Annotated in this window: 109 protein-coding genes and 2 riboswitches (2 of these 111 cut by a window edge); of the genes, 40 read left to right on the forward strand and 69 right to left on the reverse strand. The window is 62.1% G+C overall.

All coding sequences use genetic code 11. The features are described from left to right. A protein-coding gene (gene ppk2 / locus AB4Z25_RS17370; protein ID WP_112388496.1) for a polyphosphate kinase 2 crosses the window boundary here: on the forward strand, positions 1–661 show its 3' portion. The gene continues 254 nt to the left of window position 1, outside the view; the window shows 661 of its 915 coding nt (coding positions 255–915); the start codon falls outside the window, past its left edge; the stop codon is at positions 659–661. A gap of 126 nt (positions 662–787) precedes the next feature. Here the strand turns inward: ppk2 and AB4Z25_RS17375 are convergent, their stop codons facing one another. The 12 genes from AB4Z25_RS17375 to AB4Z25_RS17430 all read right to left on the reverse strand — a co-directional run bounded on the left by AB4Z25_RS17375 (position 788) and on the right by AB4Z25_RS17430 (position 13,582). Further along, positions 788–1,831 carry a sulfate/molybdate ABC transporter ATP-binding protein gene (locus AB4Z25_RS17375; RefSeq protein ID WP_112388495.1) on the reverse strand — a complete coding sequence of 348 codons (1,044 nt, stop codon included), beginning with the start codon at positions 1,829–1,831 and terminating at the stop codon, positions 788–790. A 10-nt stretch (positions 1,832–1,841) separates the two neighbouring features. After that, positions 1,842–2,714, reverse strand: a complete 873-nt coding sequence (cysW, locus tag AB4Z25_RS17380) for a sulfate ABC transporter permease subunit CysW (RefSeq protein ID WP_442208683.1) — start codon at positions 2,712–2,714, stop codon at positions 1,842–1,844. After that, positions 2,704–3,561, reverse strand: a complete 858-nt coding sequence (gene cysT, locus AB4Z25_RS17385; protein ID WP_442208684.1) for a sulfate ABC transporter permease subunit CysT — start codon at positions 3,559–3,561, stop codon at positions 2,704–2,706. Before cysT ends, cysW begins: the two co-directional genes overlap by 11 nt. An 8-nt stretch (positions 3,562–3,569) precedes the next feature. Then, positions 3,570–4,595 carry a sulfate ABC transporter substrate-binding protein gene (locus AB4Z25_RS17390; protein WP_112388492.1) on the reverse strand — a complete coding sequence of 342 codons (1,026 nt, stop codon included), beginning with the start codon at positions 4,593–4,595 and terminating at the stop codon, positions 3,570–3,572. A gap of 199 nt (positions 4,596–4,794) precedes the next feature. Further along, complete coding sequence (locus AB4Z25_RS17395; RefSeq protein ID WP_442208685.1) at positions 4,795–5,250, reverse strand: PTS sugar transporter subunit IIA; 456 nt, start codon at positions 5,248–5,250, stop codon at positions 4,795–4,797. Between the two features lie 37 nt (positions 5,251–5,287). Continuing rightward, entirely contained in the window at positions 5,288–5,980 is a 693-nt protein-coding gene (locus AB4Z25_RS17400; protein WP_112388490.1) for a response regulator transcription factor, read from the reverse strand. Beyond that, positions 5,977–8,685: a DUF4118 domain-containing protein gene (locus AB4Z25_RS17405; protein WP_442208686.1), complete on the reverse strand. Its 2,709-nt coding sequence runs from the start codon at positions 8,683–8,685 to the stop codon at positions 5,977–5,979. The genes AB4Z25_RS17400 and AB4Z25_RS17405 overlap by 4 nt, the downstream gene beginning before the upstream one ends. A 189-nt stretch (positions 8,686–8,874) precedes the next feature. Beyond that, complete coding sequence (gene kdpC / locus AB4Z25_RS17410) at positions 8,875–9,444, reverse strand: potassium-transporting ATPase subunit KdpC (protein ID WP_442208687.1); 570 nt, start codon at positions 9,442–9,444, stop codon at positions 8,875–8,877. Between the two features lie 12 nt (positions 9,445–9,456). Beyond that, complete coding sequence (gene kdpB / locus AB4Z25_RS17415) at positions 9,457–11,544, reverse strand: potassium-transporting ATPase subunit KdpB (protein WP_112596862.1); 2,088 nt, start codon at positions 11,542–11,544, stop codon at positions 9,457–9,459. 45 nt (positions 11,545–11,589) lie between these two features. Continuing rightward, entirely contained in the window at positions 11,590–11,745 is a 156-nt protein-coding gene (locus AB4Z25_RS17420) for a hypothetical protein (RefSeq protein WP_310291017.1), read from the reverse strand. A gap of 10 nt (positions 11,746–11,755) precedes the next feature. Further along, on the reverse strand, positions 11,756–13,459 hold the full coding sequence (kdpA, locus tag AB4Z25_RS17425; RefSeq protein ID WP_442208688.1) for a potassium-transporting ATPase subunit KdpA: 1,704 nt from the start codon (positions 13,457–13,459) through the stop codon (positions 11,756–11,758). Positions 13,460–13,492: 33 nt separating this feature from the next. Then, entirely contained in the window at positions 13,493–13,582 is a 90-nt protein-coding gene (locus AB4Z25_RS17430; protein WP_016556800.1) for a K(+)-transporting ATPase subunit F, read from the reverse strand. A 422-nt stretch (positions 13,583–14,004) separates the two neighbouring features. On the opposite strand from AB4Z25_RS17430, the gene AB4Z25_RS17435 reads away from it, so the two are divergent. Then, the gene (locus tag AB4Z25_RS17435; protein ID WP_442208689.1) at positions 14,005–15,045 is read left to right on the forward strand and encodes an NAD(P)-dependent alcohol dehydrogenase; all 1,041 of its coding nucleotides are present in this window, start codon (positions 14,005–14,007) and stop codon (positions 15,043–15,045) included. 385 nt (positions 15,046–15,430) lie between these two features. On the opposite strand, the gene apnL is transcribed toward AB4Z25_RS17435, so the two are convergent. The 9 genes from apnL to oiaX all read right to left on the reverse strand — a co-directional run bounded on the left by apnL (position 15,431) and on the right by oiaX (position 26,245). Beyond that, a complete protein-coding gene (gene apnL, locus AB4Z25_RS17440) occupies positions 15,431–17,287 on the reverse strand; it encodes a D-apionate lactonase (RefSeq protein WP_442208690.1) in 1,857 nt (618 codons plus the stop codon). Beyond that, positions 17,284–18,318, reverse strand: coding sequence for a Gfo/Idh/MocA family protein (locus AB4Z25_RS17445; protein WP_442208691.1), 1,035 nt, complete (start codon positions 18,316–18,318; stop codon positions 17,284–17,286). Before AB4Z25_RS17445 ends, apnL begins: the two co-directional genes overlap by 4 nt. A 1-nt stretch (position 18,319) precedes the next feature. Further along, a complete protein-coding gene (locus AB4Z25_RS17450; RefSeq protein WP_442208692.1) occupies positions 18,320–19,384 on the reverse strand; it encodes an ABC transporter permease in 1,065 nt (354 codons plus the stop codon). Continuing rightward, positions 19,381–20,931 carry a sugar ABC transporter ATP-binding protein gene (locus tag AB4Z25_RS17455; RefSeq protein WP_442208693.1) on the reverse strand — a complete coding sequence of 517 codons (1,551 nt, stop codon included), beginning with the start codon at positions 20,929–20,931 and terminating at the stop codon, positions 19,381–19,383. The genes AB4Z25_RS17450 and AB4Z25_RS17455 overlap by 4 nt, the downstream gene beginning before the upstream one ends. Then, positions 20,928–21,572, reverse strand: coding sequence for a DUF2291 family protein (locus AB4Z25_RS17460; RefSeq protein ID WP_442208694.1), 645 nt, complete (start codon positions 21,570–21,572; stop codon positions 20,928–20,930). Before AB4Z25_RS17460 ends, AB4Z25_RS17455 begins: the two co-directional genes overlap by 4 nt. 78 nt (positions 21,573–21,650) lie before the next feature. Beyond that, complete coding sequence (locus AB4Z25_RS17465; RefSeq protein ID WP_442208695.1) at positions 21,651–22,592, reverse strand: D-ribose ABC transporter substrate-binding protein; 942 nt, start codon at positions 22,590–22,592, stop codon at positions 21,651–21,653. A 141-nt stretch (positions 22,593–22,733) separates the two neighbouring features. After that, positions 22,734–23,561: a phosphogluconate dehydrogenase C-terminal domain-containing protein gene (locus tag AB4Z25_RS17470; protein WP_442208696.1), complete on the reverse strand. Its 828-nt coding sequence runs from the start codon at positions 23,559–23,561 to the stop codon at positions 22,734–22,736. Positions 23,562–23,651: 90 nt separating this feature from the next. Further along, the gene (locus AB4Z25_RS17475) at positions 23,652–24,983 is read right to left on the reverse strand and encodes a four-carbon acid sugar kinase family protein (RefSeq protein WP_442208784.1); all 1,332 of its coding nucleotides are present in this window, start codon (positions 24,981–24,983) and stop codon (positions 23,652–23,654) included. 5 nt (positions 24,984–24,988) lie between these two features. After that, positions 24,989–26,245: a 3-oxo-isoapionate-4-phosphate decarboxylase OiaX gene (gene oiaX / locus AB4Z25_RS17480; protein WP_442208785.1), complete on the reverse strand. Its 1,257-nt coding sequence runs from the start codon at positions 26,243–26,245 to the stop codon at positions 24,989–24,991. Between the two features lie 185 nt (positions 26,246–26,430). Between oiaX and AB4Z25_RS17485 the strand changes: the two genes are divergently transcribed. Genes AB4Z25_RS17485 through dhaL form a run of 3 tightly spaced genes read left to right on the forward strand, consistent with a single transcriptional unit; the run spans position 26,431 to position 28,833 of the window. Further along, positions 26,431–27,135, forward strand: a complete 705-nt coding sequence (locus tag AB4Z25_RS17485; RefSeq protein WP_112388476.1) for a transcriptional regulator NanR — start codon at positions 26,431–26,433, stop codon at positions 27,133–27,135. Between the two features lie 52 nt (positions 27,136–27,187). Beyond that, entirely contained in the window at positions 27,188–28,198 is a 1,011-nt protein-coding gene (locus AB4Z25_RS17490; protein WP_442208697.1) for a dihydroxyacetone kinase subunit DhaK, read from the forward strand. Continuing rightward, on the forward strand, positions 28,198–28,833 hold the full coding sequence (gene dhaL, locus AB4Z25_RS17495; RefSeq protein WP_442208698.1) for a dihydroxyacetone kinase subunit DhaL: 636 nt from the start codon (positions 28,198–28,200) through the stop codon (positions 28,831–28,833). Before AB4Z25_RS17490 ends, dhaL begins: the two co-directional genes overlap by 1 nt. 290 nt (positions 28,834–29,123) lie before the next feature. Here dhaL and derI read toward each other — a convergent pair whose 3' ends face one another. The 7 genes from derI to AB4Z25_RS17530 form a co-directional block, all read right to left on the reverse strand. Beyond that, entirely contained in the window at positions 29,124–29,579 is a 456-nt protein-coding gene (gene derI, locus AB4Z25_RS17500; RefSeq protein ID WP_112388472.1) for a D-erythrulose-4-phosphate isomerase, read from the reverse strand. 11 nt (positions 29,580–29,590) lie between these two features. Then, entirely contained in the window at positions 29,591–30,361 is a 771-nt protein-coding gene (locus tag AB4Z25_RS17505) for a triose-phosphate isomerase (RefSeq protein WP_442208699.1), read from the reverse strand. Then, a complete protein-coding gene (locus tag AB4Z25_RS17510) occupies positions 30,358–31,134 on the reverse strand; it encodes a DeoR/GlpR family DNA-binding transcription regulator (RefSeq protein WP_442208700.1) in 777 nt (258 codons plus the stop codon). Before AB4Z25_RS17510 ends, AB4Z25_RS17505 begins: the two co-directional genes overlap by 4 nt. Positions 31,135–31,234: 100 nt before the next feature. Then, complete coding sequence (locus tag AB4Z25_RS17515; RefSeq protein WP_442208701.1) at positions 31,235–32,170, reverse strand: sugar-binding transcriptional regulator; 936 nt, start codon at positions 32,168–32,170, stop codon at positions 31,235–31,237. Positions 32,171–32,242: 72 nt separating this feature from the next. After that, complete coding sequence (locus tag AB4Z25_RS17520) at positions 32,243–33,175, reverse strand: sugar phosphate isomerase/epimerase family protein (RefSeq protein ID WP_442208702.1); 933 nt, start codon at positions 33,173–33,175, stop codon at positions 32,243–32,245. An 11-nt stretch (positions 33,176–33,186) separates the two neighbouring features. Then, complete coding sequence (locus AB4Z25_RS17525; RefSeq protein WP_442208703.1) at positions 33,187–34,698, reverse strand: glycerol-3-phosphate dehydrogenase; 1,512 nt, start codon at positions 34,696–34,698, stop codon at positions 33,187–33,189. A 37-nt stretch (positions 34,699–34,735) separates the two neighbouring features. Beyond that, positions 34,736–36,307, reverse strand: coding sequence for an FGGY-family carbohydrate kinase (locus AB4Z25_RS17530; protein ID WP_442208704.1), 1,572 nt, complete (start codon positions 36,305–36,307; stop codon positions 34,736–34,738). On the opposite strand from AB4Z25_RS17530, the gene AB4Z25_RS17535 reads away from it, so the two are divergent. From AB4Z25_RS17535 to AB4Z25_RS17570, 8 genes are all read left to right on the forward strand, one after another. Next, positions 36,276–36,665: a hypothetical protein gene (locus tag AB4Z25_RS17535; protein WP_442208705.1), complete on the forward strand. Its 390-nt coding sequence runs from the start codon at positions 36,276–36,278 to the stop codon at positions 36,663–36,665. The two genes, AB4Z25_RS17530 and AB4Z25_RS17535, sit on opposite strands and share 32 nt — an antisense overlap. Before the next feature lie 433 nt (positions 36,666–37,098). Continuing rightward, positions 37,099–37,755 carry a DUF2291 domain-containing protein gene (locus AB4Z25_RS17540; protein ID WP_442208706.1) on the forward strand — a complete coding sequence of 219 codons (657 nt, stop codon included), beginning with the start codon at positions 37,099–37,101 and terminating at the stop codon, positions 37,753–37,755. After that, positions 37,752–39,296 (forward strand): sugar ABC transporter ATP-binding protein, encoded by a 1,545-nt coding sequence (locus AB4Z25_RS17545; protein WP_442208707.1) that lies wholly within the window; start codon positions 37,752–37,754, stop codon positions 39,294–39,296. The genes AB4Z25_RS17540 and AB4Z25_RS17545 overlap by 4 nt, the downstream gene beginning before the upstream one ends. A 23-nt stretch (positions 39,297–39,319) precedes the next feature. Further along, complete coding sequence (locus AB4Z25_RS17550; protein WP_112514762.1) at positions 39,320–40,372, forward strand: ABC transporter permease; 1,053 nt, start codon at positions 39,320–39,322, stop codon at positions 40,370–40,372. A gap of 111 nt (positions 40,373–40,483) precedes the next feature. After that, a complete protein-coding gene (locus AB4Z25_RS17555; RefSeq protein ID WP_112388461.1) occupies positions 40,484–41,431 on the forward strand; it encodes a D-ribose ABC transporter substrate-binding protein in 948 nt (315 codons plus the stop codon). A gap of 181 nt (positions 41,432–41,612) precedes the next feature. Then, positions 41,613–42,455, forward strand: coding sequence for a DeoR/GlpR family DNA-binding transcription regulator (locus AB4Z25_RS17560; RefSeq protein ID WP_442208708.1), 843 nt, complete (start codon positions 41,613–41,615; stop codon positions 42,453–42,455). Between the two features lie 34 nt (positions 42,456–42,489). After that, positions 42,490–44,019 carry an FGGY-family carbohydrate kinase gene (locus AB4Z25_RS17565; protein WP_442208709.1) on the forward strand — a complete coding sequence of 510 codons (1,530 nt, stop codon included), beginning with the start codon at positions 42,490–42,492 and terminating at the stop codon, positions 44,017–44,019. Positions 44,020–44,064: 45 nt separating this feature from the next. Further along, a complete protein-coding gene (locus AB4Z25_RS17570) occupies positions 44,065–45,810 on the forward strand; it encodes a glycerol-3-phosphate dehydrogenase/oxidase (RefSeq protein WP_442208710.1) in 1,746 nt (581 codons plus the stop codon). Between the two features lie 35 nt (positions 45,811–45,845). Here the strand turns inward: AB4Z25_RS17570 and AB4Z25_RS17575 are convergent, their stop codons facing one another. The 5 genes from AB4Z25_RS17575 to AB4Z25_RS17595 all read right to left on the reverse strand — a co-directional run bounded on the left by AB4Z25_RS17575 (position 45,846) and on the right by AB4Z25_RS17595 (position 50,833). Continuing rightward, positions 45,846–46,322: a 6,7-dimethyl-8-ribityllumazine synthase gene (locus AB4Z25_RS17575; RefSeq protein WP_442208711.1), complete on the reverse strand. Its 477-nt coding sequence runs from the start codon at positions 46,320–46,322 to the stop codon at positions 45,846–45,848. 112 nt (positions 46,323–46,434) lie between these two features. After that, a riboswitch (FMN riboswitch) is annotated at positions 46,435–46,578 on the reverse strand. Positions 46,579–46,640: 62 nt separating this feature from the next. Continuing rightward, entirely contained in the window at positions 46,641–48,005 is a 1,365-nt protein-coding gene (locus AB4Z25_RS17580) for an FAD-containing oxidoreductase (RefSeq protein WP_442208712.1), read from the reverse strand. After that, positions 48,002–48,463: a DUF4126 family protein gene (locus tag AB4Z25_RS17585; protein ID WP_442208713.1), complete on the reverse strand. Its 462-nt coding sequence runs from the start codon at positions 48,461–48,463 to the stop codon at positions 48,002–48,004. Before AB4Z25_RS17585 ends, AB4Z25_RS17580 begins: the two co-directional genes overlap by 4 nt. Before the next feature lie 87 nt (positions 48,464–48,550). Beyond that, the gene (locus tag AB4Z25_RS17590) at positions 48,551–49,813 is read right to left on the reverse strand and encodes a flavin monoamine oxidase family protein (protein ID WP_442208786.1); all 1,263 of its coding nucleotides are present in this window, start codon (positions 49,811–49,813) and stop codon (positions 48,551–48,553) included. A gap of 81 nt (positions 49,814–49,894) precedes the next feature. After that, entirely contained in the window at positions 49,895–50,833 is a 939-nt protein-coding gene (locus AB4Z25_RS17595) for a LysR family transcriptional regulator (protein WP_442208714.1), read from the reverse strand. A gap of 251 nt (positions 50,834–51,084) precedes the next feature. Between AB4Z25_RS17595 and AB4Z25_RS17600 the strand changes: the two genes are divergently transcribed. The 7 genes from AB4Z25_RS17600 (at position 51,085) to mmsB (ending at position 58,383) form a co-directional block, all read left to right on the forward strand. After that, positions 51,085–52,296, forward strand: coding sequence for an ABC transporter substrate-binding protein (locus AB4Z25_RS17600; RefSeq protein ID WP_442208716.1), 1,212 nt, complete (start codon positions 51,085–51,087; stop codon positions 52,294–52,296). Between the two features lie 3 nt (positions 52,297–52,299). After that, complete coding sequence (locus AB4Z25_RS17605) at positions 52,300–53,082, forward strand: ABC transporter ATP-binding protein (protein ID WP_112596792.1); 783 nt, start codon at positions 52,300–52,302, stop codon at positions 53,080–53,082. Beyond that, complete coding sequence (locus tag AB4Z25_RS17610; protein WP_442208718.1) at positions 53,082–53,783, forward strand: ABC transporter ATP-binding protein; 702 nt, start codon at positions 53,082–53,084, stop codon at positions 53,781–53,783. Before AB4Z25_RS17605 ends, AB4Z25_RS17610 begins: the two co-directional genes overlap by 1 nt. Positions 53,784–54,001: 218 nt before the next feature. Further along, on the forward strand, positions 54,002–54,889 hold the full coding sequence (locus AB4Z25_RS17615; protein ID WP_112596789.1) for a branched-chain amino acid ABC transporter permease: 888 nt from the start codon (positions 54,002–54,004) through the stop codon (positions 54,887–54,889). Between the two features lies 1 nt (position 54,890). Beyond that, a complete protein-coding gene (locus AB4Z25_RS17620) occupies positions 54,891–55,880 on the forward strand; it encodes a branched-chain amino acid ABC transporter permease (protein WP_442208719.1) in 990 nt (329 codons plus the stop codon). A gap of 16 nt (positions 55,881–55,896) precedes the next feature. Continuing rightward, positions 55,897–57,492, forward strand: a complete 1,596-nt coding sequence (locus tag AB4Z25_RS17625; RefSeq protein WP_442208787.1) for a GMC family oxidoreductase — start codon at positions 55,897–55,899, stop codon at positions 57,490–57,492. A gap of 9 nt (positions 57,493–57,501) precedes the next feature. Further along, positions 57,502–58,383, forward strand: coding sequence for a 3-hydroxyisobutyrate dehydrogenase (gene mmsB / locus AB4Z25_RS17630; protein WP_442208721.1), 882 nt, complete (start codon positions 57,502–57,504; stop codon positions 58,381–58,383). On the opposite strand, the gene AB4Z25_RS17635 is transcribed toward mmsB, so the two are convergent. The 8 genes from AB4Z25_RS17635 to AB4Z25_RS17670 all read right to left on the reverse strand — a co-directional run bounded on the left by AB4Z25_RS17635 (position 58,384) and on the right by AB4Z25_RS17670 (position 66,385). Then, entirely contained in the window at positions 58,384–59,142 is a 759-nt protein-coding gene (locus tag AB4Z25_RS17635; protein ID WP_442208722.1) for a fumarylacetoacetate hydrolase family protein, read from the reverse strand. Positions 59,143–59,221: 79 nt separating this feature from the next. After that, positions 59,222–60,589 (reverse strand): FGGY-family carbohydrate kinase, encoded by a 1,368-nt coding sequence (locus tag AB4Z25_RS17640; RefSeq protein WP_442208723.1) that lies wholly within the window; start codon positions 60,587–60,589, stop codon positions 59,222–59,224. Further along, positions 60,586–60,906, reverse strand: coding sequence for an L-rhamnose mutarotase (rhaM, locus tag AB4Z25_RS17645; RefSeq protein ID WP_442208724.1), 321 nt, complete (start codon positions 60,904–60,906; stop codon positions 60,586–60,588). The genes AB4Z25_RS17640 and rhaM overlap by 4 nt, the downstream gene beginning before the upstream one ends. Continuing rightward, a complete protein-coding gene (locus AB4Z25_RS17650) occupies positions 60,903–61,913 on the reverse strand; it encodes an ABC transporter permease (RefSeq protein WP_442208725.1) in 1,011 nt (336 codons plus the stop codon). Before AB4Z25_RS17650 ends, rhaM begins: the two co-directional genes overlap by 4 nt. Further along, the gene (locus tag AB4Z25_RS17655) at positions 61,910–62,911 is read right to left on the reverse strand and encodes an ABC transporter permease (RefSeq protein ID WP_112388442.1); all 1,002 of its coding nucleotides are present in this window, start codon (positions 62,909–62,911) and stop codon (positions 61,910–61,912) included. Before AB4Z25_RS17655 ends, AB4Z25_RS17650 begins: the two co-directional genes overlap by 4 nt. 9 nt (positions 62,912–62,920) lie before the next feature. Beyond that, complete coding sequence (locus AB4Z25_RS17660; RefSeq protein ID WP_442208726.1) at positions 62,921–64,456, reverse strand: sugar ABC transporter ATP-binding protein; 1,536 nt, start codon at positions 64,454–64,456, stop codon at positions 62,921–62,923. A gap of 69 nt (positions 64,457–64,525) precedes the next feature. After that, on the reverse strand, positions 64,526–65,521 hold the full coding sequence (gene rhaS, locus AB4Z25_RS17665; protein WP_112388441.1) for a rhamnose ABC transporter substrate-binding protein: 996 nt from the start codon (positions 65,519–65,521) through the stop codon (positions 64,526–64,528). A gap of 51 nt (positions 65,522–65,572) precedes the next feature. Next, positions 65,573–66,385, reverse strand: a complete 813-nt coding sequence (locus AB4Z25_RS17670; protein WP_112388440.1) for a DeoR/GlpR family DNA-binding transcription regulator — start codon at positions 66,383–66,385, stop codon at positions 65,573–65,575. 194 nt (positions 66,386–66,579) lie between these two features. Here AB4Z25_RS17670 and AB4Z25_RS17675 point away from each other — a divergent pair, with 194 nt between their 5' ends. Both AB4Z25_RS17675 and rhaI read left to right on the forward strand, forming a co-directional pair. Next, positions 66,580–68,676 carry a bifunctional rhamnulose-1-phosphate aldolase/short-chain dehydrogenase gene (locus AB4Z25_RS17675; RefSeq protein WP_442208727.1) on the forward strand — a complete coding sequence of 699 codons (2,097 nt, stop codon included), beginning with the start codon at positions 66,580–66,582 and terminating at the stop codon, positions 68,674–68,676. Between the two features lie 228 nt (positions 68,677–68,904). Then, complete coding sequence (gene rhaI, locus AB4Z25_RS17680; protein WP_442208728.1) at positions 68,905–70,197, forward strand: L-rhamnose catabolism isomerase; 1,293 nt, start codon at positions 68,905–68,907, stop codon at positions 70,195–70,197. A gap of 50 nt (positions 70,198–70,247) precedes the next feature. On the opposite strand, the gene AB4Z25_RS17685 is transcribed toward rhaI, so the two are convergent. After that, the gene (locus tag AB4Z25_RS17685; RefSeq protein ID WP_442208788.1) at positions 70,248–70,706 is read right to left on the reverse strand and encodes a carboxymuconolactone decarboxylase family protein; all 459 of its coding nucleotides are present in this window, start codon (positions 70,704–70,706) and stop codon (positions 70,248–70,250) included. Positions 70,707–70,820: 114 nt separating this feature from the next. Between AB4Z25_RS17685 and AB4Z25_RS17690 the strand changes: the two genes are divergently transcribed. From AB4Z25_RS17690 to AB4Z25_RS17715, 6 genes are all read left to right on the forward strand, one after another. Beyond that, on the forward strand, positions 70,821–71,696 hold the full coding sequence (locus AB4Z25_RS17690; RefSeq protein ID WP_442208729.1) for a sigma-70 family RNA polymerase sigma factor: 876 nt from the start codon (positions 70,821–70,823) through the stop codon (positions 71,694–71,696). 162 nt (positions 71,697–71,858) lie between these two features. Continuing rightward, positions 71,859–73,385, forward strand: a complete 1,527-nt coding sequence (locus AB4Z25_RS17695; protein WP_112514798.1) for an ABC transporter substrate-binding protein — start codon at positions 71,859–71,861, stop codon at positions 73,383–73,385. 225 nt (positions 73,386–73,610) lie between these two features. Next, positions 73,611–74,552, forward strand: coding sequence for an ABC transporter permease (locus AB4Z25_RS17700; protein ID WP_162708462.1), 942 nt, complete (start codon positions 73,611–73,613; stop codon positions 74,550–74,552). After that, complete coding sequence (locus AB4Z25_RS17705) at positions 74,552–75,421, forward strand: ABC transporter permease (protein ID WP_112388433.1); 870 nt, start codon at positions 74,552–74,554, stop codon at positions 75,419–75,421. Before AB4Z25_RS17700 ends, AB4Z25_RS17705 begins: the two co-directional genes overlap by 1 nt. Beyond that, positions 75,422–76,630: an amidohydrolase/deacetylase family metallohydrolase gene (locus AB4Z25_RS17710; protein ID WP_442208730.1), complete on the forward strand. Its 1,209-nt coding sequence runs from the start codon at positions 75,422–75,424 to the stop codon at positions 76,628–76,630. Between the two features lie 19 nt (positions 76,631–76,649). Continuing rightward, the gene (locus AB4Z25_RS17715) at positions 76,650–77,162 is read left to right on the forward strand and encodes a RidA family protein (protein WP_442208731.1); all 513 of its coding nucleotides are present in this window, start codon (positions 76,650–76,652) and stop codon (positions 77,160–77,162) included. Between the two features lie 9 nt (positions 77,163–77,171). Here AB4Z25_RS17715 and AB4Z25_RS17720 read toward each other — a convergent pair whose 3' ends face one another. Then, complete coding sequence (locus AB4Z25_RS17720) at positions 77,172–78,014, reverse strand: IclR family transcriptional regulator (RefSeq protein WP_442208732.1); 843 nt, start codon at positions 78,012–78,014, stop codon at positions 77,172–77,174. 105 nt (positions 78,015–78,119) lie between these two features. Between AB4Z25_RS17720 and AB4Z25_RS17725 the strand changes: the two genes are divergently transcribed. Together AB4Z25_RS17725 and AB4Z25_RS17730 are read left to right on the forward strand one after the other, a co-directional pair. After that, a complete protein-coding gene (locus AB4Z25_RS17725) occupies positions 78,120–79,316 on the forward strand; it encodes an aminotransferase class V-fold PLP-dependent enzyme (protein WP_442208733.1) in 1,197 nt (398 codons plus the stop codon). A 160-nt stretch (positions 79,317–79,476) separates the two neighbouring features. After that, complete coding sequence (locus AB4Z25_RS17730) at positions 79,477–81,309, forward strand: ABC transporter ATP-binding protein (protein WP_442208734.1); 1,833 nt, start codon at positions 79,477–79,479, stop codon at positions 81,307–81,309. On the opposite strand, the gene AB4Z25_RS17735 is transcribed toward AB4Z25_RS17730, so the two are convergent. From AB4Z25_RS17735 to AB4Z25_RS17745, 3 genes are all read right to left on the reverse strand, one after another. Further along, the gene (locus AB4Z25_RS17735) at positions 81,306–81,731 is read right to left on the reverse strand and encodes a type II toxin-antitoxin system VapC family toxin (protein WP_442208735.1); all 426 of its coding nucleotides are present in this window, start codon (positions 81,729–81,731) and stop codon (positions 81,306–81,308) included. The two genes, AB4Z25_RS17730 and AB4Z25_RS17735, sit on opposite strands and share 4 nt — an antisense overlap. After that, complete coding sequence (locus tag AB4Z25_RS17740; protein ID WP_442208736.1) at positions 81,732–81,974, reverse strand: type II toxin-antitoxin system Phd/YefM family antitoxin; 243 nt, start codon at positions 81,972–81,974, stop codon at positions 81,732–81,734. It lies immediately after the preceding gene. Between the two features lie 133 nt (positions 81,975–82,107). Continuing rightward, positions 82,108–82,326, reverse strand: a complete 219-nt coding sequence (locus AB4Z25_RS17745; protein WP_112388425.1) for a hypothetical protein — start codon at positions 82,324–82,326, stop codon at positions 82,108–82,110. Between the two features lie 127 nt (positions 82,327–82,453). Here AB4Z25_RS17745 and AB4Z25_RS17750 point away from each other — a divergent pair, with 127 nt between their 5' ends. Beyond that, complete coding sequence (locus AB4Z25_RS17750; RefSeq protein WP_442208737.1) at positions 82,454–83,077, forward strand: TetR/AcrR family transcriptional regulator; 624 nt, start codon at positions 82,454–82,456, stop codon at positions 83,075–83,077. Between the two features lie 72 nt (positions 83,078–83,149). Continuing rightward, the gene (locus tag AB4Z25_RS17755) at positions 83,150–83,338 is read left to right on the forward strand and encodes a hypothetical protein (protein ID WP_112514810.1); all 189 of its coding nucleotides are present in this window, start codon (positions 83,150–83,152) and stop codon (positions 83,336–83,338) included. On the opposite strand, the gene AB4Z25_RS17760 is transcribed toward AB4Z25_RS17755, so the two are convergent. After that, positions 83,335–83,772 (reverse strand): DUF1810 domain-containing protein, encoded by a 438-nt coding sequence (locus AB4Z25_RS17760; RefSeq protein ID WP_442208738.1) that lies wholly within the window; start codon positions 83,770–83,772, stop codon positions 83,335–83,337. The genes AB4Z25_RS17755 and AB4Z25_RS17760 overlap by 4 nt on opposite strands. Before the next feature lie 60 nt (positions 83,773–83,832). Continuing rightward, positions 83,833–84,108 carry a hypothetical protein gene (locus AB4Z25_RS17765; RefSeq protein ID WP_442208739.1) on the reverse strand — a complete coding sequence of 92 codons (276 nt, stop codon included), beginning with the start codon at positions 84,106–84,108 and terminating at the stop codon, positions 83,833–83,835. Positions 84,109–84,342: 234 nt separating this feature from the next. On the opposite strand from AB4Z25_RS17765, the gene AB4Z25_RS17770 reads away from it, so the two are divergent. From AB4Z25_RS17770 to AB4Z25_RS17780, 3 genes are read left to right on the forward strand one after another with little or no spacing between them, the layout of a single operon-like run. Beyond that, on the forward strand, positions 84,343–85,710 hold the full coding sequence (locus AB4Z25_RS17770; protein WP_442208740.1) for an amidase: 1,368 nt from the start codon (positions 84,343–84,345) through the stop codon (positions 85,708–85,710). Between the two features lie 38 nt (positions 85,711–85,748). After that, positions 85,749–86,606 (forward strand): sugar phosphate isomerase/epimerase family protein, encoded by an 858-nt coding sequence (locus AB4Z25_RS17775; protein WP_442208741.1) that lies wholly within the window; start codon positions 85,749–85,751, stop codon positions 86,604–86,606. Positions 86,607–86,624: 18 nt separating this feature from the next. Further along, entirely contained in the window at positions 86,625–87,422 is a 798-nt protein-coding gene (locus tag AB4Z25_RS17780; protein WP_442208742.1) for an HpcH/HpaI aldolase family protein, read from the forward strand. Here AB4Z25_RS17780 and AB4Z25_RS17785 read toward each other — a convergent pair. From AB4Z25_RS17785 to AB4Z25_RS17835, 11 genes are all read right to left on the reverse strand, one after another. Then, on the reverse strand, positions 87,419–88,096 hold the full coding sequence (locus AB4Z25_RS17785; RefSeq protein WP_442208743.1) for a spermidine synthase: 678 nt from the start codon (positions 88,094–88,096) through the stop codon (positions 87,419–87,421). The genes AB4Z25_RS17780 and AB4Z25_RS17785 overlap by 4 nt on opposite strands. A 51-nt stretch (positions 88,097–88,147) precedes the next feature. Continuing rightward, positions 88,148–89,047 carry an ABC transporter ATP-binding protein gene (locus AB4Z25_RS17790; RefSeq protein WP_112596727.1) on the reverse strand — a complete coding sequence of 300 codons (900 nt, stop codon included), beginning with the start codon at positions 89,045–89,047 and terminating at the stop codon, positions 88,148–88,150. Continuing rightward, complete coding sequence (locus AB4Z25_RS17795) at positions 89,044–89,847, reverse strand: ABC transporter ATP-binding protein (protein ID WP_442208744.1); 804 nt, start codon at positions 89,845–89,847, stop codon at positions 89,044–89,046. The genes AB4Z25_RS17790 and AB4Z25_RS17795 overlap by 4 nt, the downstream gene beginning before the upstream one ends. After that, the gene (locus AB4Z25_RS17800; protein WP_442208789.1) at positions 89,844–90,722 is read right to left on the reverse strand and encodes an ABC transporter permease; all 879 of its coding nucleotides are present in this window, start codon (positions 90,720–90,722) and stop codon (positions 89,844–89,846) included. Before AB4Z25_RS17800 ends, AB4Z25_RS17795 begins: the two co-directional genes overlap by 4 nt. A 13-nt stretch (positions 90,723–90,735) precedes the next feature. Beyond that, complete coding sequence (locus tag AB4Z25_RS17805; RefSeq protein ID WP_112388413.1) at positions 90,736–91,713, reverse strand: ABC transporter permease; 978 nt, start codon at positions 91,711–91,713, stop codon at positions 90,736–90,738. Between the two features lie 55 nt (positions 91,714–91,768). Beyond that, complete coding sequence (locus tag AB4Z25_RS17810) at positions 91,769–93,418, reverse strand: ABC transporter substrate-binding protein (RefSeq protein ID WP_442208745.1); 1,650 nt, start codon at positions 93,416–93,418, stop codon at positions 91,769–91,771. 39 nt (positions 93,419–93,457) lie between these two features. Continuing rightward, positions 93,458–94,480 carry a glycoside hydrolase family 3 N-terminal domain-containing protein gene (locus tag AB4Z25_RS17815; protein WP_442208746.1) on the reverse strand — a complete coding sequence of 341 codons (1,023 nt, stop codon included), beginning with the start codon at positions 94,478–94,480 and terminating at the stop codon, positions 93,458–93,460. A gap of 21 nt (positions 94,481–94,501) precedes the next feature. Beyond that, a complete protein-coding gene (locus AB4Z25_RS17820; RefSeq protein WP_442208747.1) occupies positions 94,502–94,984 on the reverse strand; it encodes a GNAT family N-acetyltransferase in 483 nt (160 codons plus the stop codon). 184 nt (positions 94,985–95,168) lie between these two features. Further along, the gene (locus AB4Z25_RS17825) at positions 95,169–95,810 is read right to left on the reverse strand and encodes a ThuA domain-containing protein (protein ID WP_442208748.1); all 642 of its coding nucleotides are present in this window, start codon (positions 95,808–95,810) and stop codon (positions 95,169–95,171) included. A gap of 18 nt (positions 95,811–95,828) precedes the next feature. Continuing rightward, on the reverse strand, positions 95,829–96,929 hold the full coding sequence (locus tag AB4Z25_RS17830; RefSeq protein WP_442208749.1) for a Gfo/Idh/MocA family protein: 1,101 nt from the start codon (positions 96,927–96,929) through the stop codon (positions 95,829–95,831). A gap of 33 nt (positions 96,930–96,962) precedes the next feature. Continuing rightward, entirely contained in the window at positions 96,963–98,162 is a 1,200-nt protein-coding gene (locus AB4Z25_RS17835) for an ROK family transcriptional regulator (protein ID WP_112514834.1), read from the reverse strand. Positions 98,163–98,367: 205 nt separating this feature from the next. Between AB4Z25_RS17835 and AB4Z25_RS17840 the strand changes: the two genes are divergently transcribed. The 4 genes from AB4Z25_RS17840 to AB4Z25_RS17855 all read left to right on the forward strand — a co-directional run bounded on the left by AB4Z25_RS17840 (position 98,368) and on the right by AB4Z25_RS17855 (position 102,202). Continuing rightward, positions 98,368–99,675, forward strand: coding sequence for an ABC transporter substrate-binding protein (locus AB4Z25_RS17840; protein WP_442208750.1), 1,308 nt, complete (start codon positions 98,368–98,370; stop codon positions 99,673–99,675). A 72-nt stretch (positions 99,676–99,747) separates the two neighbouring features. Further along, a complete protein-coding gene (locus AB4Z25_RS17845; protein ID WP_112388405.1) occupies positions 99,748–100,686 on the forward strand; it encodes a carbohydrate ABC transporter permease in 939 nt (312 codons plus the stop codon). Continuing rightward, on the forward strand, positions 100,679–101,527 hold the full coding sequence (locus AB4Z25_RS17850) for a carbohydrate ABC transporter permease (RefSeq protein ID WP_442208751.1): 849 nt from the start codon (positions 100,679–100,681) through the stop codon (positions 101,525–101,527). The genes AB4Z25_RS17845 and AB4Z25_RS17850 overlap by 8 nt, the downstream gene beginning before the upstream one ends. 66 nt (positions 101,528–101,593) lie before the next feature. Continuing rightward, the gene (locus AB4Z25_RS17855; RefSeq protein ID WP_442208752.1) at positions 101,594–102,202 is read left to right on the forward strand and encodes a YdeI/OmpD-associated family protein; all 609 of its coding nucleotides are present in this window, start codon (positions 101,594–101,596) and stop codon (positions 102,200–102,202) included. Between the two features lie 3 nt (positions 102,203–102,205). On the opposite strand, the gene thiD is transcribed toward AB4Z25_RS17855, so the two are convergent. The 9 genes from thiD to AB4Z25_RS17900 form a co-directional block, all read right to left on the reverse strand. Then, the gene (thiD, locus tag AB4Z25_RS17860) at positions 102,206–103,018 is read right to left on the reverse strand and encodes a bifunctional hydroxymethylpyrimidine kinase/phosphomethylpyrimidine kinase (RefSeq protein WP_442208753.1); all 813 of its coding nucleotides are present in this window, start codon (positions 103,016–103,018) and stop codon (positions 102,206–102,208) included. Further along, the gene (gene thiE, locus AB4Z25_RS17865) at positions 103,015–103,650 is read right to left on the reverse strand and encodes a thiamine phosphate synthase (RefSeq protein WP_442208754.1); all 636 of its coding nucleotides are present in this window, start codon (positions 103,648–103,650) and stop codon (positions 103,015–103,017) included. The genes thiD and thiE overlap by 4 nt, the downstream gene beginning before the upstream one ends. Continuing rightward, positions 103,647–104,450 (reverse strand): hydroxyethylthiazole kinase, encoded by an 804-nt coding sequence (gene thiM / locus AB4Z25_RS17870; RefSeq protein WP_442208755.1) that lies wholly within the window; start codon positions 104,448–104,450, stop codon positions 103,647–103,649. The genes thiE and thiM overlap by 4 nt, the downstream gene beginning before the upstream one ends. Positions 104,451–104,502: 52 nt before the next feature. Next, a riboswitch (TPP riboswitch) is annotated at positions 104,503–104,599 on the reverse strand. A 41-nt stretch (positions 104,600–104,640) separates the two neighbouring features. Next, positions 104,641–105,702, reverse strand: a complete 1,062-nt coding sequence (locus AB4Z25_RS17875) for an ABC transporter ATP-binding protein (protein WP_442208756.1) — start codon at positions 105,700–105,702, stop codon at positions 104,641–104,643. Positions 105,703–105,724: 22 nt separating this feature from the next. Continuing rightward, a complete protein-coding gene (locus AB4Z25_RS17880) occupies positions 105,725–106,579 on the reverse strand; it encodes a sugar phosphate isomerase/epimerase family protein (protein WP_442208757.1) in 855 nt (284 codons plus the stop codon). Positions 106,580–106,613: 34 nt separating this feature from the next. Beyond that, complete coding sequence (locus tag AB4Z25_RS17885) at positions 106,614–107,852, reverse strand: ROK family transcriptional regulator (RefSeq protein ID WP_442208758.1); 1,239 nt, start codon at positions 107,850–107,852, stop codon at positions 106,614–106,616. 39 nt (positions 107,853–107,891) lie between these two features. Next, positions 107,892–108,734, reverse strand: a complete 843-nt coding sequence (locus tag AB4Z25_RS17890; RefSeq protein ID WP_112388397.1) for a carbohydrate ABC transporter permease — start codon at positions 108,732–108,734, stop codon at positions 107,892–107,894. Beyond that, positions 108,731–109,660 (reverse strand): carbohydrate ABC transporter permease, encoded by a 930-nt coding sequence (locus AB4Z25_RS17895; protein WP_112388396.1) that lies wholly within the window; start codon positions 109,658–109,660, stop codon positions 108,731–108,733. The genes AB4Z25_RS17890 and AB4Z25_RS17895 overlap by 4 nt, the downstream gene beginning before the upstream one ends. Positions 109,661–109,729: 69 nt before the next feature. Further along, entirely contained in the window at positions 109,730–111,028 is a 1,299-nt protein-coding gene (locus AB4Z25_RS17900; protein WP_442208759.1) for an extracellular solute-binding protein, read from the reverse strand. Between the two features lie 276 nt (positions 111,029–111,304). On the opposite strand from AB4Z25_RS17900, the gene AB4Z25_RS17905 reads away from it, so the two are divergent. Beyond that, positions 111,305–112,351: a Gfo/Idh/MocA family protein gene (locus AB4Z25_RS17905; protein ID WP_442208760.1), complete on the forward strand. Its 1,047-nt coding sequence runs from the start codon at positions 111,305–111,307 to the stop codon at positions 112,349–112,351. A gap of 1 nt (position 112,352) precedes the next feature. On the opposite strand, the gene AB4Z25_RS17910 is transcribed toward AB4Z25_RS17905, so the two are convergent. Further along, a protein-coding gene (locus tag AB4Z25_RS17910) for a winged helix-turn-helix transcriptional regulator (protein ID WP_442208761.1) crosses the window boundary here: on the reverse strand, positions 112,353–112,707 show its end. Its footprint extends 779 nt past the window's final position; the window shows 355 of its 1,134 coding nt (coding positions 780–1,134); its start codon lies off the right edge, out of view; the stop codon is at positions 112,353–112,355.

The raw sequence follows: 112,707 nt of genomic DNA on the forward strand, positions 1-112,707 counted from the left end.
TCGCGATTCCGCCGGCAAGGGCGGGGCGATCAAGCGCGTCACGCAGCGCCTCAATCCGCGCGTTTGCCGTGTCGTCGCCCTTCCGGCGCCGACCGAGCGCGAGCGGAACCAGTGGTATTTCCAGCGCTACACGCCGCACCTTCCGTCAGCTGGCGAAATGGTTCTGTTCGACCGCAGCTGGTACAACCGCGCCGGCGTCGAGCGCGTCATGGGCTTCTGCACCAAGGACGAGCTGGAAGAATTCTTCCGCTCGGTACCGGAATTCGAGCGCATGCTTGTTCGTTCCGGCATCATCCTCGTCAAATACTGGTTCTCGATCACCGACGAGGAGCAGGAATTCCGTTTCCGCATGCGTATCCAGGATCCGCTGAAGCAGTGGAAGCTGTCGCCGATGGATCTCGAAAGCCGCGTGCACTGGGAAGAATACACCAAGGCCAAGGAAGAGATGCTCGACCGGACCCATATTCCGGAAGCGCCGTGGTGGGTGGTCCAGGCCGTCGACAAGAAGCGGGCGCGCCTCAACATGATCGCCCATCTTCTGCAGCATATCCCCTACGCGGATGTGCCGAAGGACAATATCGTCCTGCCGCCGCGCGTGCGCCACGACGACTATTCGCGCATACCGGTTCCGCCTGAGATGTACGTGCCGGAAATCTATTGAATGTGCCTGAGCGGGCGGTCGCACCGCCCGCAGCCGTCATCCTCGGCGCTGTGCCGAGGATCCAACGATCCCCTACGTCAGCCGTTGCAGATGCTCGGGACAAGCCCGAGCATGACGAAGTGAGGGTCAGCCCTTCCTGAACAGTTTCCAGCGCGTCGGCCGGAAGGCGATGTGCTTGCTGTCGAGGACTTCGGTCTGTGACGGCGGCACTTCCAGCTCGATATGCTGGTGCCCCTTGCCGATATCGATTTCGATATGCCTTGTTCCCGCGACACGGCGACTGGAGGCGAGCGTGCCGGGGATGCCGCCACGGTTCGCGTCCAGCAGTTCGATGTCGTGCGGGCGGAAATAGAGCTGCGCCTCGCCGTCCGGCTCGCCATCGGCCTTCAGACCGAGCGTCCGGCCCTCGAACAGGATGTCGCCGCCGACGATCTTGACGTTCAAACAGTTCGACTGGCCGACGAAACCGAAGACGAAGGGTGAGTTCGGACGATCGTACACTTCGTCCGGCGTGCCGACCTGCTCGATCGCACCCTGGCTCATGACGACGACGCGGTCGGCCAGCTCCATCGCTTCGTCCTGGTCGTGGGTGACGAAGACGGTGGTATGGCCGGTGCGGTCGTGGATTTCCCGCAGCCACTTGCGCAGATCCTTGCGCACCTGGGCGTCGAGCGCGCCGAACGGCTCGTCGAGCAAAAGCACGTTCGGTTCGACCGCCATGGCGCGGGCGAGCGCCACGCGCTGACGCTGGCCGCCGGAAAGTTGGGCCGGATAGCGCTTTTCGAGGCCTGAGAGTTGGACGAGATCCAGCAATTCGAGCGCCCTCTTGCGGATTTCGGCCTTCGGCGGACGGCGGGCGCCGTCACGCACCTTGAGGCCGAAGGCGACGTTGTCGAGCACCGTCATGTGGCGGAACAAGGCATAGTGCTGGAACACGAAGCCGATGTTGCGCTCCTGCACCGTCTTTTTCGAGGCATCCTCGTCGCCGAAGAAGACCTTGCCTTCGGTCGGGCTTTCGAGGCCGGCGATGAGGCGAAGGAGTGTCGTCTTGCCGGAACCGGAAGGGCCAAGCAGCGCGATCAGTTCGCCCGAGCGGATATCGAGTGAAACGTCGTGCAGGGCCGGAAATCGGTCGAATTCCTTGCGTATGTTTTGAACGCGTACTTCCATTCTCAATCCTTCAGTGCCGCCGGCTGGCGGCGATTTCCGCGCTGTATCGCATTTCGAGCAGCGTTTTCAAAACAAGGGTCACAAGGGCAAGCAGGGCAAGCAGTGTCGCGACGGCAAAGGCGCCGGTGAAATTATACTCGTTGTAGAGAATTTCCACCTGCAGCGGCATCGTGTTGGTCTGGCCACGGATATGGCCGGAGACAACGGAGACGGCGCCGAACTCGCCCATGGCGCGGGCGTTGCAGAGCAATACGCCATAGAGCAGGCCCCACTTGATGTTCGGCAGCGTCACATACCAGAAGGTCTGCCAGCCGCTGGCGCCGAGCGACAGGGCCGCTTCTTCATCGGCCGTTCCCTGTTCCTGCATCAGCGGGATGAGTTCGCGGGCGACGAAGGGGAAGGTGACGAACATCGTGGCCAGGATCAGCCCCGGCACGGCGAACAGGATCTTGATGCTATGGGCATCGAACCATTTGCCGAGATAGGTGTTGGCGCCGAACAGGAGCACGAAGACAAGACCCGAGATCACCGGCGACACCGAGAAGGGCAGGTCGATCAGCGTCGTCAGAAACGCCTTTCCCTTGAACTCGAACTTGGCGATCGCCCAGGCCGCGGCAACGCCGAAGACGACGTTCAGCGGCACGCTGATGCCGGCGACGATCAGGGTGAGGCGGATCGCCGAGAAGGTTTCTGCATCCTGCAGCGCCTGGAAGAACGGCGGAACGCCCTTGCGGAATGCTTCGACGAAGACGGCGGCCAGCGGCAGGAACAGGATCAGCAGCAGGAAGACCAGCGATAGCAGGATCAGCGCCCAGCGCGCCAGCCTGCTTTCCGTCACGACGGAGGCGACCTTCGGAGAGGCGGAGACAGTATCAAGCGCCATGTCCGTACCTCCGTCTGCGCCAGCTCTGAATGAGATTGATGACGAGCAGCATGATGAACGAGATGATGAGCGTGAGGGCCGCAATGCCGGTGGCGGCGGCGTAATTATACTCTTCGAGCTTGATGACGATCAGCAGCGGCGCGATCTCCGATTTGAACGGCAGGTTGCCGGCAATGAAGATGACCGATCCGTATTCGCCGACGCCGCGGGCGAAGGCGAGTGCAAAACCCGTCAGCACGGCGGGCGCAAGGCCAGGCAGCAGCACGCGGGTGATCGTCTGGAAGCGGTTGGCGCCGAGCGTCGCCGCGGCCTCCTCCACTTCCTTGTCGATCTCCTCCATCACCGGCTGAACCGTGCGCACCACGAAGGGCAGGCCCACGAAGATCAGGGCAACGACGATACCGGCCGGGGTGAAGGCGATCTTGATGCCGAGCGGCGCCAGAAACTGGCCGACCCAGCCGTTCGGCGCATAGAGCGTCGTCAGCGCGATACCGGCAACGGCTGTCGGCAGCGCGAAGGGCAGATCGACCATGGCGTCGATGATGCGCTTGCCGGGGAAGCGGTAGCGCACCAGCACCCAAGCGAGGATGACACCGAAGACGGCATTGATGCAGGCGGCGATGAAGGCGCCGCCGAAGCTGATGCGCAGGGCATTCACAGTGCGCGGATCGAGCGCAATCGACAGGAACTTCTCCCAGCCGAGTTCGCTCGAACGCCATGCGAGCCCCGACAAGGGGATCAGGATCAGAAGGGTGAGCCAGGTCAAGGTTAAGCCGAGCGCCAATCCGAAACCCGGAATGACACTCGGCCGCTTCAACCGCCACCGTGAGGGGCTATGTGCGTTCATGAACTCTATTATTGGGCCGGCTTGTAGATCTGGTCAAATACCCCGCCGTCGCCGAAGAATTTCGGCTGGGCTTCCTTCCATCCACCGAAATCATCGATGGTGGCAAGCGTCAACTTCGGGAAGCGGGCGATATCTGCCGGATCGGCAGCTTCGGGCTTGATCGGGCGGTAGAAGTGCTTGGCAGCGATCTTCTGGCCTTCGTCCGAATAGAGGTAGTTCAGATAGGCTTCGGCAACCTTGCGGGTGCCCTTCTTGTCGACATTGCCGTCGACGATGGCAACCGGCGGGTCGGCACGGATGGAGAAGGCCGGGGTCACGATCTCGAACTGGTCGGGGCCGAGTTCTTCAAGCGAGAGATAGGCTTCGTTTTCCCAAGCGAGCAGAACGTCGCCGAGACCGCGCTGGACGAAGGTGGTGGTCGCGCCGCGTGCGCCGGTATCGAGAACCGGAACGTGCTGCAGAAGCTTGGTCACATAGTCCTGCGCCTTAGCTTCGTCGCCGCCATTTGCCTGCTTGGCCCATGCCCAGGCTGCCAGGAAGTTCCAGCGGGCGCCGCCCGAGGTCTTCGGGTTCGGGGTAATGACCTGGACGTCGTCCTTGACGAGATCGGCCCAGTCCTTGATGCCCTTCGGATTGCCCTTGCGGACCAGGAAGACGATCGTCGAGGTGTAAGGGGTGGAGTTGTTCGGGAACTTGGTTTTCCAGTCGGTCGGGATCTTGCCGGTCGCCTTGGCGATCGCGTCGATGTCGCCTTCCAGCGCCAGCGTCACGACGTCAGCTTCGAGACCATCGATGACCGAGCGGGCCTGCGCGCCGGAGCCACCATGGGAGGCCTGGATCGTGACCGCTTCACCGGTATCCTTCTGCCACTTGGCAGCGAAGGCGGCATTGAAGTCCTTATACAATTCGCGCGTCGGGTCGTAGGACACGTTGAGAAGCTGCTGATCGGCGAAAGCCGGAGCAACGGCGCCGATGGCAACGCTACCGGCGAAGACTGCGGCGGCGAGAAGCCTTGTGATCCGAGTTGACTGCATGAAAAACCTCCTTCGTTTCTGCCGTAAACTCTATCAACTTAGTCGTATAATGAAACGAAAGTTCTTCCGGTTGGAACGTCGCTTTCTGGAATGTCATTTCATTTGCAAGAGGTTTCTGAAACGGACTTACCGGACAAGCCTTTGAACCTCTGCCAATTCAATTGCAGAATAGATCGCAGGGATGGTTGTTCAAGGCCGGTCAAGTCCGGGAGTCGGCAATGAAATCGGAATAGAGCTCATCGGCGCTGCGCGCCTTGCGCATCGATGCCAGCACCCCTTCAGACTGCAGGCGCCGGGCGATCGCCGCCAGCACGTTCAGATATTCGCCGCGATTGTTCTCACCGAAAAGCAGCATGAAGGCGATGTCGGTGGGCACATCGTCGATCGCTTCGAAATCGAGCGGCTGGGCGAAGCGGACGAGAAGGCCACGGGGACTGGTCATACCGGGGATCGATGCGTGCGGAACGGCGATACCGTTACCGATGCCTGTCGAACCCAGGTTTTCGCGGGTTTCGAGCGCCCGGATGATCGCCTGCTCCTCGACGCCGAAGGCCTTTCCGGCCTTTTCCGCCATATTCTGGAGCGCGCGCCATTTCGTCGAGACCGAAACGCCGATGAAGGTGTGTTCCGGCAAGATGATGTCTGCAAGATTCATGTGATTTCCATTTGTCTTCGAAGAAGGCTGCGGCCGCTCAATCGGGCTCGCGAAGACGGTAACCGACCCCGGTCTCCGTGGTTATATAGTGCGGCTGATCGGGAACCTGCTCGACCTTTTGACGCAGCTGCCGGACATAGACCCTGAGATATTGAACATCGGCCGCCGGCCCCCAGACCTGTTTCAGCAGAAACTGGTGAGTGAGCACCTTTCCGGCATGCTGGGCGAGCACGCGCAGGATGTCGTATTCCTTCGGCGACAGCTTGATCTCCCTGCCGTCCACCTTGACGATCCGCTTGACGATGTCGATCGACAGGCCGCCGGTCTGGAAGATCGCCTTCTCGCCCTGCTGCTGCAGGCGATGGCGGAGTGCCACGCGGATGCGGGCGCCGAGTTCGGCAATGCCGAACGGCTTGGTGACATAATCATCGGCGCCGGTCTCCAGCGCCTTGACGATACCGGCCTCGTCGGTACGGCTGGAGAGGATGACGACAGGCATGGTCAGCCCGTCGTCCCGCCACTCTTGCAGCAGGTCGTGCCCCGGCGTATCCGGGAGGCCGAGATCGAGAACGACGAGATCGGGCAGATCATCGACCACCGATTGCCGGGCGGCCAGCGCATTGGCGGCCTCGTGGACTTCGTAGCCCTGTGCTGTCAGTCCGACGCGCAGCAGCTTGCGGATAGGGGGCTCGTCATCGACGACGAGAATTTTGACGGGCGAACCGCTCATTTGAGTTCATCCAGTTTGAGAGTGTCATTGGGTCTGGGAAGCCGGATGGTGAAGACCGCGCCTGGGCGATCCTTCCGGTTTCCTGCCGTGATGGTGCCGCCCATGGCCTCGATGAAGCCGCGGCAGATGGAAAGCCCGAGCCCGGTGCCGGCGCGAACCTGATCGCCCTTGCGGACACGGTAGAAGGTGTCGAAGATGCGGTCGAGATCACCCTCGGGAATGCCGGGGCCTTCATCGGAGACCTCGAGCGCAATGCTGAAGGCGTCGGAGAAGCCGCGGATGCGGATGGTCGATGCTTCCGGCGCGTATTTTGCGGCATTGTCGAGCAGGTTGAAGAGCACCTGCTCGAAAAGCACCGGATCGACCTTCACCATCGGCAGGTCTTCGGGAATGCTCATTTCCGTCCTGTGCCCGTCGAGGATCTTGGCGGCGCGGCGCAGTGCGCTTCCGGCAATGTCGCCTGCATAATGCAGCGCATAGTTCGGCTCCATGGCGCCGGATTCGATCTTGGTCATGTCGAGCAGGTTGGCGATGAACCGGTTGAGACGCTCGGATTCATCGACAACGGTCGACAGGAGATCGTTGCGATCCTCCTCGGTCATCGAGCTCAGATAGTCGCGGAGCGTTCCCGCCGCGCCAAGGATCGCCGCCAGCGGGGTCTTCAGGTCATGCGAGATCGAGGTGAGCAGCGCCGAGCGCAGGCGATCGGCTTCCGCTGCAAGTTTGGCGCGGTCGACATCGGCGACGAGCTGGACGCGTTCGATCGCAAGGGCTGCCTGATCTGCCAGCGCATCGAGCAGTCGCTGCTGTTCCGGCGTCAGCAACGGTCCGTCGCGCCGGTCGCTATCGAGGCCGATGACGCCGACGGCAGTGCGGCCGGTGCGTAGCGGCACATAGAGGCGCTTGGCGCCGGGCAGCGTATCGGCACCGCGGCCTGCGGCGTGATTGTGCTCCCAGGCCCAGCGGGCGGCTGCGATATCGGCGTCATCCAGCGTGTCGTCAGGCGGATAGCCGGCCTTCACGGCAATGCCGCCATCTTCCGGCAGCAGCAGGACCACGCGCACTTTCAGCATCGAGGCGATCTGGAAGGCCGTCGCCCAGAGCACGTCATCCAGCGTGCCGGTTCCGGCAAGCTTCTTGGAAAAGAGGTAGAGATCTTCCGTCGTTCTGGCGCGCTGCCTTGCGGCCGCGGCCTGCCGCTGCACCGTTGCCGTCAGGTTGGAGGCGATGATCGCCACGCCGAGAAAGAAGAACAGCGCCAGCACGCTCTCGGGGTCGCTGATCGTCAGCGTGTAGCGCGGCGGCAGGAAGAAGAAGTTGAAGGTCAGCGCGCTGATGATGCAGGTATAGAGCGCCGGACGCAGGCCGTGGATGACGGCCGAGGTCAGCACCGCCATCAGAAACACCAGTGCCAGATTGCGGACATCGAGCACCTGATCGAGCACGATGCCGGCGGCAAGCGCCACGACCACATAGCCCGTTGCCAGAATATAGGCGCGGATATCGAAGGCGGTGGCCGCGGAAGCAGCCTTCACACCGCTCTTGGCCGCCGTGTCCTTCTCGCTTCCCGAGATGACGTGGACGCTGATATCGCCAGCCCGGCGGATCAATTGGTCCGTCGCCGAAGGCTGCAGCCATTCCCGCCATGTCGGCTTCTTCGGCGAGCCGATGACGATATGGGTGACGTTGTTGGCGCCGGCATGGCGCAGCAGCTCTTCCGAGACCTCGCGGCCCGGCAGCGTCAACGCCTCGCCGCCGAGCTGTTCGGCCAGCCGCAGCGTTGCGGCAATCGTGTCGCGCTCGCCTTCCGTCAAATTGATCGAGCGATTGGTCTCGATATAGACGGCCGACCAGGGTGCGCGAAGCCGTGCTGCCATCCGCGAGGCGTAGCGGACCAGTGAGGCCGAGCGCGCGTGGTGATCGACGGAAACGAGCACGCGTTCGCCTGCCGCCCAGGGGCCGGAAATGGCGTGTGCCTGCATATGGGTCAGCAGCTGATCGTCGACGCGTTGCGCAGTCTTGCGCAGCGCCAGTTCGCGCAGTGCAGTCAGATTGCCGGGCGTGAAATAGTTGGTCAGCGCGCGCTCGGCCGTGCGCGCCACATAGACCTTGCCGTCATGCAGCCGCTTGATCAGATCGTCGGGCGTCAGGTCGATGATCTCGATATCGTCTGCAACGTCGATGACCGAGTCCGGCACCGTCTCGCGCACCCGGATGCGCGTGATCTGCGAGACGACATCATTGAGGCTTTCGACATGCTGGATGTTGAGCGTCGTATAGACATCGATGCCGCGATCGAGCAGTTCCCGGACGTCGAGATAGCGCTTCGGATGGCGGCTACCCTGAGCATTGGTATGGGCAAGCTCATCGACCAGCACCAGATCGGGCCTGCGGGCGAGGATTCCGTCGAGGTCCATTTCGTCGAGCGAGTGGCCTTTGTAGGCGACTGCGACACGCGGGATGATCTCGAAACCGGCCAGCAGCGCCTCGGTTTCCTTGCGCCCATGAGTCTCGACGACACCGATCACCACATCCAGCCCATCGGCAATCTTGGCGCGGCCGGACACCAGCATCTCATAGGTCTTTCCGACACCGGGCGCCGCACCGAGAAAGATCTTCAGACGGCCGCGTGTTTCGGCCCGCGCTTTCTCGAGAAGCGCGTCGGGCGAAGGCCTGCCGGCCTGTTCGCGGTTGTCGTCTGGCATTCGGCTTCGTCTTTCTACAGACTGGTATCAGGGTTTGCACGAACCTAACGATCCCTCATCCCTGTGCTTGTCACAGGGATCCAGCGGCGTCGCGTCTGCGATGCCGGAAGACTCTTTCACGCGAAGGACTTCGCGTGGCTGGATTCCTGTGACAAGCACAGGAATGAGGGAGAGTATCGAAAGCTCAACTCACTGAGTCATAGAGGCATCGAGTCTCTGGTTCAACGCAAGCACATTGACCACAGGCTCACCCAGGAACCCAAGCTCACGCGCTTCGACGGCGGCATCGACCAGCGCCTTGACCTTCGCCTCGTCGAGACCGCGGGCCTTGGCGACGCGGGCGACCTGGAAGTAGGCGGCATCGGGCGTGATGTGGGGATCAAGCCCGCTGCCCGAGGCGGTGACGAGGTCGATCGGTACGTCAGCGCCGGGGTTAGTCACCTTGGCGGCCTGGTAGTCGGTCTTGACGCGGTCGATCAACTTCTGGCTGGTCGGGCCAAGGTTCGAGCCTGAGGATGAGGCGGCGTTGTAGCCGTCGCCCGCGGCCGACGGGCGGCCGTGGAAATACTTGTCGCTGGAAAAGGCCTGGCCGATCAGCGTCGAGCCGATGACGGTTCCGTCCTTTTCGATCAGGCTGCCGTTCGACTGTTTGGGGAAGAGGGCCTGGGCAGCACCCGTCATGGCGATCGGGTAGAGCAGGCCGGTGATGGCGGTGGTGGCAACGATCATGACGATTGCCGGACGAAGTTCTTTCAACATTGCATGTGCTCCTTAGGCGAGGCCGAGGGCCGTGATGGCCATGTCGATCGCCTTGATGCCGATGAACGGGACGACGATGCCGCCGAGGCCGTAGATGACGAGGTTGCGGGACAGCAGCGCACCGGCGCCGATGGCGCGGTACTTCACGCCCTTCAGCGACAGCGGGATCAGCGCCACGATGATCAGCGCATTGAAGATGATCGCCGAGAGGATGGCGCTCTGCGGCGTGGCGAGCCCCATGATATTCAGCACGCCGAGCTGCGGGTAGAATGTCAGGAACATCGCCGGGATGATGGCGAAGTACTTGGCGATGTCGTTGGCGATCGAGAAGGTCGTCAGCGCGCCGCGGGTCATGAGCAGCTGCTTGCCGATCTCGACGATCTCGATGAGCTTCGTCGGGTCGCTGTCGAGATCGACCATGTTGCCGGCCTCGCGGGCGGCCACCGTGCCGGTGTTCATGGCGACGCCGACATCGGCCTGGGCAAGTGCCGGGGCGTCGTTGGTGCCGTCACCGCACATGGCGACGAGCTTGCCCTTGGCCTGCTCCTCGCGGATCAGTGACAGCTTGTTTTCAGGGGTCGCCTGGGCCAGAAAGTCGTCGACCCCGGCTTCGGCGGCGATCGCGGCTGCGGTCATCGGGTTGTCGCCGGTGATCATCACGGTGCGGATGCCCATGCGGCGCAGCTCGGAGAAGCGCTCGCGGATGCCGCCCTTGACGATGTCCTTCAGCTGGATGACGCCGAGCAGCTTGCCGTCGCGGGCAACCGCGAGCGGCGTGCCGCCGGCCTTGGCGATCTCATCGGCAATAGCCTGGAGTTCGCGCACGACATCGGTCTCGGGACGCAGAGCGATCGCCGCATTGCCGTTGGACGGCGCGTTGTTGGCGCCGACATAGGTCAGCACGGCTTCGACCGCACCCTTGCGGATCGAAGAGCCGCCGATATCGACACCGCTCATGCGGGTCTGGGCGGTAAAGGGAACGAAGGTCGCCTGCAGGCTGGCCATATCGCGGCCGCGGATCGCATATTTCTCCTTGGCGAGCACGACGATGGAGCGTCCCTCCGGCGTCTCGTCAGCAAGCGAAGCGAGCTGGGCCGCATCGGCCAGTTCCTGTTCGGTGACGCCGCGGACCGGGCGGAAGCTCGTGGCCTGGCGGTTGCCGAGCGTGATCGTGCCGGTCTTGTCGAGCAGCAGCGTATCGACGTCACCAGCCGCTTCGACGGCGCGTCCGGACATGGCAAGCACGTTGAAGCGGACGAGACGGTCCATGCCGGCGATGCCGATGGCCGAAAGCAGCGCGCCGATCGTGGTCGGGATCAGCGTCACGAAGAGTGCAACCAGCGTGATGATCGGGATCGAGCCACCGGCATAAGCGGCAAAGCTCGGGATCGTCGCGGTGGCGAGCACGAAGATCAGCGTCATGCCTGCGAGCAGGATATTGAGCGCGATTTCGTTCGGCGTCTTCTGGCGCTCCGCGCCTTCGACGAGCGAGATCATCCGATCGAGGAAGGTCGAGCCGGCGGCTGCTGTGATGCGGACACGGATGACGTCCGACAGAACCTGCGTGCCGCCTGTGACGGCCGAGCGGTCGCCGCCGGACTCACGGATGACGGGAGCGGATTCACCGGTGATCGCTGCTTCGTTGACCGAGGCGACGCCCTCGACGACTTCGCCGTCGGACGGGATGATGTCGCCGGCCTCGACCAGAACGAGGTCGCCGACCTTGAGACTCGTGCCCGGCACCATGCGGTAGCCGGAGCCGTTATTGGCGGTCAGAAGCTTGGCCTGCGTTTCGGTGCGCGCCTTGCGCAGCGAATCCGCCTGTGCCTTGCCGCGGCCTTCGGCGACGGCTTCGGCGAAATTGGCGAACAGTACCGTGAACCAAAGCCAGAGATTGATCTGGAACGAAAAGCCGAGATTGCCGCCACCGGTGGCTATATCGCGGATGAAGAGGATGGTGGTCAGCGCCGAGACCGTTGCCACGACGAACATGACCGGGTTGCGGGCCAGCGTGCGCGGGTTGAGCTTTTTGAAAGCGGCGCCGACAGCCGGAATGAGGATGCGACTATCCAGGATACTCGCGGATTTTGCCTGGCTCATAAGAGACTCCAGCTTGAAAGAGTGAGGCGGAACCGGCCGGGCCGGTCAGCCATGAAAAAGTCTGAGAACGGCGGCCGCGACGAGCAGGCCAGCCAGCATCAGCAGGATTGCGTCGGTCCCGCGCAGGCCGGGCCTTGCCCCACGCCCCGGCGAACCGTGGCGTGGGTGGATCGATTTGCGGAATGCGTGACGGATGATCATCGGCGTAACCTCAGAACGTCTGCCCTGCGATCATCACCAGGTGCTCGACGACAGGGCCAAGGGCCAGCGCCGGGAAGAAGGTGAGGCCGCCGACGATCAGGATCGTGCCGACGAGCAGGCCGACGAACAGCGGGCCGTCCGTCGGGAACGTGCCTGCGGAGGCCGGTGCCGTCTTCTTGCTGATCAGCGAGCCGGCGATAGCAAGTGCGGGCACGATGACCAGGAAGCGGCCCATCAGCATGCCGATGCCGAGCGTGATGTTGTACCAGGGCGTGTTGGCCGTCAGGCCGCCAAAGGCGGAACCGTTGTTGGCCGCAGCCGAGGTATAGGCGTAGAGGATTTCCGAGAAGCCGTGCGGACCGGCCGTGCCGACCGAGGCGACGGCAGACGGCAAGACGCTTGCGATTGCCGTGAAGACCAGCATGGCGAGCGGCAGGCAGAGGATGGCGAGAACGGCCATCTTCATTTCCTTCGCCTCGATCTTCTTGCCGAGATATTCCGGCGTGCGGCCGACCATGAGGCCTGCCACGAAGACGGCGACGATGATGAAGAGGACGATGCCGTAGAAGCCCGCGCCGACGCCGCCGACGATGACTTCGCCGAGCTGCATGTTGATCAGCGGGATCAGGCCGCCGAGTGCGGTGAACGAACCATGCATGGCATTGACCGCGCCGCAGGAGGCCGCCGTGGTGATGACGGCGAAGAGCGAGGACATGGCGACGCCGAAGCGGACTTCCTTGCCTTCCATGTTGCCGCCTGCGAGCCCGAGCTGATGCATCAGCGGGTTGCCTGCAGCTTCCGCCCAGTAGGTAATGCCGACGCCGACGAGGAACAGGATGCCCATCGAGGCGAGGATCGCCCAGCCCTGACGCTGGTTTCCGACCATGCGGCCGAAGACGTTGGTGAAGGCCGCGCCGATCGCGAAGATCGACAGCATCTGGATCATGTTCGAGATGTTGTCGGGGTTTTCGAACGGATGGGCGGAGTTGGCATTGAAGAAACCGCCGCCATTGGTGCCGAGCATCTTGATGGCAAGCTGCGAAGCAACAGGGCCGAGCGCGATCGTCTGCTTGGCGCCTTCGAGCGTCGTCGCGTCGACATAGGGGCCGAGCGTCTGCGGCACACCGAGCCAGACATAGACAAGCGTCAGCACGATGCAGGCAGGCAGGAGCACGTAGAGCGTGGCGCGGATCATATCGACCCAGAAATTGCCGATCGCCTTGCCCGAGGCACGCGAGAAGGCGCGGATCAGGCCGATGGCGATCGCCATGCCGGTTGCGGCAGAAACAAAGTTCTGCACGGTCAGGCCGGCCATCTGCGACAGATAGGACATGGTGCTTTCGCCGCCATAGCTCTGCCAGTTGGTGTTGGCGACGAAGCTGGTGGCGGTGTTGAAGGAGAGCTCCGGCCCGACCGCGGTCATCCCGGCCGGGTTATAGGGCAGGATGTCCTGGAAGCGCAGCAGCAGATAGAGGACCAGCGTGCCGAGCAGGTTGAACATCAGCAGCGAGAACGCATAGGAGGTCCAATGCTGCTCCTCGCGGTCGCTGGTGCCGGCAAGCGCATAAAGTCCCCGTTCCACCGGAACGAGGACGGGGGAGAGCAGCGTGCGCTCTCCGCTGAAGACGCGCGTCATGTAACCGCCGAGCGGTTTGACGAGCGCAATGAGGATCCCGCAGAAGACGAGGATCTGTAGCCATCCGTTGAGGGTCATGGGAGGAAACTTTCGGGTATCCGGCCTGCGCTATCAGAAGCGCTCGGGGCGGATGAGGGCGTAGGTGAGGTAAACGGTGAGGAAAACGGTCACGGCGCCGCTCAGGATATAATCGAGGGTCATCGTCGCTTCTCCTTCAAAGCCTGTCGCAGGCGCGGGTATAGGCAAAGCACAGTCCGAAAAAGACGATCGCGGTGCCCAGTAGAATGATATCCATCATGATCTTGACTCCTGGTGTTCTTGTTGGAGTCAGACAAGACAAGGGCGCCGTTCCCTCGGGATCGGCACCTTTATGCTTTCTGGCGTGGAGATAATCGGTTTGATCTCTCGGGCATTAATATGCGGCCGAAGCGCATTAAGGTTCGAGACGCGCCAGATGGCGCCAATATAAAAATCTTATAAATGCCTTTATGCGCCAAACTGAGCATTTCGTCGCGTCGTGAGCAAAAGCTGAAATGCCGCGATTGAATTTCGCCTGCGGGCGGTTCTATAGTCTGGACCAAGGGCGCAGCTGAATCGTAAGCGCCACAGGGAAGGAAACCGCCATGACCAAAGTCCGTGCTCTCGTTCTGGAGCGTCAGCATGAGCTCGCTCTTCGCGACATCGATCTGCCGATGGAAACCGGCCCGGGCCAGGTGAAGATCAAAATCCATACGGTCGGGGTCTGCGGTTCGGATGTGCATTATTACACCCACGGAAAGATCGGCCCCTTCGTCGTCAACGAGCCAATGGTGCTCGGCCACGAAGCAGCGGGAACGGTGATCGAGGTCGGCGAGGGCGTCACCCATCTGAAGATCGGCGACCGCGTCTGCATGGAGCCTGGTATTCCCGATCCGAATTCGAAGGCCAGCCGTCTCGGCATGTACAATATCGATCCGGCCGTGACCTTCTGGGCCACACCGCCCATTCATGGCGTTCTGACTGCCGAGGTCGTTCATCCCGCCAATTACACATTCAAGCTGCCTGACAATGTCAGCTTTGCCGAGGGCGCGATGGTCGAGCCCTTTGCCGTTGGCATGCAGGCGGCGTCGAAGGCGAAGATTGCGCCGGGCGATACCGCCGTGGTGCTCGGCGCTGGCCCGATCGGCACCATGGTGGCGATCGCTGCCCTTGCCGGCGGCTGCTCGCGTGCCATCGTCGCCGATCTGGCGCAGCCGAAGCTCGATATCGCCGCCCAGTATCAGGGCGTCATTCCGGTCAACATCCGTGAGAAGAGCCTTGCCGAAGAGGTATCGCGGCTGACGGACGGCTGGGGCGCCGACGTGATCTTCGAATGCTCCGGTTCGCCGAAGGCATGGGAAACGATCATGCAACTGCCGCGTCCGGGCGGCGTCATCGTCGCGGTGGGCCTGCCTGTCAATCCTGTCGGTTTCGACGTCTCGACCGCATCGACCAAGGAAATCCGCATTGAGACGGTGTTCCGCTACGCGCATCAATACGAGCGGTCGATCGCGCTGCTCGGTTCCGGGCGTGTCGATCTCAAGCCACTGATTTCCGAGACTTTTGCCTTCGAGGATTCGATCAAGGCTTTCGATCGCGCCGTTGAAGCGCGCCCTGACGACGTGAAGCTACAGATTGTCTTGTGATCGTACAAATCTCGTATAGGCTGCTTTAGATTAGAAATATCTAATTCAAGTGAGAACAACCAAAGAACGAATCCTGTACGTTTCCGTCAACCATCCCTATTGTTAGGGATGGTTCACAAGGCGTATGGACAGGAGTGTGAATTCCTCACGTTAGGTTGTTGGGCGCCCTTGGTAATGCCCGCGCAAGATTCATTAGCAATTATTGATATATGTATCTGAGCGGGGAAATTCATGATGCGCAATTCTCATCTTGCCGACCATCTCGACATCGCCATCAAACTTGCCAGGGCCGAGGGTTCAGAGCTCCTGGCCTATCTTCTGCAGATGGCCAAGGAAGAAATCCGCGTCAAACGCAGCATGCCGTCGCATGCGCGAATGGGTACCATCAGGGCAGGCGGACGCGCTCCACGGAATAGGGCGCAAGTCTGATCAGACCCTGTCCACCGCCTGCGGGATAGAAGCTTCCGAGAGCGGCTTCCTGAACACGCGGCGTGATGTTGACGAGGCACAGCGACTGCACGCTAGCGTCCTGCACCAGCAATGCCAGAACATCTGACGGCACTGCCGACCGGCATTCGCGCCAGCTGTAGCCGGCCATGCCGGCCAAGGCTTTGACCGTGTTGAAGAGTGGTCGCGGCGAACCGGGTGGTGACGGCTCGCCGTCTCCGGCAATCAGACCGAAAGGTCCCGTCAGCGCCGAAAGCGTCAGACATTCCAGGCCAGCATCGGCCACCTGAATCCCGTAGGCAAAAGCGAAGGCTTCGGCGAAACGGCCATTCTGGCGCGGATCGCTGTTGGCCATGGGTATGCGGGCATGGCCCGCATTGTCCATCGTCCGGCTGCCATAGGGGTTCTGGCGCATGGGAATGGTGGAAGGGCCGATCCGGTACGGCTTGCTGCCATAGATCGCCCGCACCGAGCGGGTGATGAAAGGCAATGCTTCCAACGTCTGCATGACGCTCAGGTCGTCCGCCGCATGCACGATCGGGTTGGTGCAATGGGTGACGAAATCCAGGTGCCAGGCCGGCACGCGTTTGCGGTTGAGCTCGGTGAAATAGCTGAGCATGCCGCCGCCGAGGCTCACCTCGCCGAATGCGGCACGTGCCGCCGCATAGACTTCTTCCAGCGGCGGGCATTCCGGCCACTTGCTGCCCGGCGGCGTCGATTGGCGATCGACGGAGGGGGAGACGACGATCGCGTCGGGTGAGAAATGTGCCGCCTTCATCAGCGCCGCGATGTCGCGTGCTTCTTCCGCCGGTGACCTGACGCAGGGCAAGGCGATTTCGATCGTCGCCGAGCCCCGATGGCCTCTCGCGATTGCCGCGAAGTCGTCGAGCACCGCGCGTCCATGCCCGGCAAGCGGATCGAAATGAAAGAGCAGGTGCTGCGGCGCGATCTCGTCCAGCATCTCTTTCGCCGCCAATGTGGCGCGCGCTTCCTCGGGTGTCACGACGATGCCGATCGGCGGCATCGTGCCTGACCGGTCGCCCTTCCTGATCTCGACCACACGCTGCGCCGTTTTCGCCGATGCAAAGCCCTTGCGGCGGTCGTCGATCGACAGCACGATGCGCTGGCGCACCGGTTCGCCGGCGCCGATCCTGTAAGGCCAGGGAAGCGCCAGCGGGCGCACGTAGGTCTTATAGGAAGCGTCGGACCAGTTGCGCTGGTCCTCCATTTCGAACGTGTCGCCCTCCATCAGGCATTTTGCCAGGATGCCTTCGGCAACGGCATGCGTGATGGATCGCATATCCTTGAAGGGCTGCCAGGGATCGATCAGGTCGGGGAAGACCGTGTCGGCCACGTGGCCATCGACATCCTCGACCCTGACTGGAGCTCCGGCCACGCCGACGATCGGATGCAGGATGCAGAAGCCGCAACGGTTGGTTTCGAAGCCGGTCGCCGAAAGCGCATCGGCCTCGAATGTCAGTTCGGTTTCCGTGGCGGCAATTCGCACGGCGATGGCGAGCGTGCTTCCATCAGGGCCGACGCAATGGGCGGTATACCGAACGGCAAAGCGGCCATCGCCCTGTTCTACGGTCAGATCGTCGATGCGCGGGCTGTAGGTACCCCAGTCGCGATCGCGCACGAGATAGGAAACGGCCCGCAGCACCTCGATACCATTGTAGCGGATCGTTCGCAGGTTGCCGTTGGCGAGATCGGCGGAAAGCCGCCCGGCAGAAAGCGTCACCGGCTGCTCTTCGGCCTCGTGCGTACCATAGAGGGCGAAGGTTTCCGATGTCATCCGAGCATCGCCTCGACATCGACAGTCTTGCCGGTCGCGGCACTCTCGTAGGCGGCTTCGACCAGTGCAAAGGTCTTCAAGTTGTCGGCGCCGGAGGTCGCAGGTTCGCCGCCATTCCTGAGGCGCTCGACCCAGTGTTCCTGGATCGCATAGACGCTTTCCTGGATATTGTGCCAGGGGCGAGAGGCCCAGGAGAACAGCTTTGGCGAGGCGTCGGAGACGACGGTACCGGCCGCGTTGGTGACTTCGAGGCGGTACCCGGCCGACAGCCGGATCGTGCCATCGGTGCCATCGAGCTCGATCAGCGTCTCCGGGAAATTTTCGGTGCCGAGTTTCGTCGCATAGCTCACATCGACGATGGAGGTCGCGCCGGTTTCGTGATCGAGCAGAATCGTCGCGACGTCCTCGCCCTTGATGCCAGGGTTCACCCGCTTGGTGCGCGCGGTCAGCGTCTTGACGTCGCCCAAGATGAAGCGAGCGATATCCAGCGTATGAATGCCGAGATCTTCGATAATGAAGCGCTCGCCCTCCGCAAGATAAGGCTGGCCGGAGAAGACGTCATAGCCGGAACGGAACGAGAAACGGCCCCAGAAGGGCGTGCCGATCGCCTTGCTGTCAAGCAGCCGGCGCACCGCCTGGATCGGCGTCTGCCAGCGGAAATTCTCGTGCACCATCAGCGGAATGCCGGCGTCGCGGCAAGCCGCCACCATGGATTTCGCGTCGGCCAGCGACTTTGCGAAAGGCTTCTGGCAGATGACCGGGATCTTGTTGCTTGCAGCCATTTCGACCAGCGGGCGGTGGCTCGGAACGGTTGTGGCGATATCGACGAAATCGAAGCCGCCAGCAGCGAAGAGTTCGGCCGTATCCGCGTAGCGCCGTTCGATGCCGAACTGGTCGCCGACAGCCTTCAGGCGGGCCGGATCGCGGTCGCAGATCGCCACGATCCCGGCGCCCTCGACATCGCGCCAGGCATGCATCTGGTTGACCGCGAAGAAACCGCAACCGATCAGGGCACCCTTCAATTCCGTCATTTCAACCTGCCTTTGCCATCTGCATGAGGGTAACGCGCTGCTGCAGGCGGCGCTGCGCCTGATCGACGACGACGGCGATGATGATCACGAGGCCCTTGATGACCATTTGCCAGAAGGACGATACGCCCATCATCACCAGTCCATCCGAGAGAATGCCGATGACGAAGGCGCCGATGATGGTGCCGCCGATCGTGCCGCGTCCGCCCGACATCGAGGTGCCGCCGAGAACGGCTGCCGCGATGGCATTCAGTTCGAAGCTTTCGCCGGTCGCCGGATGCGCTGCCATCAGTTCGGAGGAGATGACCACCCCGACGATCGCGGCGCACAGACCGGAGAACATGTAGACGAAGATCTTCACGAGATCGACCCGGATACCGGACATGCGCGCCGCCCGCTCATTGCCGCCGACGGCGAAGATGTGGCGGCCGATCGGCGTGGAGCGCGCCACATAGGCGGCGAGGAGCGCCAGCACTATCAGGATCCAGATCGACACCGGCAGGCCGAGGATGCGGCCTGCACCGAAGAAGTCGAAGCCGGTCGTTGCATATTCCGGACGGCCGACGAGGTTCGGGAAGGTCTGGCCGTCGGAGGAGAGCAGCGCCAGGCCGCGGGCGATATAGAGTGTGCCGAGCGTCGCGATGAACGGCGCGACGTTGAGCTTGGTGATCAGCAATCCGTTGATCAGGCCGATGGCGAGGCCGACGGCAAGCGTAATCAGCACGATCTCGAAGAGATTGAAGAAGATCGTATAGCCGATCGGCAGTTCGATCCCGTAGAGGATCAGGCCACCGGCGACCATGCCGCAGAGGCCGACGATCGAGCCGACCGAGAGGTCGATGCCGCCGGTGATGATGACGAAGGTCATGCCCATGGCGAGAAAGGCGTTGAGCGCCACATGCTTCGACATCAGGATCATGTTCGCCGTCGAGGTGAAGTTCGGCGCGAAGATCGCAAAGAAGATGATGACGGCAAACAGCGCGATGAAGGTTCTGAGCTTCATCAGCGTCAGAAGTGCGGAGCCGTTGGCGCCCTTCGGCGCTGTGGTAGTCGTGGTAGCCGCCGTCATGACGCGAGTTTCCCTGTCTGCTGTCCGTGTCCCTTGGCCGAAGCCGCGATGATGGCATCTTCCGTCGCTTCGCTGCGATCGAAGACGGCGATCAGCCGTCCGTTGCTCAAGACCGCGATGCGATCGGAAAGCGCCATGACCTCTTCGAGGTCAGAAGTCGAAAACAAGATTGCGAGCCCGTTGGCCGCCAGCCGCCGCATGGTGCGGAAGACGTCAGCCTTGGCGCCGACATCGATGCCGCGGCTCGGCTCATCCATCAAGAGAACCTTCGGATTGGTCATCAGCGCCTTGCCGATGACCACCTTCTGCTGGTTGCCGCCCGACATCGAGGTGACCTCGAAATCCGGATTGGGAGCCTTGATCGAGAGGTCCTTGATCGCCTCGCGAATGGCATTCTTCTCGGCCGAGGCGCTGATGTGGAAGAAGCGGGCGAAGCGGCCGAGGCTGGCGAGCGTCAGATTGCTGGCGATCGACAGAACCTGCACAAGGCCCTCGCGCTGGCGATCCTCAGGGATCAGCGCCAGTCCGCGGCGGATGCGCCGGGTTGTGTCGCGGGCGCGGACTTCCTGGCCGTCGATGAAGATCTTGCCGGTGGAATGCATGTGGCGGCCGATGACGCATTCGAAGAATTCGCTACGCCCGGCACCCATCAGGCCGTAGATACCGAGAATTTCGCCTGACTTGACCGAGAGTGAGACATGGTCGACGGCAAGCCCGCCGGTCGGGCGCGGCAGACTGATGTCTTCGGCGCGGAACATTTCGCCGCCCAACGCATGATTGTCTGCCTTGGCGAAGTCTTTGGCATCCGAACCGATCATCGAGCGGACGATCCAGCGGGTGTCAATGTCTTTCACCATTGCCTGGCCGGTGATCTGGCCGTCGCGCAGCACGGTGATGTAGTCGCCGATCCGCATCAACTCTTCCAGCCGGTGCGAGATATAGACAATCGCCACGCCCTGTGCCTTGAGCTCACCGATGACCTTGAAGAGGATTTCGACTTCGGCCGCAGAAAGCGCCGAGGTCGGTTCGTCCATGATCAGGATACGGGCGTCGAGCGACATCGCCTTTGCGATCTCGACCAGCTGCTGCTGGCCGATCGGCAGGTCTTCGACCATGGTCTCGGCGTCGATCCCGGCGTCGAGACGCTTCAGGAAGCCGTTGGCCTTTTCGACCTGCGCCTTGTGGTCGATGCCCAGCACGCCGCGGGTAATTTCGCGGGTGGCAAAGATGTTTTCGGCCACCGTCATGTTGGCGAAGAGATTGAGTTCCTGGAAGATCATGCCGATGCCGTGTGCCTGCGCATCGGCCGGGCTGTCGAACGAGACCGGCTTGCCATCCAGAATGATCTTGCCGAGTGTCGGGCGCTCAACACCGGCGATGATCTTCATCAGCGTCGACTTGCCGGCGCCATTCTCGCCGACGAGAACGTTGACGGCGCCGCGGCGCAGCTCGAGATTGGCGCGCTTGACGGCGACGATGCCCGAATAGACCTTCGAGACATCGTCGAGGCGCAGGATGATATCGTCCTTGGCAGCGTCAACGGTCATGGCGCCACCGTCAGCTCAGAAGGGGTGACCAGCGGCAGGTCGCTCCCCGATGGCAGCGGGAAGGCACCGACGACCGTGACCGTCTTGCCGGTTATGCCGTCTCGCGGCAGGGCCGACAGGAAGGCGGTATTGGCCTTCTCGTTGAAGGCCTTGCCGAACTGGGCCCATTCGATCTGGTTCTTGAATTCGTTGAAATTGACGAAATCGAGCGTGTCGCGCAGCGCGGTGCCGCGCAGCGCCGGGCCGATCTGCACCTTGGCATCCGCCTTGCCGTCGCCATCGGCATCGACGTCGAGCGTCGCGGCGCGCGATTGCGTGTCAGCGGCCACGACCTTGCCGGTGAATTTCACCGCATAGGTCCAGGGCGCGCTCGCCTGCTTCTTCGGATTGCCGTATTTCTCGCCGGCCTGATCGGGGCCCGCGGCAACAGCGGCCACGACGTCCTTCAGCTCACCCGCGCGCTTCTGATAATGGGGAACAGCCTGCGACTGCCAGATGGCCTCGACCTTGGCATTCGGATCGAACGCGGTCTTTGCGGCCGCCGCTGCCTTTTCCTCGGCAGTCGGCGTCTTGATGATCTTGCAGCCTGGCAATGCCGCCGCCACGAGAGCGGCGATCAGGGCGCCCCTGATCCTCAACATGCTGTGAACCTCGAATTTCGTGAAATAGGCCGCAGAGGGCGCGGCTTCCCGGACCCTCTGCGGTGTGTTTTATGCCGGTTACTTCGAAATCGCGAAGGTTTCGAGCTTGGAGGCGTTGTCGGCGTTGATCAGAACGCAATCCATCAGCTGCTTTTCTTCCTTCGGCAGCGTCTTGTTCTTGATGTAGGCATCAGCCTGCTCGACGGCCATCTGAGCCTGGGCGTATGCCGGCTGCAGAACGGTGGCCTTGATGCCGCCAGCCTTGATCGAGTCACGCACGTCGTTCGAACCGTCGAAGCCGACGACGATCACGTCCTTGCGGCCGGCAGCCTGGAGAGCGGCGATCGCACCCATGGCCATCGTGTCGTTGCCGGAGATGACGCCCTTGATGTCGGGGTTTGCCTGCAGGATCGTTTCCATCTTGGCGTAGGCTTCGGTCTGGCTCCAGTTGGCCGACTGCTTGGCAACGCTCTTCAGATCCGGATAGTCGTCGATGACATCATGATAGCCCTGCGAGCGAATGCCGGCATTGGTGTCGGATTCCTTGCCGACGAGCTCCACATAGTTGCCCTTCTCGCCCATCAGCTTGACGAATTCCTGCGCGCCGAGCTGGGCACCCTGATAGTTGTTGGAAACGATCTGGGCGACGGCAACACCGGTGGCGTTGATTTCGCGGTCGATGAGGAAGGAGGGGATGCCCGCATCCTTGGCCTTCTTGACGGCGGCGACCGAGGCGTCGGCGCCGGCGTTGTCGAGGATGATGGCCTTGGCGCCGCGGCCGATGGCCGTGTCGATCATTTCCGACTGCTTGTTGGCATCGTCGTCATGGGTCATGACGAGCGCTTCGTAGCCGAGTTCCTTGGCCTTGGCTTCGGCGCCGACGGCTTCAGCCTTGAAGAACGGGTTGTCATGGGCCGGCGTGATGATGGCGATCAGATCAGCCGAAAATGCCGGCATGGCAACGCCGAGCGAAAGGGCACCGGCGAAGGCAGCAAGGGTCACTCTGCGTGTAAAGGTCATGGTTTCTCCTCCCGAGTTTGACGCATGGGCCGGGCCACCCCGGCCCAACCAGAATTCATGCGAATTTTCATTGCCGGACCGTCTCTTGGACTCCCCACCGGGCCGGCGAAGCGGCAAGACCTGGGCCTTGCCGCAGCATTGTCAGGTGATGCGCCGGATGCTTTCGGCGATCTCCTGAGGTTCGAAGACTTTCTTCCAGTCGTCGCGCATCAGCGCGGGGATGCCGAACTCGATCGCCTTGTTGCAGGCATCCGAGAACACGCCATCGACTTCCTTGAAGATGACGGCGCCGAGCACGTTCATATGGCCGAGCAGGAAGTCGCGGGCGGCTTCCGCCGGCACGCCGCGGGCAACGCATTCGTCCATAGCCTGACGCATGACGACGAGCAGCGAGGCGCAAACGGTTTCGGAGAGGCCGGGCTCCAGCATCGCCATCTGATCGACGGTGACGCGGTGCGAGCGCATGACCGGCGCCCAGATGACCTTGGCGATTTCTTCGCCCAGATCGTAGGCGGCTTCCGGACCCTGCATCAGCGCCGAGACGATGTGCTGCTTGGCGAAGAGGCCGCCGAAGTGATCCTTCTTCGCCTGCATGTCCGTCTCGTCGTTGAAGATCGGCGGATGGCAGGGATGGGTCACGAAATAGGTGAGATCGGCACGTGCAGGCAAATGGCCGGCAAAAGGTGCGGCGGCGTCGAGGGCGACGACCATCGTGCCAGGCTTCAGCTTGTCGACGATGCCGGCGGCAACCTTGCCGATCGCTGTATCGGGAACAGCGAGAATGACGACGTCAGCACCGGCAAGACCTTCATCCGCACCGACGCAATCGATGCCGAGATCGTTCTTGAGGCGCGCCTTGCCGCCGTCGCTGACCTCGACGTGACGAACATCGAAGCGCGAGCCTTTGAGATTTTTGGCGAGCCGGTAGCCCATTTTGCCGCCGGCGCCGAAGAGGGCAATTGAAGTCATGTTTCCTCGCCTTTCGATTTTTCTATCAGCTAGCTTAACTGGTATGATGAGTCAATCACCATAGCAGTTGATCCCAAGAATTTGATGGTCCTACGCGCGGCGCCCGTCGCGGATCTGCGCGAAATAGCCGTCCGATCCGACCTGTCCGCCCTTCAGCGCGATTTGCAGGCCGTTCGTCGGAGCGTATGAGCCGTGAGCCGTGCAGAGCGGCGAACCAGGCGTCTGCGGCAAAGGCAGGAGCGTCGTCAGCGCCTCGACGCGCAATTCGCTCAAGGCATGGCTCGACGTATCACCACCGGCGATGACCGCGCGCGTCAGCTTTTCGGCTTCGATCAGACGGCGCAGGATGCCGCCGAGGCAGGCACCCAGGCGATTGCGGGCTTCGGGAATACGGTCGATCTCGCTGCCGCGGTCAGCCGAAGGGCCGAGCGCGGTATGCAGGATGACGCTGCGGCCGGATTTCAGAACCGCGGTACCCGACGCGACAGCCGCCTCGATCGCCGCATCGCCGCTCTCGCCGACAAGCGCCAGCGGATCGAGCGGAATGCCGTCGAAACCATTCTCCGTCGCATTGCGGATCTGCCGCTCGGTCGTCGGCGACACGCTGCCCGAGACGACTGCGAGGCGATCCACAGCGCCCGGAAGCGGGAATTCGATCTTGCCAGAGGTCAGCCCCTCGCGCTCCCAGGCATGCAGCAGAGCGTATTGAATGCCCGAGGAGCCGGCGACGAACAAGCCGCCGTCACCGCGAAGGCGCCAGACCTGTTCGCCTGCAACAGTCTGCGATGCGGGTCCATCGACATCGATCAACAGGATGCCAGGCTTGTCGGCCAGCAGCGCGTCGATAGCGGATGCGGCATCAGCCGCCGTCATTGCCAAATCAGCAAGCCGGATCGGCAGGTCAGTCTGCGCGGCAAGATGGATCGTCAGGTCCGCCTCGGCCATCGGTGTCACCGGATGCCGGCTCATCACCGGATGGCGGTCGATGCGGTAGACCTTGCCCTGATAGGCGGCGAAGAGATGGCCGAAAGCCGTGTAGCGCTTCAGCTGCGGTGCGCCGACAATGACGGGCACGCAATCCTGCGCAAAAATCTCGCGGCCGATCTCGATCGCCTTGCCGATATTGCCGATGCGGGGGCTGGAATCGAAGGTCGAGCAGACCTTGTAATGGCAGATCGCCGCATCCAGGCCCTTCAGCCAGGAAAAGACGGGTGCGAGGTTACCGGTCATCCATTCCGGCGTCTGACTGCGGCTCGTTCCGGCAATGCCGATCGCCTGGCAGTCCGCGAACTTGGCGAGCGTCTCGACACTGGGAATGCCGAGAAACAGCGCCGTCTTCACGCCGTTGGAGGCGAGCGCCTCCATGACATCCGTGGAGCCGGTGAAATCGTCGCCGTAGTAGCTGAGCAGCAGCTTCGACATGGCCGTCACGCGCCCTTGCCGTCGGCGAACTTGGCGATGGAGGCCGCCAGCTCAGGATGATCCTTGGCATAGGTCTCAAGCGGGATATCGGCGACCGCAGCCTGCCAGGCCTGCTGCACGGCACGCACCCCGGCTGCCGGGCCGCCCGGATGGCTGACGATGCCGCCGCCGCAGAGATAGAGGAGGTCGGTGGTGCGCCCTGTGCGCTGGTAGGTCTCCGGAGCCTGGCCGCCCCACTGGCCGGAACCGGCAACCGGAAGCGGGCAATCGGTTTTGTCGAAGAGCGGCGTGCTGACCGCCTTGAAGGATTCGACGAAGCTTTCGTCGGGTTCCCAGTATTTGACGCGGATGCCGTTGATCTGGAACTGGTCGACGCCGAGCAGGCGCCAGAACTGCTGATAGACCTTGAAATCGAGGCCGGTTGCGGGGTTGCGGGTCAGGATATCCCAGCCGTTGCGATGCGCATGCAACACCAGCCCGGAGCGTTTGCGCAGGAAGCTCATACCGCCGAAGCCGATCGAGTTGATATTGACGACAGCGCAATTGCCGCCCGCCTTCAGGACGAGGTCGTGGTTGCGCATCATCTCGTCCGGATCGGCATGCGAGATGCCGAAGGCATACATCACCTTCTTGCCGGTCTTCTGCTCGTGATCGAGGATCAGCGGCATGATCGCGGCGACACGATCCTTGAGCGGCGAATAGGCCGGGCTCATCAGCTTCTCGTCGTCCTTGATGAAATCGACGCCGGATGCGATCAGTTCGCCGACGAGTTCCGCCGTTTCATGCGGACGCAGGCCCAGCGCCGGTTTGACGATGGTGCCGATGATCGGGCGACCCTCGACGCCGGTCAGCTTGCGGCTGCCAGCAACGCCGAACTGCGGCCCGGGATGGGCGCCCTTGAATTCCGGCGGCAGCTTCAGATCGACGATGCGAATGCCGGTCATGCCCTTGATCGAATAGACGCCGCCGATGGCAATCGTCATCAGCGCCGAAAGATCCGTGCCGATGGCATCGAGCGGGAAGGCGATATCGACATCGGCGCGCTTGAGCGGTCCGTGACCTTCGGCAACTTCCGGCCAGCCGGGCGTCTTCGCATCCTCGAGAGGGCGGATCGCCAGCACGCGGGCGGCCACGCGCGCCTTCAGCTCTTCCGTCTCGCCCGGAACCGGCACAAAAGTCCCGGTCGACTGGTCGGACGCGATCTTCTCGGCCATGGCTTCGACACTGCCTGCCGTTTCGATGCGGTAGGTAAGGGTGATCATGCTCACGTCTTTAATGCTCCTCAGGCCAAGTCCAGCATCTTGGCAATCATTGCCTAACTGGTATAATGAGTATTCCAATTTCGCAAATGGAAAATTTCCTGAGCGCTGCCGAATGATCGTATCGCGGCCTTTGTCGCCGCCGCGCAAAATGCTATGGGGAGGGAATTCTGAGCCAGCGAGACATCATGACCCAACCAATCGAGCAGATCGTTCGCCGGAAGCTCTCCGACGAGGTTTTCGACAGGCTCGAACGCATGATCACCTCGGGCGAACTGAAGCCCGGTGATGAAATGCCCTCCGAGCGCGTGCTGATGGAACGCTTCGGCGTCGGCCGTCCGGCGATCCGCGAGGCGATGCAGTCGCTGGCCGGCATGGGCCTCGTCAACATTTCCCATGGCGAGCGCGCCAAGGTTTTGAAGCTGACGGCGCAGTCGATCTTCCGGCAGGTAGATCTGACGGCGAAGATCATGCTCTCGCAGTCCAACGACAGTCTCGAAAACCTGAAGAGCGCCCGTATCTTCTTCGAGCGCGGCATGGCGCGGGAGGCGGCGCAGCGCGCGACGTCAGCCGATATCGAGGCGCTGAAAACGATCATCAGCCGACAGCGCGAGTCGCTTGGAAACGCGGAAGATTTCATCTCCGCCGACATGCAGTTTCACACTCGCATCGCGCAGATCTCCGGCAATCCGATCTTTGCCGCCGTCAGCGAGGCGATGCTGGCGTGGCTGCGCGAATATCACACGGAAATGCTGATCTGGACCGGCAAGGAGAAATTCACGCTGGTCGAGCACGAAGAGATCGTCGAGCGCCTTGCGGCACGCGATGCCGATGGTGCAGAATCGGCGGTGCTGAAGCATCTCGAGCGCTCGAGGGCGCTCTATACAAAATAGGCATACCTGTCGCCTGGGAAGAGGGGCGGCTGCATGCATCGAAGGAGGATCGATGACGGTCAAGAAAATCATCAACAACGGCGCTGACGCCGTCGACGAAATGCTGGCGGGTATGTTGGCCGCCCATCCCAATCATCTCAAGCTGGTCGATGGCACGACGCGTTCGGTCGTTGCGGTCGATGGTCCGCGCAAGGGCAAGGTCAGCCTGGTGATCGGCGGCGGCTCCGGCCATGAGCCGAGCTTCGTCGGTTTCGTCGGGCGCGGTCTGGCCGATGGCGCGGCGATCGGCAATGTCTTCGCCTCGCCGCCGCCGGACCCGATTCTCGAATGCGCCAAGGCCGTCGATGGCGGCGCCGGCGTGCTCTTCATGTATGGCAACTATGCCGGCGACGTCATGAATTTCGACATGGCTGCCGAAATGGCGGCGATGGACGATATCGAAGTGCGCACCGTGCTGACGACCGACGACGTGGCGTCCGCACCGCGCGAGCGTCGCTTCGACCGCCGCGGCGTGGCCGGCAATGTCTTCGTCTTCAAGATCGCCGGTGCCGCCAGCGACCGGATGATGGATCTCGATGCCTGCGAGGCTGCCGCCCGAAAGGCCAACGACCGGACCTTCACCATGGGGGTGGCGCTCGGTCCTTGTTCCCTGCCGCAGACGCGCAAGCCGAATTTCGAGCTCGGCCCCGACGAGATGGAAATCGGCATGGGCATCCATGGCGAACCGGGCGTCGAGCGCGGCCCGCTGAAAAGCGCCAATGCGATTACCGACGATCTGCTCGACAAGATCCTGCCCGAGATGAAAGCCGCCCGCGGTGACCGCGTTGCCGTTCTGGTCAACGGCCTCGGCGCCACGCCGCTGATGGAGCTCTACATCATGATGGCCCGCGTCAAGCAGCGGCTCGATGGCGAGGGCCTCGTCATTCATTCGACGCTCGTCGGCAATTACTGCAGCTCGCTCGACATGATGGGCGCCTCGGTGACCCTCATGCATCTCGACGATGAGCTGCAATCGCTGCTCGACCACCCCTGCGATTGCGCCATGTTCAGGAGCGGTCACTGATGGCTGACGTGACTGCCAACGACCTGCGCGCCATGTTCTCGGCGATCGCTGTGACCATTGCCGAAAACCGCGACCGCCTCAGCGAACTCGACGGCGTCATCGGCGATGCCGACCATGGCATCACCATGGAGCTCGGCTTCTCTACAGTTAAGACCAGCCTCGCCGCCAATGAGGCGGAGAGTGATCTCGGCGCGATCTTCAATCTCGCCGCCAAGTCATTCCTGAATGCCGTCGGCGCCTCATCGGGACCGCTCTATGCTACGGCATTCATGCGGGCCGGTGCGGCGCTGAAGGGCAAGACGTCCGTTGGCGACGAGGACATGGTCAAAGCTTTTGCCGCGATGGCCAAGGGCATCGAGGACCGCGGAAAGGCTGTCCCGGGCGAAAAGACGATGGTGGACGCCTGGCGCCCGGCCGCCGATGCGGCTGAGGCGGAGTTGGCCAAGGGCTCTCCGCTTGCTGTCTGCCTGAAGGCGGCGGCGAATGCGGCAGACGCCGGTGCGGAGGCGACGAAATCGATGCTGGCGACCAAGGGGCGGGCGTCTCGATTGGGTGAGCGTGTGCTTGGCCATGCCGATCCGGGCGCGGTGTCGGCTGCGCTGATTATCGGGACGATGGCTCAGAGTTTTGGGTGAGGTGATCTTCGCTGGCGAGACTTTGTGAAATGGCAGTGTCGCTGTCCTGCGACGTTGCCTCCTCACTGCCCTCATTCCTGTGCTTGTCACAGGAATCTAGCCACGGCGCGTCCGCGCCGTGAATGACACTTTGAGACCTACGAGTCCTCCGCCGCGCAGACGCGCGGCTGCTGGATTCCTGTGACAAGCACAGGAATGAGGGACGTTGGTAGGTGTCGCGTTCCATGAACCTGTGTCAAAGGCGAGCATGGGAGCGGCCAGCCTGGCGCCAACCGCCGCCCCACCGGCAATCACCGAACGTTGTACTTAGCGTCCAGCTCGTCCATCGCCTTCACATTCCCCGCAGACCGGCCGTTCTCGTCGAACGTCTGCGCCAGAAACGCATCGGCGATCGACTTCGCCAGTTCGGTGCCGATGACGCGGGCGCCCATGGTGATGATCTGGGCGTTGTTGGAGAGCGCTGCGCGTTCGGCGGAATAGGTGTCATGGGTCAGCGCGGCGCGGATGCCGGGGACCTTGTTGGCCGAGATACAGACGCCGATGCCGGTGCCGCAGACGAGGATTGCCTTGTCGTAGGTGCCGTCGATGACGCCGGAGGCGACGCGGTCGGAGAGGTTGGCGTAGAACGGATCGGCGCCTTCATTGGTGCGCGAGACTTCGTGCACCTCGAAGCGGTCCTTCAGATGATCGGCCAGAACCTTGGCGAGACCTTCGCCGGCGCTGTCTCCTGCAATGGCAAGCTTCATTGTCGTTCTCCTTAGAGTTTGGCGGCGCATTTGGCGAGGATGTCGAGATAGCCCTCGACGTTCCAGGCCGAACGGCCGATGAAGAGCCCGTCGATATGCGGGCTCGAGATCAGTTCTTCGCAGTTTCCCGGATTGACCGAGCCGCCGTAGAGGCAAGGGATCTTGCGGCCGAGTACCTCTTCGGCAACCGCAATGATTTCGGCCTGGCGGGCGTCGGCATAATCCGCGCTCGCCGGAATGCCGTTTTCGCCAATTGCCCAGACGGGCTCATAGGCGAGCAGTATCTCGGCCGATTTCTGATCGGCCGAGAGCTTAGAAAGGGCGCCGCGCACCTGAGTGGCCAGAATCTCCGCGGCCCTGCCGCTTTCGCGGTCGGCAAGTGTCTCGCCGATGCAGATCAGCGGGATCAGGCCGTGGCGGACGGCGGCTTCGGTCTTCAGCCCCACCGTCTCGTCGGTCTCGCCGAAATGCTCTCGGCGCTCCGAATGACCAAGCTCGACGATGTCGAGACTGCAGTCCTTGAGCATCACCGGCGAGACCTCGCCGGTCCAGGCGCCCTGATCAGCCCAATGCATGTTCTGCGCGCCGACCTTGACGGATGTCTTCGCAAGCATCGCCTTGACCTCGCGCATGGCAGTGAAGGGCGGGATGACAAAGCGCTGGATGCGCGGGTCACGCACGGCATCGGCCGCTTCGAGACCGCGGGCGAACGCTTGCGCTTCGGCGAGTGTCTTGTTCATCTTCCAGCTGGTGCCGATCCAGAAGCGCGGCTTTTCGGTCATGTCGGATCCTGTTCTGATGCGATGGTGAGCGTGATGCCCGCCTGTTCGAATTCGTCGAGGGCGGCCTTTTCGGGAGCCCTGTCGGTGATGACGGCATCGAAGCCGGCAAGATCGGCCATCACGTGCAGGGCGGTGTGGCCGATGCGCTCGTGGTTGACCAGGAGACAGCTCCTCGATGCCGACGCGATCATCGCCCGCTTGGCGCGCACGGCGTTGTCGTCCATGTGATAGGCGAGCCTGCCGCTGACGGCGGGAGTAGAGATGAAGGCGATATCGGCCCTGAGCTTCGACAGCGCTTCCTCGGTGACGACGCCGAGATAGGCGTTGAACTTGGCGGAATAGATGCCGCCGAGCGCGATCAGCGTGATGCCGTTTTCGCTCTTCAGCCGCTCCATGATCGCCGCATTGTTGGTGATCACGGTCAGCGGCCGCTTCTGCAGCAGCATTTCGCCAAGCACCGCCGCCATCGATCCGTCATTGACCATCACGGTCATGCCGGGCTCGACCAGCTCCAATGCCTTCTGCGCCATGGCGATCTTGGCTTCGCCGCCCTGGCGCTCGCGAATGCGGAAATCACTTTCGAACTGCGTTCCGGCATCGATCGTCGCGCCGCCGCGGACCTTGCGCAGCACGCCGGCCTGTTCGAGGTCGTCGAGATCGCGGTGAACAGTCATCTTCGACACGGTGAAGCGATCGGCAAGATCGTCGAGATCGACGGTCTTGTTTTCGACGAGTAGATTGACAATCAGCTGCTGCCGTTCTTCCCGCTTCATTCCGGTCTCCACCCAAGTCTACGGTGTTAAGGTAACGGATATTTCGTGATAAGCAACATCTGTGATGTGATTTTGCGATCAAATCATGTTGCTTCGATGGCTATTGTAACAGCGTCTGTGCGGTCTTCTCATCGGTGATGAGGCCGAAAAGGCGGCGGCTGTTGAGGATGGCGCGGATCGCCGCAACCTTCGACTGGCCGCCGGCGAGTGCCACGAGACGTTCGCTCTTCGACTTCGGGAAGGAGGCCGACAGCGTACGGGCCGTCAGCGCCGTGTCCAGCACCTGGCCATCGGCATCGAAGAAATGGCCGAGAATTTCGCCGACGCCACCGGCAGCGGCAATATCCTGGATCTCGCTGGGTTCGACCATGCCCGAGAGTACCAGCTGCGCTTCGGCATCGACGGTTCCGAGGCCGACGAGCTTGAGATCGGCATTGTTTGCGAGGTCGAAGACTTCCTTCACGGCGCGCTGCGCCTTCAGCACCTTGCGGTCCTCGCCGGTATTGGCGAAGAAGGGGACGGGCATCACATAGGCATGCGTCCCGGTCTTTTCGGCGATCCGGTGCATCACGTCATAAGGATTGGCGCCGTAGTTCCGCGTCAGGCCGCCAAGCAGCGAGACGAAGCGCAGGTCTTTGGCGTTGATGCGCGGCATGTACTGGACGGCCGCCGACAGCGTGCGCCCGTGACCGAGGCCGATCACCTTGTTGTCGCCCCGCTCGATCTCGCGCTTCAGATATCCGGCGCCGGCATGACCGAGCGCGCGCAGCGGCAGGCCTTCCTCGCCGAGATCGGGTGCCACTTCGCAATATTGCAGCCCGAAACGCTCCGAAAGGCGGGATTCGAGCTCGACGCATTCGACGATATCGCCGTCGATCGTGACTTTCACCACGCCATCGGCGACGGCGCGCGCGATCAGCCGGTGCGCCTTGACCGAGGGCACGCCGAGGCGCCGGGCGACCTCCGACTGGGTCAATCCACCGGCGTAGTGCAGCCATGCGGCACGTACGGCAAGCGTATCATCGGCATCCGTCACAGCCGCTTCCTTTCGAATGTCCCGCGTGGCGATTCCGCCGCGTCGTGGTGCTGCCTTTTAAAGTTCTCCATCTCAGATGTTCAAGTCGTCGATGCCGGTGTCGATATAAGGCGACCAGAACGCGATGCTTTCGGCGATTTGCGGGATAACCTCGCGATCGTTCGGCTCACGCTCCTTGAAAGAGAGTTCGAGGCAGATCTCGTTGTTGACAGCACCGCCATCGGCAAAGGCCTTGAGCAACGGCGCCGGCTGAATGCGGCCCCTTGCATTGAAATCAGCTGTAAACGGCCGGTGGCCACCCTTGTCCATCAGGCTCTGCTTGATGTGGATGATCGGCGAGACCGGCGGCACGGCGCGCGCCCAGGCATAGGGATCGAAATCGTCAGGATTGGCGGAGGTGACGTCGCCATGGTCGATATCGGCCATCATCCACATCGGGATCGCCATTTTCGTCGCCGTTAGCCGCTCCTGCAGCGACAGGCAGGCGGCGATCGTCTCGCCGAACTCGCGGCCGACGCTCATCGGCTCCCAGAAAACATAGGAAAGGCCCGCGGCGCGGCCATGTTCCGCGACCTCGGCCCAGCTGTCGATGGCGATCTTGATCAGTTCCTCGCGGCGATCGGGATCGTCGAAATCCCTGTAGGTGAAGATCGCAAACTGCGTGCCGACGGAATCGCCGCCGAGATCGGCGGTGATATCGGCGAAGGTCTTGAACCAATCGATATAGTAACGCCTGACCTCGGCATCCGGATGGCCGAAATGGTTGAGGCGGCCGTAGGGGCCGGTCATGCCTGAGGTGACGCGAACGCCGGTGCGCCGCAGCGCCGTATTCATGTTCCGCGTCAGGCGGCGGATCACGGGCGCCTGCCAGCTCGGATTGATGAATTCGTGGGTCAGCTGCAGGTCGCGGATCTTCAGGTCGCGCGCCACCGTGTCGATCAGATCGTCGGGCTCCGCGAAGCGGTTGACGAGCGGATTGGTGTTCAACGAAAGCGTCAGCGTCATCGAAACCTCCTTCAGGCGGCGGCGAGGCGGGAGGAGGCGAACCAGTCTGCAAAGGCAGCGCGCTCGGCCTCGCTCATGTGCAGGTAGTGCTTGGTGCGGCGGTAGAGGATGTCCTCTGCCGTTTCCGCCCATTCGGTGGCGACGAGATAGCGGGCTTCCGCCTCGTAGAACTGCCCGCCGAAATGGCGGCCGAGCGCCTCGATGCTGGTTGCTCCTGAAACGATATTCTTGGTGCGGGCGCCATAGAGGCGGCCATAGTGATGCACGAGTTTGCGCGGCATCCAGGGATAGGTATCGCGCAGGCTGTTGGCGAAGGTCTCATAGTCGGCATTGGGGATTTCGCCGCCGGGTAGGGGTGCCGTCTGCGTCCAGTCGCCGCCCATGCCGGGAAAGATGTGCCTGAGACGATGCAGGCCACGCTCGGCGAGCTCGCGGAAGGTAGTAATCTTGCCGCCGAAGACATTGAGCAGCGGCGCGCCGCCGGTTTCGTCGAGATCGAAGACATAGTCGCGGGTCACGGCGGACGGATTGCCCTTGCCGTCGTCGAAGAGCGGACGCACGCCGGAGAAGCTGTGCAGCACGTCCTGACGACGGAGCTTTTCCTTGAAGTAACGGTTCACCGCCTTCAGCAGATAATCGATCTCGCTCTCGTCGGCCGACACATCCTCGGCGCGGCCTTCATAGGCAATATCGGTGGTGCCGATCAGCGCCTTGTCGCCCTCATAGGGGTTGATGAAGATGACGCGCTTGTCGTGGTTCTGCACGAGATAGGCATTCGAGCCCGCCCAGAATTTCGGGACGATGATGTGGCTGCCCTTGACCAGGCGCACGTTGCGGGCCGAGTTCGATCCGGCGACGCGGTTGATGATGTCGGTCACCCAGGGACCAGCGCAATTGACCAGACATTTGGCCCTGAAAGTGCGCGTTTCGCCCGTCGTGCTGTTCTTGGTGACGACGGTCCATGCGCCATTTTCGCGCCGGGCGGAGACGGCGGGAGAACGAGTCAGCACGATCGCGCCTTTTTCGGCGGCGCTGACCGCGTTCAGAACAACGAGGCGGGCGTCATCGACCCAGCAATCGGAATATTCGAAGCCGCGCTTGTATTGATCGAGGATCGGCGTGCCCTCGGGATCGCGGAGCAGGTTGAGCGTGCGGGTGCCGGGGAGCTTCTTGCGGCCGCCGAGATGGTCGTAGAGGAAGAGGCCGAGGCGGACCAGCCAGGCCGGGCGGTCCTCAGGGCTGTGCGGCAGCACGAAGCGCATCGGCCAGATGATGTGTGGGGCGGCGTTGAGCAGCACTTCGCGTTCGATCAGCGCTTCGCGCACCAGGCGGAATTCGTAATATTCGAGATAACGCAGCCCGCCATGCACCAGCTTGCCTGACCGCGACGAGGTTCCCTGCGCCAGATCATCCTTTTCGCACAGCGCCACCTTGAGCCCACGGCCGGCCGCATCGCGTGCGATACCGGCGCCGTTGATGCCGCCGCCGATGACGAAGAGGTCCAGGGTTTCGGGTTCGGTCATGTCATGCTCCTTCGATGCCAGCGCATCAGAACTTGATTTATGCGCCTGGTGTCGCCGTTGCGGTCGAGGCGAGCTTGTCCCAGGCGGGCGCCATTGCCTGGCGGATGTCGGTATAGGCTGCGAAAAGCGTGTCGAACCGGGCCGCCTCGGCGGCATCGGGAACCTCGGGTTCGCCAAGCAGCGGCGAGACCCAGTCGGCAATGCAATCATCCATCGTCGGATACACGCCGACGGCAACCGCAGCCATCATCGCGGCACCGGCAGCCCCGGTCTCCTCGCGCTGCGACTGGCGGATCGGGGCGTTGACGGCTGCTGACAGCGAGCGACGCAGGCTTGGTGAGCGCGTGGCGCCGCCGGTGATGCGCAGTTCTTCCGGCATCGCCCCCATTGCCGCATAGCAATCGCGGGTCGCGAGGCCCAGGCCTTCGACCACGCCTCTCACCAGATCGGGGAAACGGTGGCGCGTGGACAGCCCGGCAAAGCCGGCACGCGCATTGGCGTTGACGAAGGGGCCGCGCTCGCCGGCTTCGGAAATATAGGGGTGATAGAGCACGGAGCCCGGCTTGCTATCGGCAAACCAGCCATCGATGCGCGCGATCAGTTCCGCATGCGAAACCGTCTTGCCGGCGTCTGCCATCAGCGAGGCGGCGATATCGAGGATCCAGTCGATATTGATCGTCGATCCCATATTCGTCTGCACCTGGGTGACGATGCCCGGGATCGGCAGGGCGATCACATAGCCGGTGCCCTCGCTGTTGAGGTGGACATCGTCGACTTTCTTGGCGCGCAGATGGACGCCGGTCGAGCCGATCGTCGAGCAGGCGGCGTTGCGCCCGCCGCTACGGACGCCGGCGCCGAGCGCGGTCATGACCATATCGACATAGCCGAGGCAGACGGGTGTTCCTGCCAGCAGCCCGCAGGCCTTGGCGGCATCCGATGTCAGCGGATGGCTGATTTCGGTCCCGTCGATGATGTCAGGCAACAGCTTGCGCCGGTGTTCGAGGCCAAGCGCATCGATGACGGCGTCGTCATATTGCCGGGTGCGGAAATTGCCGAAGGTGAAACTCGCCTCCGACGGATCGGTGGCGCGAATGCCTGTGAGGTTGAGATAAAGCCAATCCTTGCAGTGCAGCGCCGTTTCGGCGCGATCAAGGAGATCGGACGCGAAACGGTCCATATGCGCGAGCTGGGTGCCCTGCTGGCAGGTGTTGAGGCCGGTGCCGGTCGCCTCGAAGCGGGCGCGGTTGTTCGGCTTGGATGCAAGCGAAACCACGGTCGATGCGGCGCGCGCATCAAGCCACAGCCAGGCATCGCCGACCGGTGCATTCTCGCGACCGACGAGCCACGTGCCGTCACCTTGTCCGGTGACGGAAACGGCGGCGGTGCGCGCTGCAAGATCGGGGACTTTCTCGCCGAGCCCGCGCAGCGCGGTGGCGCAATCTGCCCATGTCTGCGCAAGCGGCTGCGTCGCCGAGCCGTCCTCGCCGGTTGCGTATCTGTTGCGTACGGATGCGGTGGCGATCTGGCGTCCGGAAAGATCGAAGGCAACCGCCTTGATCACGGATGTGCCGGCGTCGATGCCGATGATGATATTCTGTGTCGATGTCATCGCAGGGTTATCCCGCCAATGCCGGGAACGCTGCGGCGGGCAATACGCGCGTCCAATTCATCATGCAGTCCTCCCGATCGGCCGAATTCCATCGCTCTGCTTCGGCCGCGTGATCGATTCCATGGTGGCGGGCCGCAAGCGTGTGCCTGCCGCCCGCAATGAATCGAATACCTGCCGAAACCTCCCATGGGCCTCACCGATAAACATAACACAAAGATATCACAAGGCCAGCAAGATTTTTCTAGTCATGAAAATTTGTTCAGCTAAAATAATGGGCATCGGCTTGATGCGCGGCGGCCGCCTCCGTTTGCGCAAGACTGCAGCCGCCGCTTTTGCTGCGAATATCGCGCATTTATAATTTATATTAAATATCAATGTTATGTATGAGTTTTCCAAATTCTTTGACACGTATTTATTTGTGCATTTGCTGCCTTCTTATGTTGCGCCGCAACGCGATAAACAAGCCGTGAAGCGCCGCATTGAAACGCAGGTCCTCATAAAAGTGCCGTTGACAGCCTTATGATTTTATAACATTGTTTCCGGCATAAGTAACACAGTTCTATCACGGAAGCCTGCTTCCGGATGGGTGATTGCAGGATCAGGCGGTCGGAGGAGACTGGCGCCGCGTCCTGAAGAGGAGGCTTCCAATGCGGATTTTCGTCCAGACTTGCGCTTTCGCGGGCTGCCTGCCGGATTCTGATCCGGCGCGATGCCATGCCGTGGCGCGTCTGCGATCGTAATTGCAGCCAGCCCCTTCGCTTTATCGTCTCCCAGTCAAAGGCCGTCTCGACATGAGCACACAGTCCGATTACGCAGCACCGAAGCCGAGCAGCAGCAATCTGAAGCTTATCGTGGGCGTGGCATTCGTTGTTGCCGTCGTCGGCGCCATCGCGCTCGACACGACGGTGGTCAAGATCGGTTCCGAAAACGACGTCAGGCAGCAGGTCTTCTCGCCGGAGACCTTTGGCGCCGAGCAGTTCCCGAAGATATTGGCCAATGTGCAGGAGCGCGCCGTGCCGGCTGCCGATCTTGCCGCCGCCATCGCCGCCGACAAGAAGGCCGCCGCCGAGAAATACGGCACCGCGACGAGCACCGGACCGGTCATTCCCGTCACGCTGACCGGCACGTTCGGCGCCCGCAAATCGAACACCAACGAACTCAAAGTCGATGGATTGCCTCCCGAGACGGTGGTCCGTGTCCAGACCGGTCCTGCGGTCAACGGCACGGACCTCCGCGATGCCACCGGCACCATCGAGTTCGGCCAGTTCACCAATCAGATCCAGTATCAGGACGCCGGATCGGCCATCAACAACGAGATGAAGAAGTCGGTCTTTACCGGCCTCGATCCGGAAACGCTGGATGGGAAATCCGCGACCGTGGTCGGCGTGTTCAAGCTGATCAATCCGAAAAACTGGCTGGTCACGCCCGTCAAGGTCGAAGTCAAATGAGCCAGCCGCTGCGCAGTAACGGAGTGCAGGGCGAAGTCGTTCTCGCCGCCCGCAACATCGCCAAGTCCTACGGCAATGTGCATGCCCTCAAGGGCGTGAATTTCGACATCCATCGCGGTCAGGTGACCACGCTGTTCGGAGAGAACGGTGCCGGCAAATCGACTTTGATGAAGATCCTCTCCGGCGTCGTGCTGCCGAGCTCGGGCGAAATCATCCTCGATGGCTCGCCGATCAGCTTCACCTCGTCGACCCATGCGCGTGAACACGGCATCTCGATCATTCACCAGGAACTCAGCCTGGCGCCCAATCTCAGCGTCCGCGACAACATCTTCATGGGCCGGGAGATCATCAAGGGCGGTGTCGTCGATTTCGCCGAGGAAGAGCGCCAGACACGCGCGCTTCTGGAGGAGCTCGAGGAAGACATCGATCCGCTGACGCGCGTCGAGGACCTACGCCTCGGCCAGCAGCAGATCGTCGAGATCGCCCGCGCGCTCTCGGTCAATTCGCGCATTCTGATCATGGACGAACCGACCTCGGCGCTGAGCGCCACCGAAGTCGAAGTTCTGTTCAAGGTCATCCACGACCTGACGAGCCGCGGCGTTTCGATCGTCTATATCTCGCATCATCTCGAAGAGGCGCTGCAGATCACCAATCACGCCGTCGTCCTGCGCGACGGCACCATGACTGCCTATGCCGAGCGCAAGGACATCGATCTCGAATGGATCGTCCGCAACATGGTCGGCGACAATTTCGATCTCGGCAGCCCGCCCGAGGGTCATCAGTTCGGCCAGGTGGCGCTGTCGATCGAGAATCTCAGCGTGCCCGGTCCGTCGGGCGCTGCCTATAACGCCGTCGACCGGCTGTCGTTGAAAGTGCGCGCGGGAGAAGTGGTCTGCATCTATGGCCTGATGGGCGCGGGGCGTACCGAGCTTCTGGAATGCGTTGCCGGTCGTCTGCGTTCGAGCGGCGGCCAGGTCCTGCTTGAGGGCCGGGATGTCGGCGGCCTCAGCATTGCCGGGCGTATCGAAAGCGGCCTCGTTCTCGTTCCCGAAGATCGCCAGCGCGATGGCCTCGTGCAGACGATGACTGTTGGCACCAATCTGTCGCTTGCCAGCATCGGCGCCTTCACCAAGGGGCTCTTCACTTCAGGCCGGCGCGAACGCGAGCTGGTCAACGATGCGATCCGCCGTGTTCACGTCAAGACAGATGGCGGCGAGGCGTCGATCGGCTCGCTCTCCGGCGGCAACCAGCAGAAGGTCGTCATCGGCAAGATGCTGGCCACACAGCCGAAGGTCATCCTGCTCGACGAACCGAGTCGCGGCATCGATATCGGTGCCAAGGCGGAAGTTTTCAAATTGCTTGCGGAGCGCGCCAAGCAGGGGCTCGCGGTCGTCTATTCGACCTCCGAAGTCAACGAATGCCTGAGCATCGCCCATCGCATCATCGTCATGCATCGCGGCCGTATCTCGGCCGAGTTCAGCTCTGACGTCACCAAGGAAAAGATCATGGCCGCCTCCGGCGAAGCCGTGGTCGCGCACTAGCCCGGAATTATGGAGCACTGATTATGTCAGTCACAGATATCACCCAAAAGAAGACAGTTCCGAACGGGCAGAAGCGCAACACCAATATCGTGCGTCTCATCCTTGAGGGCAGGGCGTTCTTCGCGCTGATCGTCATCATCGCGGTCTTCTCGTTCCTGTCGCCCTATTACTTCAGCCTCAATAACTTTCTGATCATGGCGTCGCATGTCGCCATCTTCGGTATTCTGGCGATCGGCATGCTGCTGGTCATCCTGAATGGCGGCATCGACCTCTCCGTCGGCTCGACGCTGGGGCTCGCGGGCTGCATTGCCGGCTTCCTGATGCAGGGCGTCACGCTCAGCTATTTCGGCGTCATCCTCTATCCGCCGGTCTGGGCCGTCGTGGTGCTGACCTGTGCGCTCGGCGCCCTGGTCGGTGCGGTCAACGGCGTTTTGGTCGCCTATCTCAAGGTGCCGGCCTTCGTCGCCTCGCTCGGCGTCCTTTATGTCGCCCGCGGCATCGCGCTGCTGATGACCAACGGTCTCACATACAATAATCTCGGCGGCCGTCCCGAACTCGGCAATACCGGCTTTGACTGGCTCGGTTTCAACCGCCTCGGCGGTGTGCCGATCGGTGTCATCGTCCTTGCCGTGCTCGCCATCGTCTGCGGCATCGTTCTCAGCCGCACGGCCTTCGGCCGCTGGCTCTATGCATCGGGCGGCAACGAGCGCGCGGCCGATCTTTCGGGCGTTCCGGTCAAGCGCGTCAAGATCATCGTCTATGTGCTCTCAGGCGTCTGCGCCGCGATCGCCGGCCTCGTGCTCTCGTCGCAGCTGACGTCGGCGGGTCCGACGGCTGGCACGACCTACGAACTGACCGCGATTGCTGCCGTCGTCATCGGCGGCGCGGCCCTCACCGGTGGCCGCGGTACGGTGCGCGGCACCATGCTTGGCGCCTTCGTCATCGGCTTCCTGTCGGATGGTCTCGTGATCATCGGCGTCTCCGCCTACTGGCAGACGGTCTTTACCGGTGCGGTGATCGTTCTCGCCGTGCTGATGAACAGCATCCAATACGGCCGCCGGGTCAAATCGTCCTGACGGCTGCGACTGAAACTTATCCACGACGGCAGGCTGGGGTTCCAAGAAGGCCGATTGGGGAAAGCAACGCCGGTTCCCGGCACAACTGAGCTCACTAATGGGAGAGAGACTATGTTTAAAAAAGGCATGCGCATTCTTCTCGCCGCCGCGGCTGTCGCACCGCTCCTCGCAACGTCCGCCTGGGCAGCCGGTGCCATGACGATCATCGTCAACGATCCGTCGAACCCCTACTGGCTGACGGAAGGCAATGTTGCCAAGGCCACTGCCGAAAAGCTCGGCTACACGGCTTCGGTCAGCGCCCACAAGGGTGACACCAACACCGAGAGCAACCTGATCGACACGGCAATCACCAACAAGTCTGTCGCGATCATTCTCGACCCAGCCAATGCCGACGGTTCGGTCGGTGCGGTGAAGAAGGCTGTTGCCGCCGGTATCCCTGTCATCCTCGTCAACGCTGAAATCAACCAGGAAGGCCTGGCGAAGGCGCAGCTCGTTTCCAACAACGCCCAGGGTGCCGCCCTCGGTGCGCAGCAGTGGGTCGAAGCTGTCGGCGACAAGGGCAACTATGCCGAACTGTTCGGCGCTCCCTCGGACAACAACGCTGCAACCCGCTCCAACGGCTACGAAACCGTTCTGTCGCAGTACCCGGACCTGAAGAAGGTTGCCAAGGAAGTTGCCGATTGGGACCGCACCAAGGGTCACAACAAGATGCAGTCCATGCTGCAGGCAAATCCTGACATCGTCGGCGTGATCTCCGGCAACGATGAAATGGCCCTCGGCGCGATCGCAGCGCTCAAGGAAGCCGGCAAGCTCGCCAACATCAAGGTCGGTGGTTTCGACGGTTCTCCGGACGCTGTTGCGGCGATCAAGGCCGGCGAACTGCAGTACACCGTTCTCCAGCCGGTTGCCGTCTTCTCTGAAGAAGCCGTCAAGCAGGCCGACAATGTCATCAAGAATGGCAGCACCGGCGCCAAGAGCGAAAAGCAGCTCTTCGATTGCCTGCTGATCACCAAGGACAATGTCGACAAGTATACCGGCCCGTTCGTCCTGTCGCAGTAACATCGAAGGGGCGCCCGGCAGGGCGCTCTTTCAGAGCCGGGCGGCATCCACCCGCCCGGCTTCCGCAATGCCTGAAATGGTGCCCGCGGCCGCAACCGCCCGTTCCGTTTCACCTTTTTGCCTTGGCGTGGCAATCACTGTACGAAGCTGGGATCCAGAATTCAGCGACAAGGGTGACCCCGTGACACAGAAGACGAGCCAGGGCGAAGATCTGTTGGAAGAGCTGACAAGCGACAGCCGGCAGACGCGCCAGATCGCGCGCCGCCGCATGATCGCGGAGGCCGTGATGAATGAAGGCTCGATGCGGATCGAAGACCTGACGGATCGCTTCGGGATCAGCCTGATGACGGCTCATCGCGATGTCGATGAACTCGTCAGCCGCGGGCTTTTCCGCAAGACGCGCGGCATCGTGACCGCCGCGGCGACGAACCTGATCGAATCGAGCGACGTCTATCGCTCGAACCGGCAGGCAACGGAGAAAAAGCTGATTGCCGAGGCGGCGATGCAATTCGTCGAGCCCGGGCAGGCGATCTTCTTCGACGATTCGACGACGGTTCTGCAGATGGCGGCGCACCTGCCGTCGAAGGTGCCTGTCACGGCGATCACCAATTCGCTGACGCTGATGAACGCGCTGACGGGCATGCATGACGTGACGCTGCTGGCGCTCGGCGGCCAGTATTACAACTGGTGCAACGCCTTCATGGGCCGGATGACGATCAGCGAGATCAAAGGGCTGCGGGCGGATATCGCCTTCATCTCCATGTCGGCGATCAGCGACGGCACGGTGCTGCATCAGTCGCCGGAGACCCTCGATACCAAGCGCGCCATGTTCGACTGTTCCGTCAAACGCATCCTGCTTGCCGATCACACCAAGTTCGAACGGCGGGCACTCCATAGTTTCGCAGCACTGGACGAGTTCGACGTCGTCATCGTCGACGACAAGACTGACGCCGTGCATATCGACCGCATGCGGTCCAAGGATATCAACGTGGTGGTCGCCAAGAGCGCCGGAGGGCGCTCGTAACCCGGTCACCGGTTGCTGATAGTGAGGAAGGCGAATGCCGAGTCTGCTCGGGATCGATAGTGGCCTGACGGTCACCAAGGCCGTCATTTTCGACATTGACGGCACGCCGCTCGCAGTCAGCAGGCGCCGCGTCACGCAGTTCATTCCCAAGGCGCGCCATATCGAGCGCGACATGGGCGAATTGTGGAGCGCGACGGCCGATGCTATCCGCGAGGCGATCGCGCTCAGCAAGCGCCCCGCAAGCGATATCCAGGGTATAGCCGCCACCGCGCATGGCGACGGCATCTATCTGCTCGACGGGGATCAGCAGCCGCTCGGCCGCGCCATCCTGTCGCTCGACAGCCGGGCAGGGCCGATCGTCAACGAATGGACCGACGGCGATGTCGCCCAGTGCGCCATCGAACTGACCGGCCAGATCCCGCATGTCTCCGCACCCTCGGCGCTGCTCGCCTGGATCCGCGAAATGGAGCCCGAGCGCTACAAGCGCATCGGCCATTTCATCAGCTGCAAGGACTGGCTGCGCTTTTGCCTGACAGGGATCATCGGCACCGATCGCACCGAGGCCAGCACCTCCTTCACCGATGTCAGGACACAGGATTACAGCCAGGATGCGCTGCGGCTCTTCGGTCTACAGAAGCTCGTTCACGCCCTGCCGCCGGCGTCCCGTTCCGATCAGATCGTCGGCCGGGTGACGCGCGAGGCCGCAAATCTGACCGGGCTTGCCGAAGGCACGCCCGTCATGGCAGGTCTGCATGATGTCACCGCCTCGGCGCTCGGCGCCGGGGGATACGGCAAGGGTGTCGTCGCCATCATCGCCGGCACATATTCGATCAACGAAACACTATCATCCGAACCGCGCGTCGACAGGCGCTGGTTCTGCCGTAACGGCATTGCACCCGGCATCTGGAACAGCATGTCGATCTCTCCGGCCTCGACGGCAAATTACGACTGGTTTCTCGACAAGCTCTGTGCCGCCGAGCGGTTGGAGGCCAAGACGAACGGCCGCTCCGTTCACGCGTTACTTGGCCCGGAGATCGATGCGGCATTCAAGCGGCCCTCGACTGCGCTGTTCCATCCCTATCTCTTCGGCTCGCCCTATGGCGCGGAGGCTAGTGCCGGGTTCTTCGGGCTCGGCGGTTGGCACGATCGCGGCGACATGTTGCGGGCCGTGCTTGAGGGTATTGCCTTCAACCACCGCATCCATGTCGATGCGCTCCGCGACGGATTCTCGTTCGACCGGGCTCGTCTGGCGGGCGGCATCTCGCGCAATCCTGCCGTCGTGCAGATGTTTGCCGATATTCTCGGCATGCCGGTTACCGTTACCGAAACGGATGAAGCCGCGGCCTGGGGCGCGGCGCTCTGCGCCGGATCGGGCGCCGGGATCTATGCCGATCCGCAAAGCGATCCGCGCGATACCGCAAGCATAGAGAAGACCTGCCAGCCGGACCCGGCGCGCAGTGCCGACTACGAGAAGCGTTACCAAGTGTTTCGCGAAATCGCCGATGCCATGACACCGCTCTGGCCGAAGATTGCGGCGCTGGCGCCCGATCAGGCTGCAAACTGAAATGAATGATGCCTGCCGCGGCGGGCGATTTAGGACGATGACATCATGACAGCCGATCTGCAGCAGCGCTTCTCCGATCTCGGCGAGGGCGACATCGACGTTCTCATCATCGGCGCGGGCATCAACGGCGCCGGGCTGTTTCGCGATCTCTCGGTGCAGGGCGTCAACTGCCTGATCGTCGACAAGGCGGATTTCGGTTCGGGCACGAGTGCAGCACCTTCACGGCTCATCCATGGCGGGCTGAAATATCTGGAGACCGGCGAATTCGGCCTCGTCGCGCAGTCGACGCTGGAGCGCAATCTTCTGCTCAAGAACGCGCCGCATTGCGTCGAGCCGCTGCCGACCTTCATCCCGGTCTTTTCCTGGACGCGCGGCATCTGGGCGGCGATCCGCACACTCTTCGGCTCCAAGACGGCACCGCGCAGCCGCGGTGCGGTGCTGATCAAGATCGGCCTGCGGCTCTACGACTTCTTCGGCTCGCGCGATCGGGTGATGCCGAAACACCGGCTGATCCTGAAGAAGCAGGCCCGCAAGGAAATGCCGCATGTGACCCCAGCGATCGTCGCCGGCGGCATCTATTATGACGCAAAGATCAGCCGGCCTGAGCGGCTGGTCTATGAACTCGTGCGCGATGGCCTCGATGCCAATCCGAAAAGTCTGGCTGCCAATTTCACCACGATGGAAACGGTCTCAGGCGGATCGCTGACATTCCGGCAGGCCGATGGCCGCGAGTTCGCGGTGAAGCCGAAGCTCGTCGTCAACGCCGCCGGTCCCTGGATCGATCATGTCAACGCTGCACTCGGCGCCCCCTCCAATATGATCGGCGGCACCAAGGGCTCGCATATCCTGCTCGATCATCCCGAACTGGTACGCAGCTTGAACGGCCACATGATCTATTTCGAGGCCGACGATGGCCGCATCTGCCTAGTCTACAGCTACCTCGGCCTGGCGCTGGTCGGCTCGACCGACATTCCGGCCGATAATCCCGATGACGTTCGCTGCGAAGAGCCGGAGACCGACTATTTCCTCGAGAGCGTCCGTTCGCTGCTGCCGACGCTGCGCTTTGACCGCAATCAGATCGTCTATAGCTATAGCGGCATCCGCCCGCTCCCGGCATCGGATGCGACGGCACCGGGCCTCATCAGCCGCGACCATTCCGCACCGGTGAAGGAACCCGAAGGCAACCGCCCGTTCGCGATCGTCTCGCTGGTCGGCGGCAAATGGACGACGTTCCGGGGCTTCGCCGAGGAGGTCGCCGATACCGTTCTCTCCCGCCTGCTGCGGAACCGCAATGAATCGACCCGCTACCTTGCAATCGGCGGCGGTAAGGGCTTTCCCGCCGATGGCGAGAAGCGCGGTCACTGGATCAAGGATCTGGCAGCGAAGGGCGGCGTGACGATCGAGCGCGCCGATGAATTGCTGGGCCGGTACGGCACGACGGCCGCGGCGATCCTCGCATCCGCTTCGGTACATTCCGACGATACGAGACTGACCGGCGCGCCGCAGCACAGCTTCAAGGAAATCGACTGGATCACCCGCAACGAACTCGTCGTTCATCTCGCCGATATCGTGCTACGCCGCACGACGCTGGCAGTCGAGGGGCGCCTGACGATCGAGGGATTGCAGGAAATTGCCACCATCGCCGCGGTTGCGCTCGGCTGGGACGCGGCGCGTGTCGAAAGCGAAATCGTCGACGTCACCGATCAGCTGAGCCGTTTCCACGGCCAGGTGCTGACAAGCACTGCACCGGCTGCGGAACGCGGCAAGGCGCACCGTTTTACGGCGAAGTGATCAATGCGCCGGGGTGATTTCCCGGCGCATTGCCATCAGAGTGCGGCGACGGCGAGATTGCTGCGGGCCTCAAGGATCGCCCGGCAGGCATTGGCCGCTTCCTGACCCTTGATGACGAAGTGGTTCATGAAGAACTCGATATGCGCTTCGCTTTCCTGGAAGTGGTGCGGCGTCAGCACCGCCGACAGCACCGGCACATTGGTATCGAGCTGGACGCGCATCATGCCGTCGAGAACGGTTCCGGCAACGAAGTCGTGCCGATAGATGCCGCCGTCGACGACGAAGGCGCAGCCGAGGATCGCCGCATACTTGCCGGTCCGGGCCAGTGTCTGCGCATGGAGCGGGATTTCAAGCGCGCCCGGCACGTCGAAGATGTCGACCTCCGCCGCGTTGGTGCTCTGCGCCTTCCATGTCGAGATAAAGGAATTCACGCATTGATCGACGATACCGGCGTGCCAGCGGGCACGCACGATGGCGATCCGGTGACCCTGCGGTTTGGTTGCGATTGTCATGTCTCTGCCTTTCAAGGGTGCCATCTCTGGCTGTTGCTTCGAGCCGCCGTGGCGGCCCAATTCTCCCTTGGGCGAACAGCATCAGTCACCTCTCCCTGGAGAGGTTCTGCCTGCATGCTCTCTTCCATCCGGACTATACCGTCGGCTCCGGCATCTCACCGGATCTGCTGACCTTCCATTGCTGGAAGCGCTCGCGGGCTCCGGGGATAACCCCGATACCGCCGGTGGGGAATTGCACCCCGCCCTGAGAACGGGGCGAGGTAAATCCAAAATCGGAAAGAATGCAAGTCCGGAAACCGCGTCAGATGGCCTGTCTGATCAAACCGGCTTGAGATCGCCGATGATGGTCGGAATGAGTTCGGAGACCGTCGGATGGATCGGCACCGACCATTGCAGCACCGGATAGCGGGTTCCGGCATTTATAGCATCGATGATCCCGTGGATCGCTTCGTCGCCTTCGATCCCCAGGAAGGCGGCGCCGAGGATTTCCTTGGTCTCCGCATCGGCGACGATCTTCATGAAGCCCTTAGTCTCGCCACGTTCGTTGGCGCGGCCGACCCGGCTCATCGGCCGTTTCGAGACCAGCACCTTGCGGCCCGAGGCGCGGGCCTGTTTCTCGGTGATCCCGGCGCGGCCGAGCGGCGGGTCGATATAGAGCGCGTAGGCCGGAATGCGGCTGGAGACCTTGCGGTCGCCGCCATCGAGCAGGTTGGCGGCGGCGATCTCGAAATCGTTGTAGGATGTATGCGTGAAGGCGCCATGGCCATTGCAGTCGCCGAGCGAATAGATGCCCTCGACATTGGTCATCAGCCGGTCATCGACGGTGATAAAGCCGCGCTTGTCTGTGGCGACGCCAGCCACTTCGAGGCCGAGATCGCCGGTATTCGGCGTGCGGCCGGTGGCGACCAGCACATGGCTGGCCTGGATATCCGGCTTGCCGGAAATCGAGACAGCGACACCGTCAGCCTCGTTGGCGAAAGCGATGTTCTCCGCGCCGGTGTGAACCGTGATGCCGTCGGAAACGATGATCTCTTCGATCGCATCCGAAACATCCTCGTCTTCGCGGGACGCGAGCTTAGGGCCGCGCTCGATAACGGTCACCTCGGCGCCGAAGCGGCGGTACATCTGTGCGAATTCAAGGCCGATATAGCTTCCGCCGATCACCACGAGATGGCGGGGCAGGGTGTCGAGCTGAATGATCGAGGTGCTGGTGAGATAATCGATATCGGCAAGGCCTGGAAAGTCCGGGATAGTCGGGCGGGCGCCGACATTCAGGAAGATCAGCGGCGCGGTCAGCGTCTCGCCGTTCACCTCGACGGTTTTCTGGCCGGTGAATTTCGCATGACCATAGATGACCTCCATGGTCTTCATGCCCGAGAACCAGCCGATCAGGCCGTTGCGGGCGTTCATGGTCACCGTCTCGGCGCGCTTGCGCACCGTGTTCATGTCGATATCGATGGCGCCGGAAATCCTGACGCCGTAGTCGCCGCCGGTCCGGGCCACATGCGCGGCGCGGGCACTGGCGACCAGCGTTTTTGTTGGCATGCAGCCGGCATTGACGCAGGTGCCGCCGAGATATTTGCGCTCGATCAACGCCACCTTCATGCCCTTCTCAGCCATGCGGGCAGCGAGAAAGGGGCCGGCCTGACCAGCCCCGATGAAGATGGCGTCGTAAGTCTTCATGCGACGGCCGATACGATCAGGAGCGCGCCGACGATGGCGATTGCGTCCTCGATGAGGGCGGCGGGCGTATCCTTGCCGAAGGCGGCAGCAAGCTTGCCGCGGACGGCTGCACCGCCGAGCGTTCCAACGACCGCGCCGACGATACCAGCAATCAGGCCGCCCACCAGCGAGCCACCGGATGCGCCGATCGTGGCGCCGGTCAAAGCGCCCATGATGATGCGGGCGCCGAACTGCATCGGCACCTTGCGGCTTGGCGTGGTCGGCAGCTGGTCGGTGATCAGCTCAACGGCGGCCAGCACCGTGAAGATCCACGGCGTCCACTTGTAGCCCATGAACGCGAGCGGCGTCTGCGATACGTCGAACCAGCCGAGGGCTGCGCCCCATGCGACGGCGGCCGGTGCGGTCATGGCCCGAAGGCCGGCAATGATACCGATCAAAAATGCAAGAAATAGAAGCATGCGAGGGGTCCCCTTCCTCTGCGAATGCCGAAACGGCACGGCCAGCGTGGCATAAAGCTCTACCGGTTGCAATTGGGGGATACGGCTCTACCGGCCGAGCGCCTGCAGCGCTTCTTCGGCGGCCCGAAGCCCGCTTTCATAGGCGCCGTGCGCGGTCGAAAAATCGGTGCGGTTGGTCGCTTCGCCGGCGAAGAAGATGCGGTTGTCGAACGGCCGTGCTAAGGCCTGCCGCGCCGCAGCGTGGCCGGGCAAGGCATGGCTGTAGCCGCCGCGGATCGAGGGGGTGTTGGTCCAATCGGACGCGGCAAGCGGGCGAAGTTCCCTGTGAATGCCGGAGCCGAACAGCGCCGAAAGCTCCTCCATCGCACGCGGGAAAGCCGCTTCCGGGTTTTCGGCCACGGCGCGGGCGCCTCTTCCGCCGAGGAAGACCTCAATGACGGGCTTGCCGAAGGGGCGGATATAGTAGCTTGCCGTTTTGGGATCGCGCGGATTGCCGATCACATGGCTTTCGTCATCGAAACTGTGACCGTCGGTGATTTCGAAATAGAGCTTTTCGTTGTTGCCGAGCGGCAGCTGCAATGCGGCCTCGCGCCACGGGTCGAGCGAGGAGGGCATGGCGATGGCATCGCTGGCGAGCACATTGGTGGAAACGGTGATGACCAGTGCTCGCGGCCTGATGGTCCCGCGCTCCGTCCGCACCGTCAAACGGCTGCCCTCGAGGGAGATCGACTGGATCGGCGTTGCCGGATGCAGCTCCACCGACGCCGGCATCGTGGCGGCGACAAGCGCGCCATAGCCGGTCTCGAGACGCCAGTTGTTCTCCGTCGAGGCCTCGTCATAGGCGGCATAATCCTCCGCCGAGATGCGCTCCAACTCGTCGCCGCTGATATAGCCGCTCAGCGCCTGCATATAGGCAAGCCAGGGCTCGCCGGGCTCCACAGCGTCGATGGCACAGTCGCTTGGCGGAGGTGCCTCGGCAACTCGCTCGGCCCAGCGGCCAAAGGCAGCGCGGGCGGCGTCGCGCTCGGCTCTGGGAAAGCCGAAATCGCGATCCTGCCGGTGCCAGGCGCTCGGTCTGCTATCGACCGGGATACCGGCCTCTTCGGCAATCCGCGTCCAGGGATTGCGGTCGGCCGAATGCAGCCAGCCGCAGCCGAGATCGATCGCGGCAACAGGCGTGTTCAGTGTCCAGGCGCGGCCGCCGATCCGGGGCAGGGCTTCGAAGACCGAAACGGAAAGGCCGCTCTTTGCAAGCCTTCTTGCTGCGCCGACGCCTGCGGCGCCCGCTCCGATGATGGCAATATCCGGTTCTGAATTCATGGGGCAAATGGACTCGAAAAGACGGCGCATCATGGACCCAGCCTCAGGCCGCACGCAAGCCGCTTCGCGGCCCCGCCGGTACGCCAGGTTTTCGCAGGGCTGCCGAGGCGCTCAGCCGCCCCTGCGGGCGGCCGGCGTTGCGAAGGGCGGAATGAAGCGTGCATCCGGCCAGGTAACGGCGTCGCGCAAAAAACCGATGACGGCACGCACGCGCGGAGCCTGCTTCTGGTCCTGGTGGCAGGTGATCCAGTAGCTGCGGTTCAGATCCACCTCATCAGGCAGTACGCGTTCGAGCTCGGGATAGCGGCTGGCGAAGAAATAGGGGAGCACGCAGAGCCCAAGCCCGTTTCGCGTCGCCGTCAGCTGCGCGAAGATGCTGGAGCTCTGGAATTGCGGCTTGATGCGCGGATGAACGTCACCGAGGTAATCCAGCCCCGGCGCAAAGATCATCTCCTCGATATAGCTGATGAACGGATGCGACAGCAGATCCTCGCGGCTGACGACCGGGGGGTTGGCGGCCAGATAGTCTCGCGAGCCATAGACCTGCAGATGATAGTCCGTGAGTTTCTCGGCATAATAGGGTCCGCCCTTCGGCTCGTCGAGCACGACGCTGATATCCGCCTCCTTGCGCGACAGCGACATGATCTGCTGGATCGTCACCAGCTCCAGCGACAGATGCGGATGACGCTCGGCAAATTGCGGCAGCACCGTCGCAAAGAAGAAATTCGCAAACCCTTCCGGGGCACTCAGCCGCACCACGCCGCGCTGCGCCATGGCACCTGTCGCAAGATCGGCCCGCAGCCGCTCCGTCTCCTGCTCCATCTTCTCGGCCGTATCAACGAAGCGGTTGCCCATCGCCGTCAGCACATAGCCGCGCGGATTGCGCTCGAAGAGTTTGACCTTCAGCGCGAATTCCAGCCGGTCGATCCGCCGTGATACGGTGGTATGACTGCTCCGGAGCTGCCGCGCCGCAGTCGACAGCTGCCCGGTTCTGGCCACGGCTAGAAAAAACTGCAGATCGTCCCAAGTAAACTGCGAGGAGTTGGTCATCGAAGGTCCGTGCTTATCTTAGTCTTTGGTCTAATGCAGCTTCGCGTGATGCGCAGCAGAGAGGCCGGAAATGGCGGTTTCGGTACGGTTCTGTGCAAAAATGAACAGATACTGTTTGGAATTAATTGTAAACGTCTGGTTGCCTCACGGTGGAAATTCCGTGATCGTGGGCGTTGAGTGGCTGCCTTGAGGAGGGTGGCTCATCAAATTTGAACAGATCGCGATCTGCCAATCTCTGGGAGGAGAGACTTATGCGAAAGAGCTTCATTGCGTCACTTGCATTTCTTCTGGCAAGCAGCACGGCCGTTTTCGCCCAAAGCGGGGCGGTATCCGACGGCAAGGTCAAGATCGGCATTCTGAACGATCAGTCCGGCGTTTATGCCGATTTCGGCGGCAAGTCTTCGGTCGAGGCCGCCAAGATGGCGGTCGAGGATTTCGGCGGCAAGGTGCTCGATATGCCCATCGAGATCGTCGATGCCGACCACCAGAACAAGCCCGACGTGGCCTCCAATATTGCCCGCCAGTGGTATGACACCGAGCAGGTGGACGCGATCATGGAGCTCACGACCTCCTCGGTGGCGCTCGCCGTCCAGGCCGTCGCCAAGGAAAAGAAGAAGATCGATATCGTCACCGGTGCGGCGACCACTGACCTGACCGGCAAGGCCTGCAGCCCCTACGGCTTCCATTGGGCCTATGACACCCATGCACTGGCGGTCGGCACCGGTGGCGCGCTCGTCAAGCAGGGCGGCGACAGCTGGTTCTTCCTGACCGCCGACTATGCCTTCGGCTATTCGCTTGAGCAGCAGACCGGCGACTTCGTCAAGGCCAATGGCGGCACGATCGTCGGCTCCGTGCGTCATCCGCTGTCCAGTCAGGACTTCTCGTCCTTCCTGCTGCAGGCGCAGTCTTCGGGCGCCAAGGTCATCGGCCTGGCGAACGCCGGCCTCGACACCGCGAATGCCATCAAGCAGGCGGCCGAATTCGGCATCGTCCAGGGCGGCCAGCGTTTGGCCGCGCTGCTCTTCACGCTCGCCGAAGTTCATGGTCTCGGCCTCGAAGCGGCGCAGGGTCTGACGCTGACAGAAGGCTTCTATTGGAACCGCGACGATGAAAGCCGTGCGTTCGGCAAAAAGTTTTTCGACCGCACCGGCAAGATGCCGAACATGATTCATACAGGCACCTATTCCGCCGTGCTTCAATATCTGAAAGCCGTCCAGAAGGCCGGCACGGACGAGACGGAAGCGGTGGCCAAGCAGCTGCATGAAATGCCCGTCGACGACGTCTTCGGCCGCGGCGGGACTGTCGGCGCCAACGGCCGGATGATCCACGATATGTATCTCCTGCAGGTCAAGAAGCCTGACGAGAGCAAGGAGGCGTGGGACTATTACAATGTTCTCGCCACAATCCCCGGCAAGGACGCCTATATCGATCCCGCCAAGAGCGGCTGCGATCTGGTGAAGTGATCGATGGCGGTTTCCGCACCAGTCAATGATACGAAGCCGCGGGTGGTGCTTTCCGCCCGCGGCCTTCGCCGGGATTTCGGCGGCTTCACCGCGGTGAAGAACGTCGATCTCGATGTACACGATGCCAGCGTCCATGCGCTGATCGGCCCGAACGGGGCGGGCAAGACGACGGTCTTCAACCTGCTCACCAAGTTCCTGCAGCCGACGGCGGGCACGATCATGCTGATGGGTACCGATATCACCAAGACGCCGCCGGACCGGGTCGCCCGCATGGGCCTCGTCCGCTCCTTCCAGATTTCGGCGGTCTTTCCGCACCTCACCGTGCTCGACAATGTCCGTGTGGCGCTGCAGCGGCCCAACAACCTCTCGACGCAGTTCTGGCGGCCGCTTTCTGCGCTCGACCAGCTGACGGCGCGCGCCGAGCAACTGCTCGCCAGCGTTGGCCTATCCAAGGAGCGCGATGCGCTGGCCGCCGATCTTTCCTATGGCCGCAAGCGGGTGCTGGAGATCGCCACGACACTGGCGCTCGATCCCAAGGTATTGCTGCTCGACGAGCCGATGGCCGGCATGGGGCAGGAGGATGTCAGCGTCGTTTCCGCCATCATCCGCGACGTCGCCCGCGATCGCGCGGTGCTGATGGTCGAACACAATCTCTCTGTCGTCGCCAATATCTGCCAGCAGGTGACCGTGCTCCAGCGCGGCGAAATTCTCGCTGAGGGCGATTACGCCACCGTCAGCCAGGACCCGCGTGTCCGCCAGGCCTATATGGGCGCGGAGGAGGGCTGATGGCGGCATTGCTGGAAATTCAAGGGCTGAATGCCTGGTACGGCGAAAGCCACATCCTGCACGGCATCGACATGACCGTCGGCGAGGGCGAGACGATCACCATCCTCGGCCGCAACGGCGTCGGCAAGACGACGACACTGCGCACCATCACCGGCATCGTGCGGGCGCGGAAGGGCAGGATCAGCTTTGCCGGAACCGACATGATGCAGGTGCCGCTGCACAAGACGGCGCATAAGGGCATCGGCTTCGTGCCCGAAGAGCGCGGCATCTTCTCGACGCTGACAGTTTCGGAAAACCTGCTGCTGCCGCCAGTCGTGGCGCCGGGCGGCATGACCGTCGATGAAATCTACGAACTCTTCCCGAACCTCTACGAGCGGCGCGCCAGCTCCGGTACCAAGCTTTCCGGCGGCGAGCAGCAGATGCTGGCGATCGCCCGCGTATTGCGCACCGGCGTCAAGATGCTGCTGCTCGATGAGCCGACGGAAGGGCTTGCTCCCGTTATCGTCCAGCGCATCGGCGAAGTGCTGAAGACGCTGAAGAAGCGCGGCATGACGATCCTGCTTGTGGAGCAGAATTTCCGCTTCGCCAGCCGCATTGCCGACCGGTTCTATCTGATGGATCATGGACAGGTGGTGTCTGAATTCCCGGTCGGCGAGCTGCCGCAGCGGATGGATACGCTGCACAAGGTTTTGGGGGTTTAGGGGATGGTTGTGAACCTGAATGAGACCTCCATATCCGCCACCAATACCTCCCTCATTCCTGTGCTTGTCACTGGGATCCAGCAGCGCCGCGTCTTCGGCGCGGAGGACTCTTTTCACGCGAAAGACTTCGCGTGGCTGGATTCCTGTGACAAGCACAGGAATGAGGGATGCGGAGAGGGTGCCGTGACGCCTTTCGCCTACCTCGAGGGGGCGAGCCCATGACCATGATCTTCGGCATCCCCGTCCAGGCGCTTCTCGGCCAGCTCTTGATCGGCCTGATCAACGGCTCCTTCTACGCCCTGCTGAGCCTCGGCCTCGCGATCATCTTCGGCTTGCTGCGCGTCATCAACTTCGCCCACGGCGCGCAATATATGCTCGGCGCCTTCGTCGCCTATCTGATGCTGGCCTATGGCGGCATCGGCTATTGGCCGGCGCTGATCCTGGCACCCGTGGTCGTCGGTCTGTTCGGCGCGGTGGTCGAGCGGCTGTTCCTGCGGCGGCTTTATGATCTCGATCCGCTCTATGGCCTGCTCTTCACCTTCGGCATGGCGCTGGCGATCGAGGGGACGTTCCGCTATCTCTACGGCTCCTCCGGCCAGCCCTATGCGACGCCCGCAGCACTCGCCGGCGGCACCAATCTCGGCTTCATGTTCCTGCCGATCTATCGCGGCTGGGTGGTCATCGTCTCGCTGGTCGTCTGCATCGGCACATGGCTGCTGATCGAGAAGACCAAGCTCGGCGCCTATCTGCGCGCCGCGACCGAGAACACCACGCTGGTGCAGGTTTTCGGCGTCAACGTTCCGCTGCTGCTGACGCTGACCTACGCATTGGGAGCTGGACTTGCCGCTTTCGCCGGGGTGCTGGCCGCGCCGATCTATCAGGTCTCGCCACTGATGGGCTCGAACATCATCATCGTCGTCTTCGCCGTCGTGGTCGTCGGCGGCATGGGCTCGATCATGGGTGCCATCATCACCGGCTATGTGCTCGGTATCGCCGAAGGCCTGACGAAGGTTTTCTATCCTGAGGCGTCGAACATCGTGATTTTCGTGATCATGGCGATCGTGCTTCTCATCAGGCCCGCGGGCCTCTTCGGCCGGGATGCGTGACATGACAGAAATCACCGAAACCATCCGCCCAGAAAAGAGCCGTACCGCGCTGTCGGTCCAGGCGGCGTTTCTCGTCATCGGCCTGCTGCTGCTGGTGCTCGCGCCGTTCTTTTTCTACCCGATCTTCCTGATGAAGCTGCTCTGCTTCGCGCTCTTTGCCTGCGCCTTCAATCTGCTGCTCGGCTATACCGGGCTGCTGTCATTCGGCCATGCGACCTTCTTCGGTGGCGCCGCCTATTTCACCGCCTATACCGTGAAGTCCTGGGGCTTCCCGCCCGAACTCGGCATCCTGACCGGTGTCGCCGGCGCGGCGCTTCTCGGGCTGGTGATGGGCTATCTGGCGATCCGGCGGCAGGGGATCTATTTCGCGATGGTGACGCTGGCGCTATCGCAGATGTTCTTCTTCTTCTGCCTGCAGGCGAAGTTCACCGAGGGTGAGGACGGCATCCAGTCCGTTCCGCGCGGCCATCTCTTCGGCTTCATCGACCTGAACGATTCCACCAACATGTATTTCTTCGTCCTGTCGGTGTTCCTGATCGGCATGCTGCTGATCTGGCGCTTCATCAATTCGCCTTTTGGCATGATCCTGAAGTCGATCCGCGAAAACGAGCAGCGCGCCATCTCGCTCGGCTATTCCGTCGCCCGCTACAAGCTCGGCGCCTTCGTCATGTCGGCAGCACTTGCCGGGCTCGCGGGCGCCGTCAAATCGCTGGTCTTCCAGTTCGCGACGCTGACCGATGTTGCCTGGCAGATGTCGGGCGAGGTGATCCTGATGACGCTGCTCGGCGGCATCGGTACGCTGATCGGGCCAATCTTCGGCGCCGGGCTGGTCGTGACGCTGCAAAACTACCTGGCGACCTCGGAATTTCCGGTGACGATCATCACTGGCGTCGTCTTCATGGTCTGCGTGCTGATCTTCCGCCGTGGTATCGTCGGTGAATTCTATGCATCGCGGATCGGCCGCATGCTGGGCTTTGTCTATCGCCGCTGAGCGGCCGGTGCTGAAGATGGATCGCTACGACTATATCATCATCGGCGCAGGCAGCGCAGGCTGCGTGCTGGCCAACAGGCTGTCCGAAGACCGCAACAACCGGGTGCTTCTGCTGGAAGCCGGTGGCAGCGACAACTACCACTGGATCCACATTCCTGTCGGTTATCTCTATTGCATCAACAACCCGCGCACCGACTGGTGCTTCACGACAGCGCCAGAGGATGGCCTGAACGGCCGTGCGCTGAATTACCCCCGCGGAAAAGTGCTCGGCGGCTGCTCGTCGATCAATGGCATGATCTATATGCGCGGCCAGGCCCGCGATTACGATCTGTGGCGGCAGATGGGCTGCACCGGCTGGAGCTGGGACGACATTCTGCCGTTCTTCCGCAAGTCCGAGGATCACTATCGCGGCAAGGACGAGATGCATGGCGCCGGCGGCGAATGGCGGGTCGAGAAGGCGCGCGTCAAATGGGCGGTGCTTGACGCCTTCCAGCAGGCGGCGAAGGAAGCGGGCATCCCCGTCACCGAGGATTTCAACCGCGGCACCAACGAGGGCTCCGGGTATTTTGACGTCAACCAGCGCTCCGGCATTCGCTGGAACGCCACCAAGGCTTTTCTCCGCCCGGCGATGAAGCGCGGCAATCTCAAGGTTCTGACCAAGGCGCAGGTGCGGCGGCTGCTGGTCGAGGAAGGCACTGTCACCGGCGTCGAGTTTCAGCATGGCGGCGTCGCCAAGCGTGCCTATGCGTCGAAGGAGACGGTCCTTTCGGCCGGATCGATCGGCTCGCCGCATATTCTGGAGCTTTCGGGCATCGGCCGCGGGGACGTGTTGCAGAATGCCGGGATCGATGTCGTCAGGGAGGTTAGGGGCGTCGGCGAGGACCTGCAGGACCATCTGCAGCTGCGCCTCGCCTACAAGGTGACGGGCGTTCCAACGCTGAACGAGAAGGCGACGAAGCTGATCGGCAAGGCGGCGATCGGGCTGGAATATCTGCTGCGCCGCTCGGGACCGATGGCGATGGCGCCGAGCCAGCTTGGCATCTTCACCCGCTCGGGCCCGGACAAGGAAACGCCCGATCTGCAATATCACGTGCAACCCGTGTCGCTCGACAAGTTCGGCGACCCCGTGCATGCCTTCCCGGCGATAACAGCGAGCGTCTGCAATCTGAGGCCTGAGAGCCGCGGCTCGGTGCATGTCGCGAGCCCGGATTTTGCCGCGCAGCCCATCATTGCGCCGCGATACCTCTCGACGGAACGCGATCGCGACATAGCTGTCAGATCGATAAAGCTGACACGGCGGATCGTCGCCCAGCCGTCCTTCGCCCGTTTCAATCCCGAGGAGTTCAAGCCCGGTCCTGCCTATCGAAATGATGAGGAGCTGGCGCGGGCCGCAGGCGATATCGGCACGACGATCTTCCATCCCGTCGGCACCTGCAGGATGGGCGGCGATCGGGACAGCGTCGTCGATCCGCGGCTGAGGTTTAGGGCGCTCGCCAGGCTCCGGATCGCGGATGCCTCGGTCATGCCGTCGATCACCTCGGGTAACACCAATTCGCCTGTCATCATGATTGCCGAAAAGGCAGCCAGCATGATCCTCGAAGACAACAGATAGGAGACGTCAATGGCACGGATCGCGTTTATCGGCCTCGGCAACATGGGTGGTCCGATGGCCGCCAATCTGGTGAAGGCGGGCCATGAGGTGACCGGGTTCGATCTCGCTTCGACGGTGTTGAAGGCGGCGGAGGAGAGCGGTGTGAAAGCTGCCAGTCATGCGAGCCAGGCGGTCAAGGGTGCCGAGATCATCCTCACCATGCTGCCGCAGGGCAAGCATGTCCTGACGGCGTGGGCCGATATCCTGCAATCTGCCGAGAAGGGCGCGCTCGTCATCGACTGCTCGACCATCGATGTCGAGAGTTCACGCAAGGCGCATGAGCTGGCGCGTGGCGCCGGTTGCCTGTCGCTCGACGCGCCGGTCTCTGGCGGGACGGGCGGGGCGACGGCGGGAACGCTGACCTTCATGGCAGGCGGATCGGACGAGAGCTTTGCGAAGGCGAAGCCGATCCTCGAGGCGATGGGCAAGAAGATCGTCCACTGCGGCGAGGCGGGGGCCGGTCAGGCGGCGAAGATCTGCAACAACATGATCCTCGGCATTTCGATGATCGGTGTCTGTGAAGCCTTCGTGCTCGCGGAGAAGCTTGGTCTCGAACATCAGGCGCTGTTCGACGTCGCCTCGACATCGTCGGGCCAGTGCTGGTCGATCAACAGCTATTGCCCGGTGCCAGGGCCGGTTCCCGCGTCGCCCGCCAACAACGACTACAAGCCGGGCTTTGCGGCAGCATTGATGCTGAAAGATCTGCGGCTGTCGCAGGAGGCGGCGCTCGCCAGCGGCGCCTCGACACCGCTGGGTGCCGAAGCTGCACAGCTCTACGCTCTGTTCGAGAAGCTCGGCAACGGCGGAAAGGACTTTTCCGCCATCATTGAGATGTTTCGCAACAGGGAGTGATTACCGCACCAGCGCCAGCTGCATCCTCGCATCGCCGAGCGTCACATCGAGTTCGCCGGCTGTTGCGACTTCGATCGCGCCGCAGAGCGAGCCCGTGGTGATCACTGCGCCTGCGCGCAGCGAGCTGTCCGGGCGGAATGTGTCATTGGCATAATCGACCAGCCAGGTGAGAACATCGACCTTCACATGCTTGGCGGCCGCATCATAGATCGGCTGGCCGTTGAACATCACCTTGAGCGGCGTGCCGGTGCAGGTGTCGAGGATCGATCGCGGCATCACCGGGCCGAGCACGTAGCCGAGATTGGCAAGGCGGTCGGCGAGGAACAGCAGCGGGGAAATCTTGCTGCCTTCGGCAACGGCCGTCCAGGACATCTCGACACCGAGATAGGCGTCCGCAATGGCATCGGCGACTTCGGCGCGCGTGTACTTGCCGCTGGAGCGGATCGGCAGATCCTTGCCGAGGCGCACGGCGATCTCAGCTTCGAACTTCGTGCCGGCGACCCAGGGCAGCTTCGCGCCGGAGACGGCTTCGAAATAGGGATGCAGCGGGGCAGTGACCGGCTGATTGTCCGCCGGCATCGAGACCTTCCAGGCGTTGCTGCGAATGCCTTCTTCAGCCGAAAGGAAGTTCTGCGCGTCCATGGCCTGGCGGTGGTCGCCGGGCAACGGGAATTCCGCGGTGGAAGCCTGCTTGCCCGCGTGGCGAAGGCCCGCAAGCTTGGCCGCGAGGGCGCGCGGATCGAAGGTCGAATCTGTCATGGTTTATCCTCCACCTGATGTGTGCGCGCAAACTAGCCGCTCGGGTTAGATGGGGTAAAGGGCGGGCTTGGAAAGACTGTTATTCCGTCAGCGCATACCAGGCGGCGCGATAGGCGTCCAAACCGTCAACAGCAAAGGGCTCGAAGCGTGTTTCCTGTGTTGCCGCCGGCTTGACGCCGGTGAGAAGCGAGGCGCCCTGGCTGGTGCCGGTCGAGCCGGGAAGGGCGATCACTGTCCGCTGCGTCAGCGCTGCGAGGAGGATAAGATAGGTGCTGTTCGCGGCAAACGGTCCTTCGACGATCACTGGCCCCTTGGCGCCGATCAGGCCGAGGCAGGCCTCGCTCATCAGCGCCAGATAGAGGCAGGCGGCGGTATAGCGTTCAGCCTTGCTGGCATCGCCGGCGTTCAGCCACTGCTTTTCGCGTCCGGGGAAGGGGCCGGAGCCCGGCGCGACGTTCGGCAGTAGCATGATCTTGCGGGCGATCACGGCAGGCAGCGCTGCAAGCGCCTCGTTCGCAGGCACGGTGCCGATCTCGGCGGAGAGGGTTTCGAACTCCCGGCCGCCCATGAAGCGCGAGGAGGGGACGGCGCGGCCATAGGCATCGACATTGGCGAGCACATCGCGCCGGGGGTCGAGATGTTCGAGATCGCCGCCGACGCCGAAATTGATCACCCAGGTGCCGGTCGAGACGACGGCGAAGGGGGCTTCCCGCGAAACCAGATGCGGCAACAGGGATGCATTGGAATCGTGAATGCCACAATAGACGGGCACGGAGGCGCCAATCTCCGCGGCTATCTCCGGCCGGACCGGGCCGAGCGCGTCGAAGGCGGAGCGGATCGGCGCCATTAGGCTGCGGATACCGAGCGTATCGACCAGAGAGGAGTATTCACCGTTCCCAGGGTTCCAGAGGTCGGTGTGGCAGCCGAGCGATGTCGCCTCGTTGGCGGCAACACCGGTCAGCCGCGCGGCCCAATATTGCGGATAGGTGACGATAGCAGCGACCTTGGCGAACTCGTCAGGGAAGGCTGTCTGCTGGTAGTGCAGCTGGGCACCGATATTCAGTCCCATGGTCTGGCGCGGCGAGTAGGTCTCGGTGAAGGGCGGGCGGAGTGCCGTGTAGGCGTCGCGGATGGCCTGCGGGTACTCGTGCTCGTAATCCAGCACAGGCATGGCCAGCTTGCCGCTGGCGTCGAGCAACGCGGCCGAAGCGCCATGCGTGGTGATCGAGATCGCGTCGAACCCTGGCGCCTTGGCGAAGCGCTGGAAGGCATCGAGCATAAAGGACCAGAGGGCCTCGATGTCATAATGCGGATAGAGGCCGTCCTTCAGGACGGTGTTCGCCATCCTGGCGACGGCGATTTCCTCGCCGGTCGCCGCGTCGAGAACGACGACCTTGGCGTTGGTCTTGCCGATATCGAGAACGGCGATGCGGCTGTAGTCGGTCATGGCATATGGAAGACGGTGACGAGGTCGCTCTGGACGGGGGAATTGTCAGGATTGGTTTCCATGATATCGCCCATATGCGCCCACCACTTTTTCATGACGGGATGTTCGGGAAGGCTCGCCATCGTGTGATCCACCGGGCGCGTCAGCACGCCGAACAGCACATTCGTCTCGCGGTCGAGATGGATCGAATAATCGCTGGCGCCTGATTTGTGCAGGAGATCAACGAGTTCCGGCCAGATCTCGTCATGGCGCTTGCGGTATTCCGCTTCCATGCCCGGATTGAGCTTCATCTTGAAGGCGTGCTTTTCGTGGGTCATTTCGAGCTCATGGCTTTGATGCGGCGGGCGACGATCGGGATGGCGATGGTGATGATCAACAGCAGGCCGATGAAGATCGACATCACAATGCCGGGCACGTTGAGAAGGCCGAGTCCGAAAGTCACGAGCCCCATGACGAAGGCGGCGATGACGACGCCGCCGATCGTGCCGGAGCCGCCGAGGATCGACACGCCGCCGAGCACGACCATGGTCACCACTTCGAGTTCCCAGCCCTGCGCGATCGACGGACGGGTGGAGCCGAGACGCGAGGTCAGGCAGACGGCGGCAATGCCGCTCATCACGCCGGTCAGCATGAAGAGGATGAATTTGACGCGCTCGACCGGAATGCCGGAGAAGCGGGCGGCGAAATCGTTGTTGCCGATCGTATAGACCTGACGGCCGAAATTCGTGGCGTGCAGCAGGATGGCAAAGAGGATGGCCAGCACGATGAAGAGCACGAATTCGAAGGAGAAGACCCAGAAGACATAGCCCTGGCCGAAATAGGCGAAATCGGCCGGGTATTTGCCATAGGCCTGGTCGCCGAGCACGATATAGGAAATGCCGCGGAAGAGGCTCATCGTGCCGATGGTGACGACGATCGATGGCAGTTTCAGCGCCGAGACGAGGAAGCCGTTGAAGAGGCCGCAAAGAAGTCCCGTGCCGATGCCGATGGCAACGAGACCAGGCGTTCCGACGCCCGCCTGGGCTGCGGCGCCCATGGCCGTCGAGGCAAGCGCGATGATGGCAGCCACAGACAGATCGATCTCACCGGCGATGACCAGCAGCGCCATGGCGAAGGCGATCATCGCCTTTTCGGTGAAATTGAAGGTGGCGTCCGAGAGGTTCCAGGCATCGAGAAAATAGGGCGAGGCCAGGGAATTGAAGATGAAGATCAGCACCGCGACGCCGAACAGCAGCACTTCCCAGCTCGACATGATGCGGCGGAACGGCGTGCCCAGACGATCGGGAATGACGCGTTTTTCAGGTGCGGCGGAAACGGTGCTCATGCTGCCACCTCGATTGGCGTTTCGGCTGCGGCCTTGTCACGAAGGATGATGCGGCCGCGGTTGCGCTCGCGTCTGGCGTTGAAGACGACGGCGAGGATGATGACGGTCCCTGATATCGCCATCTGCGTGAAGGGCGAGATGCCGATGACGGGCAGGGCGTTCTTGATGACACCGAGGAAAAGCGCGCCAAGCACCGTGCCGACCACCGATCCGACGCCGCCGGCAATCGAGATGCCACCGATGACGCAGGCCGCGACGCTGTCGAGCTCGAAGCCGTTGGCGATATCGACATAGGCGACAGCATAACGCGACACCCAGAGATAGCTGGCAAGACCGGCCAGCGCACCGGACAGCACGAAAGCCAGGAACTTCGTCCAGCCGGTGTCGATACCGGCATAGACGGCCGCCGTCGGATTGCCGCCGGTCGCATAGGCGGAGCGGCCGAACTGGGTGTATTTCAGGACGACATACATGATCAGCACGATGACGATCCCGACCCAGCCGAGAACCGGAAGCCCGAGGATCGGCGTGCGCGGAACGGAGAGGAAGGTCGGCGTCATCTGGTGGGCGTTGACCCAAGCACCGCCCGAGAGAACGAAGGCCATGCCGCGATAGATGGTGAGCGTGCCCAAGGTGACGACGATCGGCGGTATCTCCAGTGCCCAGACCAAGAAACCGTTGATGGCGCCAAGGCAGGCGCCGATGGCGATGGCGGCAATGATCAGCACGGCCAGCGGCAGATCGGGATAGGCGGCATTCATCATCGCGATCGCCATGCCGGTAAAGGCCAGATTGGCGGCGACCGACAGGTCGATCGACTTCGTCAGGATCACCGTCATCTGCGCCAGCGCCAAGATGATCAGGATCGAGGTGTCGTTGAAGATACCGGCGAGATTGTCGGGCGTTGCGAAATCGGCGGCACGCGTCGAGAAGACGCCGATCATCACGACGATGATGAGGAAAAGCAGGGTTTCACGTTTTCTGATCAGTCTTGCCATGCTTTTCCCTCACGCATTTCCGGTCGCCGCGCGCACCAGCGCTTCAGGCGAAAGCTTGTCGCGGTCGTAGAGGCCGGCCGAAAGGCCTTCCTTCATGACCAGCACACGGTCCGACATGCCGATGATTTCAGGCAGTTCGGACGAGATCATGATGATCGACAGGCCCTCGGCGGCGAGCTCGCTGATGAAGCCATGGACGGCGGCCTTGGAGCCGATGTCGATCCCCTTGGTCGGCTCGTCGAGGATGATGACCTTCGGCATGGTGGCGAGCCACTTGCCGATGACAACCTTCTGCTGGTTGCCGCCCGACAGCGTGCCGACGGGAACGGAAAGCGCTGCGGCGCGCAGATCCAGCCGCTCGGCATATTTGCGGACGAGCGCGAATTCGTTGGCGGCCTTCAGGAAGCCCTTGCGCGAGGTGCGCGTCAGCGATGGCAGCGTCATGTTCTGGTAGATCGGCATCGGCAGCGCCAGGCCATGGCGGCCGCGCTCCTCCGGCACGTAAACGATACCGGCGCGGATCGCGTCGAGCGGCGAGCCGATCGAAATCTCCTGTCCCTCCAGCGTCAGCTTGCCCGACAGAGGCTTGGTGATGCCGAAGAGGGACTGGCAGAGTTCGGAGCGCCCGGCGCCGATCAGGCCGTAGATACCGAGGATTTCGCCCTTGCGGAGCGTGAAGGTGATATCGCGGAATTCCGTGCGATGACAGTATCTCTCGACGCTGAGAACAGGGGCGCCGATCGCCACGTCGATCTTCGGAAAGGCGTTCTCGACATCGCGGCCGACCATCAGCTTGACGATCGCATCCTGCGGCGTTTCCTTGAGACGCCCGGCGCCGACGGCCTTGCCGTCGCGGAAGACCACAAAATTGTCGGCGATCTCATAGACCTCGTCGAACTTGTGGCTGATGAAGAGGATCGCCTTGCCCTTGGCCTTCAGGCCCTGGACGATGCGGAAGAGATCGTCGATTTCCTTGCGGGAAAGCGCGGCGGTCGGCTCGTCCATGATGACGATGCGGGCCTCGATCGACAATGCGCGAGCGATCGCCACGAGATGGCGCTGCGCGATCGAGAGGTCCTTCAGGCGGATCGTCGGGTCGATATTGCTTTCCAGCGAAATCAGCAGCTCGCGCGAGCGCTCGTTCATCGCCTTCCAGTCGATGGTGCGGAAACGGGTTTTCGGCGCATGGCCGAGGAAGATGTTTTCGGCGACCGTCAGCTCGTCGAAAAGAACAGTCTCCTGATGAATGGCGGTGACGCCCGCGTCGATCGCGGCCTGCGCGCTCGTGAAGCTCACGGCCTGCCCATCGACGATGATTTCGCCTTCGTTGGGGCGATAGATGCCAGTCAGGATCTTGACCAGCGTCGACTTGCCGGCGCCGTTTTCGCCGATCAGGGCGGTGACCTTGCCGGGATAGAGCGCGATGCTGACATTATCGAGCGCTTTGACGCCCGGAAAGATCTGCGAGATGCCGCGCATTTCCAGAATGGCGGGCGCGTCAGCGGGCACAGCGACCTGTACGGATTCTTGAAGGGCAGCAGTCATCAGCAAAACCATGAAGAAAGAGAAGCCCGGCGGCACGAAACCGCCGGGTGTTCATGCGTGTTTCGAAGATCAGAAGACCTTAGAGAACTGGTCGATGTTCGAAGCGTTGTAGACGAACGGATCGGACATGGCGGCTTCGCCCTTGTCGTCGATCTTGATCTTGCCCATGCGGCCGGCTTCGATTTCCGTGCCCGGCTTGCCATCGGCATCACCCTTGACGAGGTGATAGGCGATCTGCGTTGCCGAGTAGCCGAGGTCGATCGGGTTCCAGATGGCGAATTCCTTCGTCGCACCCGACTTGATCGCGCCGGCCATTTCAGACGGCAGGCCGAGGCCTGTTACGTAGACCTTGCCGACCAGACCCTTGTCTTCGACAACCTTCGAAGCAGCCAGAACGCCGACCGTCGTCGGAGCGACGATGACCTTGACGTTCGGGTTGGACTTCAGAAGGCCTTCAGCTTCGCGATAGGACTTGTCCGAGAGGTCGTCGCCGTAAACAGTCGTGACGAGGTTCAGGCCGGCGAAGTCCTTGAGCTGCTTCTTCATCTGGTCGATCCAGATGTTCTGGTTCGTCGAGGTCGTCGTTGCCGACAGGATGGCGAAGTCGCCCTTGCCGCCTTCGAGGTGATCCTTGACGAGCGTCAGGCACATCTTGCCGATCAGCTCGTTGGAAGACGGGTTGAGCTGCAGGATGCGGCCTTCAGGCGCAACACCCGAATCCCAGGAGATGACCTTGATGCCGCGCTGAGCAGCCTTCTTGAGTGCCGGAACGACGGCGTCCGGATCGTTCGCCGAAATCGCGATGGCATCGACGCCCTGTGCGATCAGCGAGTTGATGACTTCGATCTGGCCTTCAGCCGTCGTCGAGGTCGGGCCGGTATAGATGACTTCTACGCCACCGAGTTCCTTGGCTGCTTCCTGCGCGCCCTTGTTGGCAGCATCGAAGAAGCCGTTGCCTAGCGACTTCACGACGAGACCGATCTTGATGTCCTTGGCGCTGGCCGAGCCGGCCATCATGGCGACGGCAAATGCCACGCCGATTGCAAGTTTCTTTGCGAGTTTCATGCTTTCATCCTCCCACGTTGATTAAGTCTAACGACATCCGGCCGGCGCCCCTCAGGCGACCGACGAGGAATCCTCCCTTGCGGCCTGCGCCGCGGCGCTCGCAATAACGAGCTTGATACCTGCATCTTCGATCATCCGGACGGATTCCTCCGGAATTCCATCGTCGGTAATGATCGTCGAAACGCGCTCGAGCGGGCACAGAATGAGGCTCGAGCGGCGGCGGAACTTGCTGGAATCGACCATGACGACGAGCTCGTCGGCCTGGTGCATCAGCTTCTGTTCGCTCTGAATGATCTGCGCATCGGCTTCCATGATGCCGTGCGGGCCGACGCCCTGGGCGCCGAAGAAGAACCGGCGCGCATAGAAATGGCGTATCGCGTCATTATCGAACGGCGAGAGAATGAGGCTCTGCTCGCGATAGATGACGCCGCCGGGCACGGTGACGGTGTTCTTCGAATGCTTCACCAGATGTTCGGCAATGGCGAAGGAATTGGTCATCACCTGCATCCGGTGGCCGGACATGAAGTGGACCATCTGGAATGTCGTGGTGCCGCCATTGATGATGATGGCATCGCCGGGATCGCAGAGATCCACGGCAGCGCGGGCGATTGCGCGCTTCTTATCGATATTGACTGATTCTGAAACTCGGAACGGGCGGCCGGCCAGATTGCCGAGCTGCGGCGGGTGAACGGCTTCGGCGCCGCCACGTACGCGGCGGATCTTGCCCTGCACGTGGAGCGCCGCAATGTCACGACGGATCGTGGCCTCGGAAGCCTCGGTCAGTTCAGCGATATCCTGTATCGTGACGACCGACTTTTCCTGTACCGCGCTCATGATGATGCGATGGCGTTCGCGTTCGTGCATTGGTTCCTCCGTGTCACATTTATTTCGTATCGGTTAAAAGCTGTCAATCAAAAACGATCAAGAATTTTCATATTGCGCTGCACAATAATTGTTTTTGATCGTTTTCGATTGACAACGCGCATTTTCATGAGCGATATCGGTCACGACAAGGGCGTGGATTGCTCCGCGCAAAAGAACTCATATGGGAGGATGACATGGCGGCCAACGTCCGGCTTCTTGATAACCGTTGGGATGACAGCTACGCGGCAAAGCTCGATGAGCCCGGCAAGCTGCTCTACCGCTCCAACCTCCTCGGCGCCGACAAGCGCATCACCAATTACGGTGGCGGCAATACCTCTGCGAAGGTGATGGAAACCGACCCGCTGAACGGCGAAAAGGTCAAGGTTCTCTGGGTCAAGGGCTCCGGCGGCGACGTCGGCACCATCAAGCTCGACGGCTTCGCCACGCTTTACCAGGACAAGCTGGATTCGCTGAAGAGCATCTACAAAGGCACCGCGGACGAAGACCGCATGGTCGGCTTCCTGCCCCACTGCACCTTCAACCTGAACTCGCGCGCCGCCTCGATCGATACGCCGCTGCATGGCTTCGTGCCGTTCACGCATGTCGATCACATGCATCCGGACGCGATCATCGCCATTGCCGCTTCCAAGAATTCCAAGGAATTGACGCAGCAGATCTTCGGCGCCGATATCGGCTGGCTGCCCTGGCGCCGCCCGGGCTTCCAGCTCGGCCTCGATCTCGAAGCCTTCGTCAAAGCCAACCCGAATGCCAAGGGCGTCGTGCTCGAAAGCCACGGTCTCTTTACCTGGGCGAACGACGCCAAGGCCTGCTACGAACTGACCCTCGATATCATCAACAAGGCGATCGTCTGGTTTGCCGAAAAGACCGAAAGCAAGACGATCTTCGGCGGCGCTGCGGCGCAGAGCCTGCCGGTCACCGAACGCCGTGCGATTGCAGCGCGTCTGATGCCTGAAATTCGCGGCCGTATCGGCAAGCAGGAGCGTAAGCTCGGCCATTTCGACGATCAGGATGCCGTGCTCGAGTTCGTCAATTCGAAGAGCCTTCGCCCGCTCGGCGCGCTGGGCACCAGCTGCCCGGATCATTTCCTGCGCACCAAGATCCGCCCGCTGATCGTCGATTTCGATCCGGCAAAGCCGGATGTCGATGCGATCATTACTGGTCTGGACGCGGCGCTGGAAGCTTACCGCGCCGATTACGCCCGCTATTACAACGACTGCAAGCATGACAACTCGCCCGCTATGCGCGATGCGAACCCGGTTATCTTCCTGGTGCCCGGCGTCGGCATGCTGTCCTTTGCCCGCGACAAGGCAACCGCCCGTATCGCCAGCGAGTTCTACGTCAACGCCATCAACGTCATGCGTGGCGCCTCGACGGTCTCGGAATATCAGGGGCTTCCGGAACAGGAAGCCTTCGACATCGAATACTGGCTGCTCGAAGAAGCCAAGCTGCAGCGCATGCCGAAGCCGAAGAGCCTGGCCGGCAAGGTCGCCTTCGTCACCGGCGGCGCCGGCGGTATCGGCCGCGCGACGGCGGCACGTCTGGTAGGCGAGGGCGCGTGCGTCGTGCTTGCCGATATCGATCAGGCCGCACTCGAAGCGACGGAAGCCGATTTCAAGGCGAAGTTCGGTGCCGACGCCGTTCGCAGCGTCAAGCTGGATGTGACCAAGGAAGATGCCGTGATCTCGACCTTCGCCGAATCCTGCGTCGAGTTCGGCGGTGTCGATATCCTGGTTTCGAATGCCGGTATCGCCTCGTCTGCACCGATCGAAAGCACCGAGCTTTCGATGTGGAACAAGAATATCGACATTCTGGCGACCGGCTATTTCCTGGTGTCCCGCGAAGCGTTCCGGCTGTTCCGCAAGCAGAACCTCGGCGGTAACGTCGTCTTCGTCGCTTCGAAGAACGGCCTTGCCTCCTCGCCGAACGCGGCCGCCTATTGCACCGCCAAGGCTGCGGAAATCCATCTGGCCCGCTGCCTGGCGCTCGAAGGGGCAGAAGCCGGCATCCGCGTCAACACGGTCAACCCGGATGCGGTTCTACGCGGCTCGAAGATCTGGAACGGCGAATGGCGCGAACAGCGTGCGGCCTCCTCGAAGATCGAGGTGGATGATCTCGAGGAGCATTACCGCAAGCGTTCGATGCTGAAGCTCAATGTCTTCCCTGAAGATATTGCCGAGGCAATCTACTTCCTGGCGTCGGATCTCTCGGCGAAGTCAACCGGCAACATCATCAATGTCGATGCCGGCAACGCCCAGAGCTTCCCGCGGTAGGGGGCGTCGTTTCGTATGACGCGAGGGCCTTGCTCTCCTCCCTCATTCCTGTGCTTGTCACAGGAATCCAGTGCGCCCAAGTCCTTGGGCGCGGGAGACTAGAGGCTCCAGCGATTGGTCAGTTATTCACGGCGCAGACGCGCCGTGGCTGGATTCCTGTGACAAGCACAGGAATGAGGGATAGAGCCGCGGACCTCTCCAGGCCGCGATGCAGATCGGGAGGAAATCATGGCCGAGTTCAAGATCGCGCAGGATGTGATCGCGCAGGAAAACGACAAGCGTGCAGCGGCGCTCAAGGAAGACTATGACGCGCTGGGCGCGACACTTTCCCGCCGCGGCATCGACATCGAAACCGTTACGCGCCGTGTTTCGGAATTCTTCGTCGCCGTTCCCTCTTGGGGCGTCGGCACCGGCGGCACGCGCTTTGCCCGCTTCCCGGGCACCGGCGAGCCGCGCGGCATCTTCGACAAACTCGAAGATTGCTCTGTGATCAACGAGCTGACGCGGACGACGCCCAATGTTTCCCTGCACATTCCGTGGGACAAGATGGATGCCAAGGAGCTGAAGGCGAAGGGTGAGTCACTCGGCCTCGGCTTCGATGCGATGAATTCCAACACCTTTTCCGATGCGCCCGGCCAGAAGCATTCCTATAAATATGGCTCGCTGAGCCACACGGATGCGGCAACGCGGGCGCAGGCCGTCGAGCACAATCTCGAATGCATCGAAATCGGCAAGGCGATCGGCTCGAAGGCGCTGACCGTCTGGATCGGCGACGGCTCGAACTTCCCCGGCCAGAGCAATTTCACCCGGGCCTTTGAGCGCTATCTCGCCTCCATGGCTGACATCTACAAAGCTCTGCCTGATGACTGGAAGCTGTTCTCCGAGCACAAGATGTACGAGCCGGCCTTCTATTCGACCATCGTGCAGGACTGGGGCACAAACTACCTGATCGCCCAGACGCTCGGCCCCAAGGCACAGTGCCTCGTCGACCTCGGCCACCACGCGCCGAACACCAATATCGAAATGATCGTCGCCCGTCTGGTGCAGTTCGGAAAGCTCGGCGGCTTCCATTTCAACGACTCGAAATATGGCGACGACGACCTCGACGCCGGTTCGATCGAGCCCTACCGCCTGTTCCTCGTGTTCAACGAACTCGTCGATGCCGAGCAGCGCGGCGTCAACGACTTCAACCCGGCACACATGATCGATCAGTCGCATAACGTGACGGATCCGATCGAAAGCCTGATCAACAGCGCCAACGAAATCCGCCGCGCCTACGCGCAGGCGCTGCTCGTCGATCGCAAGGCGCTGGCCGGTTATCAGGATGGAAACGATGCGCTGATGGCGACGGAAACGTTGAAGCGCGCCTACCGCGCCGATGTCGAACCGATCCTCGCCGAGGCCCGCCGCCGCGCCGGCGGCGCCATCGATCCGGTCGCGACCTATCGCGCCAGCGGCTACCGCAACAAGGTCTCGGCCGAGCGTCCGGCTTCGGCTGCCGGTGGCGGCGGGATAATTTAAGCTTTGCAAGGCTTCGGGCCGCCGTTGTCCTCAACAGCGGCCCTTTGCGTTCAGGGCTTCCATTCACCGGCGATCTGCCGGGTGGCGACGTTCAGCCGGTTCCAGACATTGATATTGGCAATGGCGATGACGAGGGCCGCAACGCTCTTGCCATCGAAGTGACGCGTGGCCTCGTCCCAGATTTCGTCCGGCACCGGGTCTGCCCGGTCGCTGAGCCGTGTAACGGCTTCGGTGAGTGCCAGAGCTGCGCGTTCCTGATCGGAGAAATACGGCGCTTCGCGCCAGGCCGCGACGGCGAAGAGCCTCTCGTCTGTTTCTCCGAGCTTCCGGGCGATGCGCGGATGGCCGTCTACGCAGACGCCGCAACCATTGATCTGGCTAGCGCGCAGATTGACCAGTTCCAGCAGCTTCGGCGGCAGCCCGACTTTTTGCGGGACGCTGCTCAGCGCCATCAGCGCCTGCATGGCTTCAGGAAGAACAACGGCCGGATTTCCCATTCTCGATTGCAGGTTATGTCTCCTTGTCGGTTTCGTGGTTCGAGCGATGACGCTGCCATCCGTTGTCACATCGGCCGGCAGCCGTTCGTCATGGTGTTGACGGAACACGCGAGGAGGATGTGACCGATGGACGAGAAGAAATTTCTGGCAGATCAGTTCGAGACCAACCGGACGCATCTGAAGGCGGTGGCCTACCGTATGCTCGGCTCGCGCACCGAGGCGGATGACGCCGTCCAGGAGGCGTGGCTGAGGCTTTCCCGCTCGGATGCCGGGGAGGTGGCGAATATCGGCGGGTGGCTTCGCACCGTGGTTGCCCGCATCTGCTTGGACATGCTGCGCTCGAAGAAGACGCGGCGTGAAGAGTCGCTCGATCTTCCGGTCCACGAAACGATAGCAGACACCAAGGTATCCGCGAATCCGGAGCGCGAGGCGCTGGTTGCCGATTCGGTCGGCGTTGCCATGCTGGTTGTCCTCGATCAGCTCGGCCCGGCAGAACGCGTTGCTTTCGTGCTGCACGATATGTTCGACATTCCCTTCGACGATATCGCGCCAATCATCGGCCGGACATCCGAGGCGGCGCGGCAGCTTGCGAGCCGGGCGCGGCGGCGGGTTCAGGGGAAGCCGGAGATACCCGCTGCGGATATCGAGCGGCGAAAGACGCTGGTGACGGCATTCCTGGCGGCATCACGCAACGGTGACTTCCAGGCTCTGCTGTCGCTTCTACACCCGGACGTCGCCTTCATGCCGGATGCTGCGGCCTTGCGGCTCGGCGATACCGGTGAGCTGCATGGCGCGCATGCCGTGGCAACCACCTTCAACGGGCGCGCGCGCGGCGCCCAGGGTGCCTTCATCGACGATGGGTTTGGCTTCATCGTTCATATCCAGGGCGAGCTGCGCATTGCGGCACTCATCGCCTTCGATGGAGACCGGATCTCGCGCATCGAGGCCATTGCCGATGCAGGTCATCTTCAGCGCCTCGAATACACGCCGTTCCATCATTAGGCATATGGTCTTCCGCAGGCGATGGCGTGCGCAGTCTCTGCGCACGCCTTTTCATTTCTGCTCATAGAGCCACTTTACCGGTTGACAGGACCACTTCCGCCGATATTCTATTATTAAGCCTGCCATAACATAATAGTGGAACGATTCACCGGGAGCATGCAAATGAAGACTCTAGTCGCATTCCTTCTTGGCACCGCGCTGGTCGCACTGCCGACGACATTGATGGCTCAGGAAAAGGGTGGCGTCATCAACGTCGCCACGATCGGCGAACCGCCGACGCTTGATCCGATGTCCTCCACCGCCGATCTCGTCGGCATCGTCACGCAGCACATTTTCGAAACGCTCTACACCTTCGACAAAAAGTGGAACGTCACGCCGCTTCTGGCGGAAAGCCTGCCGGAGATCAGCGCCGACGGTAAAACCTATACGATCAAGCTGCGCACCGGCATCAAGTTCCACGACAATACCGACATGACGTCTGACGACGTCGTCGCCTCGCTCAATCGCTGGACGAAGATCGCTTCGCGCGGCAAGCAGGTCGTCGGCTTCATCGATTCGATTACCGCCGTCGATCCGGCGACCGTGAAGATCGTTCTGAAGCAGCCCTATGCGCCGCTGACCTCCCTGCTCGCCTTCAACAACTCGGCCGCGATCATCATCCCGTCCGAAAAGCAGGACGAGCCGATGAAGGAATTCATCGGCACCGGCCCTTACATGCTCAAGGAGCGCAAGGCCGACCAGTATATCCAGCTCGTCCGCTTCGACGGCTACAAGTCGCGCGATGGCGAGAGCGACGGTTATGGTGGTGCGCGCCACCAATATCTCGACGAAATCCGCTTCGTGCCGGTTCCCGATGCCAATACCCGCGTCGAGGCTGCCGTCTCCGGCCAGTATGATTATGTCGATTCCATCCCGGTCGAATCATTCGACAAGCTGAAGGCGTCGAGCGCCTCGCAGCCGGTCATCCTGAAGCCGTTCGGCTATCCGGTCTTCGTCTTCAATACCAAAGAGGGCGTTGCCAAGAATGTCGAGGTCCGCAAGGCGATCCGTCAGGCACTCAGCATGGAAGACATGCTGGCGGCTGCCTTCGGCAGCACGGATTTCTACACGCTCGACGGCGATATCTACCCGAAGCCGTTTGCCTGGAACACCGATGCCGGCGTTGAGGGTAATTACAACGTCGCGGATCCCGAAGGGGCCGCAACGGCTGCGAAAAAGGCCGGTTACAATGGTGAGCCGATCCGCATTCTCACCAGCCGCCAGTACGAATTCCACTACAAGATGGCACAGGTCGCAGCCGAGTATCTGAAGCTTGCCGGCTTCACCGTCGACCTGCAGGTCGTCGATTGGGCAACGCTGACGCAGCGCCGCACGGACTCCAAGCTCTGGGACATCTACATCACCCATAGCCCGTTCCTGCCGGAACCGGCGCTGATCGGTTCGCTGTCGCCGAGCTCGCCCGGCTGGTGGGATACGCCGGCGCGCAAGGCAACCGTCGATGCCTTCACCTCGGAAGTCGATCCGCAGAAGCGCATCGCGCTCTGGGCCGATGTCCAGAAGGCGATGTATGACGAGCTTCCCTACATGAAGATCGGCGACTTCAACGCCGTCTCGGCGAAGTCGACCAAACTCGAAGGCGTCGATCCGGCTCCGTGGCCCTACTTCTGGAACGCGTCCGTCAAGAAGTAATCGCGGACCTCTGATGATGGCGGCTGCTGCTCCCCACCCCCTCATCCCTGTGCTCGTCACAGGGATCCAGCCACGGCGCGTCTGCGCCGTGAATGACCAGAATTGCGTCACAGAGTCTTCTGCGCCCAAGGACTTGGGCGCGCTGGATTCCTGTGACGAGCACAGGAATGAGGGAGAGATTGTTGCCGCCGTCTACTTCCAACCGTGTGCGGGGTGCATGCCTCAATGATACGCTACATTCTCCAGCGCCTTGCGGGCATGATCGTCGTGATGTTTCTCGTCGTCACGATCGTCTTCGTCATCGTGCGCGTCACGCCGGGTGATCCGGCGGCCGTGATGCTCGGCCCCGATGCGACGCCGCAGGACATTGCTGATCTGCGCGCCAGCCTCGGCCTCGACCGGTCTCTCGTGGTGCAATACATCTATTACATTGGCCAGCTTCTGAAGGGCGATCTCGGCCAGTCGATCTTCCTCAACATGCCGGTCACATCGGCACTGCTCGACCGTGCCGAACCGACCTTCTTCCTGACGATCTTTTCGCTGGCAATCGCCAGCCTGATCGCGCTGCCGATCGGCATCTATGCTGCCTACCGGCGCGGTTCTTTCGTCGACCAGGCGGCAACGACGCTGGCGATGTTAGCCGCCAGCATTCCGAGCTTCTGGCTGGGCCTGATCCTGATGCAGGTCTTCGCTGTCCGCTTCGGCATGTTCCCGGTGTCGGGCTATGGCGGCCCGGGCTCGACGTTTCTCGACCGCATGTATCACCTGACTTTGCCCGCCTTCGCGCTCGGCATCGTCTCATCGGCGCTGATCCTTCGCTTCACCCGTGCCTCGATGCTCGACGTGCTTGGTGACGACTATATCCGCACGGCCCGCGCCAAGGGGCTGGTCGAGCGCAAGGTGATCCTCAAGCATGCGTTGAAGAATGCGCTGATCCCGATCCTGACCGTTCTCGGCCTGACCGCGGCGGTGCTGATCTCCGGCGCTGTCGTCACCGAAACCGTGTTCGGCCTTCCCGGTGTCGGCAATCTGGTGGTCTCGGCCGTTCTCCGCCGTGACTATCCGGTCATTCAGGGTGCGCTGCTGGTGATCGCTGCACTCTATGTCCTGATCAATTTTGCGATCGACATGCTCTATCTGCTCGTCGATCCGAGGGTGCGCTACTGATGACAGATATCGCAATCAAGCCCGCGGAAAGCGAAAACCGCAAGTTCATCCGCCGCCTGCTGAGACGCAAGACAGTTGCCTTCGGCCTCGTCATCCTCGTCATCTTCGTGCTGCTTGCAGTCCTGGCCCCCTGGGTCGCGCCTTACTCGCCGTCGAAGCTGTCGATCGTCAACCGGCTGAAGCCGCCGAGCGGAACCTACTTCTTCGGCACCGACGAGTTCGGCCGGGATGTTCTGTCGCGCACGATCTATGCCGGGCGGCTGTCGCTACTGGTCGGTGTGGCGGTCGTGGCGCTGTCATCGGTGATCGGCGTGACGCTCGGCCTGCTTGCCGGCTTCTTCAAGAAGCTCGATACGCCGATTGCCCGCCTGATCGACGCGATGATGGCCTTTCCGGATATCCTGCTGGCGATCGCGCTCGTCGCCGCGCTCGGTCCGTCGCTGACGACAGTGATTATCGCGTTGTCGATCGTCTATGCACCGCGTCTTGCCCGTATCGTTCGCGCCTCGACGCTTGTTATCCGCGAGCTTCCCTATGTCGAGGCAGCGCAGGCGCTCGGCATTTCGACCTTCCACATCATGACACGCCATGTGCTCCGGAATCTGCTGTCGCCGATCATGGTACAGGCTACCTTCCTGTTTGCCAGCGCCATGCTGGCCGAAGCCGGTCTCTCGTTCCTCGGCCTCGGCGTCAGCCCTGAGATCCCGACCTGGGGCACGATGATCGCCGCTGGCCGCCAGTATATCGGCCAGGCCGACTGGATGACGCTGTTTCCGGGTGTCGCCATCATTCTCTCCGTGCTCTCGCTCCAGATGGTCGGTGACGGCCTGCGCGACATGCTTGATCCAAAACTTCGAAAGGACCTGTAAATGACCGGTGAAAAAGCGGGCAAGCCGCTCCTCCTCACCAATGTGAAGCCGATGGCTTTCGGTGCCGGAACGCCTGCAGGCGCTGTCGATATCCTCGTCGATAGCGACGGCAAGATTGCCAAGATCGGCCCTCAGCTCGCCGTCTCCGAGGACGTGACGCGCGTCGATGGCAAGGACGCGTGGATATCGCCCGGCTGGGTGGATCTCCACGTCCATATCTGGCACGGCGGCACCGATATCTCGATCCGCCCGTCGGAATGCGGCGCCGAGCGTGGCGTGACGACCCTTGTCGATGCAGGATCGGCCGGTGAAGCCAACTTCCACGGCTTCCGCGAATATATCATCGAGCCCTCCAAAGAGCGCATTAAGGCCTTCCTGAATCTCGGTTCGATCGGCCTCGTCGCCTGCAACCGCGTTGCGGAGCTGCGTGATATCAGGGATATCGATCTCGACCGCATTCTCGAATGCTATGCTGAAAACAGCGAACACATCGTCGGCCTGAAGGTGCGTGCCAGCCACGTCATCACCGGCTCCTGGGGTGTGACCCCGGTCAAGCTCGGCAAGAAGATCTCCAAGATCCTGAAGATCCCGATGATGGTGCATGTCGGCGAGCCGCCGGCACTCTATGACGAAGTGCTCGAAATCCTCGGTCCCGGCGATGTCGTCACCCATTGCTTCAACGGCAAGGCGGGTTCGAGCATCATGGAAGACGAGGATCTCTTCAATCTCGCCGAGCGCTGCGCGGGCGAGGGCATCCGCCTCGACATCGGCCATGGCGGCGCCTCCTTCTCCTTCAAGGTGGCGGAAGCGGCGATCAATCGCGGGCTGCTGCCGTTTTCGATCTCGACCGACCTGCACGGCCATTCGATGAACTTCCCGGTCTGGGATCTGGCGACGACGATGTCGAAGCTGCTGTCGGTCGGCATGCCGTTCGACAAGGTCGTGGAAGCCGTCACCCATGCCCCGGCCTCGGTCATCAAGCTGTCGATGGAAGATCGCCTGGCTGTCGGCCAGCGCGCCGACTTCACCATCTTCGACCTGATCGATTCCGATATCGAAGCGACCGATTCCAACGGCGACGTATCGGTACTCAACAAGCTTTTCGAGCCTCGCTATGCCGTCATCGGCAGCGAGGCGATCACGGCGAGCCGCTATATCCCGCGTGCCCGCAAGCTCGTGCGTCACAGCCACGGCTATTCCTACCGGTAAGAAAGAAGATAGAAATCGCATGACAGGAGCTTACGTGAACACGTCTCCAACCACCGCCAAACTATCCGGTTCGCCTCAGGAGAGGCTGGCGGCGCTTGGCATCACCCTGCCGCCGGCGCCGCCGCCGATCGCCAATTTCGTGACGCATGTCATCGAAGGCAACATTCTCTACCTGTCCGGCCAGGGACCGCGGGAGGCCGACGGCTTCCTGCATTCCGGCAAGGTCGGCGGCTCCGTCAGCGTCGAGGACGCCTACAAGCATGCGCGGCTGACCGGCATCAACCTGCTGTCCGTCATGCAGGATGCACTCGGCGATCTGTCGCGCGTCAAGCGCGTCGTCAAGCTGCTCGGCATGGTCAATGCGGTGCCTGATTTCCTCGATCATCCGAGTGTCATCAACGGCTGCTCCGATCTCTTGATCGATGTTTTCGGCGAAGAGCGCGGACAGCACGCCCGCTCGGCGGTGGGTTTCGGCTCGCTGCCGGGAAACATCACCGTCGAGATCGAAGCGATCGTCGCCTTGCGCGACTAGAGGAGAATGTCAGTGGTTGCGCCAGCCCATGATCTTTTCGATACGTTCCGCCGACGCGCGCACATGCGCCGTGTAGCGGTTCTCGTCCGAAAAGGCCTTCTGTTCGGGAAGGACGATGGAGATGGTGGCAACGCACTGGCCGTCGCGATCACAGATCGGCGAAGCGATGCAGGCGACCGCATAGTCGGATTCGCCAGCCTGGATCGAAAGGCGCGACTGGAAAGCCGCGCCTGCCGAACTCGACAGCACTTCGGCGTCCATTTCCGCCCGGCCGGTCGGCGAGGTCTTGGCGCAGCGCTTGAACAGATCGACGCGTTCCGGCTCCGGCAGGTGCCCGACGAGCAGGCGGCCGGAGGCCGTCCAGTTCAATGGCACGCGGGTGCCGACGCGGGACGCGACCTGGAAATGGCTCGGACCATCGGCCATGGCGAGCACCAGCATATAGTCGCCGTCGCGGCCGCAGACCTGAACGGTCTCGTCCGCCTCGCGGCAAAGGTCGTGCATTTCATGGGTGGCGACACTCATGAAATCCAGCGAGCGGGCATAGGCGAGACCGTAGTGGTAAAGCCGCGAGCCGAGCCAGACCGAGCCGTCCGTATTGCGCGACAGCATGTTCTTCTCGACCAGATCGTCGACGATCACATAGACGGTCGAAAGCGGCGCCTTGACGGCCTTCGCGATCGCGTAGACACCGGCTGGAGAGCCTGTTTCGTAAAGATAATCAATGACCTGCAGAGCACGGTCGATACCGCTTACGCGCGAACGGCGCGCAGTCTTGCCGCCGTCCGCCTCGTCCACAGAGACGCCGTCTTCGGAGTAAACTGCCGATGATGTCTTGCCGTCCAATTGCACGCTCCTCGTCTGAATATGCGAGTTTATTACATTACTATGGCATAGCCGTCACTGAGGCAAATCGCAACACCCCTCACGCAGCGGCCACCGAAATTGGAGATACAAATGTCTGATGACATCCGCACGTCGATCGGCCTTCGCCCGGTCATCAATGTTTCCGGCACCATGACTAGCCTCGGCGCGTCGATCGTCGTTCCCGAGGCGATCGCCGCCATGTCGGCGATCCTGCCGCAGTTCGTCGAGGTCAACGACCTGCAGCGCAAGGCAAGCGCCGTCATCGCCCGGCTGACGGGCGGCGAGGCGGGCTTCGTCACCGCATCCTGCTCGGCAGGTATCTCGCTGGCTGTCGCAGGCACCATCACCGGCAACAATCTGCTGGCGATCGAGAAGCTGCCTGAGGTGACGACGGAAAAGAACGAAGTGCTCGTGCAGATGGGCCACGTCGTCAGCTACGGCGCGCCGGTCGATCAGGCGATCCGTCTTGCCGGCGGCAAGGTCGTGTTCGTGGGACAGGCGACCTCGACGCATCGCTTCCATATGGAAAATGCGATCACCGAAAAGACAGCCGCCGCCGTCTATGTCGTCTCGCACCACGTCGTCGATTACGGTCTGCTGAACCTCAAGGAATTCGTCGAGATCGCTCACGCCAAGGGCGTGCCCGTCATCGTCGACGCGGCCTCGGAATATGACCTGAAGATCTTCCTCGAGCAGGGGGCAGATATTGCGCTCTATTCCGGCCACAAGTTCCTGGGCGGCCCGACCTCGGGCATCGTCGCCGGAAAGAAGGAGCTGGTCCGCAACGCCTTCCTGCAGAACATGGGCATCGGCCGCGGCATGAAGGTCGGCAAGGAAAGCATCTTCGGCGTCATGGCGGCCTTGGAAGCCTGGGAAAAGCGCGATCACGCCGGCATTCGCGAACGGGAAACCAGGTATCTCAATCTCTGGAAGGAGAAGCTGGAGGGACGTCCGGGCGTGACCGCGCTGATCGAGCCTGATCCGACCAACAATCCGCTCGACCGCATGCGCGTGATCGTCAAGGCCGACGAGGCGCACATCACCGCCTGGGATCTGGCTGACGCGCTCGCCCGCGGCACGCCGCCGATCATCGTGCGCGATCACGAAGTCGAGCATCACTATTTCTATCTCGATCCGTGCAACCTGCATCCGGGCCAGGAAAAGATCGTCGCCAGCCGTCTGGGCGAGGAACTCGACAAGGCGCGTGGCTCCAACGAGATCATCGCGACGCCGATCGAAAACCGCAGCAAGCACCGCTTCGACGGCGCGCTTCGCTGGCCGGACTAAGGGCCGATTGCCCAGAGAATGCGGCAGTGCGTGAAGCCCCTCCCCCTTGTGGGGAGGGGTTGGGGAGGGGATCTTACATAAACCCCTCCCGCCTGCCGGCCACCCTCCCCACAAGGAGGAGGGTTAAGACTGCGGGACGCAACGGAACGAAGGGACGATCATGATCGCGGAAGCTCAGAAAAGACAGGCCACAGATCCGGTCCTCTCCGTCCGCAACCTGACGACATCGTTTCTGGTCGATGGCGCCTGGAAGCCTGTGGTGCGAGACGTTTCCTTCGATGTCGCGCCCGGGGAGACGGTGGCTATCGTCGGCGAAAGCGGTTCCGGCAAGAGCGTTACCTCGCTGTCGATCATGCGGTTGCTGCAGGCGGATTCGAGCCGTATCGAAGGCAAGATCATGCTTGGCGGGCGTGATCTCCTTGCTCTTCCCGAAGAGGATATGCGCAAGGTTCGCGGCAATGACGTCGCGATGATCTTCCAAGAGCCGATGACGAGCCTCAACCCGCTCTTCACCATCGGCGACCAGATTTCCGAGGCGCTGCTCTGCCACAGGCCGATGTCGAAGGCGGATGCGCGCGCCGAGACGATCCGCCTTCTGGAGAAGGTGCGCATTCCCTCAGCGGCCTCGCGCTTTGACGAATATCCGCACCGCTTCTCCGGCGGCATGCGCCAGCGCGTGATGATCGCCATGGCGCTCGCTTCGCGCCCGAAGCTCTTGATCGCCGACGAGCCGACGACGGCACTCGACGTGACGATCCAGGGCCAGATCCTCGATCTCATCAAGATGCTGCAGGAGGAGCAGGGCACGTCGGTTCTCTTCATCACCCACGACATGGGCGTCGTTGCCGAAATCGCCGACCGGACCGTCGTCATGTATCGCGGCGAGCAGGTGGAAACCGGCGAGACCGCCGATATCTTTCATCGCGGCAAGCACCCCTATACGCGGGCGCTGCTATCGGCCGTGCCCGTCCTTGGCTCGATGCAGAACTACGAGCGGCCGCTGCGCTTTCCCGTCGTCAACACGGCGACCGGCGAGTCGGATATTCCGGTGCAGACCGCAGATACGGTCGCAGCCACAGCGCGCCCGGTGCTGGAGGTCAAGAACCTCACCAAGCGTTTCGACATTCACTCCGGTCTTTTCGGCAAGCTGACTGGCCGCGTTCACGCCGTCGAAAACGTCTCCTTCGATCTTCACGCCGGCGAGACCTTGTCGCTGGTCGGCGAATCCGGTTGCGGAAAATCGACCACCGGGCGGGCGATCATGCGGTTGATCGAAGCGCAGAGTGGTTCTGTCATCGCCGACGGCAAGGATGTGCTGGCGCTCGACAAGTCGGGCATGCGCGAGATGCGCAAGATCGTTCAGATGATCTTCCAGGACCCCTTCGCCAGCCTCAACCCGCGCATCCGTGTCGGCGATGCGATTGCCGAGCCTTATCTCGAACACAAGATGGGAACGGCAAAGCAGGCAAAAGAACGCGTTGCCGATCTCCTGACCAAGGTCGGGCTCACGCCAGATATGGCCTCGCGTTTCCCGCATGAATTCTCCGGCGGCCAGCGCCAGCGTATCTGCATCGCCCGGGCGCTTGCCCTCGAACCGAAGGTGATCGTTGCCGACGAAAGCGTCTCGGCCCTCGACGTCTCGATCAAGGCACAGGTCATCAACCTGATGCTCGACCTGCAGCAGAGCCTGAACCTCGCCTTCCTGTTCATCTCCCACGACATGGCCGTCGTCGAGCGCGTCAGCCATCGCGTCGCGGTCATGTATCTCGGTGAAATCGTCGAGATCGGCCCGCGCGCGGCGGTCTTCGGAAATCCGCAGCACGACTACACGCGAAAGCTGATGGCCGCAGTCCCCGTGCCCGATCCCGACCGCAGGAGCGAGAAACGGGCGGTGGCGAATGACGAGATCAAGAGCCCGATCCGGCCGGTCAATTATGCGATCAAGCCGCTGGAATACCGGGAAGTGTCACCGGGGCATTTGGTGGCGGTCTAGATCAGCCGCGCGGGGATCTCGAGTGCGGCGCCTGCTTCCGCCAGGCGGCGGTCCAGCGTTACGAGTTGCGCGCGCGTTTCCTCGGCCAAAGCGAGGTGCAGTGCGTCACCGGCCCCCAGGTCGACGTTTCGCTGGGCGGCAAGTTTCGCCGCAAGGGCAAAGTGGCGTCTTTCGACGGCAACCAGCTCGAAGGTTTCGTGCACCAAACCCTCGAAAACCTGCTGGATCTCCGCGTGATATTGGCTGCTCAGCTGCCCGGCGCGAATTTTCAGCGCGATCGCCGACGAAAACTCGGTCAGCGTCCAATCGCTGACAACCACGCGGCTCGTGTTCACCGCGTCCCACAAAAAGGCGCTGGTCCGTTCGCTTGAATCGTCGTTGACCAGCGCGGCGATAATGACGGACGTGTCGAGATAGAACATTCAGTACCGTTCGCTGTTGCGCATGCTGCGGATGAAAGTGCCGGAAACGACGCTCTGCTTCGGCTGCGCCTGGCGCAATGCCCGCAACGCTTCGAGGTCGATCGGTGTCTTGGGTTTCCTGATCGGCACGATTTCGGCCACCGGCTTGCCGTATTTCAGAATTTGCACGGTTTCGCCTGCCTCGACGCGTTCGACGAGTTCGCTGAACTGCGCCTTCACGTCTTCAAGATTAACCTGCGTCATCGCCGCACCTTCATGAGTCTCGAGAGGGTCATATTACCGGAGAGAGGTGAGGGGCAAGCGCAAAAAACAGCGAAAGCCGCCGCGTGGGGGATCGCGGCGGCTTTCGCACGGGGGCAGGGAAGGTCCCCGGATGTCAACCGAAGCAGCAAACCGTAGACGGATTTGCGGAGGCCCGGTTGGCGATGGCGTTGATGAAATTGCCGACCTTGGAGGTGTTCGGCTCGCGTTTGCGGGCGGCCGTCTCCAGGAGTTGCTTGAAGTCTTCAAGCTTCACGCCGTCGGCGCGCATCACCATGGCGATCAGCGGGTCGCGAAGAGCTTCGGAAATGGTCAAATCTATGGCCTTTGTCATGGTAGTCCTCCTTTCGTGGGCGGTCGCCCGTGTTCCGCTGCCGCAGCCTGCCCTCTCGGCATTGACTTTCGCGATCGGCGGTGTTACCGGTAAGTAACAATGCATTTGTTACCGATCGGTCACATCGATGTCAAGGACTTCGTCCTCAAAAAAATCAGAAACTTCGAATGAAATCTCCCAAGGCATGACGGACGAAAAGATCCCCCCGCGGGAGCGTATCGTCTCGACGGCGTCGGAGCTTTTCCGCGAGCATGGCATCCGCGGCATCGGCGTCGATGCCATTGCGGATGCGGCTCTTACCAACAAGATGACGCTCTACAGGCACTTCGGCTCCAAGGACGAGCTGATCTGCGAAACGCTGCGGCGCGCCTCTGAAAAGGCGGAGCAGATCTGGCGTGATCTCGAAGCCGCTCATCCGGATAATCCGCGTGCCCAGCTCGATGCCTGGGTCGAAGGCCGCGCGCACTGTCTGAACGGCGAGCCGGCGGGCTGCGATCTTGCCAATGCGGCGATCGAGCTCAAGGGCGAGGGCCATCCGGCCTATGGCGTCATCGAGCGCCACAAGGCCGATCAGCGTCAGCGCCTCGTCGCGCTTTGCGCCGCAGCCGGCGCCAGCGAGCCGCAGCTTTTGGCCGATACGCTCACTCTGCTTCTCGAAGGTGCGCGCGTGACGCGCCAGTCGATGGGCAGCGATGGCTGCTGCAGCCATTTCGCCAAAGCGGCAAGTGCTGCCGTCGCCTCCTATTGCTGAAGCACACCGCCGTGGAACCTCCGCGGCGGCGAGGCGTTACCTTCCTGGTCAGGAAGAACCCGTGGCAGTGATATGAACTACACCTATCTCCATCGTCTGTATGCCAAGCGCGCCGAGCTGGAAGCCAAGCTCGAGCTGCATGAGGCGCGCGACTGCTTCGGCGACGAGGAGGTAGAAGACGGTACCGAAGCGGATCTGCGGCAGCGCCTCAGCGAAGTCACCCAGGAAATCGACAATCTGGAACATTCGCCGGGCGGCTAACTTGCAGCGTCCAGAAGCTCGACAGTCCGCTTGTCGAACTCGCCCTCGTAATATTTGTCGATCGCCCGGTGAAAGGCCGAGCCATGGTCGCTGATCGCGGCAAACAGGGTGAGCGACGAGCGGAACTTCAGATCATCCGGCGACCCGAGAATGTCATGAGCGCTCCGGCCATCCGCCGCCAGCGTCGCATCGACGCAGCGAAGCAACCTGGTTCCAAGGATCGGATCGGCGAGATAGGCGGCAGCTTCCGCGGCAGAGCGGATGGCGTATTTCTCCGCCATCGATGAAGTTCCAAGTCCTGCGATCTGCGGAAAGATGAACCACATCCAGTGCGATCGCTTGCGGCCCGCCTTCAGCTCGGACAGAGCCTGGCCATAAATGCCGTTTTGTGCGTCGATGAAACGATCGAGATCGTAGTTCAGGTCACTGGACATGGGGCGCCTCCCTTTGCGGGGAACATATGGGAGGCGGCGTGGATTTCCATCGTGCTGCCGTCAGCAGCCTCTTTCAGCGTAGGGGCTATATTCGCGGCACGCATCCAGATGGTGGTGAGCGTGCGGAACGGCGGTGACGGGCGCTGCAATTGCCGAGGTCGTCACGGGATCGGTTGCGACAGGTGTGGTGAAGTGGCCGGTGAGGCCGACGATCGCAAGAAGCGCGATCGCTGATACGACGACGAGCCGCTCGATGCCTGAAAGCCTCTGGGCCTTCACATGTTCGGCATAATCCTGCTCGCCGTCGCCGGCGCTAAAACTGTCAAAATTGGTCATGGCATGAAACTCCGAGTATCGCCGCGAGACCTGCCATGAGCTAACCGCTCACAGCCGGTGGGAGCCCGCGTGCGCCACACATTTATGTAGCCGCCTCATTGAATTTAAGCCGTCGCTCAGCAAACGCTGTGTTCAGAAAATGGTATCAATAGACGTTATTGCCCAATCCGGTACTGGCGATGAGCGGCGATCCGCGATAGTTCTTTGACCCAGCAGAGATTGCGGATTTTTTCCATGACCAAATCATATGGCGCAATGTCCATTGCGCAGCTTTCTGTCCTTATTCAAAGTGGTGAAGCGGATCCTGTCGCGGTGACGGAATCGATCCTCGACGGTATCAAATCCTATCCGGATCAGACGATTTTCCTCGAACTGACCGGGGAGCGCGCCCTTTCGGAAGCCAAGGCGTCGGCCGAGCGCCTGAGGCAGGGCCGGTCGCTCGGCGTGCTCGATGGCATCCCGATTGCCTGGAAGGATCTCTTCGATATCGAGGGCATGCCGACGACGGCGGGCTCGACCGTTCTGTCCGATGCGCCGGCGGCAAAGAGCGATGCGGCTATCGTCACGGCGCTGAGGCAGGCGGGGATGATCGCCGTCGGCCGCACCAATATGAGCGAATTCGCTTTCTCCGGCCTCGGCATCAATCCGCACTACGGCACCCCGCACAACCCGCACGGCAAGGACCAACCGCGCATTCCGGGCGGCTCGTCTTCGGGTGCGGGCGCTGCCGTCGCTGCAGGCCTCGTGCCGGTTGCCATGGGCACCGATACCGGCGGGTCGGTGCGCATTCCGGCAGCGCTGAACGGCATCACCGGCTACAAGGCGACCCACGGCCGTTACGCCATGGATGGGGTCTTCCCATTGTCCGGGAACCTGGATTCGCTTGGCCCGCTCTGCCGCACGGTACAGGATGCCGTGTGGGTGGACGCGGCAATGCGCGGCCGGACTTCGTCCGAGATCACCCGGCGCCCGATCGAAGGTCTTGAAGTCGTCATCCCCGAGAATGTCGTATTCGACGGTGCCGAGCCCGGTGTTGTCGCCGCCTTCGAAGCCACGGTCGAGCGGCTGAGCCGCAAGGGCGTCCGCTTTACGCGCATCAAGATGCCAGTCTTCGACGAGATTTTCGCGTTGATGGCAAGATATGGTGCGCTTGTCACCGCAGAGGCCTTTGCCCTGCACCGCGAGCGTCTGGCGGGGCCGGAAGCGGCGCGGATGGACCATCGCGTCGTCATGCGCACCCGGCTCGGCGAGCGCACGACCACTGCCGATTATATCGCCATCCTGGCTGAACGACGGCGGATGATCGCGGAGAGCGAGGCGCTGATCGACGGCCGGTTGCTTGCCTTCCCGGCAGTCGCCCACGTCGCCCCGCCGATCGCGCCGCTGGACGGCGATGACGAGCTCTTCATCGCCGTCAACGGCAAGACCCTGCGCAACACGCTCATCGGCAATTTCCTCGACTGGTGCGGCGTCTCGATGCCCTGCGGCCGCGGCGATGCGGATATGCCGGTCGGCTTCCTGCTGTCGGCGCCTGCCAACTGCGACGAAGCGCTGCTTTCGGCGGCGCTCGCGATCGAGCCGGTGGTGCAGGAGGGGTTCTGAGCGGCCCGAAAGTTATCTGAAATCGGAGGAGTAAGATAATGACGTCATTGCCGAACGGCCGCTTCGCGGTCTCCACCTGGTCGCTGCACCGGCTTCTTGGGCCGACCTATCCCTACAGCCCGGATCCGGCAAAGAGCGCCGCGCGCCAAGAGCCGTACGGGGCAGGCGGGGCATCGCTGATCGAACTGCCGAAGCAGCTTGCCGAGCGCGGCATCCACCGCCTCGAAGTCTGCTCCTTCCATCTGCCGAGCCTCGATCCGGCCTATCTCGCCGAGTTCCGTGCCGCGATGAAGGCGTCGGGTATCCTGTTCCAGACGCTGCTCGTCGAAGACGGCGATCCGAGCCATCCTGAAAACGGCGAGCGCGATATCCGCTGGATTGCCGGCTGGATCGAGATCGCGAAGGCGCTCGGCGCCGAGAACATGCGCGTAATCGCAGGCAAGCAGAAGCCATCGGAAGACAACCTGCAGCGGGCGTTGACGAACCTGAAATGGCTGGCCGCGCAGGCTGAGGGAAGCGGTGTTCGCGTCGTTCTCGAGAATTGGTTCGACCTGCTGCCGGCACCCAAGGAGATGAACTGGCTGCTCGACGGTCTCAAGGGCAAGATCGGCCTCAACGGCGACCTCGGCAACTGGGCAGCGCCGGCGAAATATGCCGGTCTAGCGGATATCATGGGCCGCGCCGAGCTTTGCCACGCCAAGGCCGATTACAATGCCTCCGGCCTCGACTCGGAAGACTACGGCAAGTGCCTGGAGGCCAGCCGATCGGCGGATTACGCCGGGCCGTTCACGCTGATCTATGACTCGCCCTTCTTCGCGGACGAGTGGGATGGCATCCTTTTGCAGAAGGCCTTCATCGAGGACTTCTTGGACACGCGCCAACGCGCAATCGCTTGAAATGCAAGGAGACATGACATGAGCGCCCCATCGGCTATCGACGGCTTCGCAGCAAGGATCAAAAAGGGCGGCCACGGCGGTCTGGTTTCCGCCTGGATCGGCATTCCCTCGCCGCTGATGGTCAATCATCTGGCGCAGGAGGATTTCGATACGCTCGTCCTCGACATGCAGCATGGCATGTGGGACCTCGGCACAGCGGCGGCGACCGTCTCGCAGATCAGGGCGGCGGGGAAGCCGGCGCTGGCGCGCATTCCGGTCGGTGATTTTGCGGCTGCCTCGCGCCTGCTCGATGCCGGTTTTTCCGGGATCATTGCGCCGATGGTGAACTCCAAGGCAGATGCCGAAGCACTGGTCAGTTTCACCAAATATCCGCCGCTCGGTGAGCGCAGCTGGGGACCGACTCTGGCCCTGAACCACACGGGCATTTCGGCCAGCGATTATCTGAAGACCGCAAACGATCTGACCGTGACGATCGCCATGGTCGAGACCCGCGCCGCACTCGCTGCCGTTGATGACATTCTTGGCGTTGAGGGTATCGACGGCATTTTCGTTGGCCCTTCGGATCTCTCGATCGCGCTGTCCAACGGTGCGAAGGTTGCACCGGATACGCCCGAGATCGACAAGGAGCTGTCGCATGTGATCGCCCGCTGCCGGGCGCACAAGAAGTTCGTCTGTGCCTTCGGCAGCGACGGGGCGCGGGCCGGCGAAATGCTGACACTCGGCTGCGATCTGGTGATCGCGGCGGGCGATTCCACGCAGCTGCGCAACGGCGCGGCCCACGAGATCGCGGCCGCCCGCAAGGGCTTCAAGGCTTAACGGCTAGGCTTCACGGCCAGCCAGATAACGTGACGCGCGCCGCGGCCCTTGCCGGCGCGCGTACTCACCGCTTCGGTGGCAAAGCCGCCATCCTTGAGACGGCGAGTAAAGCTGCTGTCCGGTCCTGACGACCAGACGGCCAGCACGCCGCCACCGCGCAGTGCCGCCTTGGCCGCACTGATGCCGCCAAAATCGTAGAGCCTGTCGTTTGATTTGCGGGTCAGCCCGTCGGGGCCATTGTCGACATCAAGCAGGATCGCATCGAAACCGGCCTTCGCAGCGCGGATCGCTTCGCCGACATCGCCCTCGAAAATCGTTACGCGCGGATCATCCAGGCATCCCTTGAACACCTCGGCCATCGGCCCGCGGGCCCAGGCGACGACGGCCGGAACCAGCTCGGCGACGACGACTTCGGCATCACCGGGCAGAACGGCGAGCGCCGCCCGCAGCGTGAAACCCATGCCGAGGCCGCCGATCAGCACCTTCGGCCGCTTGTGGCTCTTGATGCGCTCGTAGGAGAGGGTGGCGAGAGCTTCTTCGGAGCCGCTGAGACGGCTGTTCATCAGCTCGTTGGCGCCGAGCATGATGGAAAATTCCGAGCCGCGCTGCTTGAGCCGCAGGTCGCCGCCGTCGCCGGGGATTGTTGCCTTGTCGAGTTCGATCCAGGGGAGCATGCCGTTTCGCCTTCCGTTCGGCCGCTCCCCTAGCACAAGCGATAAATGAAGTCACAGGCTGCGGGCAAAATGTCCCGGCGATGCTTCGATGATGGTGTCCTGGGTGGCGGCAGCCGCCTTGCGGATGCCATCGACCTCTTCCGGCTTCAGCCGCGTCTTCGGATCGTCGAAGCGGACATCCGGATCCGGGACAGCCGACAGCAGCAGCCGGGTATAGGGATGGATCGGATTGTCGATCACCTCTGAAGTCGGTCCCCATTCGACGATCTGGCCGGAATACATGACGGCGATATCCTCAGCGACGTAGCGGGCGGTCGCGATATCGTGGGTGATGTAGAGAAGGCCGAGATTCATCTGTTGCTTCATCTCGTTCAGCAGATTGAGGACGCCGAGGCGTACCGAGACGTCGAGCATCGAGGTCGGCTCGTCCGCCACGATGATCTCGGGCTTTGCAGCAAGCGCACGCGCAATGTTGACGCGCTGGCGCTGGCCGCCGGAGAGCTCGTGCGGATATTTCGGGGCGACGAGATCGGGGTCAAGGCGCACGCGCTCGAGCAGCTCGCGCACCGTTGCCTCGATCGCCGACGCCTTGATGTCGGGACGGTGCAGCTTGAGCGGCCGTGTCAGATGATAGGCGATCGTATGCGCAGGGTTCAGCGAGGCGAACGGATCCTGAAAGATCATCTGCACCGAACGCCGGTAGTCGGCGATTTCAGCGCGGCCCGCAGCTTCGACCGGCCTGCCCTTGTAGAGGATCTGGCCCGAGGTCGGCGCATATTCGCGCATCGCCATGCGGGCGCATGTCGTCTTGCCGCTACCGGATTCGCCGACCAGCGCCAGGGCGCGGCCGGGGTGGAGCGCAAACGAGATCGACCGTGCGGCATGCACCGTCGAGCTGCCGTGTCCGAACGTCTTGTCGACCTTGTCGAGAGAGAGGATCGCTTCGCTCATGCGAGCACGCCTCCATGCAATGAGGGGAAGGAGGCCCAGAGCTTCTTCGTATAGTCGTGCTGCGGGTTCTTGTAGATTTCTTCGGCGCTGTTCTGCTCGACGAGCTTGCCCGCCAGCATGATGCCGATGCGGTCGCAGAACTGCACCATCAGTCCGAGGTCATGGGTGATGAACAGCACCGAGAAGCCGAACTGGCGGCGCAGCTCGTTGATACGCTGCAGGATTTCGCGCTGGACGACGACGTCGAGCGCTGTCGTCGGCTCATCCATCACAACGAGCTTCGGATCTAACGCCATGCAGATGGCAATGACGATGCGCTGGCGCATGCCGCCGGAAAACTGATGCGGATAGTTGCGCATCCGGTCCGGGGCGATATCGACGAGCTTCAGCATCTCGGCCGCCCGTTCGCGCGCCTGCGCCTTGGTCATTCCTTTGTGCTTCTTCAGCACGTCATAGAACTGGTCCTCGATGCGCAGAACCGGGTTAAGCGAATTCATCGCGCTCTGAAAGACCATGGCGACTTCGCGCCAGCGGAAGGCTGCCAGAGCCTGCGGGTCGAGGTCGAGAACCTCGCGGCCGGCAAGCAGAATCTCGCTGCCCTTGCGGATCAGTGCCGGCGGCTTGTGCAGACGGCTGATGGCAAAGGCGATGGTGCTCTTGCCGCAGCCGGATTCACCGGCAAGGCCGAAGACTTCGCCGGGTGCTACATCGAAGCTCACATTGTCGACAGCGCGGAAATCCTTTTCCTCGCCGATATAGTCGATGGTCAGATTCTTGACCGACAGCAGAGGCTGGCTCACAGGCGGCCCTCCCCGGTGCGGATCAATGTCTTCCAGCGGCCGAGCTGACCACCGGTGCGAAGCCGCGGATTGGCGACCTCGTCGACGGCGAAATTCAGCAGCGACATGCCGATGCCGAGCAGCGCCAGTGCGAAGCAGGGCGTCAGGATGTCCCACCAGGCGCCGACCGAGAGCGCGGATGCCTTTTGTGCGTTATAGAGCATGGCTCCCCATGAAACGGCTCGGGGATCGCCGAGACCGAGGAATTCCAGCGTCGCTTCGGTGATGATCGCGAAGATGACGCTGCCGATGAAATTGATGCCGACGATCGAGATGACGTTCGGGAAGATCTCGAACAGCATGATGCGCCATTGCGGCTCGCCCATCGTTTCTGCCGATTTGACGAAATCCTTCTGCTTGACCGACAGCGTCTCGGCGCGGGTGACGCGCGCGCCCCAGGCCCAGGATGTTCCGCCGAGGATCAGCGCGATGACGAGCGGGCTTGCCTGGCCGATGAAGGCGGCTAGCACGAGCAGCAGCGGCAGGTTCGGGACGACGAGCACCATATTGGTGAAGAAGCTGATGACCTCGTCTGTCTTGCCGCCGCGATAGCCAGCGATGATCCCGAGCGCCGTGCCGACGATGGTGATCAGCAGGCCGGCGCCGAAGCCGACAGCGAGCGAGGTGCGGGCGCCGTAGATCAGCCGCGAAAACACGTCCTGGCCGATGCGCGTCGTGCCGAGCAGATGATCGAGCGACGGCGCCTGATGCGGACGGCCGGTGCGCGCCGTCGGATCATATTGCGTGATCAAAGGCGCGGCGATCGCCACGATGATGATGAAGAGAATGATGGCAACGCCGACGAGTGCCTTGCGATTGCGCAGCAGGCCGGAAATGAGGGTCTTCATGTCACGCTCCCTTCAATCGCGGATCAAGCAGCACGTAGCTGACATCGACGATGAAATTGGCGACCAGCATGGTGGTGGTCATGATCAGGAGCTGTCCCTGGATAACGGGGTAATCGCGGGCGAGGATTGCCTGGTAGAGAATGTTGCCGAGGCCGGGATAGTTATAGACCACCTCCGTGACCAGCGATCCGCCGAGGATGGTGCCGATGGCGATGGCGAGCGACGAGACGGTCGGCAGCAGCGCGTTCCGCGCGGCATACCAAATCATCACGTGCCGGTCAGAAAGACCCTTGGCGCGCGCCATGACGATATAGTCCTCGCCGAGTAGGTTGATCATGTTGTTGCGCATGGTCACGGCAAAGCCGCCGGTCATGACGGCGCAGAGCGTGATCATCGGCAACACGGCATGATAAAGCACACTGCCGATATACTGCAGCGTGAAGGCCGGATCGAGCGACGGATCAGCAGCATAACCGTTCGGAAACCAGCCGAGCGTGAAGCCGAAGATGAAGACGACGATCAGCGAAGTGACGACGGCCGGAACCGAGGTCGCGAAGATCGCCACGACCGAGACGATGACGTCGAAAGCACTGCCACGGCGCCAGGCGGCGAGGATGCCGAGGAAGCTGCCGATGGTGAAGCTGATGACCGTCGCGGTGCCCATCAGGCCGACGGTCCAGACGAGGGCATGACCGAGAACCGAGGTGACCGGCAACGGGAAATACTTGACCGAGCGGCCGAGATCACCGGTGAAGATACTGCCGAGATAGGTCAGATATTGCTGCCACAGCGGCCCGTCCACGAAACCGAAAGTCAGCTTCAATGCCTGCAGGCTCTCCGGCGGCAGTTCGGCGCCGGCGCTCGAGAACATGATCTGCACCGGGTCACCCGGCATCAGGCGCGGCAGGAAGAAATTGATCGTTGCCGCCGCGATGAAGGCTGCCAAGTAGAAAGCCAGGCGGCGTAGCAGGAAAGCCATGGAAACTCCGTGAAACCGGGAGCGGCTGAGGGGAGCCGCTCCCGAGGGTCCGTGCTTACTTTACCGGCTCGAGAGCGAGCAGGTTCAGAAGGCGAGCGGGGTTGGTGCGCGAGATGGACGGATTGACGAAGGGGTTCTCCTTGGTCGACCAGCCGGTGAAGCGCTTGGTGTTGTACTGATACCAGTTCGGGTTGTTGAAGACCGGGATCATCGGCAGATTTTCAGCAACGATGCGCTGGGCCTTGTTCATCGCTTCCTTCTGCTTGCCGAGATCGGCAGTCTGCGTGAACTGGGTGACGAGAGTCTCGACCTCAGGATTGAACCAGCGCTGCGCCGTGAAGCGCGTCTTGCCCTTGTCCGACGCGCTGAAGGCGCGCTTGTAGGGATAGTAGGGCGACGACGAGGCCGGCAGGCTGTTGATCGCGGCGTCGAACTTGCCTTCGATCAAGTCAGAGGTCCAGACGGCTTCTTCCGGGGTCTCGATCTTGGCGTCGATGCCGACGGCCTGCATGCCTTCGATGGCGATGTTGACGGTGTCGATCCAGTCGGTCCAGGAGTTCGGCACGATGATCGTGAAGGAGATCTTCGAACCGTCAGGATTGTCGCGGAAACCGTCGCCATCCTTGTCCTTGTAGCCGGCCTCGTCGAGAAGCGCCTTGGCGGCGTCGGCGTCATAGGCTGCCGACTTGCCGAAATCGGCCTTCACGGACGGGTCCGCCCAGCTCTTGTAGAGCTCGCCCATCAGGCCGGGATCTTCGTTCAGCGTCGGATAGCCGTAGCCTGCGACGTCGATCATCGTCTTGCGGTCCAGCGACATGGAGATCGCGCGGCGGAACTTGACGTCGTTGAAGGCCTTCTTGTTGCTCTCGTTGGCGGTTTCCTGGTTGAACAGGAAGGCCACCATGCTGCTCGGCGAATACCAGTAGTGATAGTGATCAGGGTCCTTCGAGACATAGACATTGTCGATATCGGGAATGAAGGAAACGCCCCAGTCGAGCGTACCGTCAGCGGTCGCCGTCAGGATCTGGTTGTTGTCGGCGAGCTGCGGGAAGCGCATGCAGTCGACCTTCAGGTGCTCGGCATCCCAGTAGTTCGGGTTGCGGCACTGGTCGTAGGTCTGGCCGGTGAAGCGCGGAACTTCGGTCAGCGGGCCGCTGCCGACAGGGGTTTCGTTGGCGAAGGTGACCGGATCGGCAACGTCCTTCCAGACGTGCTCGGGAACGATCGGCAGCTGCGACAGCTGTTCGGCAGCGAGCGAGCTCGGGTCCTTCAGCGTGAAGCGGACGGTCTGGCCGTCGACGGCTTCAACGCCGGTGATGAAGCTCCAGATGCTGACGAAATCGAGCGCCGGGAATTTCTTGAGATATTCGTAGGTGAACTTGACGTCGGCAGCCGTCAGCGGCTTGCCGTCCGACCACTTGAGGCCCGAGCGCAGCTTGAACTCGATCGTCTTCAGATCGTCGGACTGCTTGAAGCTTTCGGCCAGGCGGAAGACCGGCTTGTTGCTGTCGAAGCGGTTGAAGATCACCAGCGGCTCATAGATGAAGTCGAGCGTCGACTGGCGCGACGAGGTCTGGTTGAACGGGTTGAAGTTGCGAACCCAGGTCGTCGCCGGTTCGATGTTGGCGGTCAAAACGGTTTGCGCCATGGCGGTGCCGGACAGCAGTGACAGAGCTGTTGCGGCGGCGAATATGTATTTTTTCACTTTATTCCCCTTGGTTGGTTGCTTCGCGAACCGGGCTGGTCAGGCGGCCAGCACGGTCTTGAACATGTCCTCGACTTCCGCATGTGCAGCGCGGACGTCGATCTTGAGATTGCCGAGGCGGGCTTTGCCGGCCTCGATACGGGCAAGTGCTGCATCCGTCAGCGGGCGGGCGGCCTTGGCGGCTGCTTCGCTTTCCGGAATGTCACCGTGGCTGTGAAGCGCGATGTCGAAACCGGCGTCGAGCACCTGCTTGACGCGTTCCGGCATGGTGCCCTGCAGCGATTCCATGAAGATGCAGTCGGAGATCAGCACGCCCTCGTAGCCCATATCCTTGCGGATCACGTCATGCATGGCCGGCGAGATGGAGGCGGGCAGTTCCTTGTCGTAGGCGGTATAGACGACGTGGGCGACCATGGCCCACGGCGTATCCTTCAGCGCCACGAAGGGCTTGAAATCGGTGGCTTCGAGCGTCTCGCGCGATGCATCGACGACCGGGCGCTCCTTGTGGGAATCGAGCGTCGCGCGGCCGTGGCCCGGAATGTGCTTCATGACGGGCATGTTGCCGGTTTCGAGCAGGCCATCGACGACCTCGCGGCCGAGGGCCGCGATGATGTCGGGATCGGCACCGAACGAGCGGGCGCCGATGACGGCGCTCGTGGTCGGGAAGACCAGGTCGAGAACCGGCGAGCAGCCGCTCGTGAGACCGAGCTCGGCCATCATCGCGCCCATGGCCTGGGAGGAAAGGCGAAGAGCACGCTTGGCGAGTTCGAGATCGCGTTGAGCGAGCTCGGCAAAGGCGCCGAAGCTGCGGAAGAGCGGCCATGGACCGGCATCCAGATGCTGGACGCGTCCGCCTTCCTGGTCGGTGAAAACAGGCGCATCGTCACGGCCGACGGCCTCGCGGAAGCGTTCGATCAGCACCTTGACCTCGCCAGGGGTCTTCAGATTACGGCGGCCGACGAACAGACCAAGCGGATTGGTTTCGCGAAACAGCGCGAACTCGTCGTCCGACAGGGTCGGGTTGGGCATGCCGACGAAAAGGGCGAGGGGGGTCTTGGACACTCTTTATGCTCCGGTATCAGTTCAGGTCTTCGGCTTGCTTCTGAGCATGCCTTCGTAGATGCCCTTGTCGGGCGCGGGGATGGGTACGGCGCCAGCGGTCTTGGCGTAGAAATCGACCGGGCCTGCGTCGCCGATGAAGGCATAGGCGTGGCCAAGCGTCTTCATCGTCTGAAGGCAGGCGGAAAAGAGGGCGAGGCCGATGCCCTTGCCGCGGGCTTCAGGTGCCACGCCGGTCGGGCCGAAGAAGCCGCGTGCCGTGGTGTCGTAGCAGGCAAAGCCGAGAAGCTTGCCGCCATCGACGGCGATCAGACAGGCATTGGGCTGGCGGGAAAACGCCACGGTGACTTCGCTCGCCCAGTTCTCGCTGAAATGCTCGCGAACCCAGGAGGTGACGACATGCATTTCCGGCGGCAGAGCAGGACGGATGGTGACACCGGTTTCATCGGCCTTTAATCTCAGTCCGTCGAGCGTCTTCGAATATAGGTTTACCAGCAGGTCGGGCACCTGTCGTCCTCCAATATTCCGTTATTACGGAATGTATCCCCTTTTAATGACATAGACTTCGTCGTTTCGATCCTGGATGTCAACAGGGAATCTGGGGGAGGACAGAACGCCGCGCAGGGGGCGGCAGAACGCAAATAGCCCGGCGCTGCGCCGGGCTATCCAAGGCTCTTGCAAGATCAGTGATTTAGCGTGCTGCCCAATTGGCTCCGCGGCGGAAGATGGTCTTCATTTCAGGTACACTGAATTCCTTGGCCTGATGGCCGAGCGAGGAATAGAAGACGCGGCCCTTGCCATATTTGCGCTTCCAGACAACGGGCATCACGACGCCGTCGATCCAGTAGGCATGGTCGCCGGTGAAGGTCGTCGTCGCCAGCACTTCGTTCGACGGGTCGACATGCATGTAATATTGCTCCGACGTGTAGGGGAAATCGACGATCCCCTCCATCACAGGATCATCGGGCCTGGCGATGTTGACCTTATAGTCGATGATATTGCCCGGGTGGGCGACCCACTGGCCGCCGATCATGAACTGGTATTCGACGCACTCGCGAAAGCTGTCGCCTGCGCCGCCGTGGTAACCGGCGATGCCGACGCCGTTTTCGACGGCTGCTGCCAGGTTCTTGATCTCTTCCTTTTCGATCTTCGACATGGTGACGATCGGCACGACGAGGCTGAGATCGTGCACGGAAGGGTCGGCGAAGGCTTCGGTACTATGCTCGACATAGACCTTGAAGCCATCCTCCTCCAGCATGTCCTTGATGATGACGGCGCATTCCTGCGGCTCGTGGCCGCTCCATCCGCCCCAGACGATCAGTGCTTCACGCATGCATATTCCTCCTGAAAATTACTTGGCCAGCCGCCCGTCGACGAGCGATTCCGAAAGCGGCGCGGGCCGCTCCGTGGCCGTGGTGATGGTGACCGTGCGGCCGCTCTCGGACGCGGTCTGGAAGGCCTCCATGACCTCGAGCACATGCAGCGCCAGGCTGCCATTGGCGCGATGCGGCCGGTTCGAGCGGATCGCATGGGCAAGGTCGGCGACGCCGATTGAGCGGTAGTTGCCATCGGCATAGGGTGAGGTCAGTTCCTGCGCCTCGAAGCTGCCGCCCTTCTTGAGGAACTGCACTTCGCCGCCGAAATGGTTCGGATCGGGGACGATCAATGTGCCCTCGGTGCCATAGAGTTCAAGCGGCACATGCTTGTGGCCGGCAACATCGAAGCTCATGCCGATCTGCACGACAGCGCCATTGGCAAAGGCCATGACGCCGGCCACATGCGTTGGCACATGAACCGGGATCTTCTCGCCGTTGCGCGGTTCGCTGGTGATGACACGTTCCTTGCGCGGTGCCACGGCGAAACCGGCAACCTGCGCGACCGGGCCGAACAGATTGACGAGATCGGTGATGTAATAAGGCCCCATATCGAGCATCGGTCCGCCGCCGACTTCATAATAGAAGGCCGGATTCGGGTGCCAGCGCTCATGGCCCGGGCACATGAAGGTCGCGGTGCCGCCAACCGGCTGGCCGATGACACCTTGGTCGACAAGAGTCCGCGCCGTCTGGTGGCCGCCACCGAGAAATGTATCGGGTGCTGCGCCGATGCGGAGATTCTTCGCCTTGGCGGCTTCCGCCAATTTTTTCCCTTCCGCGAAATTAATGCCGAGCGGCTTTTCGGAATAGGTGTGCTTTCCCGCGTCCAGAGCCTGCAGGCCAACGGCGACATGGGCCTTCGGCACCGTCAGGTTGACGATGATCTCGATCTTGGGATCGGCGAAAAGCTCATCGATATTCTTTGCCGGAACGTTGAATTCCGCCGCTTTCGCATCCGCCAGGTCGCGGTTCAGGTCTGCCACGCCCCGGATGTCGAGGATCGGGAAGGAAGACATCGCCTTCAGGTAGGCGCCCGAAATATTGCCGCATCCGATGATGCCGATACCGACTTTTTCCATAAATTCCTCCCGAGATGTATGTCTGTCTCAGCGCTACAGCGCAGGCCCCGTGGTGCTCCAGGGCGATTCATAGAGTTCGTAAAGCGCGACGGCGGCAGCACCCTGCGCCCAGAAGTCGTCGCTGGAATCGTCGAAGATGAGTTCGGTCACGCCCTTCAGCGACGGCGGGATCGCCACCGCATAGGCGTCGCGAAGGCTGTTCAGGAACGGCTCGCCGAGCGCCAGGCTGGAGCCGACGAGGATGACGCGGGGCGGCGCGAACAGGGTCACGATATTGGCGATCGTCAGCCCAACGGCCTCGCCGGCGCGAATCGCCGAGGCGATCAGCGTATTATCTTCAGCCTTGATCAGCGCCTGGGCGTGGGTCATACCGCGGCCGAGCCGGATCGCTTCGGCAAAACGGCCGTCGGCCTGTTGATCGCCGAGGATGGCGCTTTCGCCCGCCTGAGTGGAGAGGCGTACCGTGCCCTGCGGCCCCATGCCGAGCACGAGGTCGCCGAGATTGTGGCTGAGGCCGCCGGCGCCGCGGAACAGCTGGTTGCCGTGCAGCACCCCAAGGCCCAGCGTTTGTTCGAGCGAAATCAACACCATGTCTTCCAGGTCGCGCGCCTTGCCGAACCAGTGATGAGCAAGCGTGATGGCGTGCGCGTCGCTCTCGACGATCGTCGATGTGCCGAGCCGCGCCGTCATCTCGGCGGCGAAATCGACATTCACCTCGCGGAAGATCGGGCTGCTGCGCACATGGCCGGTGCGGTGCTCGATGACACCGGGGAGGCCGAGGCAGACGGTATCGACATCCTCGAGCGAGAGCCCGGCATCGACCACACAGCGGCGCACGCCGTCTTCCACGAGATCGGCGATGACGGCGATCGGCTGCCGGTCGATCCGGATCGGAAGCGTCAGCTTCGACAGCACGTCGCCGCGAAAATCGGTGACGACGAAAATCATGCGGTTGGCGGCGATCTTGGCGCCGACCACGCGGGCGGCATCCGGGTTCAGCTCCAGCATCACCCGCGGTCTGCCGCGCGCCGCTTCGTTGCGGATGTCGCCTTCGTGCCGCGGCAGGATGAGGCCGTCGTCAAGCAGCGAAGCGGTGATCGCGGAAACGGTCGTCGTCGACAGCTGGGTGCGTTCGCTGATCTCCACACGCGAGATCGGCCCGTGGCGGCGGATCGTATCCAGCACGTTCAAGCGATTGATCGCGCGCATCAACTCGGGATCTGCGGTCTTCATGAAATCTAGCCGGGCAATCGCTTGAATGGGGCCGTGGCCCAAATATTTTCGACGGGTTGCGAATTAAATAACAGGCAGTAACAGGCCTCTGTCAAGCCGGAACGGCAAAAAATTGGGCAGTTGGGTTGACATTGTGCGAAAGCTCCGTTGAATTAATCCGCATAGGGGAAAAATTGTGAGGATGGAGCCCCTGGGAGGAAAAATCATGACGTATATGCACAAGGGCTTGGCCCTTCGCGGCAAGCGCATTGCATTTCTGGCAGCCGCTGCAGGGGTTTCGCTGATACTCGGCGCCGGTGCGGCTTCGGCCAAGACTGTCGTCAAATGGCTGCATCTGGAGCTTGATCCGAAATTCGTGGCGAAATGGGAGGAGATCGTCAAGAAATACGAAGAGCAGCATCCCGATGTCGATATCCAGATGCAGTTCCTGGAAAACGAGGCCTTCAAGGCCAAGCTGCCGACGCTTCTGCAATCCGACGACGTGCCCGACTTCTTTTACAGCTGGGGCGGCGGCGTCCTGAAGCAGCAGTCCGAAACCGGCGCGCTGCAGGAGGTCACGGCCGCGCTCGATGCTGATGGCGGCAAGCTGCGCAATCAGTTCACGCCCGCTTCCGTGAACGGCATGTCCTTCGACGGCAAGGTCTGGGCCATTCCTTACAAGGTCGGCCTCGTCAGCTTCTTCTACAACAAGGAGCTGTTTGCCAAGGCCGGCGTGAAGGCTGAAGACATCAAGAGCTGGGCCAATTTCCTCGATGCCGTGAAGAAGCTGAAGGACGGCGGCGTCGTGCCGATCGCCGGTGGTGGCGGCGAGAAGTGGCCCATCCACTTCTACTGGAGCTATCTCGTCATGCGCGAAGGCGGCCAGAAGGTGTTCGATGCTGCCAAAAAGGGCGAGGGCGAAGGCTTCCTCGATCCGGCGATCATCAAGGCCGGTGACGATCTCGCCGAACTCGGCAAGCTCGAACCCTTTCAGCCAGGCTATCTCGGCGTGACCTGGCCGCAGGCGCTCGGCGTCTTCGGCGACGGCAAGGCGGCGATGATCCTCGGCTTCGAAAACACTGAAGCCAACCAGCGCAAGAATGCCGGCGACGGCAAGGGCCTGGCGCCCGAGAATATCGGCCGCTTTGCCTTCCCGACCGTCGATGGTGGCGCGGGTAAAGCTACTGATACGCTCGGCGGTCTGAACGGCTGGGTGGTCACCAAGAAGGCGTCCAAGGAGGCGATCGATTTCCTAGCCTATCTGACGAATGCGGACAACGAGCGGGAAATGGCGAAGAACGCCATGCTGCTGCCGGTCGCTGTCGGTGCCGATGACGGCGTCGTCAACCCGCTGCTCGCCGAATCCGCCAAGCAGCTCGCCGGATCCACATGGCACCAGAACTTCTTCGACCAGGATCTCGGCGCCGCCGTCGGCCGCGTCGTCAATGACGTCTCGGTCGAAATCGTCTCGGGCCAGATGAGCTCGAAGGATGGCGCCCAGCAGATCCAGGACGCGTTCGAACTGGAGCAGTGATCCACTCCGCATTCTCTTCCCGGCGCCCGCAAGGCGCCGGGACCTGATCAGGCGCATGCGAAAGCAGGACACATGGCTGACATTTCCGTTTCAACTGGCATCGGCGCGAAAGGCCTTTCCAAGAGCGCGCGAAAGAACCGCAGTTCGATCGCGCATGACCGCTGGGCCATCCTGCTGCTCTTCCTGCCGCCAGCGCTGATCCTCTTCACGCTCTTCGTCATCATGCCGATGGGCGAGGCGGCCTGGTACAGTTTCTACAAGTGGAACGGCTACGGCACGCCAACCGAATTCATCGCCTTCAAGAACTTCCAGGTGCTGTTTCGCAATGCCGCCTTCAGCCAGGCGCTGATCAACAACGGACTGATCATCATCATCTCCATCGCCATCCAGGTGCCGCTGGCGATCTGGCTGTCGACCATGCTGGCGCACCGCATACCGGGTGTCGTGACCTACAGGCTGATCTTCTTCCTGCCCTACGTCTTGGCGGATGTCGCGGCCGGTCTCATCTGGCGCTTCGTCTACGATGGCGACTATGGCCTGTTTGCCGCGACAGCCAACTTCTTCGGCTTTGCCAATCCCTATGTGCTGGCCGACAAGGACGTGGCGATCTATGCGGTGCTCGGCGTCGTCGTCTGGAAGTACTTCGGCTTCCACATGATGCTGTTCATCGCCGGCCTTCAATCCGTGGACAAGAACGTGCTCGAGGCCGCCGATATCGACGGCGCTTCCGGCTGGCAGAAATTCCGCTACATCACGCTGCCATTGCTCGGCTCGACGCTCCGCCTGTCGATCTTCTTCGCCGTCATCGGCTCCCTGCAGCTGTTTGACATGATCATGCCGCTGACCGGCGGTGGGCCATCGAACTCGACGCAGACGATGGTCACCTTCCTCTACACCTACGGCGTCATGCGCATGCAGGTCGGCCTCGGCAGCGCCGTCGGCGTCGTGCTGTTCATCATCTGCGTGACGCTCGCCTTTGGCTACAAAAGGATTTTCATGCGCAATGACTGACACGACCGACACCATTCGCATGCAAACGGGGACGAAAGTCTATCTCTACGTCTCGCTGACGCTGATCGCCGCCCTCGTGCTCATTCCGCTGCTGACAACGGCGCTTGGCGGCTTCAAGACGCTGGGGGATTTGCGCGTCAATCCGTTCGGCCTGCCGGCCGCATGGCAGTGGTCGAACTATACTGACATCCTTTTCGGCGAGCGCTACTGGCTGCAGATCTTCAATTCGCTGGTCATTGCGGTGCTGACAGTGTCGCTGACGCTGATCGTCTCGTCGATGGCGGCCTTCACCTTCGCGCATGTGCGCTTCTTCGGCTCGTCGTTCCTGCTGAATTATTTCCTGCTCGGGCTGATGTTCCCGGCCGCCACCGCCATCCTGCCGCTCTTCATCCGCATCCGCGATCTCGGGCTGCTGGATACCTATTGGGGCGTGGCGCTGCCGCAGGTGGCTTTTGGCCTTGGTATGAGCATTCTCTTGTTCAGGAACTATTTTCGCAACCTCCCGGAAGAATTGTTCCAGGCCGCGTTCGTCGATGGCTGCGGCTATCTGCGCTTCTTCTGGTACATCTCGCTGCCGCTGTCGCGGCCGATCATCGCTACGGTCAGCATCATCTCCTTCGTCGGCAGCTGGAACAGCTATATCCTGCCGCTGATCATGCTCAATTCGGAATCGAAATATCCCTGGCCGCTCGGCATCATGGTCTATCGCGGCGAGTTCGGCACCGAATGGCAGCTGGTGTTGGCCTTCATCACGCTGACAATCATGCCGACCATCATCGTTTTCTTCCTGGCCCAGAAACACATCATCGCCGGTCTGACGGCCGGAGCGGTCAAGTCCTGAGCGAGTTGAAGTTTGCGCCGTGGCCGCTACCATGGCCGGGCGCAGGCTTCATGGGGGATAAAGCGAATGGCTCCGATCGTCGTCGATCCGGACAAGGTGCATGAATTCAGCAATGCCGGGGAATTCTACGACTGGCTTTCGAAGCATCACGATCAAGAAAACGAGGTCTGGATCCGCATCTTCAAGGTGGCCTCGGGCCTGCCATCGATCACGCCCGTCGAGGCGATCGATGCCGTGCTCTGCTGGGGCTGGATCGATGCGGTGCGCAAAAGCCTCGATGAGAAGAGCTATTTGCAACGCTACACCCGGCGTACGAAGAACGGCACATGGAGTCAGATCAACGTCGACAATGTCGCCCGCCTTATCAGCGAAGGCCGGATGACTGGTCATGGTCTGCGCGAGGTCGAGGCCGCCAAGGCCGATGGCCGCTGGGACCGTGCCTATGGCAGCGGCAAGAACATGAAAATCCCCGACGATCTGCAGGCGGCGATCGATGCCGAGCCGAAGGCAAGCGAGATGCTCGCTGTCCTTAGCGAGCAGAACCGCTTCGCGCTCGCGTTCCGCATACACAATATGAAGACGCCTGCGGGCCGGGAGCGGAAGATCGCCGCTTTCGTCGAGATGCTGGCGAAAGGCGAAACGATCTATCCGCAGAACAGGAAGCCGAAGGGCTGAGTCTCAGAACTCGACCTTGTCCCACAGCGCATGAAAGTGCTGCACCGGGCCATGGCCGGAACCGACGGTCAGTTCACCGGCGGCGGCAACCGCATCGGCAAGATAGCGTTTGGCAATGCCGACCGCCGCCTCGGGCGACTTGCCTTTGGCGAGCTCTGCGGCAAGTGCGCTCGACAGCGTGCAGCCTGTGCCATGGGTATTCTTCGTCGCAACTCGGGGCGCCTCGAACCAGGTGATGTGGTCAGCGCTTGCCAGGACATCGGGGCTGTCGGCGCCACCGAGATGCCCGCCCTTGAGCAGCACCATCTTGGCACCCAGCACCAGTAGCTTGCGCGCCTGATCCTGCATCGCATCGCGGTTTTCCGCATGTTGCTCGCCCAGCAGCGCGGCAGCCTCCGGCAAGTTCGGGGTCAGCATTGTCGCGAGCGGCAGGAGACGCGTGGTCAGCGCGCCGATCGCAGCAATGTCGAGGAGGGTGGCGCCGCCCTTGGCGATCATGACGGGATCGAGCACGATGGGAATGCCGCGATGCGGCTTCAGGGCGTCGGCGACCGCCTCGGCAATCGCGGCATTGGCGATCATGCCGATCTTCACCGCATCGACGCGCACATCGGCGAAAACCATGCGGATCTGCTCGGCGACAAAGTCCGGAGAGACCGTCTGCACGGCGGAAACGCCGGTCGTGTTCTGCGCCGTCAGCGCCGTCAGGACGGCCATGCCGTAGGTTCCGCGTGCAGAGAAGGCCTTGAGATCGGCCTGGATGCCGGCGCCGCCCGAGGGGTCGGACCCGGCGATTGAGAGGACGTTGCGGATCATGAGCATGCCTTTCTGATGCTGGCTGCGATGGCTGCGGTCGCCGCCTGCGGATCGGGCTGGCCGCAGATCGCCGAGACGATCGCAAGGCCCTCGGCGCCGGTGGCAAGCACCGGGCCGACATGCTCGGTCTTCAGCCCGCCGATCGCCACGGAGCGAACCGGGCAGGCGCGGACGAGGTCTGCCAGTCCCGTCAGGCCGATCGGTTGTTTATGGTCAGGCTTCGTCGCGGTGGCAAAGACCGGGCCGATTCCGGCATAATCGACGATGGCGGGATCGACGGCTGCCGCAAGCTCAAGCGTCTCGACCGACAGGCCGAGGATCATGTCTGGCCCGATCTTGTTGCGGGCTTCAATCGCTGCGAGATCGTCCTGGCCGATATGCAGTCCGTCGGCATTGAGCGCGATCGCCGCCTCGACATCGTCGTTGACGATGAGTAGCGCGTTGCTGCCCGTGAGCACACGCTGCAAAGCCCGGCCGGTTTCGATCATTTGCCGGGTGTCCGCCATCTTGTCGCGCAGTTGCACGATGGTCGCCCCGCCGGCAACGGCCGCGCGGGTTGTCTCGACAAGCCCGTATCCGGCACAGAGATCCGGATCGAGGACGAGATAGAGGGAGAGGTCGAAGGTCTTCACGCCACGCTGATCCTTGCCGCCTGATCGAGGCCCGGACCGTCGATTGCCGCGAGCGCATCAAGGAAACGCCAGGAGAAGGAGCCGGGGCCTTTCGCTTCCAGCGCCGCCTGTTCGCCGGCGACGGCAAACATTGCCAGCGCTGCGACTGTCGCATCGAAAGTCTCCTCGGGCGCAACGGCGGCGAAGGCCCCGGTCAGGCAGGTCAGCGAGCAGCCGAGCGCGGTGATCTGCGGCATCAGGGCCGAGCCGCCGGCAATTCTGACAGCACGCGCGCCATCGGTGACGAAATCGATCGGACCGGTGACCGCAACGACAGCACCATACTGGGCGGCAATGCTGCGGGCGGCACCTTCCGCCTGCTCGACGGGGTCGCGGCTGTCGACGCCCTGGCCACGGCTTTCGCTGCCGGCAAGCGCGATGATCTCCGAAGCATTGCCGCGGATGATCGTTGGGTTGAGGTCGAGGAGCACGGCCGTCGTTTCGCGGCGAAAACCAGTGGCGTAGTGGGCGACCGGATCGAGAACCCAGGGCTTTCCGTTGCGGGCAGCCGCCTTCGCCGCCTGCTTCATGCCATTGACCCATGCAGGCGACAGTGTGCCGATGTTGATCGTCAGCGCCCCTGATATCGCCGCGAACTCACCGGCTTCCTCCTCTGCATGCACCATGGCAGGCGAGGCGCCCGCCGCCAGCACGACATTGGCAGCGATGTTCATCGCGACGTAGTTGGTGATGCAGTGAACAAGTGGTGGCGCGGCGCGCAGCGCGGTCAGCAATTGTCTGGGTGATCTCGAAGTCGTCATCTTGCGTCCCTTTTGGAGCGGGGCAAGACGCGGGAGGCCGGGCAATCGCTGCGGAGGGCCTCGAGCGACTCCCTCCGCCAGCATTATCTGGTTCAGGTTCGAAGGGTACTTCTCAGCCCGCCTTTCGGCGAACGCCCCTGTCTCTCAACACAGCCGTCTTCGCAAATTATCGGCGGCTTGTCACGCCCTATCAGTTGAGCCGGGCCTCGCCGCTGACGATACGCTGCTCGCCTTCATCGAAGAGATGAACGGCATCATGAATGGGCGCGACCTTCAAGACATCGCCGGGCACCGCCCTGATCCGCTCGCGGAAGACGCAGCTGATGGTCTGCGTGCCAAGTCTGGCGATGACGAGCGTTTCCGACCCCGTCGGCTCGACGACGACGGTGGTGATCTCGATGCCATCGGGGTCGAGCCGGAGATGTTCAGGGCGGATGCCGTAGGTTACCGCATCGCCCGGACGGCGGTCGCTTGGGAGGATAATGCCGTCTTCGGTGCGGAAACCCACATCCGTCATGCTGCCCTTGATGAAGTTCATGGCGGGCGAGCCTATGAAGCCCGCGACGAACAGGTTGTTGGGCCGGTCGTAGAGATCGAGCGGAGAACCGGACTGCTCGATGCGGCCGTCCTTCATGACGACGATCTTGTCGGCCATGGTCATGGCCTCGATCTGGTCGTGGGTGACGTAGATCGTCGTCGTCTGCAGCCGCTGGTGCAGCTCCTTGATCTCCGAGCGCATCTGGACGCGCAGCTTGGCGTCGAGATTGGAGAGCGGCTCGTCGAAGAGGAAGACGGCGGGGTCGCGGACGATTGCCCGGCCCATGGCAACGCGCTGGCGCTGGCCGCCGGAGAGCTGTTTCGGGTAGCGCTCCAGCAGGCTCTCCAGCCCGAGGATCTTGGCGGCATTGCCGACACGCTTGTCGATCTCTTCGCGCGGCATGCGCTTCAGCCGCAGCGAGAAGCCCATGTTTTTGGCGACGGTCATATGCGGATAGAGCGCATAGTTCTGGAACACCATGGCGATGTCCCGGTCCTTTGGTGCAAGCTCGTTGACGATGTGCTTGCCGATCTGGATTTCACCCCCGGTGATGCCTTCGAGCCCGGCGATCATCCTGAGCAGCGTCGACTTCCCGCAACCGGACGGGCCGACGAGGACGACGAATTCGCCGTCGCGGATATCGACGGAGACGCCCTTGATGGCCTTGAACGCGCCGTAGTCCTTGCGTGCATTATTGACTGAAACATGAGCCATTATCGTCCTCCCCAGGCTGCGATCAGAGCTTGTTCAAGGTGTTTCTGAGATAGCTGAGCCCAACGCGCTCGCCCTCCTTGCGGGCCTCCAGGTCCTTGCCCGGCCAGCCGTAGGCGGCATCCTCATGCTCGATCGAGATCGTGCCGTCGAAACCGTAGCTCACGGCCTGTCGCAGGAATTTCGTCCAGTCGAGCAGGCCGAGGCCGGGCAGCTTGTATTGCCACCAGCCCTTGCCGTGATAGCCGACGGCCTGCTGTACGGCGGGATCGATCGCGGTGTCCTTGGCATGGAGGATGGCAATGCGGTCCTTGACGTCCTCGAGCGCCTGATAGGGATCTACGCCGATGCGCAGGAAGTGCGAGGGGTCGAATTCCAGCCCGAAGCGGCGGTCTGGAATGCGCTTGAACAGCTCCTCGTAGCCCTTCGGCGTCGTGCCGACGAAATTGTCCTTCGGTCCCGGCCAGTTTTCGATCGCAAAAATGAGTCCGCTTGTCGCCGTCTCGGCGATCAGGCCGTTGGTATAGGCTGCGAAGTCGTCGTAATTGGCCTCGTCGCTGCCTTCATCGTTTCGTCCCGGGAAGATCACCAAGATTGGCACACCAGCCTCGCCGATCGCTTGGGCGAACTCCGAGGTGCGCGAGCGCAGATCCTTGCGCTTGGCATTGTCGGCGTCGAGCTGGTTGCCGAAATAGGTGATGGAGGAGACGAAGAGGCCGCGCTCGCGGGCCAGCGCCACGGCAGAGCGGACCTTGTCGGGCGTCTTGATATGTCCGCCGACATCGATCTCGATGGCATCGAAACCGGCGGAAGCGGCGAAGTCGACCACTTCTTCCAGCGGCCGGTCGTTGAACGTCGACGTATAGAAACCGATCTTCATCAAAATCCTCCCATGCGCCGCCGCGGCGGCTGTTCTAGTTGTTCAGGCGATCCATGTATTTCAGGGGTGAGCGGGTGCGTTGAACCTCGTCCGCCGATGCCAGCATCAGTGCTGCCGCCATTGGCATGGCCGCAGCACCGATCGCCGAAGCATCGTCGCCGAGCGAGGCGCGGTGAAGCGACGGCAGGGCGGCGTCGGCCGCATCGAGATGTTCATGCACATAGCGCAGCAGTTCGTCGATCATGCGGATCGGCAGCCGCCCGCCGACCAGGATGGCGTCGGGATCGATGATCATGCCGATATGCCGGACCGCCACGGCAAGATGCGCGCTCATCTCCCGCAGCCATTGCGAGACCAGCCGTTTGCCGCGCGTATCGAGCGTCAGCAGATCCTGCGGCACGCTGACCTTGATGCCGTGTTCGGCCAAAAATTCGTAGAGGCAGAACAGGGAAAAGATCTCGCCGAGCAGCCGTACCTTCTGCGCGCGCTCGTCCTTGCCATCGGCAATCGGCAGCCAGCCGATTTCGCCGCTGAGGCCCATGGCGCCGCGGTGGCCATTGCCATCCAGCACCAGTCCGCCGCCGGGGCAGGCATTTATGGCGATGTAGAGGAAGCTGCGGCTTTCGGCGCCGAGCCCATAGTCGAGTTCGGCCAGTGCCGCGGCATTGGTTTCGTTCTCGATGAAGACGGGGTGCTGCGTCAGGCCTTCAATCGCGGTGCGCACGTCGAATTCCAGCCATTCGGAATAATCGGAAGGCTTGCCTGGAAACGAAATCTCGCCCAGCCAATCGGGCATGGCTAGCCCGATACCGGCGAGATGTGCGTCGTCGATCAGGCGGCTGCGCTGAAAATGTGATATCGCGTCGGCCGACAGCTGCATGAATTCGGCAGGCAGAATGTAGCGCTTTTCGTGATGCACGCGGGCACGCACATTGCCGACCGCGTCGACGGCAAGGATGGTCAGGTGATCGCGGTCGATATTGATGCCGATGGCGAAGAACGCGTCCGGATTGATCTCGAGCTCGATGGCGGGCTGTCCGCGCAAACCGTGGCGGCGCCGAGCCTCGATGATCAGGCCCTCGTCCAGCAGCCGGTCGACGATGCGGGCGATGGCCGGCTTGGTGAAGCCGGTCTGTCTTGCAATCTCCGCCCGCGAAATCGGGGCCTGCCGGTGGATGCAGCGCAGCACGACGGCGCGGTTATGCTCGCCTGCATCTTCGACATTGGCCCCGCTGAGATCGGGGGAGAGCTTGACGCCCGCGGTCTGGTTCATGGTCGCGATCCTTCATCTTCCATCGGCATCAGACCGGCCTCATCCCTTGACTGCGCCGCTGGTCATCGCGCCGAGGATCAGTCTCTGGAGCGACAGGAAGGCCACGATCGCCGGTACGACGGAGATCAGGCAGGCGGCGGCAAGCAGCTGGATCGACGAGTCGGTCTGCATGCCGCGGAAGTTAAAGATACCGACGCCGATCGGCATCAGATTGTTTTGGGTCAGCAGCAGAAAAGGCACGAGGAACTGCGACCATCCGGCAATGACGGTGATGATGAAGACCGAAGCGATGCCCGGCGCCGAGAGCGGCAGGACGATCCGCCAGAACACCGAGAAGCGATTGCATCCATCGATCATCGCCGCCTCGTCAAGACTGCGCGGGATGCTATCGACTGTGCTCTTCAACAGCCAGGTCGCCAGCGGCACCCCGAGCGCGATATAGACCATGACGACGGCAAAATGCGTGTCGAGCAGGCCGAGCTTGTTCATGTAGCGGTAGAGCGGCACCATGATCACAAGCGGCGAGATCATCTGGAAGAGCAGAAGCCCCATCATCGACAGGCCCTTGCCGCGAAAGTGGAAGCGCGAGAAGGCATAGGCCGCGGGCAGCGCCACGATCAACACCCCGAGGCCGCTGAGGGCGGCCAGCTTCAGGCCGTTCCACAGGTAAAGGGGGAAGTAGCTGTTGTTGAGAACGGCGACGAAGTTTTCCATCGTCGGATTGTGCGGGATGTAGCGGGCGACGCCGCGATAGATCTCGCGCCGGTCGCGCATCGCCATCGACAGCAGATAGGAGAGGGGGCCGGCGAAGAAAACGAACATCGCCAGCATGAACAGATAGCTCAGAAAATCGCCGAACCGCGTGCCGGTGCGCCCGCTCATTGCTCTTCCTCCTTGGGCAGGAACGACGCATAGACGAAGGCGAGCCCGAGGCTGATGATCAGCATCAGCACGGAGAGAACGCTGCCGCCCGACAGGTCGTAATTTCTGAAGACTATATTGAAGACGTAAAGCGAGATCACTTCCGTCGCACGGCCGGGACCGCCACCTGTCAGCGTGATGATCGCGTCGAAGGTATTGAGCGTCATGATGGTGATCAGGATCATGTTGACCAGGATCGCGGCGCGCAGCTGAGGAATGGTAACGAAGAAGAACTGCTGCGATCCGGTTGCGCCATCCACTTCCGCCGCCTCGTAGAGCGACGGGTCGATCGCCTTCAGTGCCGCGTACATGACGACCATCGAGAAGGCGGCACCGCGCCATATGTTGGATATCAGTGCCGACCAAGGGGCGATCGACGGATCCGAGAGCCAGGCGACGGCAGGCAGGTGCATCATTCTCAGGATGCTGTTCAGTGCGCCATAAGGCGCTTCGGAAAACAGCATCTGCCAGATGATGCCGCCGGCGATACCCGGGACTACCCAGGCGACAAGCGCCGTGGTGCGCAGGATCGTCGTGCCGAACAGGCCGCGCTTTTCGCCTCGAACGACGACGACCGCGACGGCAAGTCCGAGGATCTGCTGGCCGATAACGCTGCCGCCGACGAAGATCAGCGTTGCCCACAGGATATCAGGCAGCTGCGGCGAGCTCAGCGCATTGGAGATCGAGCCGAGCGTATAATCCTGATTGTCGCCGATCAGCGTGGCGTTGGTGAACGACAGGCGGAACACGTCGATGACGGGGTAAAGATAGAAGATGCCTATGACGATGATCACGGGCATGATCCAGGGCAAGGGTGCCCCGGCGAAACGGCGCATGAACGATCTGCTGTGAGGCGGGCTGACGGCCTCGATGGCGATAGGGCTCATTGGGCTTCTCTGTCCGGGTTTGGGAATGCCGGCGGCGCCCATTTTCGGGCGCCGCCACGATCACAATCTCTAGAGACGCTTGTAAGCCTCCATCGTCGCATTGAACGCGCCGTCCAGTGCTTCTTCCGGCTTCTTGGTGCCGGAGAGGACGTCACCCATCATGATCTGGATCTGGTTGGAGATCTCAGGATAGATCGGTGCACCCGGCCGCGCCTGACCGTTCACCAGGGCGTCGGCGAAGGTCTTGTTGGCTTCGGTCGAGAAGACATCATACTTCGTGAACAGCGACTTGCGCGTAGGAAGCTGCTGCTGCAGAGCGTTTGCCGGGCCCATATAGACCTCGCGGGCAAGGTTGGCGCACATCTCGACCTTGTCCTTGTCCTTGGCGAATGATGCGATCGTCCAGCCACCGGTGCCGATCGAACGCTGGTCGGCGGTCGGGCCGGGGATCGGCGAGAAGGTCCAGTTCTTGAACTCGTCGTCGTCGAGCGTGGCCTTCAGCTGTGCATATTGCCAGTTGCCGCCGATGAAGAGGGCGGTGGTTCCGGCTGCAGCCGCCGCGTTCAGGTCGTCATAGTTACCGATCGTCGTCACGCGCTTCGGTGCGGCACCTGAATCGACGAGGTCTTTGTAATAGTTGAGCGCCTTGAGGAACTTCTCCTTGTTTTCGCCTTCACCAAAGATCGGCTTGCCTGTGTCGTCGACCAGTTTGCCGCCGAGTGCCCAATAGTTGGCGAGCCAGTCGAAGGTCGAGCCCTCATAACGGCCGGCGTTGAAGAGGATGCCTTCCATACCTTCGCCGACAGATGTGATGCCGGCCTTTTTCAGGTCGTCCCAGGTCTGGGGCGCATCAGCGACGATCGACTTGTTGCGGTAGAGAACGCGCAGGTCGGTATCCCACCACCAGGCGCGGACGCTCTTGTCCTTGTCGGTGATGCCCTCGCGGATGAAGGGGAAGAGGTCGTCCACTTCTTCCTTCGAGAAGTATGGCGTGAAATCCGCCAGCACATGGTTGACCATGAACTGCGAGAGCACGAAGGAATCGACCGCGGCGCAATCCGGCGCGTTGCCGGCCTTGGCCTGCTCGAGCATCTTGGCCTGTTCGGTACCGATATCGGCCGACATGAACTGCATCTGCAGCTTCCAGTCGGGATGCTTCTTGATGAAATCGACGAAGAGTTTCTGGTAGCCTTCGGCGATCTTTGCGTCGGCATTGTTGGGACTGTCGTTTGTCAGGCGAACGACAAGGGACTTCGGTGCATCGGCAAGGCCGATCCTGTCCTTCGTCGCCAGTTCTTGGGCAAATGCGGCAGGCACTGAAAATAACATTGTGCTCAGCGCCAATGCGCCGACGAACGCTCTCTTCATGATGGGTCTCCTCCCCATTTTCAACGGATACAGCCTGGTGGTCAGTTGACCTCTCCTCAATTCCATGCTGCATTAATTAGATTAAGTTACTTTGATTTGATGTCAAGCCGCACTTGGGAGGAATGAGATGCTGGCGACATTCAACACAAGTTAGGCGGGTTAAAACCGCTATTTCCATGAGATCAAGCAGGCGTCTTGCGGCATCGCAACACGCAAAGGATGTGTTTTGCCCGGCTGCCGCTGCGGTGGTCGAACCTGAAATCTATGGAGGATAAGATGCGATTACTCATTCTCGGCACTGGCGGAATGGCGAACCAGCACGCTGCGCGGTTCAAGGAGATCGAAGGGGTCAGCGTCGTCGGCGGTGTCGATGTCGTGCCCGAGCGGCTGGCGGCTTTTTGCGCCGAACACGGCATAGCCAAGCAGTTCAGCACGCTTGAGGAGGCGTTGGCCTGGGGCGAATTCGATGCTGTCGCCAATGTCACCCCTGACCGGATCCATCATCCGACGACGCTACAGGCGATCGCCGCCGGCAAGCATGTGTTCTGCGAAAAACCGCTCGCAACGGATGCCACCAAGGCGATGCAAATGACCGAAGCGATCGAGAAATCGGGCAAGGTCGGTATGGTGAATTTCACCTACCGCAATTCGCCGGCCCTCCAGAAGGGAAGGCAGATGGTGCTGGCTGGCGAGATCGGCGCTGTCAGGCATGTCGAGGCCTCGCATCTGCAGAGCTGGCTGGTCGGCCGCCACTGGGGCGACTGGAAGAGCGAGAGCAAATGGCTGTGGCGGCTTAGCAAGAAGCACGGCTCGAACGGCGCGCTCGGCGATATCGGCATCCACATCGTCGATTTCGCCTCTTACGGTTCGGGGCTCGACGTCGCCCATGTCTTCGCCAGGTTGAAGACCTTCAACAAGGCGCCCGGCGACAAGATCGGCGAATATGATCTCGACGCCAATGACAGCTTCACGATGAATGTCGATTTCACCTCAGGGGCGATCGGCACCATCCAGGCGACGCGAACGGCGGCGGGGCAGATGGACCAGCTTCGTCTGCGGGTCTATGGTGAGACCGGCTCGATCGAGATGGTCTATGACACCGGAAAATCGACGCTGCGGGCCTGCCTTGGCGAGGATGTGCACACAGCGACCTGGCGCGATATCGGCTTCGATCCCGTCGAGACCAACTACCAGCGTTTCGTGCAGGCGGTGCGTGCCGGGAAGACGCAGGAGCCGTCGTTCCGGCGGGCGGCCAATATCCAGAAGGTTCTGGACAAGGCGTTGGCTTCCGATCTCAGCCATAGCGACGAAGCGCTGGCATAGATCAGGCCGAAACCGGCGGCAGCAGGGTGTTGAGGAACGGCAGCAATGCCGCGCCGAGCGCAATGCCGCCGCCGCTGAAGCTGGCCGGTTTCATCGGCGAGATCCACGGCGTCAGGAACGGGCGCTTCGAGGTATCGCGGCGTTCGACCGACAGCTGATGGATCAGCGCCTCGATGGTAGCCCGCGGCAGATCGCTGCCGATCATGATGACGCTCGGGGCGACGAAACCGGCGATCGCGATGATCGGGTCGAGCAGATGGCTTGCGGCATCGCGGATCCACTGAGCGAGTTCGGGCGGGGAGGTCTCGCCATCCTCAAGAACGCGTGCAAATGTCTCGCTGCCGACAGCGGCGCGC

The organism is Rhizobium sp. RAF36 (assembly GCF_052114105.1).
Lineage (GTDB): Bacteria > Pseudomonadota > Alphaproteobacteria > Rhizobiales > Rhizobiaceae > Rhizobium.

Bases quoted from the DNA above. Each gene is read 5' to 3' on its own strand.
- AB4Z25_RS17400 (WP_112388490.1), bottom strand. From the start codon at position 5,980: ATGAGCGGTTCGCCCGTCAAAATTCTCGTCGTCGATGACGAGCCCCCT.
- AB4Z25_RS17555 (WP_112388461.1), top strand. From the start codon at position 40,484: ATGTTTAAAAAAGGCATGCGCATTCTTCTCGCCGCCGCGGCTGTCGCA.
- AB4Z25_RS17570 (WP_442208710.1), top strand. From the start codon at position 44,065: ATGACAGCCGATCTGCAGCAGCGCTTCTCCGATCTCGGCGAGGGCGAC.
- AB4Z25_RS17580 (WP_442208712.1), bottom strand. From the start codon at position 48,005: ATGAAGACTTACGACGCCATCTTCATCGGGGCTGGTCAGGCCGGCCCC.
- AB4Z25_RS17430 (WP_016556800.1), bottom strand. From the start codon at position 13,582: ATGACCCTCGATTATATCCTGAGCGGCGCCGTGACCGTTTTCCTCACC.
- AB4Z25_RS17465 (WP_442208695.1), bottom strand. From the start codon at position 22,592: ATGACCTTTACACGCAGAGTGACCCTTGCTGCCTTCGCCGGTGCCCTT.
- rhaS (WP_112388441.1), bottom strand. From the start codon at position 65,521: ATGAAACTCGCAAAGAAACTTGCAATCGGCGTGGCATTTGCCGTCGCC.
- thiM (WP_442208755.1), bottom strand. From the start codon at position 104,450: ATGACGACTTCGAGATCACCCAGACAATTGCTGACCGCGCTGCGCGCC.
- AB4Z25_RS17875 (WP_442208756.1), bottom strand. From the start codon at position 105,702: ATGGCTCATGTTTCAGTCAATAATGCACGCAAGGACTACGGCGCGTTC.
- AB4Z25_RS17850 (WP_442208751.1), top strand. From the start codon at position 100,679: ATGACTGACACGACCGACACCATTCGCATGCAAACGGGGACGAAAGTC.
- AB4Z25_RS17785 (WP_442208743.1), bottom strand. From the start codon at position 88,096: ATGCTCCCCTGGATCGAACTCGACAAGGCAACAATCCCCGGCGACGGC.
- AB4Z25_RS17790 (WP_112596727.1), bottom strand. From the start codon at position 89,047: ATGAGCGAAGCGATCCTCTCTCTCGACAAGGTCGACAAGACGTTCGGA.
- AB4Z25_RS17845 (WP_112388405.1), top strand. From the start codon at position 99,748: ATGGCTGACATTTCCGTTTCAACTGGCATCGGCGCGAAAGGCCTTTCC.
- AB4Z25_RS17590 (WP_442208786.1), bottom strand. From the start codon at position 49,813: ATGCGCCGTCTTTTCGAGTCCATTTGCCCCATGAATTCAGAACCGGAT.
- AB4Z25_RS17435 (WP_442208689.1), top strand. From the start codon at position 14,005: ATGACCAAAGTCCGTGCTCTCGTTCTGGAGCGTCAGCATGAGCTCGCT.
- apnL (WP_442208690.1), bottom strand. From the start codon at position 17,287: ATGACATCGGAAACCTTCGCCCTCTATGGTACGCACGAGGCCGAAGAG.
- AB4Z25_RS17595 (WP_442208714.1), bottom strand. From the start codon at position 50,833: ATGACCAACTCCTCGCAGTTTACTTGGGACGATCTGCAGTTTTTTCTA.
- thiD (WP_442208753.1), bottom strand. From the start codon at position 103,018: ATGATCCGCAACGTCCTCTCAATCGCCGGGTCCGACCCCTCGGGCGGC.
- AB4Z25_RS17760 (WP_442208738.1), bottom strand. From the start codon at position 83,772: ATGTCCAGTGACCTGAACTACGATCTCGATCGTTTCATCGACGCACAA.
- AB4Z25_RS17640 (WP_442208723.1), bottom strand. From the start codon at position 60,589: ATGACCGACTACAGCCGCATCGCCGTTCTCGATATCGGCAAGACCAAC.
- AB4Z25_RS17575 (WP_442208711.1), bottom strand. From the start codon at position 46,322: ATGACAATCGCAACCAAACCGCAGGGTCACCGGATCGCCATCGTGCGT.
- AB4Z25_RS17405 (WP_442208686.1), bottom strand. From the start codon at position 8,685: ATGCCAGACGACAACCGCGAACAGGCCGGCAGGCCTTCGCCCGACGCG.
- AB4Z25_RS17615 (WP_112596789.1), top strand. From the start codon at position 54,002: ATGACCATGATCTTCGGCATCCCCGTCCAGGCGCTTCTCGGCCAGCTC.
- AB4Z25_RS17830 (WP_442208749.1), bottom strand. From the start codon at position 96,929: ATGGAAAAAGTCGGTATCGGCATCATCGGATGCGGCAATATTTCGGGC.
- AB4Z25_RS17840 (WP_442208750.1), top strand. From the start codon at position 98,368: ATGACGTATATGCACAAGGGCTTGGCCCTTCGCGGCAAGCGCATTGCA.
- AB4Z25_RS17460 (WP_442208694.1), bottom strand. From the start codon at position 21,572: ATGTTGAGGATCAGGGGCGCCCTGATCGCCGCTCTCGTGGCGGCGGCA.
- kdpC (WP_442208687.1), bottom strand. From the start codon at position 9,444: ATGTTGAAAGAACTTCGTCCGGCAATCGTCATGATCGTTGCCACCACC.
- AB4Z25_RS17745 (WP_112388425.1), bottom strand. From the start codon at position 82,326: ATGACAAAGGCCATAGATTTGACCATTTCCGAAGCTCTTCGCGACCCG.
- AB4Z25_RS17450 (WP_442208692.1), bottom strand. From the start codon at position 19,384: ATGACGGCGGCTACCACGACTACCACAGCGCCGAAGGGCGCCAACGGC.
- AB4Z25_RS17805 (WP_112388413.1), bottom strand. From the start codon at position 91,713: ATGGCTTTCCTGCTACGCCGCCTGGCTTTCTACTTGGCAGCCTTCATC.
- AB4Z25_RS17605 (WP_112596792.1), top strand. From the start codon at position 52,300: ATGGCGGTTTCCGCACCAGTCAATGATACGAAGCCGCGGGTGGTGCTT.
- AB4Z25_RS17765 (WP_442208739.1), bottom strand. From the start codon at position 84,108: ATGACCAATTTTGACAGTTTTAGCGCCGGCGACGGCGAGCAGGATTAT.
- AB4Z25_RS17550 (WP_112514762.1), top strand. From the start codon at position 39,320: ATGTCAGTCACAGATATCACCCAAAAGAAGACAGTTCCGAACGGGCAG.
- derI (WP_112388472.1), bottom strand. From the start codon at position 29,579: ATGAAGCTTGCCATTGCAGGAGACAGCGCCGGCGAAGGTCTCGCCAAG.
- AB4Z25_RS17690 (WP_442208729.1), top strand. From the start codon at position 70,821: ATGGACGAGAAGAAATTTCTGGCAGATCAGTTCGAGACCAACCGGACG.
- cysT (WP_442208684.1), bottom strand. From the start codon at position 3,561: ATGAACGCACATAGCCCCTCACGGTGGCGGTTGAAGCGGCCGAGTGTC.
- oiaX (WP_442208785.1), bottom strand. From the start codon at position 26,245: ATGATCACCCTTACCTACCGCATCGAAACGGCAGGCAGTGTCGAAGCC.
- AB4Z25_RS17835 (WP_112514834.1), bottom strand. From the start codon at position 98,162: ATGAAGACCGCAGATCCCGAGTTGATGCGCGCGATCAATCGCTTGAAC.
- AB4Z25_RS17775 (WP_442208741.1), top strand. From the start codon at position 85,749: ATGACGTCATTGCCGAACGGCCGCTTCGCGGTCTCCACCTGGTCGCTG.
- cysW (WP_442208683.1), bottom strand. From the start codon at position 2,714: ATGGCGCTTGATACTGTCTCCGCCTCTCCGAAGGTCGCCTCCGTCGTG.
- AB4Z25_RS17390 (WP_112388492.1), bottom strand. From the start codon at position 4,595: ATGCAGTCAACTCGGATCACAAGGCTTCTCGCCGCCGCAGTCTTCGCC.
- kdpA (WP_442208688.1), bottom strand. From the start codon at position 13,459: ATGACCCTCAACGGATGGCTACAGATCCTCGTCTTCTGCGGGATCCTC.
- AB4Z25_RS17445 (WP_442208691.1), bottom strand. From the start codon at position 18,318: ATGACGGAATTGAAGGGTGCCCTGATCGGTTGCGGTTTCTTCGCGGTC.
- AB4Z25_RS17770 (WP_442208740.1), top strand. From the start codon at position 84,343: ATGACCAAATCATATGGCGCAATGTCCATTGCGCAGCTTTCTGTCCTT.
- AB4Z25_RS17565 (WP_442208709.1), top strand. From the start codon at position 42,490: ATGCCGAGTCTGCTCGGGATCGATAGTGGCCTGACGGTCACCAAGGCC.
- AB4Z25_RS17535 (WP_442208705.1), top strand. From the start codon at position 36,276: ATGCCGATGATGATATTCTGTGTCGATGTCATCGCAGGGTTATCCCGC.
- AB4Z25_RS17735 (WP_442208735.1), bottom strand. From the start codon at position 81,731: ATGTTCTATCTCGACACGTCCGTCATTATCGCCGCGCTGGTCAACGAC.
- AB4Z25_RS17855 (WP_442208752.1), top strand. From the start codon at position 101,594: ATGGCTCCGATCGTCGTCGATCCGGACAAGGTGCATGAATTCAGCAAT.
- AB4Z25_RS17490 (WP_442208697.1), top strand. From the start codon at position 27,188: ATGACGGTCAAGAAAATCATCAACAACGGCGCTGACGCCGTCGACGAA.
- AB4Z25_RS17670 (WP_112388440.1), bottom strand. From the start codon at position 66,385: ATGCACGAACGCGAACGCCATCGCATCATCATGAGCGCGGTACAGGAA.
- AB4Z25_RS17505 (WP_442208699.1), bottom strand. From the start codon at position 30,361: ATGACCGAAAAGCCGCGCTTCTGGATCGGCACCAGCTGGAAGATGAAC.
- AB4Z25_RS17585 (WP_442208713.1), bottom strand. From the start codon at position 48,463: ATGCTTCTATTTCTTGCATTTTTGATCGGTATCATTGCCGGCCTTCGG.
- AB4Z25_RS17740 (WP_442208736.1), bottom strand. From the start codon at position 81,974: ATGACGCAGGTTAATCTTGAAGACGTGAAGGCGCAGTTCAGCGAACTC.
- AB4Z25_RS17780 (WP_442208742.1), top strand. From the start codon at position 86,625: ATGAGCGCCCCATCGGCTATCGACGGCTTCGCAGCAAGGATCAAAAAG.
- AB4Z25_RS17725 (WP_442208733.1), top strand. From the start codon at position 78,120: ATGTCTGATGACATCCGCACGTCGATCGGCCTTCGCCCGGTCATCAAT.
- AB4Z25_RS17895 (WP_112388396.1), bottom strand. From the start codon at position 109,660: ATGAGCCCTATCGCCATCGAGGCCGTCAGCCCGCCTCACAGCAGATCG.
- AB4Z25_RS17880 (WP_442208757.1), bottom strand. From the start codon at position 106,579: ATGAAGATCGGTTTCTATACGTCGACGTTCAACGACCGGCCGCTGGAA.
- AB4Z25_RS17730 (WP_442208734.1), top strand. From the start codon at position 79,477: ATGATCGCGGAAGCTCAGAAAAGACAGGCCACAGATCCGGTCCTCTCC.
- AB4Z25_RS17545 (WP_442208707.1), top strand. From the start codon at position 37,752: ATGAGCCAGCCGCTGCGCAGTAACGGAGTGCAGGGCGAAGTCGTTCTC.
- AB4Z25_RS17510 (WP_442208700.1), bottom strand. From the start codon at position 31,134: ATGAAGCGGGAAGAACGGCAGCAGCTGATTGTCAATCTACTCGTCGAA.
- AB4Z25_RS17890 (WP_112388397.1), bottom strand. From the start codon at position 108,734: ATGAGCGGGCGCACCGGCACGCGGTTCGGCGATTTTCTGAGCTATCTG.
- rhaI (WP_442208728.1), top strand. From the start codon at position 68,905: ATGGCCGAGTTCAAGATCGCGCAGGATGTGATCGCGCAGGAAAACGAC.
- rhaM (WP_442208724.1), bottom strand. From the start codon at position 60,906: ATGACCCACGAAAAGCACGCCTTCAAGATGAAGCTCAATCCGGGCATG.
- AB4Z25_RS17900 (WP_442208759.1), bottom strand. From the start codon at position 111,028: ATGAAGAGAGCGTTCGTCGGCGCATTGGCGCTGAGCACAATGTTATTT.
- AB4Z25_RS17540 (WP_442208706.1), top strand. From the start codon at position 37,099: ATGAGCACACAGTCCGATTACGCAGCACCGAAGCCGAGCAGCAGCAAT.
- AB4Z25_RS17485 (WP_112388476.1), top strand. From the start codon at position 26,431: ATGACCCAACCAATCGAGCAGATCGTTCGCCGGAAGCTCTCCGACGAG.
- AB4Z25_RS17675 (WP_442208727.1), top strand. From the start codon at position 66,580: ATGGCGGCCAACGTCCGGCTTCTTGATAACCGTTGGGATGACAGCTAC.
- AB4Z25_RS17705 (WP_112388433.1), top strand. From the start codon at position 74,552: ATGACAGATATCGCAATCAAGCCCGCGGAAAGCGAAAACCGCAAGTTC.
- AB4Z25_RS17635 (WP_442208722.1), bottom strand. From the start codon at position 59,142: ATGACAGATTCGACCTTCGATCCGCGCGCCCTCGCGGCCAAGCTTGCG.
- AB4Z25_RS17520 (WP_442208702.1), bottom strand. From the start codon at position 33,175: ATGACGCTGACGCTTTCGTTGAACACCAATCCGCTCGTCAACCGCTTC.
- AB4Z25_RS17650 (WP_442208725.1), bottom strand. From the start codon at position 61,913: ATGAGCACCGTTTCCGCCGCACCTGAAAAACGCGTCATTCCCGATCGT.
- AB4Z25_RS17625 (WP_442208787.1), top strand. From the start codon at position 55,897: ATGGATCGCTACGACTATATCATCATCGGCGCAGGCAGCGCAGGCTGC.
- AB4Z25_RS17715 (WP_442208731.1), top strand. From the start codon at position 76,650: ATGACAGGAGCTTACGTGAACACGTCTCCAACCACCGCCAAACTATCC.
- AB4Z25_RS17655 (WP_112388442.1), bottom strand. From the start codon at position 62,911: ATGGCAAGACTGATCAGAAAACGTGAAACCCTGCTTTTCCTCATCATC.
- AB4Z25_RS17700 (WP_162708462.1), top strand. From the start codon at position 73,611: ATGATACGCTACATTCTCCAGCGCCTTGCGGGCATGATCGTCGTGATG.
- AB4Z25_RS17600 (WP_442208716.1), top strand. From the start codon at position 51,085: ATGCGAAAGAGCTTCATTGCGTCACTTGCATTTCTTCTGGCAAGCAGC.
- AB4Z25_RS17620 (WP_442208719.1), top strand. From the start codon at position 54,891: ATGACAGAAATCACCGAAACCATCCGCCCAGAAAAGAGCCGTACCGCG.
- AB4Z25_RS17395 (WP_442208685.1), bottom strand. From the start codon at position 5,250: ATGAATCTTGCAGACATCATCTTGCCGGAACACACCTTCATCGGCGTT.
- AB4Z25_RS17905 (WP_442208760.1), top strand. From the start codon at position 111,305: ATGCGATTACTCATTCTCGGCACTGGCGGAATGGCGAACCAGCACGCT.
- AB4Z25_RS17420 (WP_310291017.1), bottom strand. From the start codon at position 11,745: ATGATCATCCGTCACGCATTCCGCAAATCGATCCACCCACGCCACGGT.
- AB4Z25_RS17375 (WP_112388495.1), bottom strand. From the start codon at position 1,831: ATGGAAGTACGCGTTCAAAACATACGCAAGGAATTCGACCGATTTCCG.
- AB4Z25_RS17610 (WP_442208718.1), top strand. From the start codon at position 53,082: ATGGCGGCATTGCTGGAAATTCAAGGGCTGAATGCCTGGTACGGCGAA.
- AB4Z25_RS17710 (WP_442208730.1), top strand. From the start codon at position 75,422: ATGACCGGTGAAAAAGCGGGCAAGCCGCTCCTCCTCACCAATGTGAAG.
- AB4Z25_RS17525 (WP_442208703.1), bottom strand. From the start codon at position 34,698: ATGACCGAACCCGAAACCCTGGACCTCTTCGTCATCGGCGGCGGCATC.
- kdpB (WP_112596862.1), bottom strand. From the start codon at position 11,544: ATGAGCCAGGCAAAATCCGCGAGTATCCTGGATAGTCGCATCCTCATT.
- AB4Z25_RS17750 (WP_442208737.1), top strand. From the start codon at position 82,454: ATGTCAAGGACTTCGTCCTCAAAAAAATCAGAAACTTCGAATGAAATC.
- AB4Z25_RS17475 (WP_442208784.1), bottom strand. From the start codon at position 24,983: ATGTCGAAGCTGCTGCTCAGCTACTACGGCGACGATTTCACCGGCTCC.
- AB4Z25_RS17530 (WP_442208704.1), bottom strand. From the start codon at position 36,307: ATGACATCGACACAGAATATCATCATCGGCATCGACGCCGGCACATCC.
- AB4Z25_RS17695 (WP_112514798.1), top strand. From the start codon at position 71,859: ATGAAGACTCTAGTCGCATTCCTTCTTGGCACCGCGCTGGTCGCACTG.
- AB4Z25_RS17825 (WP_442208748.1), bottom strand. From the start codon at position 95,810: ATGCGTGAAGCACTGATCGTCTGGGGCGGATGGAGCGGCCACGAGCCG.
- AB4Z25_RS17660 (WP_442208726.1), bottom strand. From the start codon at position 64,456: ATGACTGCTGCCCTTCAAGAATCCGTACAGGTCGCTGTGCCCGCTGAC.
- mmsB (WP_442208721.1), top strand. From the start codon at position 57,502: ATGGCACGGATCGCGTTTATCGGCCTCGGCAACATGGGTGGTCCGATG.
- AB4Z25_RS17885 (WP_442208758.1), bottom strand. From the start codon at position 107,852: ATGAACCAGACCGCGGGCGTCAAGCTCTCCCCCGATCTCAGCGGGGCC.
- AB4Z25_RS17470 (WP_442208696.1), bottom strand. From the start codon at position 23,561: ATGACTTCAATTGCCCTCTTCGGCGCCGGCGGCAAAATGGGCTACCGG.
- AB4Z25_RS17755 (WP_112514810.1), top strand. From the start codon at position 83,150: ATGAACTACACCTATCTCCATCGTCTGTATGCCAAGCGCGCCGAGCTG.
- dhaL (WP_442208698.1), top strand. From the start codon at position 28,198: ATGGCTGACGTGACTGCCAACGACCTGCGCGCCATGTTCTCGGCGATC.
- AB4Z25_RS17455 (WP_442208693.1), bottom strand. From the start codon at position 20,931: ATGACCGTTGACGCTGCCAAGGACGATATCATCCTGCGCCTCGACGAT.